This is a genomic window from Microbacterium halotolerans (genome assembly GCF_003569805.1).
In the GTDB taxonomy this organism is placed as follows: domain Bacteria; phylum Actinomycetota; class Actinomycetes; order Actinomycetales; family Microbacteriaceae; genus Microbacterium; species Microbacterium halotolerans.
Genome location: NZ_KZ984052.1, coordinates 302,494 through 416,162 on the forward strand (window position 1 = coordinate 302,494; position 113,669 = coordinate 416,162).

Sequence of the window (113,669 nt, forward strand, 5' to 3'; positions counted from 1 at the left end):
GCGTCATCGGTGTCTGCGCGCGGAGCGGCTTCGGTTCTCGGCGGCGGCCCCGCGACGATGATGCGTCGGCAGCCCGCATCTGTGAGCGCTCGGAGCACGCCGCCGAGGAGCGTCTCCTGCCCCACGCGGAGGCGGGGCTTGTCGATTCCGCCGAGGCGCGACGCCCGTCCGCCGGCGAGAACGATGGCCTCAGCGGCGCCGTCCGGGGCAGACCCATCGCCGGGCGTCACTCGCCTTCGCGCGTCCACGATCCGCTCCGGCCGCCCTCCTTGGCGACGATGCGCATGTCGGTCATCACGGCCGAGCGGTCCACGCCCTTGACCATGTCGACGATCGCCAGCCCTGAGATCGACACGGCGGTGAGCGCCTCCATCTCGACGCCCGTACGGTCAGCCGTGCGCACGGTCGCGGTGATCTCGACGGCCGAGTCGGTGATCTCAAGGTCGACGTTCGCGCCGTGCACTCCGATGACGTGGGCGAGGGGCAGCAGCTCCGCGCACTTCTTGGCGCCCTGAATGCCCGCGATCCGTGCCACCGCGAGCACATCGCCTTTCGGCACCGACCCGTCGCGCAGAGCTGCGATCGTCTCGGCGGCGACGGCGACGCGCCCGCGCGCCGTCGCCGATCGGACCGTGGGCGTCTTGGCGGTGACATCGACCATCCGCGCGTGCCCGGCCGAATCGATGTGAGTGAAGTCTGCGCTCATGCGTCGATTCTCTCGCGGGTCAGGTCAGAAGCATGACATCGACAAGATCACCGGCCGCGACCTGGTCGACCTCGGCTGGGACGACGGCGATCGCCTCGGCGACGGCGAGACCTCCTGCCAGGTGCGATCCGGAGCCGCCAGCGGTGGCGGGGCGCACGGACCAGTCGGCGGCGTCGCTTCGGTCGATCGATGCCGGCAGGTACTGCCGTCGTCCCTGAGGGGTGCGCCACGGTGCGGCTGCACGGAGCCGGATGACCGGTCGGTCGATGTCGCTGCGACCCTGCATGGCGAGCAGCGCCGGCCGCACGAACACTTCGAACGACACGGCTGCGCTGACCGGATTGCCAGGCAGAGCGAACATGAGCGCTCCGGACGGAAGCCTGCCGAAGCCCTGCGGCTTGCCCGGCTGCATGGCGACCTTGGTGAACTCGATCGTGCCGCCGAGCACGTTCTTGACCACCTCGTACGCGCCCGCGCTAACGCCGCCGGAGGTGATCACCACGTCGACGTCGGCGTGCTCGTCGAGCGCTCGGATGAACTCTTCCGGTGCGTCGTCGACGGTGGCGACGGCGGCGAGCTCCGCGCCCGCTTCTCGCGCCAGGTTCGCCAGCAGCACCGAGTTCGACTCGGGGATCTGACCGCGCCGGAGGAGAAGGCCAGGGCTGGTGAGCTCGGACCCGGTCGACATCACCAGCACGCGGGGTCGCGCCGCGACGACGACCTCGTCGACACCAGCGGCGGCCGCGCCAGACAGGGCGAACGCAGCGAGCGCCGATCCGGGCTCCAGAATCGTGTCGCCGGCTGCGCGGTCCTCACCGCGTCGTCTGATGTGCGCGGCCCGCGCTTTCGGCGCCTCCGTCACCACGGCTTCGGTGAGCGAGTCCGCCAGACCACCCGCCGTGTGCTCGAAGGGCACGATCGCGTCGGCGTCGGCCGGCACAGCCGCCCCCGTCATGATGCGCGCAGCCTCACCCGGCCGGATGGCGGGGTCGTCTGCGCTGCCGGCCGGCACGTCGGCGACGACCCGCAGCGTGGCGGGGGTCGCTGCGGACGCGTCGGCGACGTCGTCGAACAGCACGGCGAAGCCGTCCATGGCGGAGTTGTCGAACACCGGGATCGGCACGCGCGCCGTGACGGGCTCGGCAAGGGTCAGCCCCGCCGCGAGAGACAGCGGCACAGCAGAGATCTCGGTAGGCCGCACCTCGGCGAGCACGCGGTCGCGCTGCTCCTCGACTGTGCGCATGCTCATCGCGCCGCGCTCCGATCCGCCGCCGCGTGCCAGGCATCGAGGCCGCCGGCGACGCTCACGCAGTCGACACCCGTGGCCGCCAGCGCCGCCGCGGCCCGCTTCGAGCGCACACCGGAACGACAGAGCACCGCTGCACGCCGGTCGCCCAAACGTGCCGCGGCAGCGGCGGGATCGGCCATCACCTCGTCGAACCGGATGCTCACGGCGTCGGGAAACGGATTATCCGCTGCGACCTCATCGAGTTCGCGCACGTCGAGCAGGACCGGTGACGCCTGCGCCGCATCGGCGGTGAGGAACGTCTCGAGATCGCGTGCCCTGATACTGCGAGCGCGCTGCGGCTGAGCCGTCGTGGAGTCACTGGACCGCGCTGCACGCCCAGGAACCGGCGCGTCGACATCGAACGGCACTGATGGCGACGGCTCAGGGGCGTCGTCGTCCGCACTGTCGCGCGTCGGTGTCGCCGCGCCGACGAGCGGAACCTCCCGCGACCGTGAGCGCAGCGCGTCGAACAGCAGCACCCGCCCGAGCAGCGGCTCGCCGATGCCAGCGATGAGCTGGATCGCCTGCATCGCCATCGCCGCCCCGACCTGCAGGCACATCGCCCCGAGCACGCCCACCTGGGCGCACGTCGGAACCTCTCCCGCGCTGCCGGCGGGGTAGAGATCACTGAGCAGAACGGGTGAGCGTCCATCGGGCGGAGTCGACCAGAACACCGTCAGCTGGGCACTGAACTCCTGGATCACGCCCCACACCAGCGGCACGCCCAGCTCCTCGCACGCGGCGGCCACGTCGACCCTCGTCTCGAACGTGTCGGCGCCGTCGAGCACCACATCGGCGCCGGTGAGCAGCTCGACCGCGTTGGACGCATCGAGGCGTCGGATGACCGTGCGCACGCTGGTCTCCGGCGAGAGATCCGCGGCGGCGCGCACGGCGCTGAGCGCCTTCGGCTCTCCGACATCGTCGTGCCGGTGCATCACCTGGCGCTGCAGGTTCGAGACCTCCACGACGTCGTCGTCGATCACGGTGAGCGTGCCGACGCCCGCTGCGGCCAGCGCGAGAACGGCGGGGGAGCCGAGCCCGCCCGCGCCGACGAGCGCGACGTGCGCGTTCGCGAGGCGCCGCTGCGCGTCGTCGCCGAAGCCCGCCAGTGCGAGATGGCGCGCCGTGCGGCTGCGCTCCGTCTCGGAGAGCGAAGCGACGGGGTCGACGAGCGGTGGGAACGGCATGTCTCCAGGGTAGGCCGCGGCTCGGACATCCGGGCGCTCCCACCTGTCCCGCGTCCGTCGCTCATCCGGTGCCAGTTTCTCGACCGGTGCGCTCCCATTCCGGTGTGCCGTTCTGCTCCACGGCGCCGGGTCGGCTCGCTCGGGGGCATAGTGCGACACAGTTCTGGAGGCAACGCACTATGGCGCGCGGGAAGCCGACCCCCGTACCCGGCGATGGCAGGATGGGCAGGTGAGGATGAGGCATCTGGCAGCGGTGACGGCTATCGCATCCTGCGTGCTGCTTGCGGGGTGCGGCGGCTCGGCAGAGGACGGCAGAACTCCGGTGACGGTGTTCGCGGCCGCATCGCTGCAGGGCGCCTTCGAGGAGATCGCCGCCGACTTCGAGGCGGAGCATCCGGATGTCGACATCCGCCCCATAGTCACGGACGGTTCGAACGTCCTGATCACGCAGATCGAGGAGGGTGCGATCCCCGACGTCGTAGCGACCGCGAACGAGCAGACCTTCGACCGGATCACGGACGACGTCTCCGACGCGCGCATCTTCGCGACGAACACCCTGGTGATCGCAACACCGCCCGATGCGGAATCGGCGGTTGCAGACCTCGCGGATCTCGCTGACCCGGAACTGGATGTCGTGCTCTGCGCGCCCGAGGTGCCGTGCGGCGCGGCCAGTCGGGCGCTGCTCGACTCCGCCGGCGTCGAATTCACTCCCGCCAGCGAGGAGCAGAACGTCACCGCCGTGCTCACGAAAGTCGAGACGCGCGTCGCCGACGCCGGACTCGTCTACCGCACCGATGTGGTCGGGCGCGACGTCGGCGTCGTCGATGTGACGGGCGCCGACGAGGTGGTCAACCGCTACCCGATCGGTGTGCTCGACGCCGCACCGGAACCGGATGCCGCGGCCCAGTTCGTCGACTATGTGACAGGAGATACCGGACGCGCCGTGCTGGAGGCCCACGGTTTCGGTGCAGGATCGACACGATAGGACTATGAGCGACGTCCGCAGCGGCACCGCCCGCACAGAAGCCGGCCCTCGTCGGCGGGCGTCCCCGCCGGCGCAGCTTCCCCGAGTGCTGGCTGTTCCCGCGCTCGTCGGGCTCGCCATGCTCGTCCTTCCGCTGGCGGCACTCGTCGGCCGGGTGGAATGGACGACGGTCTGGGCGGACGTCACCTCGCCCGCATCCCTCGAGGCGCTGTGGCTCTCGGTGCGCACAGCGCTGATCGCCACGGCCATCTGCCTGGTGCTCGGGGTGCCGCTCGCGCTCCTCATCGCCCGCTCCGCCCGCGCCGTGGCGGCCGTGCTGCGGGCGCTCGTGACGATACCGCTGGTGCTGCCGCCGATGGTCGGCGGCGTCGCCCTGCTGTTCCTGCTCGGCCCGACGGGCCCCGGCGGCTCGCTCCTCGCCGACGTCGGCATCCAGATCCCGTTCACCACCACAGCCGTGGTGCTCGCGCAGGTGTTCGTCGCGCTGCCGTTCCTGGTGCTCGCGCTGGAGGGATCGCTGCGCTCGGTCGGCACAGACTTCGAGCTCGCCGCAGCGGGGCTGGGCGCGGGCCGCTGGAGGATCCTCACCCGCATCACGCTCCCGCTCGCCGCTCCCGGCCTGGTCGCAGGCACCGTGCTGTGCTTCGCCCGCGCGGTCGGCGAGTTCGGCGCCACGGCGCTGTTCGCAGGGAATGCGCCGGGCGTGACCCGCACGATGCCGCTGGCGATCTACACCGCTTTCAACGGATCAGGGCTCTCGCAGGGACCGGCTGTCGCGCTGTCGCTGCTGCTGCTTGTGACCGCGGTCCTCGTACTGCTGCTGGTGCGGGCCTGGCGGCCGGGGGCGATGCGATGAGCCGTGGAACTCTGCACAGGATCAGCGGCGCGCCCATCGATGCGCACGTGATCGTGAATCGTCGCGGATTCCGGCTCGACGCACGCGTGCGAGTCGAGCACGGCGAGATCGTCGCGGTGATGGGGCAGTCGGGCGCGGGCAAGTCCACCCTGCTCGGCGCGATCGCCGGGGTGACGCGCCTGTCGGGCGGGACGGTGGCCTTCGGCAACGACACGGTGGCCACCCGGCGACGGCACGTGCGCCCGCAGAAGCGCGACGTGGTGCTGCTCGGCCAGGATCCGCGGCTGTTTCCCCATCTCTCGGCGCGCGACAACGTCGCATTCGGGCTTCGCGTGCGCGGCCTCGACGGCAAGCATGCCCGCAACGAGGCGGACGAGTGGCTCTGGCAGGTCGGCCTCGGCGGCACGGGCGACCACCGCCCCCGCGAGCTGTCGCGGGGGCAGCAGCAGCGCATCGCGATCGCCAGGGCACTGGCGGCCGCGCCCCGCGCCGTGCTCCTCGACGAGCCGCTCACCTCCCTCGACCCCGAAACGGCTGCCGACATCCGTGCCATGCTGCAGGAGCAGCTGATCTCATCGAGGGTCGCAGCGCTCATCGTCACGCACGACGTCACCGATGCCGCCGCCCTCGGCCGGCGCCTGCTCATCCTCGAGAAGGGCACCGTCACGCAGGAGGGGCCGACCGCGGATGTGCTCGCGCGCCCGGAGACGCCGTTCGCTGCGACGGTCGCCGGTCTGAACCGGATCGTCGGCACCGGATCGAGCGGCGGGTGCCTGGTCAAGGCATCCGAGGGCCCCGTCCGCATCGGAGGCAGCGATGTCGCCGACGCAGGCGGCGGACCGGTCACCGCGGCGCACGGCGCGCCGCACCGCCGGGCGCTGCCCGCGGGGTACGAGTCTGCGGACGATGCGGAGCACATCGACGGGGACGCACCGTCATCGACGCGCGATGCCCAGGCCGCGGCGCTGGAACGGACCCCGCGACGGCATGCGCACGAGGGGAGACGAGTCACGGCGCTGTTCAGACCGAGCGATGTGCGCCTGGAGCGCGCCGAAGACGACTCATGGACCGCCGCACTGCGATTGGCCCGCGATGCCGAACCGGAACCCGGCGAGTGGCTGGCACGAGTCGTCCGATTCGAATCGACGCCGTCCGGAGCGCGCGTCGTCACAGAGAACCCGCGTGTGGCAGCCGAGATTCCCGCTGAGCGACTCGCAGGCTTGCACCTGGCCCCCGGAGATCCCGTGCGTCTGTCCGTGCCGGCGGATCGCGTGCGGATCATCGGCCCGGCACGCAAGCCGCGCGCATCCGGTGCGCAGAATCCGCACAAGGACGGCGCGGAATCGGACACCGCCAGCGGCGCCGCTCCCACCGCCGGAGAGTAGCCTGGTCTGATGTACAGGAGGCGCTCATGACGGCCGTTTCGCTCGGCGCGAAGATTCCGGTCGCCCCCGCGGAAGGCGCGGCCGCGCGCTCCGTGGCCTTCGACGGGCCCCTGGGCGGGCCGCTTGTCGACCGTTTCGGCCGAGTGCACCGCGACCTGCGCATCTCGCTCACGGATCGCTGCTCCCTGCGCTGCACGTACTGCATGCCGGAGCAGGGCAACGAGTGGCTGGCACGCGAGAGCATCCTCACGGTCGACGAGATCGTGCGAGTGGCCGGCATCGCCGCCGACAGCGGCATCACGACGTTCCGCCTGACCGGGGGAGAGCCGCTGCTGAGGCGCGACATCGTCGACGTCGTCCGAAGGCTCGCGCGCATCGAGTCCCCTGACGGGCCTGTGAAGATCGCGATGACGACCAACGGCATCCGGCTGGGCGAGTACCTGCCTGAGCTGGTCGATGCGGGCCTGAAGCGCCTGAACATCTCGATCGACACACTCGATCGGGAGAGGTTCCGCGAGCTGACCCGTCGCGATCGCTTCGACGACGTGATGGACGGCATCGCCGCGGCGGCGCGCAGCGGGCTGAAGCCGCTCAAACTCAACACCGTCGCGATGCGCGGCGTGAACGAGGACGAGATCGTCGACCTCGTGGAGTTCGCTACGGGGCACGGCGCGCAGCTGCGCTTCATCGAGCAGATGCCCCTCGACGCCGGACATACATGGAGCAGGGACAGCATGGTCACGCGCGAGGAGATCCTCGATGCGCTGCGCACACGGTGGGAGCTGGAGCCGATCCCGGGCCGCGGCGGCGCGCCGGCAGAGACGTGGCGGCTCGGCGGAGGTCCGCATTCGGTCGGCGTGATCGCGTCCGTCACCGCGCCGTTCTGCGGCGATTGCGATCGGATGCGCCTCACGGCCGATGGCCAGATCCGGAACTGCCTGTTCTCCAACGACGAGTACGATCTCGTGCCGCGGCTGCGCAACGGCGGCAGTGACGACGACATCGAACGGGTGCTGCGTGCGGCGATCGCGGGCAAACTGCCAGGCCACGCCATCAACGACCCGTCGTTCCTGCAGCCGGACCGCGGCATGAACGCCATCGGCGGCTGACCGGAGACGTCCGCGCGGAGCCGGTCTGTCCGCCCGCGCGTAACATGGCGGTATGGGACGGATCACGACGAGGCGGCCTGTCACCAGGGTCTCCCTCACCCACGGTGAGCGGCGCAGGCCCGACACGCTCGCGGTGGAGGAGCCGCTCGAGATCCGCATCGCGGGCGAGCCGCTCGCGATCACGATGCGCACGCCAGGGCACGACGTCGAGCTGGCGGCAGGATTCCTCGTCTCCGAGGGGGTCGTGCGAACGGGTGCCGACTTCCGCTCGGCGATTCACTGCGGAGGCCCCGGCACCAACGGACTCGGCATGCCGGAGGTCGGTGCTCCGGAAGGAGCAGATGCCGCCCCGCGCGGTGTGCTCGACACGCTTCGCGCGCCCGACGGGGGCGCGTCCGCGAGCGAGAACACCTACAACGTGCTCGATGTGGCCCTCGCGCACGGCGTCGCACTGCCCAGCACCGACCTGTCGCGCAACTTCTACACGACGAGTTCGTGCGGCATGTGCGGCAAGGCGTCGATCGACGCTGTCCGCACCGAGTCGGCCCATGACGTCGCCGGCGACGCCTTCACGATCGACGCCCGCCTGCTCGCGGAGTTCCCCGATACGCTGCGCGACAATCAGGACGCGTTCGACAAGACGGGCGGCCTGCACGCCGCTGGGCTGTTCGACGCGGCGACGGGGGAGCTGCTCGTCCTGCGCGAGGACGTCGGCCGACACAACGCGGTCGACAAAGTGGTCGGCTGGGCCGTGCTGAACAACCGGCTGCCGCTGCGCGGGACCGTGCTGATGGTGTCGGGCAGAGCAAGCTTCGAGCTCGTGCAGAAGGCGCTGATGGCGGGCATTCCAATGCTGTCAGCGGTGTCGGCGCCGTCATCGCTGGCGGTCGAGCTCGCCGACGAGGTCGGCCTCACCCTCGTCGGCTTCCTCCGTGGCGACACCATGAACATCTACACCGGCCACGACCGCATCCTGGTGCCGCAGCCCGCCGAGGTGTAGCCGTCGACAGTCGCTCAGGTGCGGCAGATGGCCGCTATCCGGCGCCTGTGGCGACGATTTCCTGCACCGGAGCAGCGATACGCTGGGCCGACCGGGCAGGATCGGTGTCAGGGTAGGCGGCGGCGAGGATCCGTCGGCGCAGCGTATTGCCCCGTTCGGCGAAGCCGCGCTGGCGGCGCACGTACTCGGCTTTGCCCTCCGGCGTCTCGATGGGCACCGGGTCGAAGCCCCACGCGCGCAGATCGTAGGGCGCCGCCTGCATGTCGAGGCTCCGGACGTCTCTGGCCAGCTCGAACGCGTCCAGCAGGAGCTCACCGGGCACGAGCGGCCCGAGTTTGATCGCCCATTTGTACACGTCCATGCCTGCGTGCAGGCATCCGGGCTGATCCAGATCCGGCTGCGTGCCGCGCGTCGGGCGCAGACGGTTGCGCGGCTCCGCCTCCGCGGTGAAGAACCGGAAGGCGTCGAAGTGCGTGCACTTCAGCTCGTGCGCCTCCACGACGCTGTCGGTGCCGTCCTGCCCGAGTCGCAGCGGCTGCGGATGCCTGTGCTCGTCGGAGCGGTACACCATCGCCCACTCGTGCAGACCGAAGCAGTCGAACTGGCCGGGCCTCGACGCGGTGCGCGTCAGCATGATCCGGATGAGCTTAGCCAGATCCGGCTTCTCCGCTGCGAAACCGGCGCCATCCGGAATCAGGGAGTCGGGGGTCGATCCCTGCCGATACCAGCGCCATCCGGCGCGCTCGGTGTCTGCGGCCTCGGCGAGCTCCGCGCCGGCGCCCGGATGCCAACGGCGCAGCACGGCGGGCTTGAACGAGTAGTACTGGAACAGGAAGTCCCACACCGGATGCTTCTCACCGCGTGCGGCGCGCTCACGATGCCCGGCGGTGAGGGCATCGGCCCGGCGGCTGTGGGCGCGCTCTCGCTCGCGCCAGGCCTCGTGCGGAAGCCTGACGCCGACGGGCGCGTCGGGCGTCACGCGGCGAGCACCTCGCCCATGGCCAGTGAGAGGTACCAGGGGTCGATGACGCCGGTGAGCTCGCGTGCGGAGTGCATCGACAGGATCGGCACGCCGACGTCGACCGTCCGGATGCCCAGGCGCGTCGCTGAGAGCGGTCCGATCGTCGAGCCGCAAGGCACCGAGTTGTTCGAGACGAACTCCTGAGACGGCACCGCGGCGCGCTCGCATGCGGCGTTCCAGACGGCGGCACCGTGCGCGTCGGTGGCGTAGCGCTGGTTGGCGTTGATCTTCAGGATCGGTCCCTGCCCGACCATCGGCAGGTTCACGGGATCGTGCCGCTCAGGGTAGTTCGGGTGCACGGCATGGCCGACATCGCTGGAGACGTGCAGTGACGCGGCGAACGCGCGGGCACGATCCTCCGCACTCGCGCCGAGAGCATCGCCGATGCGGCGCAGCACGTCCTCGTGGAAGGGGCCGGCGGCGCCGGAGCGGGACGAGCTGCCGACCTCCTCGTGGTCGAACGCGGCGAACATTGCGATCGACCGCGTCGGTGCGGCCGTCTCTATCGCGATGAGTCCGGCATGCGTCGACAGCAGGTTGTCGAGGCGGCCGGAGGCGAACAGGTCACCGTTGGTGCCGAACACGCGCGGTTCCTGCGTGTCGGCCGTGAGGATGTCGTAGCCGGCTATCTCGTCCGGCTGGACACCGGCGTCGCGCGCCAGCACCGCGAGGACGTCGGCCGACTCCGCGTCACCGAAGCCCCACACCGGGTCGAGATGCTTCTGCTTGTCGAGTGCGAGCGACTCGTTCGCGGTGCGGTCGAGATGCACCGCGAGCTGCGGGAAGCGCAGCAGCGGCCCGGTGCGCACGACGTGCTCGATGCCGTCGCGGGTCACGATCCGCCCGGCGAGCTCGAGCTCGCGGTCGAGCCACGAGTTCAGCAGCGGACCGCCGTAGACCTCGACGCCGAGCTGCCACCAGCCACCGGGACCGGTGGTGCTGGGCTTCGGCTTCAGCTTGAAGGCGGGGGAGTCGGTGTGCGCCCCGACGATGGAGAACGGCGTGAGCGGCCCCGCATCGTCCGGGACGACGAATGCGATCACCGAGCCGTCGCGCCGCACCACGTAGCGCCCGCCGGGACGCACCTGCCAGGCGTCGCTCTCGTCGATGGCCTCGAACCCTGCGCTGGTCAGACGGCGCACGACCTCGGCAGCCGCGTGGTACGACGAGGGTGAGGCGGTCACGAATGCGGCGAGGTCATCGATGTGCGTGCGTGCGTCGGCTGGGATCATCCGACGATTATCCCAGGTCCGGATGGGCGACGCTCTGCCTCTTTCAAGCTTCGATGTCGTCGGTCTCGCATATCGTGGACGAGTGCTGTCACCGTCCTATCCGCAGAGAGCCCCGTGGGGCACCGCGGAGAACCTTCGGGCATGGCAGCGCGAGGCGATGGATGCATACGACCTCGCGAACAAGCGCGACTTCCTGGTCGCTGCGACGCCCGGTGCCGGGAAGACGACGTTCGCGCTGACGATGGCGCGCAAGCTCCGCAGCGACGACGTCATCGACCGCGTCATCGTGGTCGCGCCGACCGAGCACCTCAAGACCCAGTGGGCGGATGCCGCCGCTCGTGCGCACATCCGGCTCGATCCGAACTTCCGCAACAGCGACGTCGCCCCGTCCCGGCAGTACGCCGGTGTGGTCGTCACCTACGCGCAGGTCGCGGCCAAGGCGTACGTGCATCGCCAGCTGACGGAGTCGGGGCGCACACTGGTCATCCTCGACGAGGTGCACCATGGCGGCGACGCGCTCAGCTGGGGAGACGCCGTGCGAGAGGCGTACGCACCTGCCGCACGGCGGCTGATGCTGTCAGGCACGCCGTTCCGCAGCGACGACTCGCCGATCCCGTTCGTCGACTACGCACCGGATCCATCCGGCGGCATGACCTCGATCACCGACTACAACTACGGCTACGGGCGAGCACTCGCCGACGGCGTCGTGCGCCCGGTGCTCTTCCACGTGTACGCGGGCCAGATGGCCTGGCGCACGAAGGCAGGCGAAGAGGTGGAGGCGCAGCTCGGGCAGGACAACATCAAGGACGTCACATCGCAGGCATGGCGCACCGCACTCGACCCGAACGGCGAGTGGATGTCGCAGATCCTGCGCTCGGCGGACGCGCGGCTCACGGAGATCCGGCACCACGTTCCCGATGCGGGCGGGCTCGTGCTGGCGACCGATCAGACAGCGGCTCGTGCGTACGCGAAGCTGCTGATGTCGATCACCGGCAGACGGGCGACCGTGGTGCTCTCCGATGACAAGGAGGCGTCGCAGCGCATCGAGGACTTCGCGTCGAACGACGACCGATGGATGGTCGCCGTGCGCATGGTGTCGGAGGGCGTCGACGTGCCGCGGCTGGCGGTCGGCGTGTATGCGACGTCGTCGTCCACGCCGCTGTTCTTCGCGCAGGCGATCGGGCGCTTCGTGCGGGCCAGGCGCCGTGGCGAGGCGGCCAGCGTGTTCCTGCCGCACGTGCCTTCTCTGTTGGATCTCGCCGGCGAGATGGAGCGGGAGCGCGATCACGTCATCGGCCGGGGCGAGAAGGACGGCGACGGGCTCGACGATTCCCTGCTCGATGCCGCTGAGCGCGAGGAGAAGGCCTCGGATGAGCTCACCGAGGAGGAGGGGAAGTTCGAGGCTCTCAGCTCGGTGGCGCACTTCGACAAGGTCGTCTTCGAGGGCAGGGAGTTCGGCCAGCTAGCCGTACCAGGCACCGAAGAGGAGCAGGAGTTCATCGGGCTTCCCGGCCTGCTCGAGCCGGAGCACGTGCACGAGCTGCTGCAGCAGCGCACGCAGCGGCAGTCGAAGCATCGGGAGGTGCGCGAATCCGCAGAGCGCGAGAGCGGGCAGAGCGTGCTCCCGGAGCCGCTGCACCGCACGCTGAAGGAACAGCGGCAGCTGTTGAACAACCTCGTCGGGCTCTACTCCAGGCAGACGGGCGATCCGCACGGCAAGATCCACGCAGACCTGCGACGCACATGCGGCGGGCCGGCCGTGGCACAGGCGACCGTGGCACAGCTGCAGAAGCGCATACAGAGCCTGCGCCGTCGCGTGCGCTCCTGAGACGACATCCGGATGACCCGGCGGGCATCGCGGAGGGCGCTCCTGGGCATCCGGGAGGTCTGAGCGGGCATCGCAGAGCCCGCGGCAGCCGTGCGCTGACTCCGGTGTGGCAGATGCACGCAACCGCGGTGCTCCGCGCGTCAGGTGCGGCAGATTCACGCTCCTTCGCGCGGGAGGAACAAACTGCCTCACCCGAGTGCGAGCAGTCCGCGACCGCAGCGCTTCGGGGGTCCGAAATGCTGTCAATGCGCGGATCCGCGACGTCTTGCGGGGCCGCCGCGAATATCGTGGAACGAGTGAACGACACGGAGAATCAGACCCCGAGTGTGCCGACTGCGGCGGATCGCCGTCGGTGGGCGCAGTACATCGCCGACGAGCGTGCCGAGGCGGCGGTGTACCGGCGGCTCGCACGCAAGCGGGCAGGTGAGGAGCGCGAGATCCTGCTGCAGCTCGAAGACGCGGAGAAGCGCCACGAGCAGCACTGGATCGACCTGCTGGGGGGCGAGCCGAAGAAGCTGCCGAAGGCGGGCATGCGCGACAGGCTGACCGGATGGATGGCCGGGCGCTTCGACTCGGTGTTCACGCTCGCGATGGCACAGCAGGCTGAGGCGCGTTCTCCCTACGACGCCGACCCATGGGCGACGCCAGCGATGCGCGCCGACGAGAAGATCCACCACGAGGTCGTGCGCGGGCTCGCGGCGAAGAGCAGGCGCAAGCTCTCCGGCACGTTCCGTGCTGCGGTGTTCGGGGCGAACGACGGGCTCGTCAGCAACCTGGCGCTCGTGATGGGCATCGGCGCGACGGGCGTGGCGCCCCAGTTCGTCCTGTTCAGCGGTGTCGCCGGTCTGCTGGCAGGAGCGCTGTCGATGGGGGCGGGGGAGTACGTCTCGGTGCGCAGCCAGCGCGAACTGCTGGAGGCGACGGAACCGAGCGACTTCGCTCACGCGAACCTGCCTGATCTCGACATCGATGCGAACGAGCTGGCACTCGTGTACCGCACCAGGGGCATGGCAGGGGAGGAGGCGATGGAACGCGCACGGCGCGTGATCGCCGAGGCCAACGGCGGACGGATGCCGCAGCGCACCGCGGCCGGCGACGCGCACGAGGTGGTCGGAGGCGCTCTCCGAGCGGCGGTGTCGAGCTTCCTGCTGTTCGCCTCCGGCGCGATCATCCCCGTGCTGCCATGGATCTTCGGCATGTCGGGAATCGTCGCCGTGGTCGTCGCCCTCGTGCTCGTCGGCATCGCGCTGAGCGTGACCGGCGCACTGGTCGGTCTGCTGTCCGGCGCCTCGCCGATTCCGCGTGCGCTGCGGCAGCTGGCGATCGGTTTCGGGGCCGCCGCGGTGACCTACGGTCTGGGGCTGATCTTCGGAGTGGAACTCGGGTAGCCAGGTGGATCACCGCCACGCCCGAGGCGTCTCATGATTGGGCGGCTGTCGCAGGAGATGGTAATGTTATCTCTTGGTTCGCAAGGCTCCGCACAGCGGGTCCGGACGGGCCGACACCCAATGCGCGGGTGGCGGAATAGGTAGACGCGCTAGCTTGAGGTGCTAGTGCCCGTATTAGGGCGTGGGGGTTCAAGTCCCCCCTCGCGCACAGAATGAAAGCGGCCCCTGACCTGGGATTTACTCTCCAGGTCAGGGGTCATTTTCTATCGAAGTGCTAGAAAAAGTGCTAAGCCTTGCCGAGATGGGCGGCGAAGCGGTCTACGGCCGACCTCTGCATGGTCGGGGTGACGTGGGAGTAGATGTTCATCGTCGTGGTGATCACCGATACCGGCGAGTCCTGACACTCCGCTGGCGGTGCCGAATCGGCACCCCCGTGTCCGGCTTCCCGGTGAATGTCGGCGGAGCGACGTAAACTGACCTGAGAACGCCGACCACAAGGAGGCACCCCGAATGGCTCTCAAGACCCCGGTATCCGAGGCCCATGTCCGGCGCGTGCTCGCCGAGGTCGAGGCCGGGCAGGTCACGGCCGGTGCAGTCGTCTCCGAGGCAGATCGGGAGATTGCCCGCCGCCAGGTGCGCGGGGAGCTGTCCGGGGATGATGCGGTGCGCGAGGCGATCGCAGCCGCGCTTACCCGCTTCCCCGAGAAGTAACCCGTCCGGGCAGGAGCACCAGTGCCCGACCGCTACAGCTACCCGAACAGCCTGGTTCTGATCAACAAGCTCGGCATCACCGACTACGACCGCTGGAAAGCGGTCGAGACGGCCGCGATCCATCAGCGCATGGTCGAACTCACCGAGCACCCCATCCCCGGCCAGTTCGACCTCGCCCACCTGCAGACCATCCACCAGCATCTGACGCAAGACCTGTATCTGTGGGGTGGTGACATTCGCGACACTGATACCCACCCCGGCGGCACCGGAATCGCGCACTGCCGACCGCCGTGCATCGTCCCCGAGGTCGAGCGCGTCTTCGGGGAACTCGCCGCCCGTGACCACCTGCGAGGGCTCGACGCGGACGCGTTCGCTGACGGGCTGGCGTGGGTGTGGGGTGAGACGACGGCGATCCATCCGTTCCGCGACGTGAACACGCGCAGCCAGCACATCATGTTCAACCAGCTCGCCCGCGACGCCGGATGGGCCATCGACTGGTCCCAGATTCCCGGCGACGTGTTCGCCCACGCCCGCACTCTCGCCATCGTGGAAGACCACACAGGGATCGACGCGCTGATCCGCCCGACCCTCCACCGGCTCGACGCAGGCAGGCCACCTGGGGAGGCGTTGACGGTGGAGCAGGTGCGTGGCTTCCAAGCACGCGGCATCTCGCGGACACCGGACGTACTGGACCGTGAACTCGACGCGGCCCGCAAACGACGACACACTCGCCCGGCCGCGGAGTCATTAGGCGCAAAGATGCGCCGACCGGAACCGCCAGCGCCTCACGGCGGGCTCTCTCTATAGCTGGTCAGCTCGCTCGGCGCACTACGCGCGAATACGCGAAACGGCTCAGGTGATCAATTCAGGAGCTGCACGGATACGGTGACGACCATGGCGAGTCCGAAGAGGACAAGGAAGGCTCCGGCGGCTTTGGTGAGCCAAGGGACGATGCGTGCGAGGCGGGTGAGAGCCCGGGTGGAGCCGAGTGCGACCGCGACGAACACGTCCCAGACGAGCACGATGGTGAACATCCACGCACCGTAGGCGGCGAGTGTCAACGGTGAGGCTCCGGCGAGTGCGGCGGCGAGGCTGAGGTAGAAGAGCGCGTTCTTCGGGTTCAGCAGCCCCGAGGCGATACCGAGGCCGAAGTTCCGAACCCACGTCGCTCGCACGGCCTGTGCTTCTTGCTCGGGGTCGAAGCGGGCGTTGGAGCGGAAGAACGCGATACCGATGTATAACAGGAACGCGCCTCCTGCGAGCTGGATCACGGCGAGCACGGTCGGGGTCGATATGAGCGAGAGGCCGGAGAACGCGGCGGCGATGAAGATCCCGTTCGCGGTCGCGATCCCCAGGCAGGCGCCGGTCGCAGCCCGCCACCCGTTGGTCATCGCCGTGCGGGCGATGAGGAAGAAGTCGACGCCGGGGATCAGGAGCGCGAGGAAGTGCGCGACGGCGACAGCAACGAACTGCTCCATACCTCTCCCAGGGGAGTACTTGACGGTGGACTCGTCAAGTATCGGAAGCAGGGAGCGGGCGGGTCTTGTACGTTCTTGCGCTCAGGCCCGGTACGCACCGGGCGACGCGGCGACGTGCGCGCGGAACACGCGATGGAAGTGGCTCTGGTCGGTGAACCCCAGCTCGTGCGCGGTGTCGGCGATCGGGTGCCCGTCGCGGAGCAGGTGCCGTGCTTTCTGGATGCGGGCGTTCTGCCGCCATGCCAACGGCGTGAGTCCTGTCGCGCGCTTGACCGCACGAACCAACTCGTGCTTCGTGAGTCCTGCGATCACGGCCAGCTCAGCCAGGCTCGGGGTCGACTCGTTGTCTCGCAGTCGATCCAGCACGGGACGCAGCCGATCGAGCAGTCGGAGGTCGGTGCCTCCCGTCACCGAGTACTCGGGTGCGGCATCGCCGAGTTCCATCATGAGATGCTGAAACCCGCTCTCGATCCGCTCGGTCGACTTGTCCTCGAAGATGAGATCGGCCCATGCCGTGGTGCGGTGGTGGAGGTCGTGGCGGCGCAGCACCGTCACACCGGAGAACAGCGCAGCGGCGCGATCTGTGGCGGCGAGTGGAACTGCCCAGTCTTGGTCCATGTGGATCATCTGGTAGCGCCAGGAACCGTCGTCGGGGTTGCACTGGTGCACTTGACCTGCCGCGATCACGATCACATCGCCGGGTTCGAGCGTGACGCTGCCGCTGAGGGGACCTGCGAACACTGAGGTTCCCGCCTCGATGATCCCGATAGAGAATGCGTCGTGCGTATGCGGCCGGTAGCAGGAGTTCTCCTGACACGACCGCCGCGCCTCGACGTGAGGCAGCGCGGTACACCGCACGAACTCAGCCAAGCACGCACCTCCCTCTCAGATGTGTCCCGCTCGGGACGGGACCCGACTCCCTTACAGGCTACGCTCAACCGCTGCATCGCACACCGACGCCGACTTCGCTACAAGCCAAGGTGGGGGCGCTCAGCACCGCTCTCGCTGATACGCCTGGGAGTCCTGCGCGCAAACGGAGATAGCACGACGACCCTGTTCGCCGCGCTGGAGGTCGCAACCGTCATGTCACCGGCGCGGTCGAGCCCGAGCATCGTCGGCAGGAGTTCTTGAGCTTTCTGCTTCTGGGGAGGGGCGCAGCATCTTGTGAGCGCGATCGATCAGGGTGAATCTGCCCGCGGTCGGCACCGTCGTGCCGAAGAGTCTTCGGTGTGTGCCTCTGGATGCGGTGGAGATGTGCGCGTCGCGGGTATGGCGTTGGGCTGGGGCAGACGGTCAGGCGAGCGTGAGAAAGAGCTTCTCGAGTTCGTCCTGATCGGGATTGCCCTCAGCGTCCGGGTGGTTCAGGCATTCTTTCAGGGCGCTGGAGATCACGAGGAACCCTGCCCGGTCGAGCGCCTTGGAGACAGCGGAGAGCTGCTGCACGATATCGCGGCAGTGCTCATCCTGCTCCACCGCGGCGATGACTGCGGCGAGCTGCCCATGCGCACGGCGCAGCCGGTTCACCACCTTGCGCTTCGCCTCTGCATCGTGCTGAGCCGGAGTGGCTTCCGTTCCCGTCTCGTCCCTCATGGCGTCTGCCTTCCCTCTGTGCTGGGCCAACCTGGCTTGACAAACACGATACCCCCATGGGTATAGTTATGTCATTCATCAAGATACCCCCGGGGGTATCCAGACCGGTTGAGGAGAATGTGATGTGTCGAGCGGTGACCTGTCGTACATGTAGGAAGACGACCTGGGCGGGCTGCGGGCAGCATGTCGCGATGGTGAAGGCGGGCGTGCCCGCATCGGAGTGGTGCAACGGCAAGCACACCCAGGCCCAGATCGATGCTGCGAAGGCGAATCGAGGGGGGTTCTTCTCCCGTCTGTTCGGCCGATAGACACAGTGGAAAGGATGTGGAACAGGAGATGGCTACGGAGAATCTGACCTCGGACACGTTCGAGGCCGTCGTGAGCGGCGGGGGCATCGTGTTCGTCGATTTCTGGGCGGCGTGGTGCGGGCCGTGCCGGGCCTTTGCGCCTACGTTCGAGCGCGCCTCCGAGCACCACCCGGACATCGTGTTCGGCAAGGTCGATACTGAGGCCGAACAGCAACTGGCTGCCGACTTCCGCATCGCCTCGATACCGACGCTGATGATCTTCCGCGACGGGATCATGGTCTACGCGCAGCCTGGAGCCCTTACTTCTGCGCAGCTCGACCAACTCATTCAGAGGGCGTGCGATCTCGACATGGACGACGTGCGTCGGCAGATCGCCGAACGCGACACGCAGTCCGCTTCCTGAGACCATCTCAGACCACCCCTCTCGTCCAGCACATCGTTAGAAAGGACCCTCATCATGTGCGCACGAATCACCTGTTCTGCTTGCGGCAAGCCGACCTGGGCCGGCTGCGGTCAGCACATCGAGGATGCCCTCTCCGGCGTGCCCGAGGCCGACCGCTGCACATGCAACTGACTCCTGAACGACTCCGTCACTCGAGAAAGAACTGATCATGCTGCTGGAACGCATCTACGACGAAGACCTCGCACAGGCGAGCTACTTCATCGGCTGCCAAGCGAAAGGCGAGGCGATCGTCGTCGACCCGCGCCGCGACCTCGATGTCTATCTCGACCTCGCCGAGAAGAACGAGATGCAGATCGTGGCCGTGACCGAGACCCACATCCACGCCGACTATCTCTCGGGCACGCGGGAACTCGCGGCGAGGACCGGTGCGCAGATGTATGTCTCGGATGAGGGCGGCACTGACTGGGCCTACTCCGACATGTTCGACGGAGCTGTGCGGATGAAGCACGGCCACCGCATCCGACTCGGCAATATCACTGTCGAGGCGTCTCATACGCCGGGGCACACGCCGGAGCATCTGTCGTTCTTGATCACGGACGGTGCACAGGCGAGTGAGCCGGGCTTCATGCTCACCGGGGACTTCGTGTTCGTCGGTGACTTGGGTCGTCCCGATCTGCTCGACGAGGCCGCCGGTTTCGTCGACACCCGCTTCGAAGGGGCCAGGGATCTCTTCGCAAGCCTGCGCGACCGCTTCCTCATGCTGCCCGACTACGTCCAGGTGCTGCCGGCGCACGGCTCGGGATCTGCTTGTGGGAAGGCGCTCGGCGCGATCCCCGCGTCGACGGTCGGCTACGAGCGCAACTTCTCGTGGTGGAGCCGGTATCTGAAGAATGACGACGAGCAGGGCTTCGTCGACGAGCTGCTCAGCGGACAGCCGGATGCGCACGCCTACTTCGGCCGCATGAAGATGGAGAACAGAATCGGCCCCGACGTGATCGGCGCTGCTCCCGAACTCATCGAGTACACGGCAGACGAGCTCCGGCCGGAGCTCGAAGCAGACTCCGTGATCTTCGTCGACACGCGTCACAACAGCGAAGTGCACGAGGGCACAGTGGCCCGCTCCCTGAACATCCCGAGCGCCGCGAAGGTCGCCAGCTACGGCGCCTGGGTCTACGATCCGCAGATCGAGGATCGCCCGCTCGTGCTGCTCGCAGGCTCCGCGGAGGAGGCGCAGGAGTTGCGTGACCACCTGGTGCGAGTCGGCATCGACACGGTGCACGGCTACATCACCTCACTGGACGGCCTCGAACTCGTCAGGCCGAAGCTCGTGCAGCCGGAGGATCTCGACGGCTTCGAGCGGGTCGTGCTGCTCGACGTACGCAATCGCACCGAGTACGCCGAGGGCCACCTGCCGGGCGCCGCGCAGCTCTCCGCGGGGCGTGTGCTCTGGAACCTCGATCTGCTGCCCGAGCCTGAGGCCGGCACGATCGTCACCTACTGCCAGAGCGGTGTACGCAATAGCGTCGCCGCCAGCGCATTGCGCCGCGAGGGGTATGACATCGCAGAACTCGACGGCAGCTATGCCGCCTGGGCAGCGCGCCCCGGCAACCAGCCCGTCGCCGCTTGATCGACAGCCCAGGAGTCCGAGTGGAACCCCATCTGATCGTCATCGCCCTCGCTCTGGCGGGGCTCGTCGGCGTATCCCTCGGGCTCCTCGGCGGCGGTGGGTCGATCCTCGCCGTCCCGATCCTCACATATGTGCTGGGAATGGAACCGCGCGAAGCGATCGCGGCCTCCCTGTTCATCGTCGGCGCGACCAGTGCGGTCAGCATGATCGGTCATGCACGGGCCGGGCGGGTGCGCTGGAAGACCGGAGCCCTGTTCGGTATCGCGGGTATGGTCGGCGCCTTCGCGGGCGGCCTGGTCGGCGGGTACATCCCCGGGGTGGCGCTCATGATCCTGTTCGCCATCATGATGATCGTCACCGCCACCGCCATGATCCGCGGCCGCAAGGATCGCGGCAGCGCGGCGCGCGCTGCGAATCACTCGCGGCCGATCCTGCGCATCCTCATCGACGGACTGCTCGTCGGCATCGCCACGGGCCTCGTCGGCGCGGGCGGCGGCTTCCTCATCGTTCCCGCGCTCAACCTGCTCGGCGGCCTGCCGATGGCGATCGCGGTCGGCACCTCGCTGCTCGTGATCACGATGAAGTCGTTCGCCGGGCTCGGCGGCTACTTGTTCTCAGTGCAACTGCACTGGCCGATCGTGCTCGCCTTCACCGCAACCGCCATCGCGGGATCCTTCGCAGGCGTCGCCCTGGCCGGGCGCATCCCCGAACGCGCGCTCCGTAGAGGGTTCGGCGTGTTCGTGCTCGTCATGGGAGCCCTTGTGCTCGTCCAAGAAGCCCCTGCCTTCCTGTCCTTGTTCACCTCAGTCTGAGTGGAAGACGCCGCCGATGACCGCTGACGCCTCCAGCGCCGAAACCCGAGCCCCACGCATCGGTCGAGTCGTCCTCGGGTACACGATTCCCGTCATCGACGAGCGGGCAGTACGTGCGGCCGCGGGGATACTGCTCCTCCTGGGCGGTGTCGCGTTCGCGACGGCGTTCTTCACCGGCTCGACACAGCCGCTGCAACCCTTCGGCATGTTCTTCATGATCGACATGCTTTTGCGTGTGACCGCAGGTGACCGCTGGTCGCCCGCGCTGCTGCTCGGCCGCCTTGCAGTGAGATGGCAGCGCCCGGAATGGGTCGGTGCACCACAGAAGGAGTTCGCATGGTGGCTGGGCTTCGGCCTCGCCTTCGTCGCCTGTGTGAGTATGGGCCTGTTCGCGGCACCGTTCTGGCTCACCCTCGCGCTCTGCGGTGTCTGTCTGATCCTTCTCTTCCTCGAGACCGCGTTCGGCATCTGTGTCGGCTGCGCACTGCAGCGCCGTTTCAGCGGGCAACCGCCCATGTACTGTCCGGGCGACACCTGCGATGCGGGTTCCGGCTCCCGCGTTGCCGCGCACTGATCTGCATCAGTCGGACTCCCGGCCCCTGGACCATCCGCCACCCGACATCAGGCCAACTCGAACCAAGCCGAAAGGGCAACCCACCATGCGCCGTTCAATCACCATCTCCTTCTCCGCTGTCGTGCTCCTGCTCAGCTTGGCAGCCTGCTCATCGGCGCCGAACTCGACTGGCGGTGCGAGCTCGGTCGAAGTCAGCGATGCAACGATCCTGCTCGACGTGCGCACCGCCGCAGAGCACGCAGCAGGGCACCTCGATGGAGCCAAGCTGCTCGACTTGAACGGCGGCGACCTCGCCGCCGCGATCCCGAGCCTCGACCCGGACGCAGAGTACCTCGTCTACTGCCGCTCGGGCAGCCGATCCGGCCAGGCGATCGCGCTCATGGAACAGGCCGGGTTCACGAATCTCACCAACCTCGGTTCACTCGAACAAGCAGCCCAGGCGACCGGGCTGCCGATCGTAGACTGAGGACAGACCCTCGTCCCCTGTGGGGTCGGCGCTGCGATGGGCGGTGACGCGATCGCTGTGCGGGGGCTGGAAGACCGCGTCACCTCGATCGCCAAGACGGTGACGCGCGACAGCGACCGTCAGCACGCCGACGCCGCCACCGCTGCGGGCGAGACCGATCCCGGAGTAGAGCAGGATCCGCGCACATTCGGGGAGATCTGTGCGGATGTCGCAGCGGTTCTGGTCCTGACCGGTGCCCCTGGCCGTGCAGGTCCCTGTCGTCGCGAGTGGAGCGCTTCGTCTTCGCTTTTATCCTCCTCACGGCATTGCGTGAGCCCGGCCGCCGAATCGAGGACGGAGCGAGCCTTTGCTTGACAACACTTGCTAGTTAGACACATAGTCTAGTTATGCAGGCAGAGCAATCAGGCGCAGCGCCGCCACCCGGCGAGTGGCCGAGCGATTGGATGCGCGCGACCCTGGGGATGTTCAGCCTCCGCGCCCTGGAACAGGGTGAATCGTACGGCTACGCGATCATCGCCGATCTCGAAGCCAACGGGCTCGGCACAGTCAAGGGCGGCACGCTGTATCCGATCCTCGCCCGCCACGAATCGGCCGGGCTCGTCACCGTCGAATGGCGCCCGGGCGAGGCTGGTCCCGGACGCAAGTACTTCTCGCTGACCGATCTCGGGCGCAGTGAGCTGGAGCGAATGAGAGTGCAATGGCTGCGTTTCGCAGCGAACAGCGACGCCTATCTGAGCAGTGCACGGCCTGCAGGAACGGGTACCCCATGAAGACGACAACGACCGACGACACGTGGATCGAGCAGTTCACGGTCGAGCTGCGCCTCCGCCGGGTGCGCGGGCAGGCCATCGGCGATGCGATCGCCAGTGTCCGCGAACTGCTGGCCGACTCCGGGCAGGGTGCGGAAGAGGCCTTCGGCTCCGCGCGGGAGTACGCCGCCTCGCTGGACCTTCCCGCCATGAGTGCGCGAGAGCACGCGGTCAGGTCGATGCTCCTTCCCGTGCTGGGGCTCTTCACGTTCCTCATCTTCGTCCTGGCAAGTGTCGCCTGGTTCGATCAGGCCGTTGTCCTGATCTCGATGCCGCAGTTGATGCTGCTCGCCGTTCCCGTGCTCTTGACGGTGATGTTCGCCTTCCCGTTCTATCCGCGCGCCGTCTTCCGCAAGCGCTGGCTGCCTGCGGCACTCTTCATCGTCGTCGGGCTGGCGAGCGCGCTGGCAATGCTCGTGGCTCCGGCATCAGCATCTGCGGCATGGCTGATCTTCTCTGCGCTGCCGCCCCTCGTCGGTGCCGCAGCAGTCCTGGTCGTCCTCTCGGTGATCGGCACGATTGCGACTGTTCGGAGCCGTGACGACGGCGAGATCGTCGACCCCTTGCCTGCGCAGGATCGGGCGAAGCGGCGGCAGGGCGGGCGCCCGTTCCTCATCGTCGTGAACTGGCTCTTCCCCATGCTTGCCGTCGTGGTGTTCGCGATGACATGGGCGTTCAGTCTCCTCCAGCCCGGACTCCGTCGCGGAAAGCTGCGAGATGTCGTCCGGATTCCCGCTGAGGTGTGCGCATCGCATCACGATGAGGAGAGCTTCCGGAAGCGAACTGCACACTCTGCTTCGGCGCCTGCGCCGTCGTGCACGCCGCATCGACGAGGGTGCGCCGTTCACGAAGCGGACATTATCGATGGAGCCCGTCGGGTCGGAGGCGGTCAGCGCGGAGAAGAAGTGCTCATCTCTATGTCAGGATGTAGCATGAGTGCTATGAGCTGTAGTGAATGTTTGGCAGGTGACCAGTGAGCACAACGCATTCGACCCCGCGCGGCGCGCCGATCGTCTCCGTGTCCGACCTGCGCATGACGTATGGCGACAAAACGGTGCTCGATGGCGTTGACCTCGAGATCCGTGAGGACGAGATCGTCGCGATGCTCGGCCCGAACGGGGCGGGAAAGAGCACCACCATCGAGATTCTGGAGGGGTTCCGCACACCCTCATCCGGCACCGTCTCGGTCCTCGGCGCAGACCCGTCCCGCGGCGACGACGGTTGGCGGTCGCAGGTCGGCATCGTATTGCAGTCGTCGAGCGACCACGGGAAGTGGCGACCGCGGCAGCTGCTCCGCCATCTGTCCGACTACTACCGTCCGTATGTCGAGCCCTGGCCAGTCGACGAACTGCTCGACATCGTCGGCCTCACTGAGCAGGCGAATCAGAAGCTGCAGACTCTTTCCGGCGGTCAGCGCCGCCGTCTCGACGTAGCGCTCGCCGTCATCGGCCGGCCGTCCCTGCTGTTCCTGGACGAGCCGACCACGGGCTTCGACCCTCGAGCGAGGCGTGACTTCCACGACCTCGTGCACCGCCTCAGCGATATGGAGGGTGTCACGATCCTGCTGACGACCCACGACCTCGCCGAGGCAGAGGCGCTGGCGAGTCGGATCGTCATCCTGGCGGGCGGTCGCATCATCGCCGACGGGTCGCCGCTGGCGCTCACCAGCGCGGTATCGCGCACCGCCGAGATCAGTTGGGTGACAGGCCAGGAGCGTCACCTGCACGCTGCGGAGGATTCCACACAGTTCGTTCGCGAGCTGCTCACGCACGATGACGACGTCACGGATCTGCAGATCACACGGGCGACGCTCGAGGATGCCTATCTCTCGTTGGTCGAGCAGTTCGAGGCCGGACGCGAGCTGGCGACAACGCCCTTCGAGGAGGTCGAGCGATGAGTACCACCATCCAGCGGCGGACGCCGAGAGCGAACCCGACGGCGAACGCGTATCGCACCGGGCTGCGGCGCGGGCTGATCTCCGCACGCATCCAGCTGACCACCCCGTCCGAGATCATCGGGATGGTCGTCACAACGGCCATCATGATCGTTGCGCTCGTGCTGATGTCGCAGGCGAGCTTCGCCGGTTCGCCCGTCGACCTGGGCGCCATGGGGTTGCCCGGCGTGATCGCGATGGGCGTGGTCTTCGGCAGCACCATGGGCATCATCGGCGTGCTCTCGATGGACCGCACGAACGGCACGCTGCTGCGGTCGAAATCCGTTCCGGGAGGTACGACGGGCTACCTCGTGGGCGAGATCACTGCCAACATGCTTGCGAACGTCGTCTCCGCTGTGGTCATGCTGGTCGTCGGCCTCATCCTGTTCGCGGGTCTGGAGTTCGCGTCCCCGCTGCGGTGGCTCCTGTTCGTCGCCGTGCTTGTGCTGGGCATGATCTCGACGATGTCGATCGGCGCCGTACTCGGCGCACTCATCTCCAACCCGAAGCACATGCCCCTGGTGATGCTGCCGCTCCTTGTTCTGATCGGGATCTCTGGGATCTTCTACCCGCTCGTGGCGCTGCCAGGGTGGGTGCAGGGCATCGCGCAGGCGTTCCCGCTGTACTGGTACGGTCTCGGAATGCGCGCCTCGCTGCTGCCCGAAGCGGCGAGCGCGGTCGAAGTCGCCGGTTCCTGGCGCCTGGAGTGGGTGTTCATCGTGCTCGCGATCTGGGCCGTGCTGGCGCTGGCGGTGGCGCCGAAGCTGCTGAGCCGGATGGCACGACGCGAGTCCGGATCGACGCTGGCTGCACGTCGTCGCGATGTGCAGCAGCAATGGGGAGTGTAGGTCGGCGTGGCGGAGACGGTTCACAACCGCATCGCGATGCTGCGTGCTGAGCGCAACGTGTCGCGTCGCGAGCTCGCGGATGCGCTCGGCGTGCACTATCAGACGATCGGCTATCTGGAACGCGGTGAGTACAGCCCGAGCCTGTACGTGGCGCTGCGCATCGCCGCGTACTTCGAGGTGTCCGTGGAGGTGCTGTTCTCGACGGAGCCGTTCCCGCGCATCGGGTGAGGCTACTCGCCGGCGATGGCGCGGAGTGCGGTGAGGTGGTCTGCGTAGGCGCGTTCGCCGTATGCGGTGATCGATATCCAGGTGCGCGGTCGGGAGCCGACGTAGCCCTTGGTGATGCGGACGTAGTTCGTTCGGGCCAGGTGGGCGATCGCCTTGCTCAGGGATGAATCGTCGGCCTCGAGCAGGTCGCGCAGGATGCCGAACTCGATGTCGGCGTCGCGGCGCAGCGCGGCCATGAGTGAGAACCGGATGGGCGTCTGGAACGCAGGGTCGAGCCGGTGACGGGGGTGGGACATCATTCCTCCGCAGCGCGGGCGGTCGCCGGCAGGAATGCGGCGACACCCAGGAGAGCGGTCGTGAGGGCACCCGCCGAAATGCCCAAGAGCGGGTCGACCAGGGAGGTGTAGGCGTCGAAGAGAACAACCGTGACGCAGACAGCACCGCACACGCCGAGGGCTGTCCACTGCCACCGACCCCACGCATAGCCGAGGCGAGACGGCGAGAATCGCGTTCGTGAATTCACCAACGTCGCTATGGAGGCCGCGAGGAAGCATGCGACCGCGAACGCATACAGCACGGCACTTGCGCGGGAATCGGTCGGGAACCCGATGGGTGTGAGCATGAGGCCGATACTCGCGGCAATGCACAACATGGTGACACGCGAGGCCGAGTCGAGCGGAGCGGCAGGTTGCTCTTTCGCTTCGACAGGGACGGAACGTGCCACCTGCCGAAGGCTCATAGGCAGAATGAGTGCCACCATGGCAATCGTCGTCGCCACAGCGATCCACCAAGGCACGGTGACGTCAGTGAAGATTCCGATCGTTGCCACGACGAACACACTCGCACCGATGATCAGTGCGACCCACGTCGTGGCGAGGATCTTCCTGGTGCGCACGCGGAACCGTTCCCTGGCGCCGTCAAGGAGGTTGCTGCTTGCTATGAGAGGTGCGAGAAGCGCGAAGATGTGCGGGTGCACCATGTGTGTGGTTTCATCGCTGGTCACGCCGTAGCTCGCCAGCAGAAGCAGTACGGTTCCGATGTAGGTGACGTGCGCCAGCTCGGTCCACATCCGGAGCACGGCGAACTCCCGCGGAGGATTGAGCGGCTCCGTCTGTTCGCGCAGCCTGTCGCGCTCCGCCAGTTGGTGCGCGGCGTCATCCGGGCCCTCGATCTGCGCGATCGGCTCACCCATCCACTCACTTGCCATGTGGAAAGTATGGGCGTGTCAGAAACCACTCGCAAGAGTCGCTGCGCGATAGCTGCCGTTGATGCGTACTCCGCCGCACACATATGGCGCGTCATGAGCATTCGGCGGGGGAGCGCCAGTAGCCTTACCGATATGGCGACACGCACGGTGGAGAAGGTTCTCGACGACCTCGATGGCACCGAGCTCTCCTCGGCGGTGGCGGAGCGGGTCGTGCTGTCGCTGGACGGTGAGGCGTACGAACTCGACCTGTCTCCGCGCAACGCCCGTGCGCTGCGCGACGCGCTCGAGCCGTACATCCGGGCCGCGCATCGTGCGCATGCGGAGCGGGAGCGCAGCGAGTATCGGGTGACCAGGCTCGCGCGCGCCGTACCGCTCGCCGAGGTGCGCCGGTGGGCTGCTGCCAACGGCTACGATTTCGCCGCGCGGGGCGCTGTGCCCAAGCACGTGCGGGAAGCATACAACGCGGCGCACTGAGTTCGTTGGTTCGCGAGACGCCCGGATGTGGTCCGAACGGGCGACCAGAGCGGCGCATCTCGGCAATGAGTCTGCACCCAGGTGGCCCGATGCGGAGCTGCACGGAGAGCGCGGGGAGTCTAAGTTAGGTGAGGCTACGGTAAGGAATCCATGGTTGGATGGATGAGATGACTGACAAGCCCACCGGCGGACGCCGCCGTACACCGTACGTGTTCGAGGTTGTTCGCACCGAGGCGGTGAGCCCGCATATGGTGCGCGTGCACTTCGGCGGACCAGGGGCAGACGCGTTCATAGCGGGAATCGACGAGCAGAAGGCGCTGTCGACCGAGAAGTACGTCAAGCTGCTCTTCGCCAGCCCAGAGCTGGGGCTGGAGCACCCGTACGACATGGAGCTGCTGCGCGAGACGCTCGCCCCGCAGGACATGCCCTCCCGACGCACGTACACCATCCGGTCGATCGACGAGTCGGAGCGCACGATGGCGATCGATTTCGTCGTGCACGGCGATGAGGGTCTTGCCGGCCCGTGGGCGGCGAACGCGCAGCCTGGCGATCTCGTCACACTCAATGGTCCAGGTGGCATGTACGCGCCGGCTCCGGATGTCGACGAGCACCTCTTCTTCGGCGATGAATCGGCGATTCCCGCCATTGCGGCCGCAGTCGAATCTCTCGGTCATGACGCGAAGGGGCTGGCGATCATCGAGGTCGCCTCCGCCGAGCACGAGGTCGCGTTCGAAGCGCCGGACGGCGTCACCGTGCGCTGGCTGCACCGCGACGGTGCCCACTACGGCGACGCTCTGGTGACGGCGGTCGCGGCGCTCGACGCACCGACATCGGTCGTCGACGTCTTCGCTCACGGTGAGCGCGAGGCGATGAAGCGGCTGCGCCCGCTGATCAACACGGAATGGGGAGTCCACCGTTCCCGGCTGTCGCTGTCGGCGTACTGGGCGTACGGGCGCGCCGAGGACACGTTCCAAGCCGAGAAGCAGACACCGCTGGGCCAGATCTTCGATCCGGAGCCCGCGCAGAGCTGATCCGGGCTCGCGAGATGCACCCATGTCGTTCGCGAGGGCGCATTTCTCGGGGCATCTCGGCAAAGCCCAGGCAGTTCGCGGGCTGGAGCGGCAGCGGGGTGCGGGGGTTTTTCAGGGGCGGCGCGGGTGTCAACGGGTAGCGTTTGGTCGGGCGCGGACGCGCCGCATGCCGACCCGAAAGAGAGCACGTGAACTTCTTCGAGGCCATCATCCTCGGGCTCGTGCAGGGACTGACCGAGTTCCTGCCGATCTCATCGAGCGCGCACCTGCGCATCGTCGGCGAATTCCTGCCGTCGCACGTCGACCCCGGCGCGACTTTCACCGCCATCACGCAGATCGGCACAGAACTGGCCGTGCTGGTGTTCTTCGCGGGCAAGATCGGCCGCATCATCAAGCAGTGGTTCCTCGCGCTGATCGGCAAGGTCCCTCGGAACGATCCGGACGCCAGGATGGGCTGGTTGGTTATCCTCGGGTCGATCCCGATCGGCATCCTCGGCTTCACCCTGCAGGAGTACATCCGCGACGTGTTCCGCAACCTCTGGCTGGTCGCCGCGGTGCTCATCGTGTTCGGCGTCATCCTCGGCATCGTCGACCGGATGGCCTCCCGCGCTCGCGCGATGGACGACGTCACATATCCGCACGGCCTGACCATCGGCATCGCGCAGGCGCTCGCGCTCGTGCCGGGCGTCTCGCGATCCGGAGCGACGACCACGGCTGCTCGTGCGCTGGGCTACAACCGTGTCGCCGCAGCCGAGTTCGCCTTCCTGCTCGCCGTGCCCGCCGTGATGGGGTCAGGCCTGTACGAGCTCCAGCACGGTCTCGAGCAAGGAGGCGCAGGCCCCTACGGCTGGGGCGGAGTCATCGCCGCGACCCTCGTCGCCGGCATCGTCGGCTGGCTCGTCATCGCCTATCTGATGCGCTACCTCAAGCGCGGCAGCTTTCTGCCGTTCGTGATCTACCGCGTCGTGCTCGGCGGCGTGGTCATGGTGCTGCTCGGCACCGGCGTGCTCTCACCGCTCTGACGCCCAGGATGTTTCTGAGCGGGTTCTGCGCGCGTCGATGACGAGAACGCAGCGGAGGTCGTGCGCAGGGCTCGCTCAGCGGTGGCCCTTGCCACGATCGTCGCGGTTGAGGTACTTCTCGAAGGCGCGGGCGATCGCGTCACCCGAAGCCTCTGGAGCCTCGACGGTGTCGCGATTCTCCTCGAGCAGCCGGATGTACTCGCGCATCTCCTCGTCCTCTGACGCCGCCGCATCGATCGACGCCTCCCATGCCGCCGCCTCGGTGTGCAGCGACCCGTGCGGGACGGACGCTCGGGTGAGCAGCTCCAGTCGCTCGATGAGCGCGAGCGTCGCCTTGGGAGACGGAGCCTGGCTCGCCACATAGTGCGGGACGCTCGCCCACAGGGACGCGGTCGGAAGCCCGGCGGTCTCCGCAGCGTCCTGCAGCACGGAGAGGATCCCCACCGGCCCCTCGTACGTCGCCTCGGTGAGGGCCAGGTCCTCGCTGACGGCGTGATTGTCGCTCGTGGCCGAGATCGCGATCGGTCTCGTGTGCGGCACGTCCGACATCATCGAGCCGAGTGTGACGAGCCCCGTGACGTCCTCGCGCAGGGCCACATCGATGAACTCCGCGACGAACGCCCGCCATGCGCGCGCCGGCTCCACGCCGGTGAGCAGCCACAGCTCCGGGCCTTCGCTTGCCGCCGTCGGTCGGTACAGCGTCGCCTCCGGCCATTCCAAGCCGCGCGACCCGTCCGCCTTCGTCTTCAGGTTCGGGCGCGTGTACTGGTAGTCGAAGTACAGCTCCGGATCCACGGAGGAGACGGGCTCGTAGGCGCCGTTCCGGCGGAGCTGTTCGACCGCACCCGATGCGGCCTCGCCCGCGTCGTTCCATCCGTCGAACGCCGCCACGATGATGCGGCTGCCGAACGTCGACTCCGAGCTTTTCGTCACTGCACTCCTCCCGACCCGATGCCAGGTCTTCCCGACAGCCTATGCGCAGGACGCTCACCGTGTGCCAGATACGCTGGTGGAATGACTTCTCCACGCGCCGTGCTCTGGGATATGGACGGCACACTGATCGACAGCGAGCCCTACTGGATCGCCGCCGAAACCGCCCTGGTCGAGTCCTACGGGGGCACATGGTCGGCAGAGCAGGGCTATGAACTGATCGGGAACGCGCTGCCGGTGTCGGCCAGACTGCTGCAGGCCGCCGGTGTGAAGATGGAGATCCCTGAGATCGTCGACCACCTCACTGCGGCGGTGATGGACCGCATCGTCACCTCGGGCGTGCCGTTCCGCCCCGGCGCACGCGAACTGCTGTTCGACCTGCGCCAGGCGGGTATCCCGACGGCGATGGTCACGATGTCGATGCGCCGCCTGGCGAAGACCGTGATCGAGCGCATCGACTTCCCCGCATTCGACCTGCTCATCGGCGGCGACGACGTCGAACGCCCCAAGCCCGACCCTCATCCCTACCTCACCGCGGCCAAGTCGCTCGGTGTCGACATCGCCGACGCGATCGCCATCGAGGATTCCACGGCCGGTGTCACTTCGGCCGTGGCCTCGGGCGCTGTGACGATCGGTGCGACCAACATCGTCGACATCTCCGGCCTCGGCGCCGACGTCGTGTGGAACGGGCTCGACGGGCGCACCGTCGGCGACCTGACCGAGCTGTTCCGCCAGGTGCGCACCTCGTGATCGACAAGCCTCGCGGGCCGTTCCGCTACGGCGATCGGGTGCAGCTGACGGGCCCGAAAGGCAAGCTGCACACCGTCACGCTGCGCGAGGGCGGTGAACTGCACACGCACGTCGGTGTGCTCACGCACGCACAGCTGATCGGGTTGGCGGACGGTTCGGTCGTCGAGAACACCGCGGGACACGAGTACCTCGCGCTGCGCCCGCTGCTGCGCGACTTCGTGATGTCGATGCCGCGGGGCGCGGCCATCGTGTATCCGAAGGATGCGGCGGCGATCGTTCAGCAGGCCGACATCTTCCCCGGGGCCGTCGTCGTCGAAGCGGGCGTCGGGTCGGGCGCGTTGTCGCTGTCGCTGCTGCGCGCCATCGGCGAGGGCGGCAGCCTGACCTCGTTCGAGCGCCGCCCGGACTTCGCCGAGGTCGCCTCCCTCAATGTCGAGACCTTCTTCGGCGAGCTGCCGCCGCAGTGGCGCGTCGTCGAGGGCGACCTGGCAGAGGAGCTGCCGGCTGAGACCGAGCCGGGAAGCGTGGACCGCATCGTGCTCGACATGCTCGCCCCGTGGGAGGTCATGCCGGCGGTCGCCGATGCGCTCGCACCGGGCGGCGTCGTGATCTGCTACGTCGCGACCGCCACACAGCTCTCTCGCACGGCCGAGTTCATCCGGGGCCTGGGCGGGTTCACGGATCCCGATGCGTCGGAGACGATGGTGCGCGGCTGGCATGTCGAGGGCCTCGCGGTGCGTCCCGATCACCGGATGGTCGCCCACACCGGATTCCTCCTGACCGCGCGGAAGCTGGCGCCGGGCACGATCGCACCAGAGGCGAAGCGCCGGGCGTCGAAGAGCAGCTACGGCGACGAGGACGTGGAGATCTGGACCCCGGGCGCGGTGGGCGACAGGGAGATCACGGACAAGAACCTCCGCAGACGTGTCAGGGAAGCGCAGAAAGCCGTCGACGGCGCGCGGATCGCTGCGGCGTCGCGCCGGGCCGATGAAGGTCATGACGAGGAACCGGAGACGGTTCATCCTGAACATCCAGCCGACGATGAGGGAGAGGCCCCTACCCGTGCTTAGACTGAGGCGCGTGCGCAAGTTCCCCGCTGCAGTATCCATTCTCGCCCTTGCAGGACTGAGCCTCGTCGCGTGCTCGACGTCGAGCCCGATCGCCGCGTGCGAGCGGCCGGAGTCCGGTGCCGCGATCGCCGATCTCGTCGACATCTCGGGCGACGCCGGTACGGTCCCCGAGATCTCCGTCAACCTTCCCGACGATGCCGCGGCCGGCTATTCGACTGAGAAGACCGTGTTCGCCGATGTCGAGGCCGGCGACGGCGATGCGCTGAGCGAGATGGATCAGATCGCCACGATCGACATGGCGTTCTACGACGCCAAGGGCAGCTTCGTCATCTCGACGGCGTTCGACGGCACCAGTCAGCCGCAGACCATGGAGAACTGGCTGCTGCAGTTCCCGGGCCTGGAGGACGCGCTCACCTGCGCTCAGGCCGGAACCCGGATGGTCGTCGGGCTCGGCGCCGACGGCGTCTCCGACGAGGCGCGTCAGCAGTACGCGATGCAGGGGTTCCCGCAGGAGGGCTCGCTGATCGCGGTCGTCGACGTGACCGACGTGTACCCGCGCGCTGCCTGGGGCTCGCCGCAGTACAACGCCTCGACCAACATGCCGTCCGTGGTGCGTGCTCCCGACGGTCGCCCCGGCATCACGGTTCCGGACAAGAGCGCACCGGATGAGCTCGCCGTCGAGACCCTGTTGAAAGGCGACGGCAAGAAGGTCGCCTCCGGCGACGCGGCGGTGCTGCGATACACGGGCGTATTGTGGGACACCGGTGAGGTGTTCGACTCCGCCTGGGATCAGGGCGCGGCGCTGGTGATGAGCGGCCAGATGATCGAAGGGTTCAGCGAAGCCGTCGAGGGGCAGACGGTCGGATCGCAGGTCCTCGCCGTTATCCCGCCGGAGCTCGGCTACGGCGACCAGGCCAATGAGTCCATTCCGGCTGGTTCGACACTGGTGTTCGTGATCGACATCGTCGGAATACAGGAGTAGGACGGCTCCGGGAGTCGTCGGGTGAGGACCGGGCGCCGTCTCGGTGCCTGTGCCCGCGTGTTCGGCGCGCACGCCTCGCTGCGATCGTAGGATTGCGGGGTGGCCAAGAGGATTCCGGTGGAGGAGCGCCAGCTCAACCTGATCGTTGCGCTGATGGCGACGTCGAACGGCGTGACCAAGGACGAGATCCTGGAGAACGTGTCGGGCTATCGCCAGCGCTCGGGCTCGGCGCGCACCGCGTTGGAGAAGCTGTTCGAACGCGACAAAGAGGATCTGCGCCGTCTCGGCGTGCCGATCGAGACGATCGGCAACAGTGCGGACCCGAAGGATCTGCGTGAGGCCCGCTATCGCATTCCGCAGGCGGAGTACGATCTGCCGGACGACCTCGAGTTCACGCCGGCCGAACTGGCCGTGCTCAGTCTCGCCGGCAGCGTGTGGAGCGAAGGATCGCTCTCGGCCGAAGCCAGAGCCGGGCTGCGCAAGATCCGCGCACTCGGCGGAGACGCCGACGAACCGATTCTCGGCTTCGCGCCGCGCATGACGGCGAGGGAAGCGGCGTTCGGCCCGTTGCAGCACGCGATCGATCAGGCCGTCGAAGTCGAGTTCGACTATCTCAAGCCGGGGGAGGAACGGGCGCGTCGACGGCGCATGCGCCCGCTCGCACTCGTCGACTACGAGGCGCGATGGCACGTGTACGGGCACGACACCGTCGCGGATGGAGACCGCACATTCCTGCTCAGCCGCATGATCGGCGACGTGATCCTCACCGACTCCGGTTTCGACCCGGCTCTGCGCGTCGGCGCGGGGGAGCGTGCGCAGCGAGGCCTGGCCGCGGTCGCGGAGCGGCAGAGCGCCCTGATCGAGGTCAATCCGGGCACGGAAGCCGAGCTGCGGCTGCGGCGCAGAGCGCGGCCCGCACGCCAGGGGATGCGGGTCCCGTACGTCGACCTGCACATCCTCGCTGACGAGCTCGCCTCCTACGGGCCGGAGGCTCGTGTCGTGGAGCCGTCGGAGCTGCGCGATGCGGTCGTCTCGCGGCTGCGCGCCGTTCGCGACCTGCACGAAGGGGCGACGCGATGAATGTTCTGCTGTCGACGGATCGGGTGCAGATCCTGCTCACCCTCGTCCCCTATCTGCTCGAACGCGGCGAGGTGTCCGTGGAGGAGGCCGCTGAGGAGTTCGGCGTGAGCGCCGAACAGATGCGCGGCATGGTCGAGAAACTGACCGTGATCGGGCTGCCCGGCGACGGGGGCTACTGGCAGCAGCCGCACGAGCTGTTCGACATCAACTGGGATCTGCTCGACGGCTCGGGGATCATCGAGATCACCCAGGCGGTCGGGCTGCGTCGCGCTCCACGGCTGACCTCCCGGGAGGCCGCGGCGCTGCTGGCAGGTCTGCGGCTGGCGTCCTCGCTTCCCGGCGTCGCCGACAGCGATGTCGTGCGCTCGCTGATCGCGAAGCTCGCCGCCGGCGCGTCCGCGGCGCCGGCAGACGTCGTCGTCGTGCCCGCGCGAGTCGACGAGGTGCGAGAGCTGGTCGGCCGGGCGCTGCGCGAGCGCGTCGCCGTCGAGTTCCGATATCGCGCGAAGGACGGCCCGGAGACGACGCGCACGGTCGACCCGGTGAAGCTCGTCATCTCGAACGGCGACTGGTACGTGCAGGGCTGGTGCCACACCCGCCGCGCGATGCGCACGTTCAACCTCGAGCGCGTCAGCGACGCGCACATCACCGGGAAACCGGCGCAGCACTCCGGTGAGGAAGCACCTGCGCTTTTCGCTCGCGGCGCGGACGACGACATCGCGGCCATCCGGTTCCGCTCCGAGTACGCGCCGCTCGTCGGCGACTATCTCGAGGGCGCGGAGCTGCATGACGACGGCGATGTGATTCGGGCGAGAGTGCGGGTGGGCGATGCGCGCTCGCTGAAACGCCTTGCCGCGCTGCGGGCAGGGCACGTCGAGATCGTGGAACCGGATGCCGCGCGGCGCGCCGCCGCGGAGTGGGCGCAGGCCGGGCTGGACCAGTACCTGGGCTGAATCGCCGCGGGGCCACTGCCATTGCCAGGGGAACACGCTTAGACTGACTGCATCGGGCGTCATCCGGCCGGCGCCCGACAACGACCGTTCGGAGGCATCATGCCCAATATGGGAATCTGGCAGATCCTGCTGATCCTGCTCGTCATCCTGCTCATCTTCGGTGCGGCACGGCTGCCAGCACTTGCGAAGAGCATGGGCCAGTCCGCCCGCGCGTTCAAGGGCGAGATGAAGCAGATGAAGGACGAGAACGCGGCCGAAGAGGAGAGCACGACCCCCGCGACCACGGCGCAGCCGACCGTGCCGGACAAAGACAGCGGATACACGCTGAACGGCGAACCGGTCGCGAAGCCGAACGACTCCTCGCAGCAGTAGCCGGCGGTGGTCAGCACCGACAGCGGCGTGACGACGGAGGACGGTCGGCCGAAGCGCGAACGCCGGATGAGCCTCGGCGGGCATCTCAAGGAGCTCCGTCGGCGACTGATGATCGCCGTCATCGCGCTGCTGGTCGGGATGATCGTGTCGTTCATCCTGACCGACTACGTCATCGAATTCCTGATCAGACCGATCGAGATCGTGCGCGACGAGCTCGGCGACGACTTCACCCGCCTGACGTACCAGGACATCACGGGCCCCTTCGACATGCGCCTGCGGATCTCCTTCTCGATCGGCATCGTGCTCTCGGCGCCGGTGTGGCTCTGGCAGATCTGGGCATTCATCATGCCGGGGCTGAAGATGCGCGAGATCTGGTACACGGTCGGCTTCATGGCTGCGGCGATCCCGCTGTTCTTCGGTGGGTGCGTCGTCGCCCTGATGCTGATGCCGAACATCATCCGGATCATGTCCGGATTCGTGCCGACGGAGGCTTTCGCGTCGCAGATCTACGAGGCGCGGCCCTATCTGGACTTCGTGCTCAAGCTGGTCGTGATCGTCGGAATCGCGTTCGTGCTGCCGGTGTTCCTCGTCGCACTGAACCTCGCCGGGGTGGTGCGGGGCAAGACGATCGTGCGCGGGTGGCGCATCGCGATCATCGTGTGCCTCGTCTTCGGCATGCTCGCCTCGCCCCCGGCCGACATGATCACGATGCTGATCCTCTCGGCGATCCTGTTCACGCTGTACATGGCCGCCGGCCTGGTGTCGCTGCTGTTCGACCGGCGCAAGCGCAAGAAGAATCCGGAGCTCTTCGTCGATTTCTGAGCGGGCGGCTGGCGCCGCTGGGCATAGGCTTGCCGGGATGAGTCATCCCCTTACCGCCGAGTTCGCGGGTGCGCAGCGATTCCGGCTCGATCCGTTCCAGACCGCGGCGTGCGAGGCGCTCGAAGACGGGCGCAGCGTGCTCGTGGCCGCACCGACGGGCGCGGGCAAGACGATCGTCGGTGAGTTCGCGGTGCACCTGGCCGCGGAGACGCCGGGCGAGAAGGCGTTCTACACCACGCCGATCAAGGCGCTGTCGAACCAGAAGTTCCGCGAGCTGCAGGAGCGGTACGGGGAGGATGAGGTGGGCCTCCTCACCGGAGACGTCAACATCAACGGCGGCGCGCGCATCGTGGTGATGACCACCGAGGTGCTGCGGAACATGATCTACGCGGGTTCGTCGGCGCTCGACGGCCTGCGCTACGTGGTGATGGACGAGGTGCACTACCTCGCCGACCGCTTCCGCGGCGCCGTGTGGGAAGAGGTCATCATCCACCTCCCGGAGAGCGTGCGCCTGGTGTCGCTGTCTGCCACCGTGTCGAATGCGGAGGAGTTCGGCGACTGGCTCGACACGGTGCGCGGCGACACGGAGGTCATCGTCTCCGAGACCCGACCGGTACCGCTGGAGCAGCATGTGCTGGTCAGGAACGAGCTGCTGCCGCTGTTCGACGAGCACTCGGCGGGAGACAGGGTGAACCGCGAGCTGCTCAGTCTGCGCAGTTCGGGCGGCGCCGCATACGACCGCACCTTCGACGGCCGACGTCGCGGCGGGCCGCGCGGCAGGCATCGGGGCGGACCGCGCGGCGGCGGCGGACAGGCGCGCCGGATGCCACGGATGGATCGGCCGCAGGTGGTCGACCTGCTCGATCGGGCGAATCTGCTGCCTGCGATCTTCTTCATCTTCAGCAGAGTCGGCTGCGATGCCGCCGTGCAGCAGGTCAGGCGCTCAGGGCTGCGGCTGACGACGAAGGACGAGCGGACCGAGATCCGGCGCGTCGCCAGAGAGCGCACGGCGGCGATCGCCGATGAGGATCTCGGTGTGCTCGAGGTCGACACCTGGATCGACAACCTCGAACGCGGCGTCGCCGCGCACCACGCCGGACTGCTCCCGGCCTTCAAAGAGGTCGTAGAGGAGCTGTTCCAGCGCAAGCTGGTGAAGGCCGTGTTCGCCACCGAGACTCTCGCGCTCGGCATCAACATGCCCGCGCGCTCCGTCGTGCTCGAGAAGCTCGAGAAGTTCAACGGCGAGAGCAGGGTTCCGATCACGCCGGGGGAGTACACGCAGCTCACCGGCCGCGCGGGGCGCCGCGGAATCGATGTCGAAGGGCACGCCGTGGTGCAGTGGGTCGACGCGCTCGACCCCGAATCGGTTGCGTCGCTCGCGTCGCGCCGCACCTATCCGCTGAATTCGTCGTTCCGGCCGACGTACAACATGGCTGTGAACCTGATCGACCAGTACGGTCGGCGGCGCGCCAGGCAGATCCTCGAGACCTCCTTCGCACAGTTCCAGGCCGATCGGTCCGTGGTGGGCCTGGCCCAACAGGTGCGCGACGCGGAGGAATCGCTGTCGGGCTACCAGGAGGCGATGACGTGCGACCACGGTGACTTCGTGGAGTTCGCCGGTATGCGTCGCGAACTCAAGGATCTCGAGAAGGCGCAGCGCCGCGACGCCTCCGCCTCCCGCGCGAAGCGCGATGAGCGGTCGGCGAAGATCCAGCAGCTGAAGCGCCGGATGTCGCGCCACGGCTGTCAGCGCTGCCCGGAGCGCGAGCAGCACGCGCGGTGGGGCGAGCGCTACTTCTCGCTCAAACGGAGCACCGACAAGCTGCGCCGCCAGATCGCCTCCCGCACCGGCACGGTGGCTCGGCGCTTCGATCGGATCATCGACGTGCTCACCGCGCTCGAGTACGTCGAGCACGCGGACGACGACGTGACGCTCACCGATGCGGGCCGCCGCATGAAGCGGATCTACGGCGACCGAGACCTGCTCGTCGCCGAGTCGCTGCGGGCGGGGTTCTGGCAGAGGCTGGACGCCGCATCGCTCGCGGCTCTCGCGTGCACCCTGGTGTACGAACCCCGTCGAGACGACGCCGGCGATGCGCCGCTTCCTCGCGGACCCTTCCGCGAAGCGCTCGGACGCACGGAGGAGCTGTGGGCTCGGATCGATGATCTCGAGCAGGAGCACCACCTGCCTGGCACCCAACCGCTGGCGACCGGGCTGAGCCTGGCGATGCACATGTGGGCGCGCGGCCAGCTGCTCGACCGCGTGCTCGGCGAGGCCGACATGGCCGCAGGCGACTTCGTCCGGTGGGCGAAGCAGACCATCGACCTGCTCGATCAGCTGGGGATCGCAGCCGACGGCGAGCTCGCTCGCACCGCCAGGCAGGCGATTGACGCCGTCAGGCGGGGCATCGTCGCCTATTCCGGCGTGTGAGCGGTGCACCACTTCCGCAGTCGATTCACCGATGAATGTAACTTTCCCGTTTCGGACGGGTCGAACGTGTCGGTCCGCGCAGTGAACGCGGGGTAGCGTGTGCACATTGCCCCGGAGGACGCCGACCGATCGGAGTTCGTGCGCGACGGGGCCCGTTCTCTCAGGAGGAGACAGCGTGACCAAAACGATGAAGCGTTCACTGCTCGGCGGCGTCGCGGCGGCGAGCGCCGCGATCCTTCTCGCGGGCTGCGGGGCGGCACCGGAGGAGACCGAAGAATCCGGTGAGGGGACGGCGAGCGACTTCCTGCCGTGCATCGTGTCCGACTTCGGCGGCTTCGAAGACAAGTCGTTCAACCAGCTCTCCAAAGAGGGGGTCGACATGGCGGCCGAGGAGCTGGGCGTGACTCCGATCGAAGTCGAGTCGAATGCCGCGACCGACTACGCCCCGAACCTCGAGAACCTCGTGGCGCAGGGATGCGACGTGATCGCCGCCGTGGGCTTCGCGCTTTCTGCGGCGACGGTCGAGGTGGCAGGCGCCAACCCCGATCTCGACTTCGTCCTGATCGACGACGCCGCGGACAACGACTTCGACGGCGAGAAGGACGCGGAGGCGATCAAGCCGCTGCTGTATGACACGGCGCAGGCGGCGTTCCTGGCCGGATACCTCGCTGCGGGGTACTCGGAGGTGGACAAGGTCGGCACCTTCGGCGGCGAGGAGTTCCCGACCGTCACGATCTTCATGGACGGCTTCAAGCAGGGCGTCGACTACTACAACGAGGAGAAGGACGCTGACGTCGAGGTGATCGGCTGGGACGGCGAGACCGGCTCGTTCACGGGCGGCTTCGATGCGAACCCCGCGGCGAAGACCGTCGCGCAGAACATCATCGACCAGGGCGTCGATGTGCTGCTGCCGGTGGGCGGCCCGATCTACCAGTCGGCACTGCAGGCGATCAAGGAATCGGGCGACGACATCGCGCTGATCGGCACGGATTCCGACCTGTTCGAGAAGGACCCTGACACGCAGGACTACGTGCTCACGTCCATCCTGAAGGCTATGGACCTGTCCACGTACCAGGCGGTCATGGCGAGCGCCGACGGGGAGTTCGACACCGAGGCCTACGTCGGCACGCTCGAGAACGAGGGCGTGGGCCTTGCCGACCTGCACAGCTTCGAGGACGAGGTCGACGCGGAACTGGTGGCAGAGGTGGATGAACTCGAGCAGCGCATCATCTCCGGCGACCTGACCGTGGAGTCGTACCTGGACTGAGCGATCCCAGCGCGAGGGGAGGCCGCATCGGCCTCCCCTCGCGCTGTGCGATCCGGCAGGAATAGGATCAACATTCATGAAGCTTGAGCTGCGCGGTATCACGAAGCGATTCGGAGCGCTGACCGCCAACGACGCCATCGATCTCACCGTCGAACCCGGTGAGATCCACTCCTTGCTCGGCGAGAACGGCGCGGGCAAATCCACGCTGATGAACGTGCTCTACGGCCTCTACCAGGCCGACGAGGGCGACATCCTGATCGACGACGCCGAACAGCATTTCGCCGGCCCCGGCGACGCCATGGCTGCAGGCATCGGCATGGTGCATCAGCACTTCATGCTGATCCCGGTGTTCACGGTTGCGGAGAACGTGATGCTCGGTCATGAGGAGACCGGGTTCGGCGGCAGGCTCGACCTTCAGGCCGCTAGGGCGAAGGTCCGGGAGATATCGGATCGCTTCGGCTTCGACGTCGATCCCGATGCGCTCGTCGAGAATCTGCCCGTCGGCGTGCAGCAGCGCGTCGAGATCATCAAGGCTCTGTCTCGAGACGCCCATGTGCTCGTCTTCGATGAGCCCACGGCCGTGCTCACGCCGCAGGAGACCGACGAGCTGATGGCGACGATGCGTCAGCTGCGCGACGGCGGAACGTCGATCGTGTTCATCACGCACAAGCTGCGCGAGGTTCGTGAGGTCGCCGACCGGATCACCGTCATCCGGTTAGGGAAGGTCGTCGGTGAGGCCGAGCCGACGGCATCGGACGCCGAGCTCGCCTCGCTCATGGTCGGGCGCGCCGTCTCGCTCACGGTGCGCAAGGAGGCCCCCACGCTCGGCGACGAGGAGGTCGTCGTCTCGGGGCTCACGGTCACCGATCCGGCAGGCACCGTCGTCGTCGACGACGTGTCGTTCTCCGTGCGCGGCGGTGAGGTGCTGGCGATCGTCGGCGTGCAGGGCAACGGGCAGACCGAGCTCACCGAGGCGATCATCGGGCTGCAGGAACGGGCGAACGGCAGCATCCGGCTGGGCGGATCGGAGCTGGTCGGCCTCTCCGTGCGCGAAGCGCTCGACCACGGCATCGGCTTCGTCCCGGAGGATCGCAGCGTCGACGGCCTGGTGAAGGAGTTCTCCATCGCCGAGAACCTGATGCTCGATCGCAGCCATGGCGCGCCGTTCGTGCGGCGCGGCACCGTGCGCCGAGACGCGCTCGACACGTTCGCCAGGGAGAAGATCGATGAGTTCGACATCCGAACGCAGGGCCCGACGCAGCCGGCGGGGCGCCTGTCGGGCGGGAACCAGCAGAAGGTGGTGCTGGCCAGGGAGCTCAGCCGCGACCTCTCGCTCTTCGTCGCCTCTCAGCCGACGCGAGGCGTCGACGTGGGCTCGATCGAGTTCATCCACACTCGTATCGTGGCCGCACGCGATGCGGGCATCCCCGTCATCGTCGTGTCGACGGAACTCGACGAGGCGGCGGCGCTCGCGGACCGCATCATGGTGATGTACCGAGGAAGGGTGGTCGGCATCGTGCCGGGTGACACACCGCGTGAGCAGCTGGGCCTGATGATGGCCGGCACACCTGCGGACGAGGCGATGGAGGGCGACGCATGAGTTCCGATGACCGCGCCGTCGAGGCGCCGTCTCGCTGGCACGAGGCGCTTCGGCGCATCACCACGGGCAACGGCGTCATCGCCGTGCTCGCCGTAGTGCTCTCGCTCGTGGCGGGGTCCGTTCTCATCGCCATCACGGACCAGGGCGTGCAGGCGGCGGCCAGCTACTTCTTCGCCCGTCCGATCGACACATTCGTCGCGCTGTGGGAAGCCGTGTCCGGCGCGTACGTCGCGCTGTTCAACGGTGCCATCTACAACCTCAACGCCGACGGCTTCACCCAGGGCATCCGACCCGTCACCGAGACGTTGAAGTTCGCCACGCCGCTGATCGCCGCGGGGCTCGGCGTCGGTCTCGCCTTCCGCGCCGGCCTGTTCAACATCGGCGGGCAGGGGCAGATGCTGATGGCCGCCGCCGCCGCGGGCTATGTCGGCGCCTACATGCAGCTGCCCGTCGTGGTGCATCTGCTCTTCGCGCTCATCGCGGGCGTCGTCGCAGGTGCTGTCTGGGCCGGGATCGCCGGTGTGCTGAAGGCGCGAACAGGAGCGCACGAGGTGATTCTCACGATCATGCTGAACCACATCGCGTTCTACCTGCTCGCATGGATGCTCGCTACACAAGGCGTGCTGCAGGCGCCCGGTTCGAACAACCCCAAGACCGCTCCCATGCAGGAGACGGCCGTTCTGCCCGATCTGTTCGGTGTGCGGTTCAACCTGCACGCCGGCCTCCTGCTCGCGCTGGTCGCCGTGGCGGTGAGCTGGTGGCTGCTGGAGCGATCGGCGCTCGGGTTCCGCTTCCGCGCGGTCGGCGAGAACCCGCACGCCGCACGCGTGGCGGGCATCAGCGTCGGCCGCACCTACGTGTATGTGATGCTCATCGCCGGCGCGCTGGTCGGCCTCGCCGGCGTCAGTCAGGTGCTCGGGACGGTGCCGTCGGGCTTCGGCGGCGATATCGACGCAGGCATGGGCTTCGACGCCATCACCGTGGCACTGCTCGGTCGCTCCATGCCGCTGGGCATCCTCGCGGCAGGCATCCTGTTCGGCGCCTTCAAGGCAGGCGGGTTCTCGATGCAGGCGGCCGAGGGCATCCCGAACGAAGTCGTGCTGGTCGTGCAGTCGCTGATCGTGCTGTTCATCGCCGCGCCGCCGCTGGTGCGGGCGATCTTCCGGTTGCCGCAGCCTGGCCGCCGCAGGACGCGAAAGCAGAAGAAGGCGAAGAAGGAGGTGACGGCATGACCGCCGCAACCGTTGCGCTCGTCGACGACCAGCAGCGTCGCGTCGCCGTCACCTCGTGGAAGGCGCCCGTGATCTTCGCGGTGTTCACCGTGCTGCTGGCGCTGCTGCCGCTGCTCGGCCCGCGGGACGGTGCGAGCACGTTCCGCCTGGTGCCAGGTGCAGACGCAGCGATCCCGGTGCCCGACATCGTGCTGCCGGCGAATGCGACCGCGTGGGTGTGCGTTGCGCTGATGGCCGCGCTGACTGTCGTCGCGATGGTGCGCGTGCGCGCCCGCCTCTCCCAGCCGCTGTGGCTGATCGCCGCCTATGTCGCTCTGCTGCTGATCGGCTTCCTGGCGTGGGCGGCGGCGGGCGGCACCGTGCCGATGATCGGTCTGCTCGCCGGGTCGCTCGCGCTGGCGACGCCCCTCGTCTTCGGTGCGCTCGGCGGTGTGATCGGTGAGCGCGTCGGCGTGGTGAACATCGCCATCGAGGCGCAGCTGCTCGCAGGAGCATTCAGCGCGGCCCTCGTCGGGTCGCTGACGGGGACGCCGTGGCTCGGCCTCGTCGCGGCGATGGCTTCGGGCCTGCTCGTCAGCCTCGTGCTCGCGGTGTTCGCCATCACGTACTTCGTCAACCAGATCATCGTCGGCGTGGTGCTGAACGTGCTCGTGGTCGGGCTGACCACGTTCTTCTACGGCACACTGCTGAATCCGAACGCCGAGACGCTCAACTCGCCCGAGCTGTTTCCGCGCATCGCGATCCCCGTGCTCAGCGAGATCCCGGTCCTCGGCCCCGTGCTGTTCCGGCAGACCGTGATCGTGTACCTGATGTACGTGGTCGTGATCGTGGTGTGGTACGGCCTGTATCGCACCAGGTGGGGGCTGCGGCTGCGCGCGGTGGGGGAGCATCCGCAGGCGGCCGACACCGTCGGCATCAACGTGATCGCCACGCGGTACGCCAACATGATGCTGGCCGGTGCCATCGCCGGCATGGGCGGCGCGTTCTACACACTGGTGTCGAACCCGCAGTTCGGTCGGGAGATGACGGCGGGGGCCGGCTTCATCGCGCTGGCGGCGCTGATCTTCGGAAAGTGGGATCCGATCAGGGCGACGCTCGCCGCGCTGCTGTTCGGCTTCGCGACGAACCTGCAGGGCGTGCTGTCGGTGATCGGGTCGCCCGTGCCGAGCCAGTTCATGCTGATGCTGCCCTACGTCGTGACCCTGTTCGCCGTCGCGGGGCTGGTGGGACGATCCCGCCCGCCCGCTGCATCCGGACGGCCGTACATCAAGAGCTGAACGGTATCGGGTCCGACCGAGGAGAAGAGACAAAGCTTCGGGCAGTCTCGCTGGGAATGTGCAGGGCTTCGAACAGAAGTTTGGTTTTTCCGCGTGGCTTCCAGCCTCGGTGTCGGAGGCCGCTACTAGTGTGGAAGCGTGCCGATTCAGCCTGTAGTCAACGCCGGGAAGATCAGTGTGCGCGGTGCCCGCGTGCACAACCTGAAGAACGTCGACCTCGAGATCCCGCGCGACGCGATGATCGTCTTCACCGGGCTTTCGGGCTCCGGCAAGTCGAGCCTGGCGTTCGACACGATCTTCGCGGAGGGGCAGCGCCGCTACGTCGAGTCACTCAGTGCCTATGCGCGTCAGTTCCTCGGCCAGGTCGACCGACCGGACGTCGACGTCATCGAAGGGCTCAGTCCCGCCGTGTCGATCGACCAGAAGTCGACGAATCGCAACCCGCGCTCCACCGTCGGCACGATCACCGAGATCTACGACTACATGCGCCTGCTGTGGGCGAGGATCGGCGTGCCGCACTGCCCCGTGTGTGACGCGAAGATCCAGCGCCAGACGGTGCAGCAGATCGCCGACCAGCTGATGGAGCTGTCGGAGGGCACCCGCTATCAGATCGTGGCTCCGGTCGTCACCCAGAAGAAGGGAGAGTTCGTCGATCTGTTCGGCGAACTGTCGGCGAAGGGCTACGCCCGCGCGGTGGTCGATGGTGAACTGGTGCAGCTCAGCGATCCGCCGAAGCTCAAGAAGAGCTACAAGCACGACATCGCCGTGGTCGTCGATCGCCTCGTCGCACGCGACGACATTCTGCAGCGCGTCACGGATTCGGTCGAGACAGCGATCGGGCTCGCCGGCGGCGTGCTGCAGGTGAACTTCGTCGACTCGGAAGGCGACGAGGCATGGCAGTCGTTCTCCGAGAAGCTCTCGTGCCCGAACGGGCACGCGCTCCAGCTCACGGAGATCGAGCCCCGCACCTTCTCTTTCAACGCGCCGTTCGGCGCCTGCCCATCCTGTTCCGGCCTCGGCACCCGGATGTCGGTCGACGTCGAGCTGATGCTCGGCGACGAGGAGCTGTCGATCCGTGAAGGCGTGATCGTGCCGTGGACGACGCAGGGCAAGGGTCTGTTCCAGTACTACGAGCGACTCCTCGAGGGTCTCTCCCAAGATCTCAGCTTCTCGCTCGACACCCCGTGGAACGCCCTTCCTGAGGTGGTCCGCGAGGCCGTGCTGCGCGGCCAGGACTACAAGGTCAACGTCCGGTTCAAGAACCGTTGGGGCCGCGAGGTGCGCTACGCCAGCGGCTTCGAGGGCGTGGTGCCGTACATCGAGCGCCAGTATGCGCAGGCCGAGAGCGACACTCAGCGGGCGAGGTGGAGCCAGTACCTGCGCGAGGTGCCGTGCTCCGTATGCGACGGCGCCAGGCTCAAGCCGGAGGTGCTCGCTGTCAAGGTCGATGGACGTTCGATCGCCGAGACGGCCGATCTCAGCCTCGAGGACGCCCTCGACGTGGTCAATCGCATCAAGCTCACGGATCGTGAGGCGATGATCGCCGCGCAGGTGCTCAGGGAGATCCGCGTGCGCCTCGACTTCCTGCTCCGCGTCGGGCTCAACTACCTGACCATGAGCCGATCGGCGGGCTCGCTCTCGGGAGGCGAGGCGCAGCGGATCCGGCTGGCGACGCAGATCGGCACCGGTCTGACGGGTGTGCTGTACGTGCTGGACGAGCCGTCGATCGGCCTGCACCAGCGCGACAACCGTCGACTCATCGAGACGCTCGAGACGCTGCGGGACCTCGGCAACACCCTGGTGGTCGTCGAGCATGACGAGGAGACGATCGACTCCGCCGACTGGATCGTCGACATCGGTCCGCGCGCCGGTGAGGGCGGGGGAGAGGTGATCCACTCGGGCTCCGTGGCGGAGCTGGCGGACGAACCGCGCTCCATCACCGCCGACTACCTCACCGGCAGGCGGGCGATCGCCACGCCGAAGAAGCGCCGCAAGATCGACAGGAAGCGCATGCTCCAGATCGTGGGAGCCCGCGCGAACAACCTCAGGAACGTCAGTGCGGACATCCCGCTCGGCGTTCTGACGGCGATCACGGGAGTCAGCGGCTCGGGTAAGTCGACGCTCATCAACGACATCCTCTACAAGGTGCTCGCCTCTCGTCTCAACGGCGCACGCACCGTGGCAGGGCACCACACCAGAGTCACGGGGCTGGAGCACCTCGACAAGGTCGTGCATGTCGATCAGGCACCGATCGGCCGCACACCGCGGTCGAATCCGGCAACCTACACCGGGGTGTTCGACAAGATCAGGAACCTGTTCTCCGAGACTCCCGAGGCGAAGGTGCGCGGTTATCAGGCAGGCCGGTTCAGCTTCAACGTCAAGGGCGGGCGCTGCGAGGCGTGCTCGGGCGACGGCACGCTCAAGATCGAGATGAACTTCCTGCCCGACGTCTATGTCGACTGCGAGACCTGTCACGGCAAGCGCTACAACCGCGACACCCTGCAGGTGCACTACAAGGGCAAGAACATCGCCGAGGTGCTCGAGATGCCGATCTCCGAGGCCGCGGAGTTCTTCGAGCCGATCACCTCGATCCACCGCTACATGAGGACCCTCGTCGATGTAGGGCTCGGCTACGTGCGCCTCGGTCAGGCAGCGACGACCCTCTCGGGCGGCGAAGCGCAGCGTGTGAAGCTCGCGACGGAGCTGCAGAAGCGTTCCAACGGGCGCAGCATCTATGTGCTCGATGAGCCGACGACGGGGCTGCACTTCGAAGACGTGCGCAAGCTGCTCGAGGTGCTGGGCGGTCTCGTAGAGAAGGGCAACTCCGTCGTGGTCATCGAGCACAACCTCGATGTCATCAAGTCGGCCGATTGGATCGTCGATCTCGGACCGGAGGGCGGTTCCGGCGGTGGCACGATCGTCGCCACCGGCACTCCGGAGCAGGTCGCGAAGGTCGACGGCAGCCATACGGGTCTGTTCCTGCGGGAGACCCTGGGCCTGGCGCAGCGACCGGGCGCCGCAGAGAAGAAGGCAGGCACGAGGAAGGCCGCATGAGCCCGACCGATCCGCGCACCTACAAGCCGAGACCGGGGGAGATCCCCACTCAGCCGGGGGTGTACCGGTTCCGAGACGGTGAAGGGCGCGTGCTGTACGTGGGCAAGGCGAAGAACCTGCGTCAGCGCCTGTCCAACTACTTCGCCCCGTTGCACACCCTGCACGAGCGCACCAGGCGCATGGTCACCACGGCCACGAACGTCGAATGGACGGTCGTGCCGACCGATGTCGACTCGCTGCAGCTCGAATACCAGTGGATCAAGGAGTTCGATCCGCCGTTCAACGTGCGCTACAAGGACGACAAATCCTACCCGTTCATGGCCATCACCCTCGCCGATGAGGCGCCGCGGGTGATGGTCACGCGGAACGGGAAGATCCGGGGTGCGAAGTACTTCGGGCCGTACCCGAAGGTGTGGGCGGTGCGCGACACCATCGACCTGATGATCAAGGTGTTCCCGATCCGCACCTGCAGCGACTCATCGTACGCACGCGCGATGCGCACCGGGCGGCCGTGCTTCCCCGGTCAGATCGGAAAGTGCGGCGGCCCGTGCTCGCACCGAGTCACGATCGAAGAGCACAGAGCCGTGGTCGACGACTTCATCGCGTTCATGCAGGGCGGCGACGAGAGGTTCACCGTCGAGCTCACCAGACGCATGCGCGGCGCAGCCGAGGCGCTGGACTACGAGGCCGCTGCCGGGTATCGCGACAAGCTCGAGTCCCTCGACGCCGTGCTGAGTAAGAGCGCCCTCGTGCTTCCGGAGAAGGCCGACGCCGATCTGTTCGGCATCGCGGAGGACGAACTGCAGGCGGCGGTGCACCAGTTCGTGATCCGCGGCGGCCGCGTGCGCGGCGTGCACTCGACCACGATCGACAAGGAGCTCGACATCGCGGGAGGAGAGCTGGTCGAGCGGATCGTGCAGCGCACCTACGGCGACGCGGAGGGGTCGGATGTGCCGCGGCGGGTCATCGTGCCGAGCCTCCCGGATGACGCGGAGGAGCTTGCCGAGTGGCTCGCCGAACGCGCGGGCAGGCGCGTCGAATTGTCGGTGGCGCAGCGCGGCCAGCGTGCGGAGCTGATGCGCACCGCCACGCTCAATGCGCAGCAGGCGCTGCTGCGCCACAAGACGCGACGGGGCAGCGACTACGCGACCCGCACCCAGGCGCTGGCCGACCTGCAGGATGCGCTCGGCCTCGATGAAGCGCCGCTGCGCATCGAGTGCTACGACATCTCCCACCTGCAGGGCACCAACGTCGTCGGTTCCATGGTGGTGTTCGAAGACGGCATTCCGCGCAAGGATCAGTACCGCTCGTTCTCGATCGCCGAGACGACGGACGACACCGACTCCATCCATCAGGTGCTGACCCGTCGGCTTGCGCGACTCGATGAACCGGATGATCCGGTGCCTGACCCCGCGGAAGACGGCGTGGTCGAAGCCGAGCCGCCGAGAAGGAAGCGGTTCTCGTACCCGCCGCAGCTGCTGATCGTCGACGGCGGCCAGCCGCAGGTCGCCGCCGCCGCACGCGCACTGCGGGAATCGGGCAGGCAGGGCATCGCGCTGTGCGGCATCGCGAAGCGGCTCGAGGAGATCTGGCTCCCCGGTGACGACTTCCCCGTGATCCTGCCCCGCACCTCTGAGGCGCTCTACCTCGTGCAGCGGCTCAGAGACGAAGCGCACCGGTTCGCGATCACGCATCAGCGCAAGCGGCGCAAGCGCGACATCCGCACCACTCTCTCGGAGGTACCTGGTCTCGGCGAAGCGCGCATCAAGGCGCTGCTCGGCCGCTTCGGCTCCGTGAAGGCTCTGCGCGCGGCGAGCACGGAGGAGATCCAGCAGCTTCCAGGGATCGGCCCAGGGCTCGCCGAGACGATCGAACGACGGCTGCGCGAACCTTGATGCGGCACCGCTGCCCGTGTGCGGGCTGTCACATCGAGTGACGGTGTCGATAGGCTGGCATGGTGAGTGAACGCAGAGTCCCGAACGAGGTTCTGATCGTCACCGGCATGTCCGGTGCCGGCCGCTCGACAGTGGCGAACGCGCTGGAGGACCTCGACTGGTATGTGGTCGATAATCTGCCGCCGCAGATGCTCGGCACTCTGCTCGATCTCACCGGCCGGCTCGGACAGCAGCTGCCCCACGTCGCGGCGGTCGTCGATGTGCGAGGTCGCAACCTCTTCGGCGATCTGCCGGAGCGCATGGCCGAGCTGCGGGCGCGCAGCCGTCTTCGGGTGGTGTTCCTCGATGCATCGGACGATGCGCTGGTTCGACGGTTCGAGCAGGTTCGCCGTCCGCACCCGCTCCAGGGCGACGGCACGATCCTCGACGGGATCGCCCGAGAGCGTGAGATCGTGGCGCCCATCAGAGAGAACGCCGACGTCATCATCGACACGACGCAGACGAACGTGCACCAGCTGGCCACGCGCGTCGACGATCTGTTCGCCGAAGAGGGGGCAGCCCGTCATACGGTCACGCTGATGAGCTTCGGATACAAGTACGGGCTGCCCACAGACGTCGACCTCGTCGCCGACATGCGCTTCCTGCCCAACCCGTTCTGGGAGGAATCGCTGCGCCACCTGTCGGGGGAGGACGAACCGGTGCGGGAGTTCGTGTTGGCGCAGGAGGGCGCCGAGGAGTTCCTTGACGCATACTCGGCCACGCTGCGCGCTGTGATCGCCGGCTACGAGCGCGAGAACAAGCGACACTCGACGGTGGGTGTCGGCTGCACGGGGGGACGGCACCGATCGGTGGCTATGGTGCGCGAACTCGCGACGCGGCTGGCGGCGGTTCAGGGGCTCTCGGTGAAGGTGCAGCACCGCGATATCGGCCGCGACTGAGTCGCAGCGCGGAACGCGAAGGACGGCAGAATGCTGGCCAACGGCGGCGCTCGCGAGTACTCTCCGTACCAGACGAAAGCGCGATCTCGCCGGGAGTCGTCCAGTGTCGGAACCGGTAAGGTGGATCACTGCCATTCGGCCGCGACGCCGAGGCGATGTGATTGCGCGGGCCGCGCACGCGTCCCGACGGGTCGCGCTATCGGCTTGCGGGTCACGAACGTGGGCGGCATGTGCCGCAACGATCGATGAGTGAGGGAGTTCCGTGACATTGACCGCCGACGTGAAGGCTGAGCTGATATCCATCCGCGATCCGCGCCCGTCAGTACGGGTATCGGAGACGACGGCCGTGCTCAGGTTTGCCGGTGGGTTGCACTCGATTGCGGGGCGCGTCGCCGTAGAGGCCGAGCTCGATTCGCCGTTCCTCGCGAAGCGCACCGCTCGCGACATCGCCGAGATCTACGGCGTGCGGCCCGAGATCGCCCGGCTGCAGGGCAGCGGTGACGGTGAACGGTTCGCCGTGCGCGTGATCGACGGCGGTGAGACGCTGGCGAGGCAGACCGGTCTGCTCGATGCGCGCCGTCGGCCGGTGCGCGGGCTGCCGAACAAGCTCACCACGGGCAACCGACACGACCTCGCTGCGATCTGGCGCGGGGCGTTCCTCGCCGCAGGGAATCTGTCGGAGCCGGGCCGTTCCGCCTCCCTCGAGGTGGGCTGCCCGTCGGGTGAGGCGGCGATGGCACTCGTCGGCGCCGCCGGCCGTCTGGACATCTCGGCCAAGGCCCGTGAGGTGCGCGGCGTTCCGCGCGTCGTCGTGCGGGAGCCCGAGTCGATCAAGGGCATGCTCGTCGCCATGGGCGCAGTCGACACCGCCGCGGAGTGGGATCAGCTCCGTCAGCGCCGCGAGGTGCGCGCCGGTGTGAACCGCCTCGTCAACTTCGACGACGCCAACCTGCGCCGTTCCGCGCAGGCGGCCGTTGCGGCCTGCGCCCGCGTCGAGCGCGCGCTCGAGATCCTCGGTGATGAGGTTCCCGATCACCTCCGTCAGGCAGGCGACCTGCGACTGGGCCATCGCGATGCGAGCCTCGACGAGCTCGGTCAGCACGCGGACCCGCCGCTGACGAAGGATGCGGTCGCCGGGCGGATCAGGCGTCTGCTCGCCATGGCGGACAAAAGGGCGGAGCAGAAGGGGCTTCCCGGTACGGAGTCCGCCGTCGAGGCGGCGGAAGCCGCCGAGGAGGCCAGGAGCACCGTCTGAGCCGTCGTCCTCGGACATCTGGGCGCGCTGATCCGGTGCCCACCGCCGCTTCCGCTCATTAGGATGGGAGTGACGGCTTCGCTTGCGCATCACTGCGGAGCGGAGGACTTCGGATGCGCCTCCCGGGCGCGGATGGGAAGAGATCGAACGATGGCTACTTACACGCTCCCAGAGCTTCCTTACGACTACGCGGCGCTCGAGCCGCACATCAGCGCGCAGATCATGCAGCTGCACCACGACAAGCACCACGCGACCTACGTCGCCGGCGCGAACACCGCGCTGGAGCAGCTCGCCGAGGCGCGCGAGACCGGCAGCTTCGGCACGATCAACAAGCTCGAGAAGGATCTCGCGTTCCACCTCGGCGGTCACACCAACCACTCGATCTTCTGGACGAACCTGTCGCCGGAAGGGCACGAACGCCCCGAAGGAGAGATGGCGGCGGCAGTCGATGAGTACTTCGGCTCGTTCGAAGGCTTCCAGGGCCAGTTCGGGGCGGCAGCTCTCGGCATCCAGGGCTCCGGCTGGGCCGGCCTGTTCTGGGACTCGATCGGTCAGCGCCTGATCATTCAGCAGTTCTTCGACCAGCAGTCGCAGTTCGCGGCCGGCACCGTGCCGATCCTGCTGCTCGACATGTGGGAGCACGCGTTCTACCTCGACTACCAGAACGTCAAGGGCGACTACGTCAAGGCGTTCTGGAACATCGTTAACTGGGAGAACGTCAAGCAGCGCTTCGACACCGCGCGCGAGAAGACTCAGGGCCTCCTGGTAGCCTCCTGAGTACGGGGGTGGCCCTTCCGGGTGCGTGCCGGAGGGCCACCACATCTCCCGACCCGATAGGCGCCGCGGGCGCACAACACACATTCACAGGAGACATACGTGTCCGTAAGGATCGGAATCAACGGCTTCGGCCGCATCGGCCGCAACTACCTGCGCGCGGCCTTCGCTCAGGGGAGCGACATCGAAATCGTTGCGGTGAACGACCTCACCGACAACAAGACCCTCGCTCACCTTCTGAAGTACGACTCGATCCTCGGTCGTCTCGACCGTGAGGTCACGTTCGACGACGAGTCGATCACCATCGGCGATCAGAAGATCAAGGTCCTGGCGGAGCGCGACCCGGCTGCACTGCCGTGGGGCGAGCTGGGCGTCGACATCGTGATCGAGTCGACCGGTCGCTTCACGAACGCCGAGGACGCGCGCAAGCACATCGCGGGCGGCGCGAAGAAGGTCCTCATCTCGGCTCCGGCCAAGGGCGAGGACGCCACGTTCGTCATGGGCGTCAACGACCAGGACTACGACCCGGCGAATCACCACATCATCTCGAACGCGTCGTGCACGACGAACTGCCTCGCCCCGCTGGCGAAGGTGTTCAACGAGGCGTTCGGCATCAAGCGCGGTCTGATGACCACGGTTCACGCCTACACGGCCGACCAGAACCTGCAGGACGGTCCGCACAGCGATCTCCGTCGCGCCCGTGGCGCTGCGCAGAGCATCATCCCGACCTCGACCGGTGCGGCGAAGGCCATCGGCCTGGTCATGCCCGAGCTGAAGGGCAAGCTCGACGGATTCGCGCTGCGCGTGCCTGTCCCGACCGGCTCGATCACCGATCTGACCGTCGAGGCCGACCGCGAGGTCACAGTCGACGAGGTCAAGGCCGCCTACAAGGCAGCGGCGGAGGGTCCGCTCAAGGGCATCCTCAAGTACACGGAGGACGAGATCGTCTCGGCCGACATCGTGCACGACCCGCACTCGTCGATCTTCGACTCCGGTCTGGTCCGCGTGCTCGGTTCGCAGGTCAAGCTCTCCAGCTGGTACGACAACGAGTGGGGCTACTCCAACCGCCTCGTCGACCTCACCACCCTGGTGGGCAAGCAGCTCTGACGAGCTCTTCTCTGAGCCCGCTGGGGCACGCACAACGCGTGCCCCAGCGGGCTCAGCACTGCGCTGGGCGTGGACACGCATCTCGCTGCGTTCGGCTCGTCGCCGTGCAGAACAGGCGATCGAGTGAAGCGAAAGGGCGTCTGCGAACTCCCCGTTGGCGATTGAGCGTCGTAGGTGCGAAGCGCTGAGCACGCCTTTGTCGCCGCCCTTGCGATCTGCACACCCACGCTCATACTCGTGCGCGACGTCCAGTCGGGATATGCCTCCGCCGCACGGTAGACTCGAAGACGATGTCACTTCGCACACTCGAATCCCTCGGTTCCCTCGCCGGCAAGCGTGTCATCGTCCGCTGCGACCTCAACGTCCCGCTCAAGGACGCGCAGATCACGGATGACGGGCGCGTGCGCGCGTCCGTGCCCACGCTGAAGGCTCTCATCGACGCCGACGCCCGCGTCATCGTCTGCTCCCATCTGGGCCGCCCGAAAGGCGAGCCCGACCCGCAGTTCAGCCTCGCGCCGGTCGCCGAGCGACTCGGCGAGCTGCTCGGAAGCGACGTGGCCTTCGCCGCAGACACCGTCGGCTCCGCGGCTCGCAGCGCGGTCGACGCGCTTGGCGACGGCGACGTGGTGGTGCTCGAGAACCTGCGCTTCAACCAGGGCGAGACGTCGAAGGACGACGCGGAGCGCGGCGAGTTCGCGCAGCAGCTGGCGGCTCTCGCCGATGCGGTCGTCTCCGACGGCTTCGGCGCCGTGCACCGCCGTCACGCATCGACGGTCGAGATCGAGCAGCTGCTCCCGAGCGCGGCCGGTCTGCTGATCGAGACGGAGCTGGAGGTCCTTGACCGCCTCACAGAGAGCCCCGAGCGTCCGTACTCCGTCGTGCTCGGAGGTTCGAAGGTCTCCGACAAGCTCGGCGTCATCGACCACCTGCTCCCGCGCGTCGATCGGCTTCTCATCGGCGGCGGCATGCTGTTCACCTTCCTCGCGGCGCAGGGCCACAAGATCGGTTCGTCGCTGCTCGAAGAGGACCAGATCCCGACGGTGAAGCGCTACCTCGCAGAGGCGAGCGAACGCGGCGTCGAGATCGTGCTGCCGACCGACGTAGTCGTCGCCAGCAGGTTCGGCGCCGACGCGGAGCACGAGGTCGCCTCGATCGACGCGATCGAAGCCACGCCGTTCGGCGCATCCGGTCTCGGTCTGGACATCGGCCCGGCCTCCGCCTCAGCATTCGCCGATGCGGTTCGCGCGTCGAAGACCGTGTTCTGGAACGGACCTATGGGCGTATTCGAGTTGGAGCCGTTCGCCGCCGGAACGCAGGCGGTCGCGCAGGCGCTCACCGAGATCGACGGGCTCGGCGTCGTCGGAGGGGGCGACTCGGCTGCTGCCGTGCGCCAGCTCGGCTTCGCCGACGACCAGTTCGGTCACATTTCCACAGGCGGCGGAGCCAGCCTGGAATTTCTCGAGGGCAAGAAACTGCCCGGTCTGGAGGCACTCGGATGGGCATGACGCGCACCCCGCTGATCGCGGGCAACTGGAAGATGAATCTCGACCACCTGCAGACGGTGGCGCTGATTCAGAAGCTGCACTGGGCGCTGAAGGACGCCAAGCACGAGTTCGACACCGTCGACGTCGCCGTGTTCCCGCCGTTCACCGACCTGCGCAGCGCGCAGACGCTGATCGATGCCGACAAGATCCCGTTCGCGCTCGGCGCGCAGGATGTGTCGACGCACGACTCCGGCGCATACACGGGCGAGATCTCGGGCGAGTTCCTGGCCAAGCTCGACGTGCAGCAGGTCATCATCGGCCACTCGGAGCGCCGCGAGTACCACGCGGAGGGCGACGACGTCGTGCAGGCGAAGGTCCAGGCCGCGCTGAAGCACGGCCTCGTGCCGGTGATCTGCGTCGGTGAGACGCAGGAGGAGCTCGACGAGCACGGCGCCAGCGCCGTCCCCGTCGCGCAGCTGCGCAAGGCGCTCGAAGGTGTGAAGCCCGGTGCGGACATCGTCGTGGCCTACGAGCCGGTGTGGGCGATCGGCACCGGTCAGGTGGCGACACCGGAGCAGGCCCAGGAGGTCTGCCAGAAGCTGCGCGAGGTCGTCAGCGAGACGCTCGGCGCCGAGGCAGCGGCAGCCACCCGCATTCTCTACGGCGGGTCCGTCAAAGCCGCGAACATCGCAAGCTTCATGCGCGAACCGGATGTCGACGGCGCGCTCGTCGGTGGTGCGAGCCTGAAGGTCGACGAGTTCGCATCGATCGTCCGCTTCCGCAAGCACGTCGGAGTGTAAGGTAGGTTCTCGTGGCGATCATCGAATTCATCCTGCAGGTGCTGCTGGGTCTGACCAGCCTCATCCTGACATTCTTCATCCTGCTCCACCGCGGCCGAGGCGGCGGACTGTCCGACATGTTCGGCGGCGGGATGTCGCAGACGGTCGGATCATCCGGTGTTGCGGAGCGCAACCTCAACGTGATCACGATCCTCGTGGCTCTGGTCTGGTTCCTGTCGATCGTGGGGCTCGGGCTGATCACCAAGTTCCAGGTCATCTGATGGCCTCCGGCGGCAGTGCGATCCGCGGCACCCGCGTCGGCTCAGGACCGATGGGGGAGCAGGACCACGGTCACCAGAGCCGGCGCCGTGCCGTCTCGTACTGGGACGCCGAGGGAAACGAGGCGGTCCGTTACTTTGCAGCTGATGTGCCCGATGAGGACCTGCCCGAGCTCATCGACCACCCCAAATCGGGGCTCCCCGCCGGACGCGACAAGCAGAACCCTCCGGCATCCGGATCGAACCAGCCGTTCAAGACGCACCTGGCATACGTGAAGGAGCGCCGTACGGAGGACGAGGCGGAAGAACTCCTCGACGAGGCGCTCCAAAAGCTGCGCGACCGCCGCGGCCAACCCTGACCACGCCCCGAAGATCCGCCCTGCGCACACTCTGCCCGGGGCGATTCTTCATTTCTGGCACATCTCCTGTTGGGAATCCCACCGGAGATGTGCCAGAAATGAAGAGTTACGGGGTCACTCCTCGAGGAGGTCGTCGGGGAGATCGGCTGCTGCGGCGCGGTCGACCCACGCCACCGTCTCCGACGTGCCTGAGGCGCCCGCGGCCGGCACGCTGAGCGGACTGGCGCCTGCCAGCACGAGACCGAGGGCCGGTGCCTTGTCCGCCCCGGCTGCGACGAGCCACACACGGCGCGAGGAGTTGATCACCGGGCGTGTGAACGTGATCCGCTCCGGCGGAGGCTTGGGGGAGTCCCTCACCGCCAGCACGCTGGCATCCGTGACCGAGACCTCGGCGCGATCGGGGAACAGCGACGCGATGTGCCCGTCGGGGCCGACCCCGAGGAAGCAGATGTCGAACTCAGGATAGGGGCGTTCGTCCGTCCCGTACCTGGCCAGCTCCTCCGCGTATGCGGATGCAGCCTCGTCGAGCGGAACGCCGTCATCCGCTGCCGCAGGCTCGTGCACGTTCGCGGTCGGAAGGTCGAGCGAGTCCAGCAGCGCTTCTCTGGCCTGGAACGCGTTGCGCTCCCCGTCGGCGCGGGGGAGGAAGCGCTCGTCGCTCCACCAGAAGTGCACCCGCGGGAAGTCCACCATCGCCGCGCCCGGATGGCCGGCCACTCGTTCGAGAACCGCCGCGCCCATCGAACCGCCTGTGAGCGAAACGTGCACGGTCTCGCGCTCCTGCGTGAGCTGCGCGAGCTTGCCCACGAACTGTGCCGCAACGGCGTCGGCGAGTGCCGACTTGTCGGCCTCGACGACGACGCGCCTGACACTGGAGGCCATCAGCTGCCGCCCGGCTTCGGCAGGTTGGCCCAGCCGTCGGTCAGCACACGGCCGTACAGCAGATCCGGATCGAGGCGCCGCAGCTCCTCCGCAAGGCACTCGCGCAGCGAGCGGCGCGGCAGATGCAGCTCGTGATCCGGCTGACCCGGCTGTGTCAGAACTGCGACCGTGTCGTTCTGCCGTTCGAGCACGATGTCGCCGCTGGGGCGCGTGAGCCGCACGGAGTGGATGCCGTGGTCCCACTCGTCGGCGGTCTCCGGATGCCAGCTCACTGGCAGATCGAGCGCCATGCCGAGCCATGCGGCCAGCAGCGCGGTCGACGGCGACTGCCCCGAGCCTCGCACCTCGGCGGCCGAGATCGGCTCGAACGGCGGCTGATCGAGAACAGAGGCAAGCTGTTCGCGCCAGCGCGTCAGCCTCGTCCATGCGATGTCTGTGTCGCCCGGCGTGTACGCCTCGAGAAGCTGGGTGAGACGCTCACGCTTCGACGACGCGGTCGATGTGTCGGTGATGCGGCGTTGGGCGATGTGGCCGAGGTCGCTCTGACTGGCGTTCGTCGGCGGCTGGTCGGGCCACCATACGACCACAGGGGCGTCCGGCAGCAGCAGGCCGGTGACCAGGCTCTCCTTGTTGACGGCGGTCTCGCCGCCTGCGGTGAGCACGATGACCTCGCTGGCGCCGGCATCGCCGCCGACGCGGATCTGCGCGTCGAGTCGGGTCTCACCCTGCGCGTCGGTGCGGATCACGATCACGCGCATCGGATGCTCGGCCGAGGCGGCATTCGCCGCATCGATGGCTGCCTCATGGTGGACGCCGGGCGAGGCGATCACCAGCGTGAGCACGCGACCGAGAGCGACGGCGCCGCCCTCCTCGCGCATGCTGACGAGCGCCTTGGCGACCTTGGAGACGGTGGTGTTGGGAAGATCGTTGATCACGGGCGCCTCCAGACGCGGCCATCGCGAGCGAGCAGTGCATCGGCGGAGGGCGGCCCCCACGAGCCGGGACCGTACTGTTCGAGAGCGCCGCCGTTCGGCTGCGCGTCCAGTTCGGCCCAGTACTTCTCCACCGGATCGAGGATGCGCCACGACAGCTCGACCTCCTCATGGCGCGGGAACAGCGGCGGGTCGCCGAGCAGAACGTCCAGGATGAGCCGCTCGTAGGCTTCGGGGCTGTCCTCAGTGAAAGCGTGGCCGTAGCCGAAGTCCATGGTGACATCGCGCACGTGCGTGCCGTTGCCCGGCACCTTCGAACCGAATCGCAGCGTGACGCCCTCATCCGGCTGCACCCGGATCACGAGCGCGTTCTGACCGAGCTCGGAGCCTTGGCCGCGCGAGAGGAGCTGTCCTGGTGCCTGTTTGAACACCACGGCGATCTCGGTCACGCGGCGACCGAGACGCTTTCCGGTGCGCAGGTAGAACGGTACGTCGGCCCAGCGACGGGTGTTGATGCCGAGCTTGATCGCTGCATAGGTCTCCGAGGTGGAGCTGGGGTTCATCCCGTCCTCTTCGAGGAAGCTGCTGACGTGCTCACCGCCCTGCCAACCGCCCGCGTACTGGCCGCGTGCGGTCGCCGTCGAGAGGTCGTCCGGCAGCTCGACGGCAGCGAGGACCTTCTCTTTCTCATTGCGGAGATGCTCGGCGGAGAGGCTGATGGGCTCTTCCATCGCGGTGAGCGCGAGCAGCTGCAGCAGGTGGTTCTGGATCACATCGCGCGCGGCGCCGACGCCGTCGTAATAGCCGGCGCGCCCGCCGACGCCGATGTCCTCGGCCATCGTGATCTGCACGTGGTCGACGAAGTTGCGGTTCCAGATCGGCTCGTACAGCTCGTTGGCGAAGCGCAGAGCCAGGATGTTCTGGACCGTCTCCTTGCCGAGGTAGTGGTCGATGCGGAATATCGCGTCGGCGGGGAACGCCGCCTCGAGCGAGTCGTTCAGCTCCCTGGCCGATTCGAGGTCGTGTCCGAACGGCTTCTCGATGACGACGCGCCGCCAGCGATCGGCGTCGGTCTTGTCATCGACGAGTCCGGACTTCAGCAGCTGCTGGGCGACCGTGTCGAACGCCTTGGGCGGGATCGACAGGTAGAAGGCGTGGTTCCCCATCGTGCCGCGCTCTTTGTCGAGGAGATCGACCGTTTCGCGCAGACGACGGTAGGCGTCGTCGTCATCGAACGTTCCCTGGACGAACCGGATGCCGCGCTGCAGCTGCTGCCAGGTCTCTTCGCGGAACTCGGTGCGAGCGTGCTGGCGCACGGCGTCGCGCACGACCTCCGCGAAGTCCTGGTCCTCCCACTCGCGCCGTGCGAACCCGACGAGGGCGAAGCCCGGGGGCAGCAAGCCGCGATTGGCGAGGTCGTACACTGCGGGCATCAGCTTCTTGCGGGAGAGGTCGCCGGTGACACCGAAGATGACCAGCGCGCTCGGGCCCGCGATGCGGTTGAGCCGAAGGTCGTCTGCGTCGCGCAGCGGGTTCTCGCCGCGCGAGATGGGGACGGTCATGAAACTCCAGTTGGGATAGTGCTCTGCCGTTTCGTCGGGCCGCCGTTCGCGGGGAGACCCTCAGGTGCGTCAGCGGCGGCGAGGCATGCTGAGGTGGTTCTCGAGCCTCGCCGCCGCTGCGGTGGGTGGTGGGCGTGTCTCACGATCTGAGCCGTAGCGACCTGCGCAGCGGGTGACCAGCTGTGAGACACGCCCTACGTCACTCGGCGCTCGAGAGCGCGTCCTGGACGGTCTGCTTCAGTTCCTGCCACGATGCGATGAACTTCTCCACGCCCTCGGTCTCGAGCACCTTGGTGACGTCGGCGAAGTCCACACCGACCGAGGCGAGGCCGTCGATGACGGCGTGTGCTTCGGCGTAGGCGCCGGTCACGGCGTCGCCGGTCACGACGGCGTGGTCGAAGGTCGCCTCAAGCGTCTTCTCCGGCATGGTGTTCACCGTGCCGGAAGCGGCGAGCTCCGTGACGTACAGCGTGTCAGGAAGCGCCGGGTCCTTGACACCGGTCGACGCCCACAGCGGACGCTGCACGTTCGCACCCGCCTCGACGAGCTCGGTCGCCCGCTGCTCGGCGAACTTCTGCTCGAACAGCTCGAACGCGAGGCGTGCGTTGGCGACACCCGCCTTGGACAGCAGAGCGGCGGCCTCGTCGGTGCCGACGGCCTTGAGCCGCTTGTCGACCTCGCTGTCCACACGGGATACGAAGAAGGACGCGACGGAGTGGATCTGCGACAGATCGTGGCCGGCGGCCTTGGCCTGCTCGAGACCGGCGAGGTACGCGTCGATGACAGCGGCGTAGCGCTCGAGCGAGAAGATCAGCGTCACGTTCACGCTGATGCCGGAACCGATCGCCTCGGTGATCGCCGGAAGCCCGGCGAGGGTCGCCGGGATCTTGATGTGCGCGTTCGGACGGTCGACCGTCGACCACAACTGCTTGGCCTGAGCGATCGTGCCCTCCGTGTCGTTCGCGAGGTCGGGGGAGACCTCGATCGAAACGCGGCCATCGACACCGTTCGTGGCGTCGTAGACCGGACGGAAGACATCGCACGCGTCGCGGACGTCGTCTGTGGTGATGGTGATGATGGCGTCATCGACGTTGGAGTCGGCCTTCGCCAGCTCGGCGACCTGATCGGCGTACGACGCGCCGTTGCTGAGCGCTCCGGCGAAGATCGTCGGGTTCGTCGTCACACCGACGACGTCACGCGTGTCGATGAGCTCCTGCAGGTTGCCCGACGTGATGCGCTCGCGCGACAGGTCGTCGAGCCAGATGCTGACGCCGGTGGCGGACAGCTGAGCGGTGGGGGAGGTCACGAGTTCTCCTTGATGGTCTCGCGGGCGGCGTCGACGACGGCCTGCGCCGTGACACCGAACTTCTCGAACAGGGTCTTGTAGTCGGCCGATGCACCGAAGTGCTCGATCGACACGGAACGGCCGGCGTCGCCGACGATGCCGCGCCACGGCATCGCGAGGCCGGCTTCCACGGACACGCGCGCCTTCACTGCGGCAGGAAGCACGCTCTCGCGGTACTCCTCAGACTGCTCGGCGAACCACTCCAGCGAGGGAGCCGACACGACGCGCGCGTTCACGCCATCGGCCTTGAGGGACTCGCGGGCCTCGACGGCCAGCTGCACCTCGCTGCCGGTGGCGATCAGGATGACGTCGGGCGCACCGCCCGGTGCCTCGGCGAGCACGTACGCTCCACGGCCGGTGAGCGAGGCTGAGGCGAAGGTGTCGCCGGATGCCTCTGCGTCGCCGCGCTCGTACGTCGCGACGCCCTGACGGGTCAGGGCGAGCCCCGACGGGCCGCCGCGGCGCTTCAGGATCTCGAGCCACGCGTACGCCGTCTCGTTGGCGTCGGCCGGGCGGACCACGGCGAGGTTCGGGATGGCCCGCAGTGCGGTGAGGTGCTCGATCGGCTGGTGCGTCGGGCCGTCCTCGCCGAGCGCCACCGAGTCGTGGGTCCACACGAACACGCTGGGGATGTTCATCAGCGCGGCCAGTCGGACCGCGGGACGCATGTAGTCGGCGAACTGCAGGAAGGTGCCGCCGTAGGCGCGCGTCTTCCCATGCAGCACGATGCCGTTCAGGATCGCGCCCATCGCATGCTCGCGAATGCCGAAGTGCAGAACGCGGCCGTAAGGCGAACCGGTGAACTTGGCGGTCGACGCCGAAGCGGGGTTGAACGAGTCGACACCGTCGATCGTGGTGTTGTTCGAACCCGCGAGGTCGGCGGAACCGCCCCACAGCTCGGGCATGACCGGTCCGAGAGCGTTGAGGACCTTGCCGGACGCAGCGCGCGTGGCGACCGCCTTGCCTGCCTCGAACTCCGGCAGCACGTCCTCGATGCCCTGCGGCAGCTCGCCGGCTTCGAGACGATCGAGCAGCGCCTTGCGCTCCGGATTGGCCGCAGCCCAGGCGTCGAACTTCTGCTGCCACGCGACGCGCACGTCGGCCGCACGATCGGCGAGACCGCGAGTGCGGGCGATGACCTCGTCAGAGACCTCGAAGGTCTTCTCCGGGTCGAAGCCGAGCGCCTGCTTGGTCGCCGCGAGCTCTTCGGCGCCGAGCGCCGAACCGTGGATGCCGCCCGTGTTCTGCTTCTCGGGCGCAGGCCATCCGATGACCGTCTTGAGCACGATCAGCGACGGCTTGTCGGTCTCGGCCTTGGCCGCCTCGACTGCCGCGAACAGTTCGTGGACGTCCTCGACGTAGTCGCCGGTCTTCTTCCAGTCGACGGTCAGCACCTGCCAGCCGTACGCCTCGTAGCGTGCGGCCACATCCTCGGTGAACGCCACGTCGGTGTCGTCCTCGATGGAGATCTGGTTCGCATCGTAGAGCGCGATCAGATTGCCGAGCTTCTGGTGCCCGGCGAGGGAGGAGGCCTCGCTCGTCACGCCCTCCTGCAGATCGCCGTCACTGGCGATGACATAGACGAAGTGGTCGAACGGGCTCTCGCCCGCCGGAGCCTCCGGATCGAACAGACCGCGCTCGTAGCGGGCTGCATAGGCGAAGCCCACGGAGGACGCGAGGCCCTGACCGAGCGGACCGGTCGTGATCTCGACGCCGTCGGTCTCGCCGTACTCAGGGTGTCCTGGTGTCTTCGAGCCCCAGGTGCGCAGTGCCTTGAGGTCGTCGAGCTCGAGCCCGAAACCGCCGAGGTACAGCTGCACGTACTGGGTGAGCGAGGAGTGACCGGCCGACAGGATGAAGCGGTCGCGACCGATCCAGTGCGTGTCAGTCGGGTCATGGTCCATGACCCGCTGGTACAGCAGGTAGGCCGCAGGCGCGAGGCTCATCGCGGTGCCGGGGTGGCCGTTGCCGACCTTCTCCACAGCATCCGCCGCGAGCACGCGCGCCGTGTCAACGGCTCGCTCGTCAATCTCGTCCCAACGCAGTTCCGTCACCGGACCGCCTTTCATCCTGGGTTTAGCGCTCGGGCCGTCCGCAGGAACGGGTGGCATTCGAGCGCGCGTTCAACTCCATCCTAGTCATCGCGCTCCGCCGCAGGGAGCCCGCGCGTCACGCGGCGTATCCCCACAATCATGAACGGCGTTCAGTGAGCTCCGAGCCGACTCCCAGCATCCGGATGAACTAGACTGATGCGGGTTCTGCCGCAGCGAGTGAAGAAGGGACGTGCGATGTCGACTGCCGTCTCCGACCGCCGCACAGGCAAGGACATCCGGCGCACAGTTCGCGCGTACGTGATGCTGACGAAGCCGCGGGTGCTCGAGCTGCTGCTCGTATCGACGGTTCCGGTCATGTTCCTCGCCGCGCAGGGACTGCCGAACCTCTGGCTCGTCGTGGCGACCGTGATCGGCGGTTCGGCCAGTGCGGGTTCCGCCGCGGCGTTCAACATGTACATCGACCGCGACATGGACGCGCACATGCAGCGCACCAAGAACCGGCCGCTCGTCACCGGCGAGGTCTCACCGCGTGGCGCGCTCGTGTTCGCATGGTCGCTGGCGATCGCGTCCACTGTCTGGTTCCTGCTCACGGCCAATCTGCTCACCGCCGCACTGTCGGCGGGGGCGATCTTCTTCTACGTGGTCATCTACACGCTGCTGCTCAAACGCCACACCGAGCAGAACATCGTGTGGGGCGGCATCGCAGGCTGCTTCCCCGTGCTGATCGGATGGGCGGCGGTGACGAATTCACTGGACTGGCCGGCCTTCGTTCTGTTCGCCCTGGTGTTCCTGTGGACGCCGCCGCACTACTGGCCGCTGTCGATCAAGTACGCCGCCGATTACTCCGAGGCGAATGTTCCGATGCTCGGCGCCACCCGCAACGGTGTGCAGGTCGGCCTGCAGATCATCCTCTACGCGTGGGCGACGATCGCCTGCTCGCTGCTGCTGATCCCCGTCGCGGGCATGGGGATCGTGTACTCCGCATCCGCCGTGGTGTTCGGCGGTTGGTTCCTGTTCGAGTCGCACAGGCTCTATAACCGTACGGTCAAGGGCGAGGGGGCGGGCCCGATGCGTGTGTTCCACGCGTCCATCACCTACCTGACCCTCGTATTCGTGGCGGTCGCGGTCGATCCGCTGCTGCCGTTCTGACCGATCGGACCCCGTGAGCTCAGCAGGAGATCCTCCGGCCACACGCTCCATCGTGCTCGACCACGGGCAGCGCTGGCGCGCGTTCTGGGTCTGCGTGGCTGTTGCCGCGTTCACCATCCTGGACATCTCGAAGGTGAATGTCGGACTGCCCTCGATCGAGGAGGCTCTCGGTGGCGGCTCGACGGAGCTGCAGCTCGTCGTCTCCGGGTACATCCTGGCCTTCGGCCTCGGGCTCGTGCCGTTCGGGCGCATCGGCGACCAGCGCTCGAGGCGGACGCTGATGATCGTCGGACTGTGCGCCTTCGCGGTCGCGAGCGTGCTGTGCGCCGTCGCTCCCAACATCTGGTGGCTCGTCATCGCGCGCTTCCTGCAGGGTGTGGCGGCCGGCGTGCAGATGCCGCAGGTGATGGGCACGATCCAGCAGCTGTTCACCGGGCGTGAGCGCGGTGTCGCCTTCGGTCTGTTCGGTGCGGCGGTCGGTCTCGCCACGGCATTCGGCCCGACCCTCGGCGGCCTGCTGATCGCACTCGGCGGACCGACCGACGGATGGCGCTGGATCTTCTGGCTCAACCTGCCGCTGTGCCTGGTCGTGGTGCTCGCCGCCGTCTTCGTGCTGCCAGAGGTGCGCAGGCCGTCTCCCGCGCGCCTCGAGCTCGATCCCATCGGGCTTGCGCTGTTCGGCATCGCCGTGATCTCGCTCATGACGCCGTTCCTGCTCACCACGGGTTCGCCGGACGACGCCCCGGCCCGATGGTGGCTGCTGGTGCCGTTCCTGCTGTTCTGCGCCGGTTTCGTCGCCTGGGAGCGCCGTTATGCTCAGCGTGGCAAGTCGCCGCTCGTGCCGCTGCGGCTGTTCCGCGTGGTGTCGTGGCGCAACGGGAACCTGCTGCAGCTGCTGTACTTCGCCGGCCTGCCGACGGTGTTCCTGCTCACGGCGGTGTTCCTGCAGACCGGTCTCGGCATCGAGCCCGTGTATGCCGGCATGGTCACAATGGGCTTCGCGCTGCTGAGCGCATATACATCGTGGCTCGGCGGCAGGCTCGTCGACCGACTCGGTCGCAGCCTCGTGATCGCCGGGCTGATCACAGTGCTGTCCGCGATCGTCGGCCTCGTCATCGTGGGCTACGTCGCGAGCGACGCCGTCACGCCGTGGCTCATGGCGGGCGTGCTGGCGGTCGGCGGCATCGGCGGAGGCTTCGTCATCTCGCCGAACCAGACCCTGACCCTGGCCGAGATCCCGCCCCGTGAGGGCGGGCTGGCCGGGTCGGTAGGGCAGCTCGGTCAACGAATCGGCACAGCGGTCGGCACGGCCGTCGGCCTGTCCCTGTTCTACTCGACCGTGTACCGCGAGTCCGATGGATCCGGCGATACGACGGTCTACCACGACGCGTTCGGAACGGGCCTTCTCGCGACCGCTGTGTGCGTCGCCGGTGCACTGGCCGTGGCGTTCATCGACCTGGGCAGTCGTCGCAGAGCGGCCCGTGGCGGCTCCAGCGAGGCCTGACCCACGGCTCTTCAGCTCTCCTGCATCTCATCAGCGGCGCAGCCCGGCCATCCTCGGCTTCAGGGGCCTCCACTCGCTCGCGCGCGGGATACTGATCGGCATGGGGAGCAGCGACGGCTGAGAGCCGACGGCTCGCCGGATCAGCCGGCGTGGGGAAAGTGCTCGCCTCGAGGGAGCCGCGAGGCGACCGGCGCCTTCAGGCGGAGTACGACGGCCACATAGGCGGCCGCTGAGAGTGCGGCGAGCACCATGTGGATGCCGACCAGCAGCGGGGGCAGAGCGGCATTGGCCTGCCACACGCCGACACCGATCTGCACGATCAGCACGGCGAGGAAGACCGTCGCCCATGCACGTGTCGGAAGCCTCCTGATCCATGCGAGTGCGGTGATCACGAGAGCCAGCGCGAGCAGCGCGTACCCGGGCCACGAGTGCACGTGTGCGAGCAGCGTGGCGTCGAAGCCGTCTCGCTGCACGTACCGGTCACCCGAGTGCGGTCCGTTCCCCGTCGTGAGCACGCCGAACGCGATCGTCACCGCGAGGACCAGCGACGTGACGTGCACGAGCACGGCGTAGCCGCGCGGCACGGCGAGTGCGCGGTCGCCCGGCTCGGCGTTCATCCTGACCAGGAACGCCGCTGTGACGCAGACAAGGGCGAGCGACGACGCGTAGTGGAAGCCGACGATGAACGGGTTCAGCTCGGTGAGAACGGCGCTTCCGCCGACGACTGCCTGCGCCATGACGCCGACCAGCACGACCCACGCCAGCACATGCAGGTCGCGGCGCACGCGGGTCTTCGCAAGCGAATAGGCCATGCCAGCGAGCACCGCGACGAGAAGGACCACCGACATCACCACAGAGCCGACATCGCTCCGACCCAGCGCGTTGAGGGCTGCATAGGCGCCGATGGCGACGACGACACCGCCGATCGCGAAGATCAGCGCGGGCGCGACCGCGCGCATCCGGCCGGCGGCGAACAGCACCAGGAACAGCACTGCCAGCGCGAAGATGCCGACGACGCCCGTCATCATGCGGTTGCCGTACTCGATGATGCCGTGGATGCCCTGCGCGGCCGTCGGCACGAGGGAATCGGGGGTGCACAGCGGCCACTGGTCGCAGCCGAGACCGGAGCCGGTCAGACGCACGGCACCTCCCGTGCCGATGATGATCACCTCGGCGAGGAAGGAGAGCCAGGCGAAGAACCTCAGGGCGGGGGAGATGCGCACTCCAGCAGTCTAGGAAGGCAACCTGCGTCGATGATGAGCGCGGGGCGCGTCACGACCTGCCGGAACCGCACGGAGCGGATGCCGCTGAACCGGGCGCGTCGCCGCTGTGAGCCTGTAGACTTGAATGGTTGAGAACAAGCGCGGAATGCGCTGAAACCGGGTCCCCAACAGCGCCCCTTTCTCCGTAAGGGCGGGCCGGATGATACCGATTCGGGATCCACGAGGAGAGTAGAGACGTCATGTCTGATGTGCTGATCGACCGCCCAGAGCTGGAAGGCCTGGGGGTGTACGAGTTCGGCTGGCACGATGAGGATGCGGCTGGCGCGAGCGCGAAGCGCGGCCTCACCGAGTCGGTCGTGCGCGACATCTCACAGCTGAAGAGCGAACCGGAATGGATGCTCAAGACCCGCCTGAAGGGTCTGAAGCTGTTCGAGAAGAAGCCGATGCCCACCTGGGGCGCCGACCTCAGCGAGATCGACTTCGACAACATCAAGTACTTCGTGCGCTCGACCGAGAAGCAGGCCCAGAACTGGGAGGACCTGCCGGACGAGATCAAGAACACCTATGAGAAGCTGGGCATCCCCGAGGCCGAGCGCCAGCGACTCGTCGCGGGTGTCGCCGCCCAGTACGAGTCGGAGGTCGTGTACCACCAGATCCGCGAGGACCTGGAGAGCCAGGGCGTGATCTTCATGGACACGGACACCGCCCTGCGCGAGCACCCGGAGTTCTTCGAGGAGTACTTCGGCACCGTCATCCCGCCCGGCGACAACAAGTTCGCCGCGCTGAACACCTCCGTCTGGTCGGGCGGGTCGTTCGTGTACGTGCCGAAGGGCGTGCACGTCGAGATCCCTCTGCAGGCGTACTTCCGCATCAACACCGAGAACATGGGGCAGTTCGAGCGCACCCTGATCATCGCGGACGAGGGCAGCTACATCCACTACATCGAGGGCTGCACGGCCCCGATCTACAAGAGCGATTCGCTGCACTCGGCCGTCGTCGAGATCATCGTGAAGAAGAACGCGCGGGTGCGGTACACGACCATCCAGAACTGGTCGAACAACGTGTACAACCTCGTCACCAAGCGCGCCGTCGCGCACGAGGGCGCGACGATGGAGTGGGTCGACGGCAACATCGGCTCGAAGGTGACGATGAAGTACCCGTCGATCTTCCTGATGGGCGAGCACGCCAAGGGCGAGACGCTTTCGGTCGCCTTCGCGGGCCCCGGTCAGCACCAGGACGCCGGCGCGAAGATGATCCACATGGCGCCCTACACGCAGTCGTCGATCGTGTCGAAGTCGATCGCCCGCGGCGGTGGACGTGCGGGCTATCGCGGTGAGGTGCGCGTCGATGAGAACGCGCACCACTCGGCGAACACCGTGAGGTGCGACGCGCTGCTGGTCGACACGATCTCGCGCAGCGACACCTACCCCGCCATCGACATCCGGGTCGACGACGTCGAGCTCGGGCACGAGGCGACCGTCTCCAAGGTCAGCGCCGAGCAGCTGTTCTATCTGCAGAGCCGCGGCATGCCGGAGGACGAGGCGATGGCGATGATCGTGCGCGGGTTCATCGAGCCGATCGCGCGCGAGCTCCCCATGGAGTACGCGCTCGAGTTGAACAAGCTCATCGAGATGGGCATGGAAGGATCCGTCGGCTGATATGGCAGACACGACTCAGGCGCCGGTCGCGGCGCAGGAAGAGCACGCCCATCGCGACCCCGCGACGGTGATCATCCCGCCACAGGACGACGTCATGATTCCGGTCCAGACGCGTTCGGAGCGCCCTCGCTCGTTCGATCCGGCCGACTTCGGGACGCCGACCGGGCGCGAGGTGAACTGGCTGCACACACCGCTGAAGACCGTCTCGCCGCTGTTCGAGCAGGCGGACGCCGACGGCGGCGTCGTCCACGAGGTCATCTCGGGCGAGCAGTTCCTCGACCAGTCGCTGCCCGTGGGCGTCGCCCCGCGCGGTGAGTTCTTCGTGCCGGAGGACCTGCCGTCGGCGGTCGCATGGCAGTCGGCGACCGAGGCCCGCTTCGTCAGGATCCCGCGCGAGGAGATCGTCGAAGAGCCGATCACCATCCGCATCACGGGTCAGGGCGCCGAGCAGCGCGCCGATGACCATATCGTCATCGAAGCGGCAGAGCACTCCAAGGCCGTCGTCGTGCTGCGGCACTCCGGCTCGGCTCAGTACGCGCAGAACGTCGAGATCATCGTGCGCGACGGCGCAGACCTTACGGTCATCTCCGTGCAGCACTGGGACGATGACGCCGTGCACACCGCCAGCCACCAGGCGCGTGTCGACAACGATGCGCGCCTGCGGCACTTCGTGGTCACCTTCGGCGGATCGCTCGTGCGGGTCAACCCGAACATCGAGCTCGCCGGCGCCGGCGCGGTCGGCGAGGGCTACGGCCTCAGCTTCGCCGACGCCGGCCAGCACTTCGAGAGCCAGGTGTTCCTGTTCCACAAGGGTCCGCACACCACGGGTGACGTGCTCTACAAGGGTGCGCTGCAGGGCGCGAGCGCGCACAGCGTGTGGATCGGCGATGTGCTGATCGGCCCGGATGCCACCGGCACGAACTCCTACGAGGCCAACCGCAACCTGGTGCTCACGAACGGCGCGCGCGCCGACTCGATCCCCAACCTCGAGATCGAGACGGGCGACATCCTCGGTGCCGGGCACGCCTCGGCGACGGGCCGCTTCGACGACGAGCAGCTGTTCTATCTGCAGGCGCGCGGCATCTCCGAGGAGGAGGCACGCCGTCTGGTGGTCGTCGGCTTCCTGGCCGAGATCGTGCAGAAGCTGAACCTGCCGGATCTGGAGGCGGAGCTGTCGGAGGCGATCGAGCGCGAACTCGCGGAGGGCGAGCAGTGAGCGCCGTCCGCGTCTGTGCGCTGAGCGAGCTCGTCCAGGACGAGGCGCTCCGCGTCGAGGCCGACGGCGTGCCGGTCGCGGTCGTCCTCGATTCCAACGGCGATGTGCACGCCATCGGCGACACCTGCACCCACGGCGAAGTCTCCCTCTCAGAGGGCTTCGTCGAGGACGACACCCTGGAGTGCTGGGCGCACGGATCCGCGTTCTCGCTGACGACCGGCAAGCCCTTGAACCTCCCCGCATACGAGCCCGTCCCGGTCTTCGCCGTCGAGATCGACGGCGACGACGTGCTCATCGATCCCAACGTGAAGAAGGAAGTCTGACATGGCTGTTCTCGAGATCCGCGACCTGCACGTCACGGTCGAGACCGACGAGGGGACCACGCCCATTCTCAACGGCGTGAACCTCACAGTGCGCTCCGGCGAGACGCACGCGATCATGGGCCCCAACGGGTCAGGCAAGTCGACGCTCGCGTCGACGATCGCCGGCCACCCGAAGTACACCGTCACGAGCGGTTCGATCGCGCTCGACGGGGAGGACGTCCTCGAGATGAGCGTCGACGAGCGCGCTCGTGCCGGACTGTTCCTCGCGATGCAGTACCCGGTCGAGATCCCGGGCGTGACCGTGACGAACTTCCTGCGCACGGCCAAGACCGCGCTGGACGGCGAGGCGCCGGCCATCCGGACCTGGACGAAGGACATCAAGGAGGGCATGACGAACCTCCGGATGGACCCGAAGTTCGCCCAGCGCAACGTGAACGAGGGCTTCTCCGGAGGCGAGAAGAAGCGAAACGAGATCCTCCAGCTGGAGCTGCTTAAGCCGCAGCTGGCGATCCTCGATGAGACCGACTCCGGTCTCGACGTCGATGCGCTCAAGGTCGTCTCGGAGGGCGTCAACCGTGCGCGCGAGGCGACGGGGCTCGGTGTGCTGCTGATCACGCACTACACGCGCATCCTGCGCTACATCGCGCCGGACTACGTGCACGTGATGATCGGCGGCAGGATCGTCGAAGAGGGCGGCGCCGAGCTGGCCGACAAGCTCGAGGAGTCCGGCTACGCGGGCTACCTCCCCGACGACGCGACGATCGAAGCGTAGGCTGAGTCGTATGGACGCCACGCTTGCCGACGGGAAGTTCGACGAGGTCACAGAAGCGCTCAAGGACGTCATGGACCCCGAGCTCGGGGTCAACATCGTCGACCTCGGACTGATCTACGACCTCAGCTGGGACGACGAGAACGACGCGCTGGTCATCCACATGACACTGACGAGCGCCGGATGTCCGCTCACCGACGTGCTCGAAGAGCAGACCGGTCAGGCGCTCGACGGCGTGGTCGAACGGTTCCGGATCAACTGGGTCTGGATGCCGCCGTGGGGGCCGGAGAAGATCTCCGAGGACGGGCGCGACATGATGCGCGCACTCGGCTTCTCTATCTGACTCCGCTGCGCTGACCACGCGCAATGCCCCGCCTTCGGACGGGGCATTGCGCGTTCCGGCGCAGGCTCGGGCAGGATGGGACCGTGGCAGACGAGGACAGGACAGCGGCGACTCGTGTCGGGTGGCGCGATGTCGTCGGCTCTGTCGGCACGGCGGGTCGGCTCATCGGACGTCACTGGCCGCGGATGCTCACGGCCGCACTGCTGGGGATCGCGTTCCGCAACGCGGTCATCTGGGGCGCTGTGGCGCTGAGCGCATCCGTGCCATGGCTGGCTCAGGTCGTGCTGGTGTTCGCGCCGCTCGGGTATCTCGTGCCGATCGTGTACATGCTGCGGCTCTGCGCCGAGGACCTCCCGCGGCTGCGCGCGGCGATCGCCGCTGAGGCACCCGACAGCCCAACGGAGGGGCGCCAGCAGCGGCTGATCGACGTATCGGTGTCGGTGCTGGTGCCGTTCCTCGCGGTGTACACGGCGTACAACCTGCTCGAGGAGGACCGCAATCGTTTCGTGAACGCGGCGGCGGCCGACGAGCTGTTCAACGGCTTCGCCGCACCTGAGGGCATCGACCTGCTGGGGCGGCTGCAGCTGAACAACCCGCTCTGGATGATCCTCTCCCTTGTCGCCGTGGCCCTCATCGTGCGCTGGCTGCTCGGTCGCGTCGAGCGGGTGTGGCGCTTCGTCGGCATCGCGTTCCTGGGTGCGTTCATCGAGCTGTTCTGGACGATCTACGTCTCCGAACAGCTGCAGGACGGGCTGCGCGGCGCGATGAACTGGCTGCTCGGCCGCACCTTCGTCGTGGCGATGATCGACTGGTGGGACGGCGTCGTCGACGCCCTCGGATGGCTCGGCATTCCGCTCGACGTCTCCGTGAGCTGGCTGGTCGGGCTGTTCGGCTCGATCGGGCCCGTGATCGTCGTCCCGATCGCCTGGCTGGTCGTCGCCTCGGTCGTGCTCGGCCACCGCCTGACGCCCCCGGAGCGAGTCGATCATCCGGCGCTGAATCGCGTCACACGCTCTGTGCCCGATCGTGTGAAGAAGGTGGGTGCCAGCCTCATCGCCGACATCGGCGGCCGTTGGGCGGCGTTCTTCGGCGGCGTCGGACTGGTGCTGCGCACGGGACTCGTGCCGATCCTGGCGTTCTGCATCGTCTTCCTGATTCCCAACCTCGTTCCCACGATCGTGAGCTGGTGCGCCAGATGGCTGATCGGACCGACCGATGCATGGACCTTCCTCGCATTCTCTCCGTGGGAGACGGCCATCGGCCTCGCCCTGCAGCTGGTGGCGACCGCGCCGATCGTCGCGGCGGCACTCGACCGGTTCCTCGTGCCCGTCGGCGCGCCGACCATCCCCGCTGAGGCGATCCGATGAGCACCGCGACGCCGATTCCCGCGGCCATGCGCCGTCGCGCCGCCGTGGTGATCGTCATCGGCTTCGGCGTCATCGTCGCTGTGTCGGTCGCCCTTGCCGTGGTGGGCTGGCTCCAGGACGCTCGCCCCGACGATCCGGAGCCCGTCACCGTGGGCGAGCCGTTCCGCATCGGTGACTTCGAGTTCGTGGTGACCGGTGCGCACATCGTCGATGATGCGGACGGCGTCTATCTGCCGCGCGACGATGACGGCGAAACAGATCCGGATGTGCGTGCGCTGATCGCCTCAGTCGAGGTCACCAATGTCGGCGATGCTCCGTGGCTCGGCGTCACCGCGACATCCGCGGTGCACGCACCTGATGACGCGGGCATCGTCGGCGACGCGAACGACGACACCGACGGTGCGGCGCTGTTCAGCGCCGATGGCCACCTCGTCGACGTTCTCAATCCCGGCGTCACCATCCGCGGCACGTACGGCTGGGCGCAGGATCGCGGATGGAGAGGCGATGAGATCACGCTTCGGTTCACGGAGCTGCGTTGGGTCGAGCACGATCCGCTCACCCTCGACGACCGCCGCTGGGCGGCCACGGATCGCCTCTCGCACACTGTGACTGTTCCCGTGGAGATGCTCGGGGGGCAGGCACCATGAGCGGAGCTTCGCATCGCAGCACGGCACGACGCCGCGTGCTCTCGACGCTGGCGGCTGCGGCACTGTTCGTGCTGGCGCTGTCGCTGGGCAGGGTTGTGAGCGATCAGCTCTCAGACAGCAGTGCATCAGCGGCGCCGTTCTCCGTTGCTGCAGCCGCGTCCGAAGGCACCGTCTCGCTCGACTACGTCGACGTCACGGTGAAGGGCGTGCGGGCGACCGACACGCTCGTCGATCGCGAGGAGGTCGAGACCACGACGGCGACATTCCTCGTCGTCGATCTCGAGGTGCTCGCGCCCGCGCGCTCTCTGCACTTGGGCGGCCTGCGCCTGCGAGGAGCGGATGGCACGATCTACCGGCCTGCGGGTTCGAGTCGCACCGGGTGCTCCGATGCCACGTCGATCGCCACGGGACTGCCCACGTACTGGATGGCATGCTTCGAGATACCCGACGACGCCGTGCGGGGGGCGACCATGCTCCTGGGGCGGGGAGACCCGGAGTCGGGCCTCGACCGCCGCGAGCAGCGCGCCGAGATCGACCTCGAGCTCGACGAGGAGCGCGCCGAAGCGCTCACCGCGGCGAGCGACCCGCTGCCGACGAGCCTCGCGGACATGGAGCCGTACGACATCCAGCCTGTGGAGGTCGAGCAATGACGTCGCCCGAGCCGCTCGCGCCGCCGTTGGACGATGGGCCCGCACCGCCGGCTGAACCCCCTCGCTCCCGCAGAAGCACGCGTGGGCACCAGTGGTGGCGACGAAATCGGTTCGGCGTGATCGCACTGCCGGTCGCGCTGGTGATCGCTCTGGGCGCCTCCTCTGATCGGCTCGCCGAGTACTGGTGGCAGGAAGATCTGCGCATCCAGGTCGACCGTGCTGCCGAGGGAGGGACAGCGCAGCTCACCGGTGTCCCTGAGCACCGTGACGGCGATCCGGAGCCCGGCGATCCTGCGACGACAGCACTGACAGTCGGGCTCACCGAGATCGAGCGCCTCGCCGCCATCGACGACGGCTACTCCACCGAACCGATTCCCGATGGCGCCGACGCCTACGGCGTGCATCTGGCCTTCGACAGCGGCGTGCCGGTCGCGGCGGAATGCACCGTGATACTGGTCGGTGATGACGGTGCGCGATACGGCGACGGGTCGGATCCGCTGCACCAGTACCCGGCTTGCTCTTCTCGCGACGCCGAGGGCGACACCGACTATGGTCCGTCGGGCCAGTGGGAGAACACCTTCACGATCCTCGCGGCTGAGGGGGCCGACATCGACCACGTAAGGGTCACATACGACGGTGTGCACTACGTTCGGCTCGATCTCCCGGCCGTGTAGACCGAAGCTGGTCGTGCCGGAGAGCTCACCGTGCCGCGGCTGACGCGACGTTCAGGCCACGGGTGAGCGCGGCGATGCCCGCATCGAACTCCGCGGCGAAATCGCGCGCCACGGCATCGGGATCGGCATCGAACGCGCCGAGCTGGGCAGCCTGAATGCGCTGCTGAACGAGCGATGCATGCCCGAGCACGAACTGGGCGAGGACGTTCGCCCCCGTGTCGGCATCATCGGCTCCCGCCTCCGTGAGCGCCGCTCGCAGCCGCTCGACCACGGCGGAGCCGCCGAGCCCGAGAGCGGCCGAGCTGAGCACGACCTCCGCGCCGTCGCGCTGTGCGAGCAGCGCCTCCCGCAGCGACCGTGTTGTCGCGGCCACGCCATCAGCGGGCTTCGCGAGCGCTACGATCCGGTCGGCCACCGCTGCCAGCAGCGTCTGCTTGTTCTCCACGTGCCAGTACAGGGCGCTGGGCCGGATGCCCAGATCGTCGGCGAGCGAACGCATCGTCACCGAGGCGAGGCCATAGAGATCGAGCAGGTGCAGCGCACGGCCGACGATGTGGTCGAGATCGAGGGCGGGGCGCATGCGACCAGCCTACTGAACGCCGTTCATGCGGAAGGTTCGAGTCCTTCCACAGGGTGAAAACCTCCGACGCGCAGCTGCCCTCGACGGACGACCATCAGGACAGGACCTCCGCTGCGGCGCACAGTCCGCGCGGACAGTGCGCCGACAGCGCATCACTCCGAGGCGCATCAGAGGTGCTGCGCCGGAACGGGCGGACTCATGAGCGCAGGCATGACAACCATCGAGCAGTTCGCAACGGACGCGCGCGACAAGCGGACTGCGGCGGGGCGCGTACTGTCGCTGCTCGAGGCGTTCGCGCACGGCAACGGGGCACTGACGCTGACGGAGATCAGCAGGGACGCGGATCTGCCGCTTTCGACCACGCACCGTCTCGTGCACGAGGTGATGGCGTGGGGCGGACTCGAACTCGATGACCAGGGCAGGTACCGGTTGAGCCGAAAGTTCGTCGATCTTGCTGCCGGGTCGACTCGCGCCCTGCGCCTGCGCGACTCCGCCATGCCCCACCTCATCGAGCTGCACAATGCCACGGGGCTCACTGTGCACCTCGCCGCCCGCGACGGCGACGAGGTGCTGTATCTGGAGGCGCTGCGCGGCCATCCCAACTACACCGGACAGAACCGGATGGGCGGCAGGCTGTCGCTGCATCTGACGGCGACGGGGCTGGTGCTGCTCGCTTTCGCGGAGCCGCAGGTCGTCGACGACTACCTGACCAGGCCGCTGCGTCCGTTCGCATCGGGCACACCGACATCCGCAGCTGAAGTGCAGACCCGCCTCGCCGACATAAGGCGACGGCGCTATGCGCTCGCTGAGCGCTTCCTCGCCGAGGGCGCGGGGTCTCTGGCCGCCCCGATCGACGGGCTCGACGGCACGGTGCCCGCCGCCGTCGGCGTGACCTTCGATCTCGACTCCGGCAACCGACGTGAGCTCGCTGATCTCGTGCGCGTGACGGCGCGCCGCATCTCGGCTTCGCTGATGCCGAGTGAAGCGCGCCCGGATCGCCGCACCATCGAATACAACCGGCGGCGCGCAGGTCTCGGAAACGTCTGAGTTCGGGGGCCTTCGCGCCGTTCTGCGCGCCGGCAGGGACGTGGCGCGACGCGGAGTTCCGTCGCGTGGAAGAGAAAGATTCGCCGCCTCTGCGGCGAGGACAGCATGGTTCTCATCGCAGTCAGGGTGGACCGCGACACGGGCGCACGCATCGCGTGCACCGCTCAGACGCATCGAAGGAGATCGCGCCCATGCGCACATCCCCATCGGGACAGGAACGGCCGCTATGACGGCGGTCGTCCTCCACATCGCCAGGCTGCTGGTGAACTCCCTGCTCATCTTTCTCGCCGTGATCACGGTGCTGTTCTTCCTGCTCGAGATCGCCCCGGGAGATCCGGTGCAGACCCTCGTCGGCGACGTGCCGCTCTCCGACGAGTTCCGTGAGCGCATCACGGCCGCGTACGGCCTCGACGCACCTGTCGCGGAGCGGTACCTGCTGTACATCGGCAATGTGCTCACCGGCGACCTCGGGTACTCGTTCGGGACCAACAATGAGCCCGTCCTGAGCCTCATTCTGTCGCGGGCGGGGAACACGCTCGCCATCGCGCTGCCGTCGTTCGTGCTGTCGACCATCGGAGGCATCGTGCTGGGCGCGATCGCCGCCCGCACTCGGAAGCGCTGGTTGGACGCCACGATCTCGGGGACGGCAGTCGGTCTGTTCTCCATCCCGAACTTCTGGTTCGGAATGGTGCTGATCCTGGTGTTCTCGATCGCGCTGGACTGGCTGCCGACGCAGGGCAAGAGCCCCTACGGGGAGTCGGGCATCGCGTTCGAGTATCTGATCCTGCCGGTCGTCGCGATGGCGACCACGGAACTCGCCTACAAGACCAGGATCATGCGGTCTTCGATGATCGAAGCGCTCGGTCAGGACTTCATCGACACCGCGCGTTCCAAGGGCCTGTCCAGCCGGGCGATCCTCTGGCGCCACGCACTCCCCAACGCGCTTCTCCCCATGGTCACCGTCGCCGGATACAGCCTCGGGTTCGTGCTGGCTGGGTCGGTGCTGGTGGAACGGGTGTTCGGATGGCCCGGCATGGGGCTGCTGTTCGTCGACGCGATCGAACGCCAGAACAACATGGTGATCCTCGGCGTCGTGATCGTGCTGACCGTTGTGATCATCATCGTCAACCTGCTCACCGATGTCCTCTACGGGGTCATCGATCCGCGTCTGCGCGCCCGATTCTCGCCGCGACGGAAGGAATCCGCATGAGCAGCACGACACAGCTGCGATCCGCAGCCGGGCCCTCGATGGAGACCGTGCCTGTCCCGCTGCCAGGCGTGCGGCAGCGTTCACCGCTGCGCGCGATGCTCCGGCGTCCCTCGGTCATCGTGTTCGGAGGGGTGCTCGCCGCGTTCGCACTGGTCGCGGTGTTCGGTCCCCTCGTCGTCGCGGACCCGGTTGCCACGACCTCCCCGAAGCTGCTGCCACCGAGTGCGGAGCACCTGTTGGGCACCGACATGCTCGGCCGCGACTACCTGGCACGAGTCGTGCACGGCGGGCGCATCTCACTGCTGGTCGGCTTCACCGTGGCCGCACTGTGTCTCACTGTCGGGCTCGTCGTCGGCGGGATCGCCGGCTACTTCGGCGGTGCGGCCGACACCGCGATGGTGAAGCTCGCCGAGTTCTTCCAGGTGCTGCCTGGCATCGTGCTGGCATTGGTGGCTGCCGCCCTGCTCGGCGCGAACATCTGGATCATCGTCGGCATCCTGGCGGTGACGATGTGGCCGGGCGTCGCCCGAATCGTCAGGGGCGAGGCCATGCGCATCGCGCAGCTCGGCTACGTCGAGTCCCAGCGCGCCGCGGGCTTCACCGGCATGCGCATCCTGTGGAGCGACGTGATCCCGAACGCGATGCCGCCGGTGATGGTCGCCACCAGCATGACGGTCGGGCGCGCGATCCTGATCGAGTCCGGTCTGGCCTACCTCGGCATCGGAGACCCCAGCAGCCCCAGCTGGGGCGCGCTGCTCAACTCCGCGCAGTCCTACATCCAGGACGGCTGGTGGCTGGCGCTGTTCCCCGGAGCCTGCATCTTCCTCGTCGTCCTCGCCGTGAACATTCTCGGCGATGCGATGAACGACGCGTACAACCCCACCATCGGGAGGGTGAAATGACTGTCCGCTACGAGCCGGACCACGCGACCGAACCGCTCATCGACATCAAGGATCTGAGAGTGAGCCTGCCGACGGGCGAACGGGACGAGATCGATGCCGTGCGCGGCCTGTCGTTGGTCGTCGCCGATGGCGAACGGGTCGGGCTGGTCGGCGAGTCGGGCTCGGGCAAGTCGGTGACGGGCCGGGCACTTGCCGGGCTGCTGCCGGAGTCGCCCCGCGTGCGTGTGCGCGGTTCCATTCGTGTGCGCGGGCACGAGATGGTCGGCGCCGGCGCCGAGGAATGGGCCACCATCCGGCGCCAGCGCGTCGGCATGGTGTTCCAGGATCCGCTCACGTTCCTCAACCCGACGATGAGGATCGGCACGCAGGTGGCCGAATCGCTGCCGAAAGCGGTGCGGCGCGACCGCGCAGCCAGGGACGGGGCCGTGCACGAGTTCCTGGAGCTGGCAGGCCTCGAGAACGCGGCTGCCGTGGCACGCGCGCACCCTCATGAGCTCTCCGGCGGCATGCGGCAGCGCGTCCTGATCGCGATCGCGATTGCGAAGCGGCCCGACCTGGTGCTCGCGGACGAACCGACGACCGCCCTGGATGCGACGGTGCAGTCGAGGGTGCTGCGCACTCTCGACGACACGGTCTCCCGGATGGGGACGTCGCTGCTGCTGATCTCGCACGACCTGGCCGTGGTGGCGGGGATGACCGACAGGGTGTACGTGATGTACGCGGGCCGGATCGTCGAGCAGGGGCCGACGCGTCGCGTACTCGATGCGCCGGAGCACCCGTACACCGAGGCCCTGCTCCGCAGCGTGCGGAGCCTGAGCGACGACGGAAGCGAGCTCTACTCGATTCCGCCCGACCTCCGGGCCCGCCTGCGGGAGGAGGCAGACCATGCTGCTTGAGGCGGAGGCGGTGACGAAGGTGTTCGGAGGGCGCCGCGGCACTGCGAAGGTACGCGCCGTCGACGGCGTGACGCTGAAGGCGGAACCCGGCAAGTTCGTGGCCATCGTCGGAGAGAGCGGCAGCGGCAAGAGCACGCTCGCGAGGATGATGCTCGACCTGATGCGGCCGACATCCGGCCGAGTGCTGCTCGACGGTGAGCCGCTGGACTCCCTGCGCGGCGACGCTCACCGCTCGTTCCGACGCAGCGTGCAGGCGGTGCTGCAGGACCCGTCCGGCTCTCTCAATCCCCGCAAAACGGTGGAGCGCGCCATCGGCGAAGTCATCCGACTGCACGCGATGGCGCGCTCCGCCGCTGACGTGCGGCGGCGGGTGTGCGACGCGCTGGAGCAGGTCGGCATGAGCCCTGCCGAGCATTTCCTCGACCGGTACCCGCACGAGCTCAGCGGAGGACAGCGTCAACGGGTGCTGATCGCTCGAGCCCTGGCGCTCGAGCCGCGGATCATCATCGCCGACGAGGCCGTCTCCGCGCTCGACGCTTCGGTCAAAGCAGGAGTGCTGCGTGTGATGGTCGACATCTCCCGGCGGCTCGGCATCGGGTACGTCTTCATCACGCACGACCTTCCCGTCGTGCGCAAAGTCGCCGACGAAGTCTGCGTTATGAAGGACGGCGCCGTCGTCGAGCACGGACCGAAGGATGCGATCGTGCATGACCCTCAGCACCCCTACACCCGAACACTGCTCGCGGCTGCGCCCGAGCTGGACGACGGAGGAGACTCCGATTCCACGGAAAGAGAGGCGAAGACGCCATGAGAGCACACAAGCGGCGCCTGAGCGGTGCGGTCGCGATCGCGGCCGCGTTCGGGCTGGCACTCACCGGATGCGCGGGCGGCGGGGGAGGAGAGGACGCGGAGCGCGTGTACGTGCGCGCCATCGGCGATGACCCGATGGGCCTGAACGGACAGCTGGTCAGCGGCGCGACGCCGACGATGTTCAGCGGGCAGATCATGGACACCCTCGTGCGGATGTCGGACCAGTACGAGCTGAACGCCGGGCTCGCGACCGAGTGGGAGCTCAGCGAGGACGGGCTCGAGCTGGATCTGACGCTGCGGGAAGGCGTGAGCTGGCACGACGGCGAGCCCTTCACCGCGGAGGATGTGAAGTTCAACCTCGAGGAGATCATCGCCCTGCAATCGTTCGGCGCTCCCCTCGCCGAACGGATCGACAGCACAGAGGTCACCGGCGAGCACAGCGTCACACTGCACCTCTCCGAACCGTACGGGCCGCTGTTGGAGACGCTGGCCGTGCAGTTCATGATTCCGAAGCACATCTACGAGGGCACGGAATATGTGACGAACGAGGCCAATATGGCGCCGATCGGCACCGGTCCCCTGATGTTCGACTCGTACGACTCCGGCGAGCAGATCGTGCTCGTGAAGAACCCCGACTACTGGGAAGGCGAGGTGCAGGTCGACAGAGTGGTCTATCCGATCATGGCGGATCCGAACAGCAGGGCGACCGCCCTGTTCGAAGGCGAGGTCGATCAGGCGGAGATCGCCGTGTCGCAGCAGGAACGCGTCTCGGGCGATGACGATCTCGCCCTGATGGAGACCGGCGCGTTCACTCAGCTCGTGAGCATGATGTTCAACGCGAAGAGCGAATACCTGAGTGACCCCGAGGTGCGCAGAGCCGTGTTCGCCGCGATGGACCGCGACGAGATCGTCGGCACGGCGCTATCCGGCATCGGTGAGCCCGCGAACGGCTTCTTCCCCGATGCGCTCGAGTGGGCGCAGGATGCGGACATCGACTTCGACAGGGACTATCCGCGCGACGTCGACGCCATCAACCGCACGCTCGACGAAGCCGGCTTCCCGCGCGACGCAGACGGCACCCGCTTCAGGCTCACCGTGCAGTACATCGCAGAGCTGACGGACGCGGCGGCTACAGCTGAGATGGCGCAGTCTATGCTGGGCGAGGTCGGTATCGAGCTCGAACTGGTCGCTTCCGCCGGCGCGGTGTTCACCGAGAACGTCTACACAGAGGCTGATTTCGATCTCGCGTTCCTGCGCTCCACGGTGGGAGCCGATCCCAGCATCGGCATCACCCGCTGGTACGCCTGCAACGAGGAGAAGGCGGCAGCCGCGAATCCCTCCGGCATCTGCGACGACGTGATCGATGAGGCCGCGGCGGGAGCCGTCACGGCGCCTGACCGGGAGACCCGGGCAAAGCACTTCCGCGACCTGCAGCAGCGTGCGAACGAGCTGATGATCTACGCACCGCTGGCCTGGTTCAACGGCGCGTTTCCGACCGTGAACCAGTCCGAATGGCAGGGGCAGCTCGAGCCGCAGCAGACGACGAACCGGATGCCGTGGCTCACGATGTCGCACGCGGATTAGGGGAGATCGCCTCTTCGCCTATACTGAACACCGTTCATTGAACACCGTTCAAGAGAAGAGGACGCAGTGAAGGATGTCTGGGAGGCGCGTGACATCGCGCGCGTGGCCGTGTTCACGGCGATCATCGTGGTGCTCGGACTGATGGGCCCGATTCCGGTTCCCGGGCTCGTGCCCATCACAGCGCAGACTCTGGGCGTGATGCTGGCAGGCGCGGTCCTGGGATGGAAGCGTGCAGCGGCATCCGTTCTTGTGCTCTACGGTCTCATCGCGATCGGTCTGCCCGTGCTCGCAGGCGGACACGGCGGTCTCGGCGTGTTCGTGGGCCCGAGCGTCGGGTACCTCATCGGCTGGCTTCCCGGTGTGATCGTGGTCGGACTGATCGCGCAGTCGGGTCGCCTGACGTGGTGGCGCGTCGCGGTCGGCACGATCATCGGCGGCATCGTCGTGATCTACGCCATCGGCGTCCCTGTGCAGGCGTTCATCACACAGCTCCCGCTTGCCGGCGCCGCACTCGCATCGGTCGCCTTCCTGCCCGGCGACCTGATCAAGGTCGTGCTCGCCACGATCCTTGCGCTGGCTCTCTTCCGCGCGTATCCCGCCGCGTTCCCGGCGCGCGTCAGGGCCACGCGCGCCGCCAGCGCCGCGGTCGGCGCCGTCTCGGCGCACGGAGAGGGCACGGCGCGGGGCGAGGCGTGAGCGGCGGCATCTCCGTCGCCGGGCTCGGTGTCGAGCTCGACGGCGCGCGAATCCTCACGGGCGTGACGACTGATCTTCCGCAGCAGCGCGTCGCGGTGATCGGCGCGAACGGGTCGGGGAAGTCGACCTTCGCCCGGGCGCTGAACGGGCTCGTCAGGCCGAGTGAGGGCAGCGTTCGTGTCGCGGGCATCGATGTCGGCCGCGAACCGCGCAGGGCACGTGAACGGGTCGGCTTCCTGTTCAGCAGTCCCGACGCGCAGATTCTGATGCCGACGCCCGCGGAGGACATCGTCCTCTCGCTGAAGGCAGCCGGCGTCGCCAGGGCGGACAGGGAGGAGCATGCACTCGCCGAGCTGGCGCGCTTCGGGCTCGCCGACCGCGCCGACCAGCCGGCCCACAGTCTGTCCGGCGGTCAGAAGCAGCTGCTCGCTCTGGCGGCGGTGCTCGCGAGCGGCCCGCGCGTGCTCGTCGCCGACGAGCCGACGACGCTGCTCGACCTCGGCAACGCCCGCCACATGGGCGATCTGCTGATCGAGGGCGACGCACGCGGGCCGGTCGCCGATCAGATCGTCATCGTGACGCACGACCTCGATCTGGCGGCCAGGTGCGACATCGTGCTGCGCTTCGCCGACGGCAGACTCGCCGAGCAGGGCGAACCAGGCACCGTCATCGACAGGTACAGGGCGGCGCACGCGTGATCGCGCTGTACCGGCCGGGCTCCAGCCCGCTGCACCGGATGCCCGCGGGCTGGAAGCTCACGACGCTCGCCGTGCTGGCGCTCATCGCCTCACTCTGGCCGCACACGATATGGACGGCGATCGGCGCACTGGGCGGCGCGTTCCTGCTGTTCCTGGTTGGAGGGCAGGGGCCGATGGTCTTCGTCCGTCAGCTCTGGGCAGCGAAGTGGATCGTGCTCATCCTGGTCGTCACGCAGATCCTCTTCGTGTCGTGGGATGCTGCCGTCACGGTGTCGGCGCGCGTGGTCGCCGTCGTCCTGATGGCCGGCCTGGTGACGCTGACGACTCGGATGAGCGAACTGCTCGACGCGCTCGAGCGCGCAATGGGCCCCCTGCGCGTATTCCGGGTCGACCCTGCTCGCGTGGCATTCGTGCTCTCCCTCACGATCGCGGCGATCCCGGTCATCGCCTCTCTGGCTCATCAGGTGGACGAGGCGCATCGTGCCAGGGGAGTGCGTCCCGGCCCGCGCGCGATCGTGACGCTGCTCGTGCTCGCGCTGCGCCATGCCGACGACCTCGGCGACGCGATCACGGCTCGTGCGGCGGCCGCCGAGATGCGCACCTATTGAACAAACCGGCGACCAAAACGGCGCATCTCGGCGAGAAAGGCGCATCTCGGCAGCTGGTGGTCAGTGCTCTGAACGCTGTGCGGTCAGCACGCACACTGGGCGGTCTATCGTGGCCGCATGAGCAGCGTCGCGATCGAACAGGAAGCCGTCTTCGCGGGTGGGGAGTGGCTGACGCCGCACGCCGCCGCGCGCATAGAGCTGGAGAGCCCCGTCGACTTCAGCCGCACGGGCGGCGCGGTCGACGGAGACGAGCACGATGTCGATGCCGCGGTCCGCGCGGCGCGTGAAGCGTTCGACCACGGTCCGTGGCCGCGGATGAGTCCGGAGGAACGAGCGGGCTGGATCGAGAGGCTGGCCGACGAGATCGAGCGGCGAGCCGACGCCACAGTTTCGCTCGTGACGACCGAGATCGGCCAGCCGGTGAGCGTCGCCCGACCATGGGCCGGCATCCGGCCCATCGCGCACCTGCGGTTCTACGCGCAGCTGCTCCGTCGCCCCGACGCGGTCGAAGAGGTGCGGGAGAACGCGATGAGGCCCGGCACCACGATCGTGCAGCACGAGCCGCTGGGCGTCGCCGCGCTGATCGTGCCGTGGAACCATCCGCAGGCCTCGACCACGCTGAAGCTGGCACCCGCGCTGGCGGCCGGGTCGACCGTCGTCATCAAACCCGCGCCGGAATCGCCGCTCGACATCTTCAACATGGCGGAGGCGAGCGTCGCGATCGGGATGCCACCTGGCGTGATCAACATCGTCACGGGCGGGCGCGAGACCGGCAGGGCACTGGTGCAGCACCCCGGTATAGACAAGGTCGGTTTCACCGGCTCATCGGCCGCGGGCCGCGACATCGCCGCGCAGGCGGGAGCGCAGCTCAAGCCGGCCACCCTGGAGCTGGGCGGGAAGTCCGCAGCGATCCTGCTCGACGACGCCGATCTCGACTCCGTGATGGGAGCCCTGCGGGTGTCGTCGTTCGAGAACACCGGCCAGACCTGCGCGCTGATGGCGCGCGTGCTGGTGCCGCGTGCGATGCACGACGAGGTCGTCGACCGCCTCTTGGCGCTGGCCAGCGACCTGCGGGTCGGAGATCCGTCCGACCCTGCTACGGAGCTCGGCCCGCTCGTCTCGCGCCGTATCCACGACCGAGTTTCCGGGATGGCCTCCCGCGCCGAAGCAGACGGGGCGACGCTGCTGACGGGAGACAGCGTTCTGCCTGACACCGGATACTACTTCGCCCCGACGATCGTCACCGGTGCGGCTCCGAGCAGCGAGATCGCGCAGGAGGAGGTGTTCGGCCCCGTCGTGTCGGTGTTCGCCTACGACGATCTCGACGACGCGGTCGCACTGGCGAACGACTCGCGCTACGGCCTGGCCGGATCGGTGTTCGGCGATCCGGACGAAGCGCTCGACGTCGCGCGCCGGGTGCGCACGGGGTCGATCGGCATCAACGGCTACAAGCCCGATCTGAATACGCCGTACGGCGGATACGGCGACTCGGGTCTCGGCCGGGAGTTCGCGATCGAGGGACTGCGGAACTTCCAGGAGGTCAAATCGATCTGGCGCTGACTGCGATGCGCTGCGCCTACGGACTCACCGTGCGCACCGCATCCGTGTCGCCCGTATATGTCTTCGCGCGCTGTATCTGCTCGTAGACGTGGCGGCGCAGATCGACGAACTCCGGCAGCGAGCGCGTCTCCAGCTGGTCGCGTTCGGCCGGCAGGTCGACGGCCACATCGTCGAGCACGATCGTGGGCGAGCTGGAGAGAACGATCACCCGCTCGCCCAGGTACACCGACTCGTCGATGTCGTGCGTGACGAACAGCACCGTGAGCCCCAGCTCCTTCGCAGCACGACGCACCAGGTCCTCGAGGTCCGCGCGCGTCTGGGCGTCGACCGCGGCGAACGGCTCGTCCATCAGCAGGACCTCGGGCTGGTAGGCGATCGCACGGGCGATCGCGACCCGCTGCTGCATGCCTCCCGAGAGCTGCCAGGGGTACGACCTCGGCACGTGCGCGAGGCCGACGGCCTCGAGCGCCTCGGCGACGCGTCGGCGGCGCTCCGCCTTCGCCACGCCCGCGCCGATGAGCGGCAGCTCGACGTTCTCATCGACCCTGTGCCACGGATACAGCGACCTGCCGTACTCCTGGAACACCAGCGCCATGCTGCGCGGGGGGCCGCTCACGACCTCGCCGTCGAGCGCGACGGTGCCGCTTGTCGCCGGCATCAGCCCTGAGACCACCTTCAGCAGCGTCGTCTTTCCCGATCCGGACGGACCGACCAGGCAGGCGAATTCGCCGCGGCGCAGGTCGAACGTGAGATCTCGCACCGCCTCGACGTCTCCGTCCGGCGAGGAGTAGATCTTCTGCACGCCGCGCACGGACAGCAGGATGTCGTCTTCGTTCGCAGTCATCATTGCCTCTCCATCTCGCGCTGGCCCCGGTACCACCCGAGGACGCGCCCTTCCACAGCCGAGTACACGAAGGCCATCACGATGCCGATCAGGCCGATGATGAGGATGCCGGCCCACATCGCACCGGTCTCGAAGGTCTGTTTGAACAGCATCACCTGGTACCCGAGGCCGTCGAGTGCGGCGTACATCTCCGACACGACCATCAGGATGAGCGAGATGGGCAGAGCGAGCCTGACGCCCGTCATGATGCGCGGCAGTGCGGAGGGCAGCGTGAAGTGTCTGAACCTCACCCAGCCGCGCAGGCCGTACGAGACTGTCGTCGCGGCGAGGACGGAATCGGCCGATCTCGCCCCGTCGATGGTGTTCAGCAGGATGGGCCAGAAGCAGCCGAGGAAGATCAGGAATATCTTCGAACGGTCGTCGATGCCCATCACCAGCAGCAGCACGGGCAGCAGCACGGGCGGCGGCACGGCTCTGATGAACTCGAAGATCGGGCCGGTGAGCTTGCGGGCGACGACGCTGGTGCCGATCATGAGGCCCAGGGCGACGCCGACGACGATCGCCGCCGCGAGCGCGATGCCGAGCCGGTACAGCGACGGCAGCACCTGCTGCGCCAACAGCGGGCCGAACCAGGTCTGGACCAGATCGACGATCATCAAGTCGGGCTTCGGCACGAAGGGGTTGATGCTGCCGCGCGTCGCCGCCCACCAGACGACGACGATGACGACCGGCAGTGCAAGCGCGGTCGCGACCGGGCGGAGGAATCTCATCCGTCATCGCCCTTCCGCATCGAGGGATGCCAACTGAGGAGACCGCGCTCGACGGCCTGCGCGGTGAGATTGATGACGAGGCCGAGTGCGCCGGCGAGAACGGCGAGCGCGTAGACGACGTCGACGTTGCCCGCCGACTGGTGCTGCGCGATCATCTTGCCGATGCCCGGCGCTCCGACGACGATCTCGATCGTGAGGGCCACCACGAGCGCGACGGTGGCGGACAGGCGCACGCCGGTCATCAGATAGGGGAGTACCGTCGGCCACACGAGGTGCCTTGCGCGCATCAGGAATCGCAGGCCATAGCTGCGGGCGGTCGCTTCGCCCACAGGGTCGATGTCGGCGACGCCTGAGACGACGTGCACCAGGACTATCCAGAAGCACGCCCACGCCACGATGAACACCGTGGCGGAGGGGCGCACGCCGAAGAGGATCACGGCGACCGGGATCAGGCCGACCGAGGGGATGGGCCGCAGGAACTCGATCGTCGACTCCGAGTACTCGCGCACGAGCCGCGAAGATCCGACCAGCACGCCGAGCAGGATGCCGAGCACGAGCGCGACGGCGAGTCCGACCGCCCAACCGGTGAGAGTCATCCCGAGTGCCTCCCAGAACTCGCCGGCCAGCGGCTGCGACGCCACGACCCGTCCTATCTGCGTCACGACGATCGAGAAGGGCGGCAGGTACTGCGACGGCACGACCTCGAGCCGCGATGCCCCCTCCCACAGCACGACGAACGCGGCGATGCCTGCGAGTCCGAGCATGACGGTCGCTGCGGTCGTGTGCGCGAACCGGCTCTCGCGAACAGTGGTCGGGCTCATCGGATCACGGCTCCCAGATCAGGGAGTCCATGTCGACCTCGTTCTCGATGTAGCTGAGCTCGTACGACCAGTCGGCCAGCGCCTGAAGATTCTCGGCAGTGAGCGGGAGCTTGCCGTAGGAGCCGAGCCGGATGCGTGCGGCGAGCTCGGGGTCGATCCTGGTGAACTCGGCGATGTTCTCGCGCAGCTCGTCGTCGTTGTCGAGTGCGTACTCATTCGCGCTCTCGATCGTGTCGGCGACGTTCGCGTAGTAGTCGGGGTTCGCCTCGACCTCGCTGCGCAGGGCGTACCAGACCCCGGCGACGACGGCCTCGTCCGACAGGTGCTCGAACGGGTTCGCGAGCGTGCGGAAGCCGTTCTCCTCACGCCCCAGGGTGCCGAACGGCTCGCCGGCGACGAAGGCGTCGACCGCGCCGCTCTCCAGGGCCGCAGGCTGATCCGGGATGCCGATCTGAACATACTCGACCTTCGATGGGTCGCCGCCGTCGCCCTTCACCGCGAGGTCGCTGAGCAGCTGCGTGTAGCCGCCGGGTCCGTTGATCGCGACCTTCTTGCCCTCGAGGTCCTTCGCCGACTCCAGCGGACTGTCCGCGGTCACCAGCAGGTCGTTGATGCCCTCTGCTGGGTCGTCTGGAGTGGCGCTGGCGGCGGCGATCACGACCAGATCGATGCCGTTCTGCACAGCCTGGAAGACGCTCGTCGTACCGCCATAGCCGACCTGCACCTGACCGGACTGCATCGCCTGGATGATCTCGGGCGATGAACCGGTCTGCTGCAGCGTCAGATTCAGCCCGGCGTCGTCGAAGACGCCGTTCTGCTGCGCCATGTAGACGGGGCCGATGTCGGTGACCGGGATGACCCCCAGAACGAGGTCCCCGCCCGGCTCGCCTGCGGTTCCGGTGCCGTCCTCGATGCCGGAACCGCAGGCGGTCAGGGTGAGGGCGAACGTCGCCGCTGCGGCGACGCCGATGCCGCGAAGAAATGCACGATCCATTACTGCCTCCATTGCCAGCGGGATTGTTCCGTCGAATCGCGACTAAAGCACATCCTGCGGTCGGTTCGTACGCTCTGCGTGCGTCTTGCCATCAGGCATCCCTAGCGTGTGGGACACGTGACAACGGCGTTAACGAAGGAGATCTGATGCCAACACCGACGCGTGCTGCGATCATCCGCGAACAACCGGGCGAGTTCGAGATCGCCGACATCCTGCTCGACGACCCGCGCCAGGGCGAGATCCTCGTGAAGATGGCCGTCAGCGGCCTGTGCCACTCCGATCATCATCTCGCCACGGGTGACAGCGTGCCCCAGATCATGCCGTTCATCGGCGGGCATGAAGGCACGGGCATCGTGCAGGCCGTCGGCCCGAGCACCTCCGGTTGGGAGATCGGCGACAAGGTGGTCTTCTCGTTCATCGCGAGCTGCGGCAGGTGCCGATGGTGCAACGAGGGGCAGAGCAACCTGTGCGACCTCGGTCGCTTCATGATGGCGGGCAGCCGATTCACGGATCCGGACAGCTACCGCGCATCACTTCCCGACGGCACGCCCGTGGGCCAGATGTGCGGACTCGGCACCTTCTCGGAGCACACCGTCGTCGACGTGAACTCCGCGGTGAAGCTCCCGGCAGACGCGGATCTCGACCGGCTGTGGCTGCTCGGATGCGGCGTGGGGACCGGGTGGGGATCCGCCGTGTACGCCGCCGAGGTCAAGCCTGGCCAGACCGTGATCGTGATCGGCACCGGCGGTGTCGGCGTCCACGCCGTGCAGGGCGCCTCACACGCGGGTGCGACAGCGGTGATCGCGGTGGACCCCGTGAAGCTCAAGCGCGAGAAGGCGCTGGAGGTCGGTGCGACGCATGCCTTCGCGACGATCGAGGAGGCGACGGTGTTCGCGCAGTCGATCACCAACGGCCAGGGCGCAGACGCCGCGATCCTCACCGTAGGCCTGCTCTCAGGCCAGGACATCGCCGATGCGTTCTACGCGATCCGCAAGGCGGGCACCGTGGTGGTCACGGCGATCGCGCCGAGTTCGGAACGTGCCATCCCTATCCCGCCGCTCGATCTCACCCGCTTTCAGAAGCGACTGCAGGGCGCCGTCTACGGCGCGAGCAACCCGCACGCCGACATCCCTCGCCAGTACGAGATGTACCTCGCCGGCCAGTTGAAGCTCGACGAGGTGATCTCGCAGCTGTATGCGCTGGAGGACATCTCCCAGGGCTACCGCGACCTGCTCGACGGCAAGAACGTCCGCGGAGGCATCCTGCATCGGCACTGATCCCCCCTTCGAGTGAGCGGGCGTCGTCACCGAGTGAAGGCGCTCAGCCCCGTGACGGCACGGCCGACGATGAGGGAGTTCATCTCGTGGGTGCCCTCGAAGGTGTACACGGCCTCCGCGTCCGCGAAGAACCGCGCCAGGTTCCGATGCACGCGGATGCCCTCGGCGCCCGCGATCTCGCGCCCGAGTGCGACTGTCTCGCGCAGACGATCAGCCGACCAGGTCTTTGCGAGCGCGGCGGTCGCATCGTCGAGGGCGCCGCGGTCCTTCAGAGTCGTCAGCCGCACGGCGAGCGCCAGCGTCGCCTCGGCGTTCCCGAGCATCCGGGTGAGCTTCTCCTGAACGAGCTGGAATCCCGCGATGGGTCTGCCGAACTGCTCGCGTGCCAGCGCGTATCGCAGAGCTGACTCATATGCCCCGATCTGCAAGCCTGCGGCATTCCAGCCGATCACATACCGCAGCTGTGCCAGGATCGCCGAGAGATCCGAGAAGGAGCCGATGCCGGGAAGGCGCGCGTCGGCGGCGAGCGGGACATCGTCGAACCGGATGTCGCTGTTGCGCACCATGCGAAGGGCGATCTTCCCGTCCACGTCGCTCATCGTCACGCCTGGCGCATCGAGCGGCACGAGAAACGCATTCACGCGGCCGGTATCGGCGTTCCGCGCAGGCACGATCGCCAGCTGCGAGATCGGCGCGTTGCCGATCCAGCGCTTGTGTCCGCTCAGCCGCCACCCGTCTCCGTCAGGGGTTGCGAGCGTCGCCATGCCGCCCGCGACATCCGAACCGTGCTCCGGCTCCGTGAGGGCGAAGCATCCGGTGGTCTCGAAGCTCGGGATGCCGGGGTCGAGTGCGGCGATCTGCTCCGGCGATCCGCCGCCTCGCAGCACCGTGCGGAACATGCCGGTCTGTCCGCCGTAGATCGTGCCGATCGACGCGTCGACCCGTTGGAGCTCCAGGTGTTTGAAGCCGACGTAGTACGGGCTGAGGCTTCCGTCCTGGCGCAGCAGGACCTCGTCGTCCTCCAACCGGAGGGCGGCCAGCTCTGCGCGCAGGTGCACGGGGCATTCCGCCTGCTCCCACCAATCGGCGAGGTGAGGCGTCGCCTGCTCGTCGAGCAGGCGACGCAGCTGCGCCAGCTTCGCGCGCTCGCCGACGGTGAGGAGGTCGTCCGCATAGCCGAGCCTGTCCGTCGGCTCGGCGAGCGGATCGGGTGGAGACGCGATCACGCGTGGGCTCCTTCGGCGCGCGCGGCGAGCTCCTCCGCCGCATCGGCCCTGATCCGCGCGAGCGGGACCTTGCCCGTCTGGGTGCGGTCGAGGCTCTGCCGCACGAACAGGTGCCGCGGCTTCTTGTAGCCGGCGACGCGCTCGCCGACGGAGGAGATCACTTCGTCGACGTCGACGGGCCCCGTCGCGGCGATCGTCGCACACACGACCTCGCCGAATCGCGGGTCGGGGAGGCCGAAGACGATCGCGTCATCGACCGACGGATGCTCGATCAGCGCCTCCTCGACTTCAGCCGGATACACCTTCTCACCGCCGGTGTTCACGACAGCGCTGAGCCTGCCCAGCAGATCGATCGTGCCGTCGCCGCGGGCGCGCGCCCAGTCGCCTGGCACCACATAGCGGTGGCCGTTCATCTCACGGAACGTCTCGGCGGTCTTCACCGGATCGCCGTAGTAACCGCGAGGGAGGATGCCGCGGAACGCGACCAGCCCGAGTGTGCCGGCGCTCAGCGGGAGCTCCCGCCCCTTCTCGTCGAGCAGCGCCGCATCCGGCGTCAGCGTGAGCGGCGCGGGCAGATCGTCTGCCGAGCGCGACGTGCCGAGCGCGTACGGCCCTCCCTCGCTGGAGGCGAACATGTCGACGATCGTCATGTCGCCGAGTCGGTGCAGCCGCGCCTTCGCCTCGTCGCTGAAGCGCATACCGCTGCTGATCACGCTGGTCACGGTCGGAAGGCCGTTCGCCTTCTCCGCCGCCTCTGCCAGTGGCAGCGCCAGAACGTCCCCCGCGACGATCAGCCGGGTCACCCCGTAGCGGCCGATCAGCTCATACGCTGTGCCCACGTCCATCCGGGCAGCCGCGTGCATCACGATCGTTCCGCCGAGCGCCAGGGCGGCCATCGTCGCGGACTGGGCGGTGCCGTGCAGAAGGGGGCTCATGGGCAGGGTCACGACCCGGGGCCGCTCGGCATCCGCCGCGATGCGGACGGCTGCGGCGACGTCGGCAGGCGGTTCGGCGCCGATCAGCCCCCAGGTCGAGTGGCGTCGGGCGATCAGGAGCGTATCGAGATCCCACACCACCGCGCGGGGACGTCCCGTGGTGCCCCCGGTGTACAGCCGCATCTCCGCGCCGCGCGGTGCGGGAGGCAGAGCGGGGCCGTCGTCCGCGAGCAGCGCGCGGTAGTCCGTCGCCCCGTCCACGGCATCGCCGCCGTCGTCGACGGTGATCAGCTCGACATCGAGCCCGGCCGCCGCCTCAACGGCCAGGGCGGACATCGACGTCGGAATCAGGAGCACGCGCGAAGATGAGTCCACCAGCAGGTCGCGCACCTCGCCCGCGCGGTACCGGTAGTTGATCGCGACGGGGGCGACGCCGATCGCGAGGCACGCCCACAGGAACACGAGGAACTCCGTGCGGTTGTACAGGAGCGTCGCCGCCGCGTCTCCCGTGCTCAGGCCGCGGGAGCGCAGGTGGGCGGCGAGGGACGCCGCCTCGTCGCGGAAGCGGCCCCAGGTCATCTCGTCGTCCGCCGTCGCGGCTGCGAGGCGCTCGGGAACGGCCCGGGCGATGCCGTCCCACAGGTCGCTGTAGTGGATCGGGACGGTGGACGACGTCGAGGTCTCGGCCATTGCCTGCCTCATTCGTAGTGCCTCAGCACGAGTTCGGCGACGACGGCGGGCTTCGGCGCGCCCTCCGTCTCGAAGACCAGCGCGAGGGCGACCTGCCAACCGCCGTCGACTCGAGCGACGTCCGCGACCGAGCCGCGGACCCGGATCTGAGCGCCGGAGCGCACGGGGTGGGGGAACCGGATCCTGTTGAAGCCGTACACGATGCCCGTGCTGGTGCCCTCGACGCGGTAGATCTCCCGCAGATGGGGCACCACCATCGACAGCGTCAGCATGCCGTGTGCGATCCGCCCGCCGTAGGGCGAGGCGGCAGCGGCCTCCGCGTCGACGTGGATCGGGTTGTCATCGCCGGAGAGTGCGGCGTAGGCGTCGATGTCGCCCTGTGGGATCTCCCGCCAGGAGGATGGTCCGAATTCGCGGCCCCCGATCGCACCGACGTCCGCGATGTCGGTGATCAGGGCATTCGCCTCGGCACGCTCGGTTGTGGTCTCGCTCATCGTGGCCTTCCTTCATCCGGCGCCTCGTCGCGCCGTGCCGCCATTCTGACCGGGCGACGGCGCCCGTGCGGCACCGTTTCCACGCGGCGAAAGCACGGTGTCCTCGGCGACCGCACTGGTATGACCGCCCGATTCCATCTGCTGAAAAGCACATGGAGCGCACCGGCCGTGATGGGCAGACTCGGGCCAGCCGTCGGCGTCGAAGCCGACGGGCCACGTTCCGACAAGGGAGTCGACATGATCAGTGCACGAAGCCCCAAGAGCGGGCGTTCACGCCTGCCCCGCGCCACCGCAGGTACGGCGCTCTTCGCCGCGGGTGCGCTCGCTCTCGCCGGATGCGGCGGTTCCGGACCGGCAGGAGGAGGCGAAGGAGAGCTGCAGGAGATGACGGCGGTGACGTTCCTGCCGATGGAATCGTTCACCTTCGCACCCGAGATGTACGCCTACGCAGGAGGCTACTTCGCGGACCACGGCCTCGACGTGACGCTCGAACCGGTGAAGGGCACGGCCGCTGCCGTGCAGGCGGTGCTCGGCGGAGCCGCAGACATCACACGGGTCAGCTCGATCGACTCGATGCCGCCGCTGGAGGACGGCCAGTCCATCGTGCCGATCGGCACGATGGCGTACAAGTCGAACCTGCGGGTCGTATCGAGCGAGGGCAACCCGATCGAGTCGCCCGCTGACATGGCTGACCAGACGATGGGCATGGGATCCATCGGCGGCACGAGCGAGAAGATGCTGAACCTCGCACTCGATGCAGGAGGAGTCGATCGCGATTCCGTGACGCGCCAGGCCGTGCCGGTGACCGGAGCGACCTATCAGCTCGTCAAGCAGGAGCAGCTGGCGGGCTACATCGTCAGCCTCGACACGTCCATTCAGCTGGGGCTGCAGAATCCGGATGCGGTCGTCACGGACGCCGGTCTCGCTGAGGCTCCTGACATCCAGACCTGGCTCGCCACACAGGACTCCCTCGACGATGAGCAGTCGTCTCAGAACATCACGGCTTTCCTCGCGGCGATCGAGGACGCGGTGCAGGACATCATCGATGACGCGGACAACGACTTCGAGAATGTGATCGCCACTCTGCGTGACAGCGGCGACTTCGACTTCGCAGCCCTCGACGATGACGACGTCGCCGCTCAGGCGCTGGACTTCTATGTGAACAACACCTGGGTCGACCCCGACGGTGACACACCACTGCTGGCGCACAACTCGGAAGCATGGACGCACGCGTATGACACCTACGTCGAGGCGGGCCTGCTCGATGGCGGGCAGGACCCTGCCGCCTGGCTCGATTCCGACCATCTGCCAGCGGAGGACGCGGAATGATGGCGAGAGAAGGAGCCGGAACCACGACGGGGGTTCTGAGCGCGAGCACCGCCGACGCGGGCATGCCTCGGCTGGCGATCCGCGGCCTGTCGCGCGACTTCCATACTCGCAACGGCGTCGTCCACGCGGTGCAGGGCATCGATCTGTCCATCGCGCACGGGGAGTTCGTCGCACTGATCGGCAGATCCGGGTGCGGCAAGACGACGCTGCTGCGGATGATCGGCGGTCTGCTCCCGCCGACCGACGGCAGCATCGAGGTCGACGGGCGCGCACTGTGGCGGGACGGCCAGATCGACCAGTCGGCCGTCGGCATGCTCGGCTTCGTGTTCCAGGAGAGCAACCTGTTCCCGTGGTTCTCGGTGCTCGACAACATAGCGCTGCCGATGAAGCTGCGCGGCGTGTCCAAACGCGTCCGCAGATCCAGGGCCGCGGAGTTCGCCGACCTCGTAGGCCTCGGCGATTTCACCGGGTCCTATCCGCGTGAGCTCTCCGGCGGCATGCGCCAGCGCGCCGCGATCGCGAGAGCCCTGTCCACCGAGCCGGAGCTGCTGCTGATGGACGAGCCGTTCGGCGCCCTCGACGCGCTCACCAGGGAGCGGATGAACCTGGAGCTGCAGCGCATCGTGCTGGAGACCAGTTCCACGGTCGTGTTCGTCACCCACGACATCCCAGAGGCGGTGTTCCTCGCAGATCGCGTCGTGCACATGACGCCGCGGCCCGGCCGAGTCCGCCAGATCCTGCCGGCGGAGTTCGCCAAGCCGCGATCGGTCGATCTGCAGACCGAGACCGCGTTCAATGAGATCGTGCGTCGGCTCCGGCACGACATCGACGAGGAGGAGTGAGATGTCGCGTTCTCGATTCCTGAGGGTCCTGCCGTGGATCGTCACGCCATCGCTCGTCGTGCTGATCGTGGTCTGCTGGCAGCTGGTGGTGACCCTGTTCGGGGTCAACCCGTTCATCTTCCCGCCTCCCGGCCAGGTGGGGAGGGCATTCGTCGGGCTGTTCACCGACTCGGCGACTTGGGAGGCGACGGGCATCACCGTGCTCGAGATCGTCGTCGGCTTCCTGCTCGCCGTCGTGTTCGGACTGATCGTCGGCGTGCTGCTCGGCAAGATCCGGTGGCTCGAAGTCAGCCTGCGCCCGCTCATCGTGATCGCACAGGTCGCCCCGAAGGTCGCGTTCGTGCCGCTGTTCGTGATCTGGTTCGGCTTCGGCCTCACCTCGAAGGTCGTGCTCGCGACGCTTCTCGGCTTCTTCCCGATCATGCTCAACGTGCTCCTCGGCGTGCGCTCCGTCGAGCAGGGGCAGCGAGAGGTGATGCAGAGCCTGAACGCCTCTCGCTGGCAGACCTTCCTGCAGCTGGAGGCGCGCAGCCTGCTGCCGTATCTGTTCGCCGGCATGGAGGTTGCGATCGTGCTCTCCACCATCGGCGCGATCGTCGGGGAGTACCTCGGCGGCAACGACGGGCTCGGCAACCTCGTGATCTCCGCGATGAACTCGCTCGACGCCGCCGGCACCTTCGCCCTCATCCTGTGGCTCTCGCTCATGGGACTGCTGCTGTACCTCGTGGTGAACGAGCTGAAGCGGTTCTTCATCCCGTGGCATGAGTCCGTGTACGGTCTGCGGGACATGGGGGCATAGGCAGCGGCATGCCGACGCAGTCGCGCGACCACATCCAGAGCCTGCAGCGGGGAGTCGAGGTTCTGCGGGCCTTCGACGGCTACGAGGCCGCGCTGTCCGTCGCGGAGGTCTCCGCTCGCGTCGAGTTCTCGAGGCCCGTCGTGCGGCGCATCCTGCTCACCTTCCAGGAGCTCGGCTATGCCGACTGCGTCGGCAGTCTCTGGAGCCTCACACCGCGCATCCTGGAGCTCGGGGCGGGGTACTTCGCCGCGTCCTCGCTGCCCGAGATCTCGTACCGCTATCTCCCGGTCGCGGTCGAGCGCACGGGGGAGACCTGCAGCGTCGGCGTGCTCAACGGCGACGACGTGATCCACGTCGCCCGTATCGAGGACCACAGGCCGCTGCCGGATGCCGTGCGCATCGGGCATCAGCTTCCCGTCCATGCGACGGCGCTGGGCAAGGTGCTGATGGCCGATCTCGAGGATGCCGCGTTCGACGGCCTGTTGGAGCGCCTCGAGCTGGAGCGGCACACGCCGCACACGGTCACCGACGTGCGCGCCCTGCGCGAGCGCGTCGCACGCGTGCGGGAGTCGGGCTTCGACGTGTCGATCGAGGAGCTCCATCCTGGCATGATCTCGGCGGCGGTGCCGATCCGAGTCGACGGCGCCGCCGTAGGCGCGCTCTCGGCGTCATCGACGACCGTCCGTGAGACGGGCGACTCCCTCGCGCGTCGGATCGTGCCGGTGCTGCGGCAGACCGCATCGAGCATCGCCTGTGCCTATCGGAATGCGAACCCGCAGCTGTTCCGGAAGATGTCCAGGACTGTGAGGCACTGACCGAGAAGCGCCTGTGAGAGCCGCCGTCGTTCTGGGTGAAGCCGGTCACGACTGCGGCGAGGACCCCATCAGACGGGCAGCTCTCGGCCGAGGAAGGCGCCGTCGGCTTCGAGGCGGCGCTGCAGTTCGCCGACGTCGATGTCGGCGCCGCCCAGGCCGGTGCCGAGCGCGATGGCCGCCGCGGTACCCGCCGCCTGGCCCATGGCGAAGCAGGGGCCGGTCACGCGGCCGGACGACTGACCTCCCTGGGTCATCGATGCGCAGCGCCCGGCGACCAGGAGGTTCTCCACGCGCTGGGGCACGAGCATCCGGTAGGGGAGCTGGTTGTAGCCGCGCGAATCGACTGGGGCGAAGCGGAAGGCCACGTCGCCGGTCACATGAGCCTCGACGGGCCAGCCGTTCACGCCGATCGTGTCGTCGAAGTCGGCGCAGCCGAGCACGTCCTCCTCGGTGAGCTGGTATCCGCCCAGCACGCGGCGCGTCTCGCGGATTCCGACGGAGGGTGCGATGTCGACGATGTACGAGTCCTGGAAACCAGGGGTGTGATCTCTGATGAACTCGAACGCGTCCCAAGCCTGCCTGCGGCCCTGCAGCTCCCCCCTGGTGAGCTGGTGCACGTCGGTGCCGTCGACCGGCGAGCCGTCGGCATTGGACAGCTGTGTGAGATTGGAACGCCACTCCAGGGGGTTCCGCTGCGGACGCACGATCGGCTTCTTGCGCGGGAACGCGTGAGTGCCCGCCGCCTCGGCCTGTTCCATCTGCTCCCTGACCACGCGCCAGGCGTCGCCGGCTTCATCGGGGTCGACGCCGTTGATCCGGAACATCAGCGACGGGTACATCAGCTTCTCCGACCGCTCGAACGGCGCCCCAGCCCACGCAGAGATGTCGGCGTCACCGGAGCCGTCGATGAAGAAGCGACCCCGCACGGCGGCGCGGCCGGACTTCGATTCGACGAGTACCGTGTCGATGCGGTCGTCCGCCGAGCGTGTGACGCCGACGGCCCTGGCATGGAACAGGATCTCGCCGCCGCCGGAGGTGACCAGCTCGTCCGCCGCCAGCTTCAGCGCGGAGATATCGTACGACAGCGCCTGGATGCGATCCGCGACCGACAGATGCGGCTCGTTGAGACCGTCGAGCGCGCGCATCCGGTCGAGCAGCTCATCCGCGTATCCGTGGATCGACTGCACGTCGGTGCCGAACACCCGTGCGTGCATGCCGCAGAAGGTCGCGAGTCCGCCCATCGTGCCTGCGCCGCCGAGGAACCCGTACATCTCGATCAGGAGGGTCGACATGCCATGGCGGCTCGCCGCGGTCGCCGCCATGAGGCCGGCCGGGCCGCCGCCGATCACGACGACGTCGTACTCGCCGATGACGGGGGTGCTGCGCGCGGACTCCTGGACGGTCGACGTCGACATGATGCCGGTCATGCGGGGACTCCTGCGGCTGTGGGGGAGGACGGAGCCCTGTCGCAGGGTGCACCGCACAGCACGGCGCCGCAGCTGAGGGGCTGCACCAGCTGCTCGTACTGCTCGAGATAGCCCCCACCGGAATCGCGGTCGGCGATCGGGACGAAATCGGGCCTGTCGGCGAGAACGGCCTCGTCGACCAGCAGATCGACCGTGCCGGCCTTCAGGTCCATTCGGATGGGGTCACCGTCCTGCACTCGGCCGAGGGGCGATCCGGGAAGCGCCGCCTCAGGCGAGACCTCGCCGATCGTCATACCCTGGTTCACCAGGCCGGAGAACTGCCCGTCGGTGACGAGCGCGACGCTGTGTGCGAGCCCGCGGGCGTGCAGCGCGAAGATGAAGGCGCTGGTCAGACCGAGGCCGGGCGCGCCCGTCACGCCGATGCCGCGGATCACCGCGACGTCGCCCTCGCGGAGGCGGCCGCTGGAGATCCCCGCGATGGCGTCCTCCCGGTTGCGGAAGATGCGTGCTGGCCCTTCGAAGGTGTGGGGCCCTGGGTCGGGAACCGGCCTCTTCGCGACCGCGCCGCCCGGCGCGAGCGAGCCTTTGAGCACGCTGATCGCCGGGTCGGTGCCGAAGGCTTTCGCGAGGGACCTGATGACATCATCGTCGCCCGGCCGCGCCAGTGCGGCATTGTCAGCGACCGTCGCGCCGGAGACCGTCAGCACATCGCCGTCGAGGAGCGGCAGCAGTTCGCGAAGCGTCGTGGCGGCGCCTCCAGCGTCCTCGTACTCTTCCGTCAGGCGGGGCCCGTTGGGGCGCACCGAGCACAGCAGCGGCGTCTCTCGTCCGAGCGTGCGGAACAGCTCCCACACATCGATGTCGAGCCCGGCTTCGATCGCAATCGCCTGCAGATGCTTGATCGTGTTGATCGAGCCGCCGACGGCGAGCATGGCGCGCACGCCGTTGCGCACGGCGCCCGCCGTGATGATGTCTCGGGGCCGGATGTCGCGGGCGACCAGATCGGCGAGAGCGGCGGCGCTGCGGGCGACGTTGTGCCACATCCGCTCGCCCAGCGCGCGAACAGGGGCGGCACCCGGCAGCGCCATGCCGATCGCCTCGGCCAGGATGTGCATGGAGTTCGCGGTCGCGAGACCTGCGCAGACTCCCGGGCCGAGGATCGCATCCTGCGCCTGCTCTTCCAGCCCGTCCGTCGGCTCGCCCGTCACGGCCGCCTTCGACGCCTGCAGGAAGATCTCCTCGATGTCGGCCTCGCGGCCCTCTGCAAGCCCGGAATGTTGGTAGCCGCACGGAATGACGATGGTCGGGATGTTCAGGCGCCCCGCGGCCATCAGGTGTCCCGGCGTCGTCTTGTCGCACGAGCTCAGACAGATCATCGCGTCGAGCTTGGCACCTTCGACGGCCGCCTCGATGTCGTCGACGATCAGGTCACGGCTCGGCAGGATGTACCGGCCGGCACGGCCGGCGCTCGTGACGAAGTCGCTCGGTGCGGTCGTGCGGATCTCGAAGGGCAGGAGCCCGGCGTCGCGCAGATGTGTCTTCAGGCGGGCCGCGACCTCGTCGAGGTGCGAGAAGCAGGCGGCGAGCTCAGACGATGTGTTCACGATCGCGACCTTGGGGCGGTCCCAATGCTCGCGCGGGATGCCGAGCGCCGTGTAGTGCGCCTGCCTGGCGATCGCAAGCGCCGAGGTGCGGGGAAGGTTGCTGCGGAGCGGGGAGGACATCGTCGTCCTTTCTCATCGGCGTGCCGGACTGTCGTGATTCCTTGATATCCCACGGGCGGATTCGTGTGCACGCTGTGCGTACGCAGCGACCACCGAGCGTACGAGCAGGGGGCGCGCCGGAGCGCAGGGCTCTGGATGCTCTGCTGCACACCAGGGCCCCACAGGCGTGCGACCGTCAGCGCTTCGCTGACAGCGACCGTGAGATGCCTCCGGCCGCCACGCGCACCAGGTGGGCGGCGTTGCGCTCGTCGGCGTCCTCGTACCGCATGATCAGCGACAGGGCGGCCACCACCTGGCCGCCCGGCACCGTTACCGGGGCGGCGACCGCCATGTACTCGGTGTTCAGGTCCCGCCCGCTGATGGCGTAGCCGCGGATGCGCACCTCGGCGAGCTCCCGTTTGAACGCATGGGCGTCGACTGTCGGCGGCAGCTGCTCGTCGAGCATCCGGTCACGCTCGTCCAACGGCGCGTAGGCGAGCAGAACCCGTCCGACGGCCGTCGTGTGCATGTCGTGTCTGCCGCCCACCCGCGGGCGCGTGAGCACCTGTGACGGGCTCTGGAACCGCTCGACGAACACCGTCTCGTTTCCCTCGCGGATGGCGAGATGGATCGAATAGTGGGTGATCTCGTAGAGGTCGTGCATGAACGGTCGAGCGATGCGCTGCATCGCCATGGAGCGCGGTGCGAGGGAGCCGACCTCCCACAGCCGGAGGCCCACGTGGTACCTGCCGTGGTCGTCGCGTTCGAGCGCGCCCCACTCGGCGAGCGAGTTCACCATCCGGTACGTCGTCGCAAGCGGCAGGTCGGCGTTGCGGCTGATCTCGCTGAGCGTCTGGCGCGCCCTGCCCTGCCGGAAGGTGCCGATGATCGACAGCGCTCGATCGACCGACCTCGGCAGCGCGGCTCTGGGCGGTGCTGGGCGCTCGGCGATGACCATATCTGCTCCTTGACGTCGATGTCAGGCGTCGACGGCCTGCGTCGACAGCGGGATCTCCCGGGGCGGGTTCAGCGTGAAGACCTCCACGATCGCGGAGACGCCGGCATTGTTCGCCCCTGCGACCATGATCTGCACGGATGTCGGATAACTCAAGAGTGGCACGTCATCCGGTGCTGCGGACGAACTCGCCGTGTCCGGCATCGCATCCGGATGATCGGCAGGCAGGCGCCAGTGCGATTTGTGCGAGAGTGCATCCTTGCCCACGGCGGCGAGCTCGGAGCGATCGCGACGGGAATGCTCGAAGATGAAGCGCCTGAGGTCGTCCTTCGACCAGCCGGCATCGGCGAGCATCTGCGCGTGCTCGGGTGCGAGCACGACGAGCGCGCTGGTGTACTCATGGATCAGAGCGCCGGTGCGCCGAATGCTGTCAGCCAGGTCGAGGGCGAGCTGCTCTGGGGCGGAGGTGTGCCTCGCCTCGATATGCATCACAGACCGGACGACGAAGGCTGTCACGACGGACTCGTCGGCCGCGTGGCCCTGTTCGACCGCCAGGCTCGGCCACGGACTGAGCTCCTCGTTCTCTCCGATCACCGCCGTGTACTTCGACGGATTGCCCTGTGTCGCCTGGTCGAGCTCGTGGGGGCGCAGGCCGAACACGTTGATCAGGCCGAGCCTGATCGCCCGCCCGATCGTCGCATTGGCACGGTGGCCCGACCCGAAGACGTTGCCGGCGCTGTTCAGAGAGATCTCGTTCCTGATGGGGCCGTTCACGACCGTGAACGGGGCGGTTCCCGTCGTGCTCTGCCAGATGCCGCGGCGAGGGTGAGGTTCCTTCGCGATCGCCAGCCACGCAGCGATGACCACGGGGAGGTACGCAGGCATGCACCCTGCGAGTGCAGCGTTGATCGCGGCGAGGCGCACCGTGATCCGACGGTTCAGATGCGGGATCTCGAACAGCACATCATCTGGCTCGCGCCTCGTCATCGCGAGAAAGTCCGCCAGCAGCGATTCGGTGACGGGAGTGACGGGAAGTCCATCGGTCCAGCCGCGCCCGTCGTAGTACTCCTGGGCGAGGCGCACCGTCTCCGCATCGACGGCGGGGGGCGTGAGCGTATCGGCTGCGATGCTCATTCCGCGTCACCGCCGGTCAGGATGCGCACGGCGACGGGAAGCGTGCTCGCGGCGTGCTCGCCGAGCTGGGCGTCGTCGAGGCTCGCGAACGGGTGAGGCACGGCGTGGAACTCGAAGCCGGGGAAGCCCTGCACTGCGGCCATGGCGCGTCCGGAAGGGTAGAACGCGTCGGAGACGATGCTCACGGTCGGCACGCCCGCACGCTCGAACAGAATGCCGTCGACGACGGTCGCTGCGCTGCACGAGCCGCAGTCTCCGACGCCGGTGATCACCACGTCGACTTCATCGACGATCCGCGCCAGCAGGTCGTCACCGGCCGGGGTGCCGAAGTAGTCCTTCGTGTAGAGCTTCGTCTCCGCCACGCCCTCGGAGTCAGCCAGCAGCCCGCCGAGCTTCTCGAGGAACATCGTCGTGTTGGGCTTGGTGTTGTCGAGAAGGCCCACGGTGAGCCCCGTCAGCGTTGCGGGCCGCGGCGCAAGGGTCGCGTCGTCGGTCTGTTCGTCCATGCCGGTGGGGTCCAGCAGCAGTTCGGTCGTCGTCATCGTCGGCACCTCTCGATCATCTCGTTGCTTCAGACAATCCGATTCGGCGCCGCGCGACCGGCCGGTTTCCACGCCGCGAAAACTCCCGCCGTGACGGCTTATGCGCGCGCGAGAGTGAGAGCATGACACTCAGCCCCGAGATCGTGGCCATCGACGTCCACACCCACGTACAGCGCTCTGTGCGGGCGGACACCGCGCTCGACTCCGAGAAGAGCGAGGCGATGGCCGCCTACTTCCGCACCGACGTGCACCCCCCGACGGTCGTCGACCTCGCGGAGCTGTACCGCGCGAAGAAGATGATGTGCGTCGCCTTCTCTGTGGACGACAGCTGGCTCACCGGGGAGGACAACCCGGTGAGCAACGAGGAGGTCGTCGATCTCGCCGCAGAGCATGCCGACGCGGTCATCCCGTTCGTCACGGTCGACCCGCATGCGGGCGCGCGCGGCGCGCGGCAGCTCCGGCGGCTTGCGGAGCGGGGTGCACGCGGGGTGAAGCTCCATCCCAGCGCGCAGGCGTTCTTCCCCAACGATCGGGAGACCTATCCGCTGTACGAGGCGATGGAGGAGACCGGGCTGATCGGGCTGTTCCACAGCGGACACACCGGTGCGGGCGCCGGTCGGCGCGGAGGAGGCGGCATCCGACTGAAGTACGCGAGGCCGATGCTCGTCGACGATGTCGCCGTCGACTTCCCCGACCTGCCGATCATCCTGGCCCATCCGTCCTTCCCATGGCAGGACGAGGCGCTGTCGATGGCACTGCACAAGCCGAACGTGCACATCGACCTCTCCGGCTGGTCGCCGAAGTACTTCCCGCCGAACCTGGTTCAGTACGCACGCACGCTGCTCAAGCACAAGATGCTGTTCGGAACCGACTACCCCGTGATCACCCCCGAGCGCTGGATGAAGGACTTCACGGCTCTCGGATTCGACGATGCGGTCACTCGCCTGATTCTCCGAGACAACGCCGCCTACCTCCTCTCCCTGTAGCGACCGCGCCGTGGATGCTCCGAGCGACCAGGACGGAGTCCGCTCAGCCGGTGCGCGGTAGGGTGGGAGGCTGGCGCAATCGCGCCGTCCTCACCCCAGACGAACGGATGCTGCTGTGCTTGCCGTGCACGATCTCGAGATCCGCGTAGGTGCGCGCATGCTCATGTCCGACGTGAGCTTCCGCGTCGGCCCCGGCGACAAGATCGGCCTCGTCGGACGAAACGGCGCGGGGAAGACCACGCTGACCAAGGTGCTCGCCGGCGACAAGCCGCCGAGCAACGGCGGCGTCGACCTGCGCGGCGAACTCGGCTACCTGCCGCAGGACCCCCGGTCCGGCGACCCGGAGGAACTGGCGCGCACGCGCGTGCTCAATGCCAGAGGGCTGGGCGACCTCGCCGCCGGGATCGCGGAGGCATCCGCGCAGATGGCCAGCGACGATGCTGAGGTATCGGAGAAGGCGATCCGTCGCTACGGCAACCTGATGGAGCGCTTCGAAGCGCTCGGCGGCTACACGGCAGAGAGCGAGGCCGCGGTCATCGCGAACAACCTCTCACTGCCGGATCGCATCCTGGACCAGCCGCTCAAGACGCTGTCCGGCGGTCAGCGACGCCGCATCGAGCTGGCGCGCATCCTGTTCAGCGATGCCGACACCATGATCCTCGACGAGCCGACCAACCACCTCGATGCCGACAGCGTGGTGTGGCTGCGCGAGTTTCTCAGGTCGTACCGCGGAGGGCTGATCGTGATCAGCCATGACGTGGAGCTGGTGGGCGAGACGGTGAACCGCGTGTTCTACCTCGATGGCAACCGCCAGGCCATCGACATCTACAACATGGGCTGGAAGCACTATCAGCGCCAGCGCGTCGCCGACGAGGAGCGCCGCAAGAAGGAACGCGCCAACGCGGAGAAGAAGGCGTCGTCACTGCAGCAGCAGGCGGCGAGATTCGGCGCCAAGGCCTCCAAGGCCGCCGCGGCGCACCAGATGCAGGCGCGCGCCGAGAAGCTGCTGTCCGGGCTGGACGAGGTGCGCCAGCAGGACCGCGTCGCGAGCATCCGGTTCCCGAAGCCCGCCGCGTGCGGAAAGACGCCGCTGATGGCTTCGAGCCTGTCGAAGTCGTACGGCGCGCTGGAGATCTTCGCGGGCGTCGACCTCGCCATCGACCGAGGGTCGAAGGTCGTCGTACTCGGGCTGAACGGCGCGGGCAAGACGACTCTGCTGCGCATCCTCGCCGGTGTCGACGCCAGCGACACCGGGCAGATCGAACCGGGCCACGGCCTCAAGATCGGGTACTACGCGCAGGAGCACGAGAACCTCGACATCGACCGCTCCGTGCTGCAGAACATGATGTCATCCGCGCCCGACATCAACGAGACCGAAGCACGCAAGGTGCTCGGATCATTCCTGTTCACCGGCGACGACGTGCTCAAGCCTGCGGGTGTCCTCTCCGGCGGAGAGAAGACCCGGCTGTCGCTGGCGACGCTCGTGGTGTCGTCGGCGAACGTCCTGCTCCTCGACGAGCCGACCAACAACCTCGATCCGGCCTCGCGCGACGAGATCCTCGGCGCGCTCAGCCACTACGAGGGTGCGGTGGTCCTGGTCTCACACGACGAGGGGGCCGTCGAGGCGCTCAACCCCGAGCGTGTGCTGCTGCTTCCGGACGGCGTCGAGGACATCTGGAACAAGGACTACGCCGACCTCATCTCCCTCGCCTGAGACCGAGTCACCTCTTCAAGTCTCCCGCCGATCTTCAGCTGCCTGCAGAGGCGTTGCCGGAGACTCGAAGAACTGTCACTGCGCGTCGAGGAGGGCGTCCTCCTCCTCGGCGTCGCGGTCGCGGCGGCGGCGGGGGCGCTTCGGACGAGGCAGGTGGGCACTGCCCTCGGAGCTGCCCATGGCGTCGACATCGTCGATGTCATCCGGATCGTCGTCATCCTCCGCGGACGCGCGGATCTCGGTGCGGATCATGTAGCCGATGAAGACGAAGCCCATCACCGCGAACAGAATCCACTGCACGGCGTACGACAGGAACGGACCGGGATCTTCGGCCGGATCCTCCAGAGCGTGCGGGGTGTCGGCGGCGGCCGGATCCTCCGAGACCAACGATCCGTACACGGTCGAAAGCGTGTCGTCGCCCGCGATCTCCGCAACCGACGGCACGTGCAGCGTCGGCAGCTGACCATCAGGGGCCGAGCGACCGGACGACGGCAGCTGCTCGGTCGGTCGCAGCCTGGCGACCACAGTGACCTCGCCGCTGGGAACGGCCGGCACGATGTCCGGAGCCTCGGCGCTCTCACCAGGCGGGATCCAGCCGCGGTCGACCACGAACACGCGACCGTCGTCGGTCCGGATGGGAACGAGCACCTCGTACGCATTCGTGCCGCCGTGGGGGCGGTTGCGCACGAACGTCTGTGCGGACGCCACGTACTCGCCCGTCACCTCGACGGGGCGCCACTCGTCGCCGGCGTCGAAGCGCCCGTCATCGCCGATGAGATCGGCGAGGGGCACCGGATCGGCGTCGTAGTTGTTCTCGATCAGGGCGAGATCGGTCGCACGCTCGGCGTTGCGGGAGAACTGCCAGTGCGAGAGGAACCCGCACGCCACCGCGAACAGGCAGGCGACGAGGGCGTACACCGTCCAGCGGACGGCGCGGGGACTGTTCTTCACGAGGCCCCCTGTGCGCCGTCCGTCACGCCCTCGACGACCTCGAGCGGAAAGCTGCGCGAGGCGAGGAACTCCCGCAGGTAGGAGACGTGCTCATCGCACGCCAGCCACACCTTGCGACGGTCGGCGAAGTGGATCTTCGGGTTGCGCCACACCACGCTCCACGTAGCGGACGCCCTGCACCCGGCTCGCGCACAGGTCGGCGCGATGGGGTCCATGCCGATCACGTCGCCGCACCGCCGTTCCCGTACGGGCGTTCGTCGTCCGTCTCGGCGCCGCTCTCATCGATGCGCAGCACGCCGGGCTCGGCGTCGGGCGGCGACGGCGCGGACGGCGCCGCGAGCGAGTCCGACTCCGGCGGGACGGCGTGGTCGACGCGTCTGGACGAGCGCGCGTTGGCGCTGACAACGGCGATGTAGGGCAGGAAGATCGCGCCGATCGCGAAGACGAACGTGTACCAGCCGTAGGGCTGGATCGCGACCGCCAGGATCAGACACGCGATGCGGATGCCCATGGTGATCAGATACCGACGCTCGCGCGAGCGCGAGTCGTCCCGCGGCGAGACGTCGAGCGACGTCGCGGACTGGGCGGAGCGGCTGCGTTTGTTCACGGTCCCTTCAGGGTATGCCCCCATCCGGTGAGCCGGCCCTGAGACCGCGCCGACTGCCGGATAGGATGATGACTCACTTTCCGTCGACAATGGAGCAGCACCGTGAGCTCAGCTGACACTTCCGACCGCGTCGTCCTCGTCACCGGCGGCAACCGCGGCATCGGCCGCGCCATCGCCGAACGCTTCGTACGCGACGGCTACCGGGTGGCCGTGACCGTGCGCAGCGGTGGGGGCCCCGACGGCACTCTCGCCGTGACGGCCGATGTCAACGACGGTGCATCGCTCGACGCGGCGGTCAAGGAGATCGAAGCCCGGCTCGGCCCCGTGACGACGGTGGTCGCCAACGCGGGCATCACCCGCGATACGCTGCTGATGCGCATGAGCGACGACGACTTCGACGCGGTCGTCGGCACGAATCTCGGCGGCGCCTTCCGCACCGTCAAGCGGGCTATCAGGAGCATGATCAAGGCGCGCCGCGGCCGGATCATCCTGATCTCCTCGGTCTCGGGCCTCCTGGGCGTCGCCGGCCAGGCGAACTACTCCTCGTCGAAGGCGGGCCTTGTCGGTTTCGCCCGCTCCGTCACGCGCGAGCTCGGCGGCCGCGGCATCACGGCGAACGTCGTCGCCCCCGGCTTCATCGACAGCGACATGACGGCAGAACTCGATGACAAGACGCAGGCGGATTACAAGAAGCAGATTCCCGCAGCGCGGTTCGGTACGACGGACGAGATCGCCGGCGTCGTGTCATGGTTGGCCTCGGATGACGCCGCGTACATCTCCGGGGCAGTCATCCCCGTAGACGGAGGCCTCGGCATGGGCCACTGACGAGGCCCGGCGGCGCGCCTGGCGGCGTTGTCGGCGGTCAGGGCACTGTCGGTGCCCTTCCTTCCTCCGCCGTGCCATGAGCACCTCCGTGGCACCTCGTACTCGAGACCCTGCCGACTTGCGGCTTGCGGTCTCCGCGTTCGCAGGAGCGCACCAGGAGCCCCCACTCGCGCGGGGGGCTTTGCCAGTAGGATCGGGGTATGACCGAAGCGAGTATCTTCACGCGCATCCACAACGGGGAGATTCCCGGCGAGATCGTCGCCGAGACGGATCGAGTGTTCGCGCTTCGCGACATCAACCCGCAGGCGCCGGTGCACCTGCTGGTGATCCCGAAGACCGAGCAGTACCGTGACGTCACGGAACTCGCCGCGGGTGACCCTGCGCTGCTCGCCGAGATGGTCGCTCTCGCCAAGAGCCTCGCTTCCGAGCACGCGAACGGCGAGTACCGCCTGATCTTCAACAACGGCGCGTCGGCGTCGCAGTCAGTCTTCCACGTGCACGCGCACGTGCTCGCGAACTTCGAGGAGAACGCACTCGTTGGATTCTGAATCCTCCCACCAGATCACCGACCGCATCCTGGCCGACGGCGTTGCGATGGTCCAGCTCCTCGGGCCGCAGGATCGGCTGCTCCGAATGGTCGAATCCGCCCATCCGGATGTCGACGTGCTCGTGCGGGGCAACGAGATCGCCCTCACGGGCGCGGAAGCGGATGTGCGCGCTGCGCGTCGCCTCGTGGACGAACTCATCGCTCTCACGGCGAAAGGACACGATGTGGTCGAATCTGACGTGAACCGTTCGGCGCGCATGCTCGCGGACGAATCGGGCCCGCGTCCGAGCGAAGTGCTCGGTGAAGCGATCCTGTCCTCGCGCGGCAGAACCATCCGGCCCAAGACTCCTGGCCAGAAGGAGTACGTCGACGCGATCGACGAGAACACGATCGTGTTCGGCATCGGCCCTGCGGGCACGGGCAAGACGTACCTCGCGATGGCGAAGGCGATCCAGGCGCTGCAGCGGCGCGAGGTCGAGCGCATCATCCTGACGCGACCGGCCGTCGAGGCGGGGGAGCGGCTCGGGTTCCTGCCCGGCAGCCTCACCGACAAGATCGACCCGTACCTGCGCCCCCTGTACGACGCCGTCAACGAGATGATGGATCCGGAGATCGTGCCCAAGCTCATCGCGAGCGGCACCATCGAGGTCGCACCGCTCGCGTACATGCGCGGCCGCACGCTGAACAACTCGTTCATCGTCCTCGACGAGGCGCAGAACACCACGCCCGAGCAGATGAAGATGTTCCTCACGCGGCTGGGTTTCGGCACACAGATGGTCGTCACCGGCGACATCACGCAGATCGATATCCCGGGCGGAACGAGCGGACTGCGCACGGTGACGCGCATCCTCGACGGCGTGGATGACATCCACTTCGCGCACCTGACCAGCGACGACGTCGTTCGGCACTCGCTGGTCGGCCGGATCGTCGACGCCTACACGGAATACGACGAGCAGCGCACGGCGCAGCGCTTCGAGCGCGCGGAGGCGCACGAGTTCGCGAACCGCGCCGAGCGGCGCTCGTCGGCGCGGCGCGGCGGCCCGCGCGACCACAAGGGGAGGCCCAGAGCATGATCGAGATCAACAACGAGTCGACGATCGAGATCGACGAGTCGGTGCTGCTCAGGCTCGTCGAGCGGAACCTCGCAGAGCTCCGAGTGAGCCCCGACGCCGAACTCGCGATCGTGCTGATCGACGAGGGCGCGATGGAGCAGCTGCACCTGCAGTGGATGGACGAACCGGGGCCGACCGACGTGCTGAGCTTCCCTATGGATGAGCTGCGGCCGGGCACCGAGGACGTGCCGACGCCGCCCGGCCTGCTCGGCGACATCGTGCTCTGCCCGCAGGTCGCCGAGACACAGGCACAGGCGGCAGGGCACTCGACGACGGACGAACTCATCCTGCTCACCACCCACGGTCTGCTGCATCTGCTCGGCTTCGATCACGCAGAGCCGGAAGAGCATCGTGAGATGTTCGGCCTGCAGAAGACGCTGATCGACGGCTTCGCCGCGGAGGAGCGCCGACGATCGTGAGACGCCGGCGACCTCCTCGATCTGAGAACCGCTCATGACCCCCGCGCTGCTGTTCGTCGCCGCGGCACTTCTCGTCGCGCTCGGCGGCACGATGTCCGCCATCGATTCCGCGCTGTCGGTGACCTCGCGCGCGGAGATCGTCGACCTCGCCGCAAGCCAACGGGCGCGGCGCGCCAGAGCCCTCGCACACCTCGCAGACGACATCGACTCGCACGCCAACGTGGTCGCACTCGTCCGCGTGGTGTCGGAATCGACGGCCGCCGTCCTCGCGACGGTCGCGTTCACGCTCGTCTTCGACAACCTCTGGTGGGCGATGCTCGCGGCGGCCGTGCTGATGGCCGGCCTGTCGTTCGTCGCCGTGTTCTCCAGCCCGAGGGCGGTGGGCCGACGCCATTCCGACGCCTTCGTGCGCGCATCGGCGCCGCTCGTGCGCGCTCTGCGCATCGTGCTGGGGCCCATCGCCGGTCTGCTCGTGCGCATCGGCGCCCGCGTCGCCCCCACCAGGGGCAGACAGAGCTTCGACTCGGAGGACCAGCTGCTCAGCATGGTCGACGAGGCCGCGTCCAACGATCTCATCGACGATGACGACCGCGACCTCGTGCACAGCGTGTTCGACTTCACCGATCAGGTCGTGCGGGCCGTGATGGTGCCGCGCACCGACATGATCTCCATCGACGCGACGGCGACCACGCGCGAGGCGATGCGCATCTTCCTCGACACCGGCATCTCCCGCATGCCGGTGATCGACGGCGAGGTCGACGACGTCGTCGGCGTGCTCTACCTCAAGGACCTCGTGCAGTTCGGCTTCCGGGAGACGCCCGGATGGCACGACGCGACCGTGCGGGCGCTGGCTCGGCCTGCGTCGTTCGTGCCGGAGCAGATGCGTGCAGAGACGCTGCTGCAGCAGATGAAGCGCGATGCCGTGCACGTCTGTCTCGTCGTCGACGAGTACGGCGGCGTCGCAGGCATCGTCACGCTCGAGGACCTCATCGAGGAGCTCGTCGGTGAGATCGCCGACGAATACGACGCACCGTCCCACGAGATCGTGGAGCTGAGCGAGGGCAGCTACCGCGTCGCGGCCCGCCTCGCGCTCGACGAAGTCGGCGACCTGTTCGACTACGAGCTGGAGGACGAGGACGTCGACTCGATCGGCGGCCTGCTCGGCAAGGCTCTGGGGCATGTCCCGCGACCGGGCGAGACTGTCGAGTCGCACGGCCTGATCATCACCGGAGGCACCTCCCGCGGGCGCGGCAGGGGCCTCGCCACGGTGTTCGTCGAGCGCGGCGAGGGTCTGCGCGCTCTGCAGGAGGTCCGCTCGCGCCACCCGCAGACCGGCGAGATGCCGGTCCAGGACGACGCACACGGCACGACCCCGTCGAGTCGCGGCGAGCGAGAAGGAAGAGAGCGATGATGAGTGATACGCCGGAGACTCGGAGCGGTTTCGTGACCTTCGTCGGTCGCCCGAACGTGGGCAAATCGACCCTGATGAACGCCCTCGTCGGGGAGAAGGTCGCGATCACGAGCGACAAGCCGCAGACGACCAGGCGCGCCATCCGGGGCATCATCAACCGACCTGCCGGCCAGCTCGTCGTCGTCGACACCCCTGGCGTGCACCGACCGAGAACGCTCCTCGGTCAGCGTCTGAACGACCTGGTCGAACAGGTGCTCGGCGATGTCGACGTGATCGCGCTCTGCGTGCCGGCGAATGAGAAGGTCGGCCCGGGCGACCGCCGGATCGCGGCCTCCCTCGACGACTACCCGAACGCGAAGAAGGTCGTGCTGGTGACCAAGACCGACGCCGCAGGCCGTGACGACATCGTGCAGCGGCTGATGGAGGCCGATTCGCTGCGCGAGGACTGGGCAGCCGTCATCCCGCTGTCGTCCGTATCGGGCGACCAGCTCGAGGTGCTCGCCGACGAGGTGCTCGCCCTGATGCCGGAGGGGCCTGCGCTGTATCCGGATGACGTGGTCACCGACGAGTCGACGGAGGATCGCGTCGCGGAGATCATCAGGGAGGCGGCTCTGGACGGCGTCCGCGACGAGCTGCCGCACTCGATCGCCGTGACGATCGACGACATCGCCGCCAGGGAGGGACGTGACGATCTCACCGACGTCTACGCCAACGTGGTGGTGGAGCGCGACAGCCAGAAGGCGATCATCATCGGCCACAGGGGCTCCCGGCTGAGCGATGTCGGTGCCCGAGCGCGTGCCCAGCTGGAGCCGCTGCTCGGCACGAAGATCTATCTCGCTCTGCACGTGCGGGTGGCGAAGGAATGGCAGCGCGATGCCAAGCAGCTCGGACGTCTCGGCTTCTGATGAGCACTCTGCGCAATCCAGCGGCACGGGCGCCCCGTGCCGCTGAGCAGGATGAGTGTTATCGTGGAGACATGCTCCACGGCGGTCTCCTTCTTAGTCGCCGCGACGAGTCCTCGATCTAGGGCCTTCTCGTCGCGGAGATTTCTGCGGGCCCATATCGACACACCCGCCGCGAAAGAAGAAGACCATGAAGAACAATCAGAAGCCGTCGGCGATGCCGGTGCACAAGTACGTTCCCTTCCACGAACAGATCACGGTCGATCTGCCCGACCGCACCTGGCCGTCCAAGCGCATCGAGAAGGCGCCTCGTTGGTGCGCCGTCGACCTGCGCGACGGCAACCAGGCACTGATCGATCCGATGGATCCGCAGCGCAAGCGCGTGATGTTCGATCTGCTCGTCGGAATGGGCTACAAGGAGATCGAAGTCGGGTTCCCCTCGGCCAGCCAGACGGACTTCGATTTCGTGCGCAGCCTGATCGACGAGGGCGCCATTCCGGATGACGTGACCATTCAGGTGCTGACGCAGGCCCGCGAGCATCTGATCGCCCGCACATACGAGTCGATCGCCGGCGCGAAGCAGGCCATCGTGCACCTGTACAACTCGACCAGCGTGCTGCAGCGCGAGGTGGTGTTCCGCACCGATAAGCAGGGCATCATCGACATCGCGCTGGAGGGCGCGCGTATCTGCAAGAAGTACGAGGCGACGATCCCCGAGACGATCGTCTGCTACGAGTACTCACCCGAGTCGTACACCGGGACCGAGCTCGAGTTCGCCGTCGAGATCTGCAACCAGGTGATGACGGTGCTGCAGCCGACGCCGGAGCGCAACATCATCCTCAACCTGCCGGCCACGGTGGAGATGGCGACGCCCAACGTGTACGCCGACTCGATCGAGTGGATGAGTCGACACCTCGACAATCGCGAGAACGTCATCCTCTCGCTGCATCCGCACAACGACCGCGGCACGGCGATCGCCGCATCGGAGCTGGGCTACATGGCCGGTGCCGACCGCATCGAGGGATGCCTGTTCGGCAACGGCGAGCGCACGGGCAACGTCGACCTGGTCGCGCTGGGCGTGAACCTGTTCACCCAGGGCATCGACCCGCAGATCGACTTCAGCGACATCGACCAGATCAAGCGCACCGCCGAGTACTGCAACCAGCTGCCCGTGCACGAACGCAGCCCGTGGGCCGGCGACCTGGTCTTCACCGCGTTCAGCGGATCGCATCAGGACGCGATCAAGAAGGGCTTCGAGTCGATGGACGCCAGGGCCGAGGCCGCAGGCGTCTCGGTGGACGACATCAGCTGGGGCGTGCCGTACCTGCCGGTCGACCCGAAGGACCTGGGTCGCTCGTACGAGGCGGTCATCCGGGTCAACTCGCAGTCGGGCAAGGGCGGCGTCGCGTACCTGCTGAAGACCGATCGCCACCTCGACCTGCCCCGCAAGCTGCAGATCGAGTTCTCCGGCGTGGTGCAGTCGCGCACGGACAGCGACGGCGGTGAAGTCTCCA

General features: G+C 67.8%; 114 protein-coding genes and 1 tRNA gene (1 of these 115 running past the window's edge). 81 read left to right on the plus strand and 34 right to left on the minus strand.

What is annotated here, in order from left to right:
• The 4 genes from DZG09_RS10635 to DZG09_RS10650 all read right to left on the minus strand — a co-directional run.
• Nucleotides 1-230 (minus strand): nucleotidyltransferase family protein (locus tag DZG09_RS10635; protein WP_205529147.1); only part of this gene is annotated, 230 nt, incomplete at its 3' end.
• Nucleotides 227-706, minus strand: a complete 480-nt coding sequence (gene moaC / locus DZG09_RS10640; RefSeq protein ID WP_119697710.1) for a cyclic pyranopterin monophosphate synthase MoaC — start codon at nt 704-706, stop codon at nt 227-229. The genes moaC and DZG09_RS10635, both read right to left, overlap by 4 nt.
• 19 nt (nt 707-725) lie before the next feature.
• Complete coding sequence (locus tag DZG09_RS10645) at nt 726-1,949, minus strand: molybdopterin molybdotransferase MoeA (protein ID WP_119697988.1); 1,224 nt, start codon at nt 1,947-1,949, stop codon at nt 726-728.
• Nucleotides 1,950-1,951: 2 nt separating this feature from the next.
• Entirely contained in the window at nt 1,952-3,181 is a 1,230-nt protein-coding gene (locus DZG09_RS10650; RefSeq protein ID WP_119697711.1) for a ThiF family adenylyltransferase, read from the minus strand.
• A 235-nt stretch (nt 3,182-3,416) separates the two neighbouring features.
• Here DZG09_RS10650 and modA point away from each other — a divergent pair, with 235 nt between their 5' ends.
• The 5 genes from modA to fdhD are packed head-to-tail and all read left to right on the plus strand — an operon-like array spanning nt 3,417 to nt 8,516.
• Nucleotides 3,417-4,166 (plus strand): molybdate ABC transporter substrate-binding protein, encoded by a 750-nt coding sequence (gene modA / locus DZG09_RS10655; protein ID WP_119697712.1) that lies wholly within the window; start codon nt 3,417-3,419, stop codon nt 4,164-4,166.
• 4 nt (nt 4,167-4,170) lie between these two features.
• Nucleotides 4,171-5,022, plus strand: a complete 852-nt coding sequence (locus tag DZG09_RS10660) for an ABC transporter permease (protein WP_119697713.1) — start codon at nt 4,171-4,173, stop codon at nt 5,020-5,022.
• A complete protein-coding gene (locus tag DZG09_RS10665; protein ID WP_119697714.1) occupies nt 5,019-6,407 on the plus strand; it encodes an ATP-binding cassette domain-containing protein in 1,389 nt (462 codons plus the stop codon). The genes DZG09_RS10660 and DZG09_RS10665 overlap by 4 nt, the downstream gene beginning before the upstream one ends.
• Before the next feature lie 26 nt (nt 6,408-6,433).
• The gene (gene moaA / locus DZG09_RS10670; RefSeq protein ID WP_119697715.1) at nt 6,434-7,516 is read left to right on the plus strand and encodes a GTP 3',8-cyclase MoaA; all 1,083 of its coding nucleotides are present in this window, start codon (nt 6,434-6,436) and stop codon (nt 7,514-7,516) included.
• Nucleotides 7,517-7,568: 52 nt separating this feature from the next.
• The gene (fdhD, locus tag DZG09_RS10675) at nt 7,569-8,516 is read left to right on the plus strand and encodes a formate dehydrogenase accessory sulfurtransferase FdhD (protein WP_119697716.1); all 948 of its coding nucleotides are present in this window, start codon (nt 7,569-7,571) and stop codon (nt 8,514-8,516) included.
• Nucleotides 8,517-8,550: 34 nt separating this feature from the next.
• Here fdhD and DZG09_RS10680 read toward each other — a convergent pair whose 3' ends face one another.
• The gene (locus tag DZG09_RS10680) at nt 8,551-9,495 is read right to left on the minus strand and encodes a 3-methyladenine DNA glycosylase (RefSeq protein WP_119697717.1); all 945 of its coding nucleotides are present in this window, start codon (nt 9,493-9,495) and stop codon (nt 8,551-8,553) included.
• On the minus strand, nt 9,492-10,769 hold the full coding sequence (locus tag DZG09_RS10685; protein WP_119697718.1) for a M18 family aminopeptidase: 1,278 nt from the start codon (nt 10,767-10,769) through the stop codon (nt 9,492-9,494). Before DZG09_RS10685 ends, DZG09_RS10680 begins: the two co-directional genes overlap by 4 nt.
• Before the next feature lie 82 nt (nt 10,770-10,851).
• Here DZG09_RS10685 and DZG09_RS10690 point away from each other — a divergent pair, with 82 nt between their 5' ends.
• The 5 genes from DZG09_RS10690 (at nt 10,852) to DZG09_RS10710 (ending at nt 15,503) form a co-directional block, all read left to right on the plus strand.
• Nucleotides 10,852-12,597: a DEAD/DEAH box helicase gene (locus DZG09_RS10690; RefSeq protein WP_240423939.1), complete on the plus strand. Its 1,746-nt coding sequence runs from the start codon at nt 10,852-10,854 to the stop codon at nt 12,595-12,597.
• A 245-nt stretch (nt 12,598-12,842) separates the two neighbouring features.
• A complete protein-coding gene (locus DZG09_RS10695; protein WP_119697720.1) occupies nt 12,843-13,985 on the plus strand; it encodes a VIT1/CCC1 transporter family protein in 1,143 nt (380 codons plus the stop codon).
• A 122-nt stretch (nt 13,986-14,107) separates the two neighbouring features.
• A tRNA-Leu gene (locus tag DZG09_RS10700) sits at nt 14,108-14,193 on the plus strand.
• A 302-nt stretch (nt 14,194-14,495) separates the two neighbouring features.
• Nucleotides 14,496-14,696 (plus strand): hypothetical protein, encoded by a 201-nt coding sequence (locus tag DZG09_RS10705; RefSeq protein WP_119697721.1) that lies wholly within the window; start codon nt 14,496-14,498, stop codon nt 14,694-14,696.
• A gap of 21 nt (nt 14,697-14,717) precedes the next feature.
• Complete coding sequence (locus DZG09_RS10710) at nt 14,718-15,503, plus strand: Fic/DOC family protein (RefSeq protein WP_119697722.1); 786 nt, start codon at nt 14,718-14,720, stop codon at nt 15,501-15,503.
• A gap of 53 nt (nt 15,504-15,556) precedes the next feature.
• On the opposite strand, the gene DZG09_RS10715 is transcribed toward DZG09_RS10710, so the two are convergent.
• From DZG09_RS10715 to DZG09_RS10725, 3 genes are all read right to left on the minus strand, one after another.
• Complete coding sequence (locus DZG09_RS10715) at nt 15,557-16,174, minus strand: LysE family translocator (RefSeq protein ID WP_119697723.1); 618 nt, start codon at nt 16,172-16,174, stop codon at nt 15,557-15,559.
• An 81-nt stretch (nt 16,175-16,255) separates the two neighbouring features.
• Nucleotides 16,256-17,032, minus strand: a complete 777-nt coding sequence (locus tag DZG09_RS10720) for a helix-turn-helix transcriptional regulator (RefSeq protein WP_240423993.1) — start codon at nt 17,030-17,032, stop codon at nt 16,256-16,258.
• A gap of 435 nt (nt 17,033-17,467) precedes the next feature.
• The gene (locus DZG09_RS10725) at nt 17,468-17,764 is read right to left on the minus strand and encodes a metal-sensitive transcriptional regulator (protein ID WP_119697725.1); all 297 of its coding nucleotides are present in this window, start codon (nt 17,762-17,764) and stop codon (nt 17,468-17,470) included.
• Nucleotides 17,765-17,886: 122 nt separating this feature from the next.
• Between DZG09_RS10725 and DZG09_RS16895 the strand changes: the two genes are divergently transcribed.
• From DZG09_RS16895 to DZG09_RS10780, 11 genes are all read left to right on the plus strand, one after another.
• Nucleotides 17,887-18,072, plus strand: a complete 186-nt coding sequence (locus tag DZG09_RS16895; protein WP_119697989.1) for a hypothetical protein — start codon at nt 17,887-17,889, stop codon at nt 18,070-18,072.
• A gap of 28 nt (nt 18,073-18,100) precedes the next feature.
• Nucleotides 18,101-18,475 carry a thioredoxin gene (gene trxA, locus DZG09_RS10735; protein ID WP_119697990.1) on the plus strand — a complete coding sequence of 125 codons (375 nt, stop codon included), beginning with the start codon at nt 18,101-18,103 and terminating at the stop codon, nt 18,473-18,475.
• A gap of 208 nt (nt 18,476-18,683) precedes the next feature.
• Nucleotides 18,684-20,102, plus strand: coding sequence for an MBL fold metallo-hydrolase (locus tag DZG09_RS10740; RefSeq protein WP_119697726.1), 1,419 nt, complete (start codon nt 18,684-18,686; stop codon nt 20,100-20,102).
• Nucleotides 20,103-20,122: 20 nt separating this feature from the next.
• Nucleotides 20,123-20,914, plus strand: a complete 792-nt coding sequence (locus tag DZG09_RS10745; RefSeq protein WP_119697727.1) for a sulfite exporter TauE/SafE family protein — start codon at nt 20,123-20,125, stop codon at nt 20,912-20,914.
• 16 nt (nt 20,915-20,930) lie between these two features.
• Nucleotides 20,931-21,488 carry a DUF4395 domain-containing protein gene (locus tag DZG09_RS10750; RefSeq protein WP_119697728.1) on the plus strand — a complete coding sequence of 186 codons (558 nt, stop codon included), beginning with the start codon at nt 20,931-20,933 and terminating at the stop codon, nt 21,486-21,488.
• 85 nt (nt 21,489-21,573) lie between these two features.
• Complete coding sequence (locus DZG09_RS10755) at nt 21,574-21,954, plus strand: rhodanese-like domain-containing protein (RefSeq protein WP_119697729.1); 381 nt, start codon at nt 21,574-21,576, stop codon at nt 21,952-21,954.
• Between the two features lie 443 nt (nt 21,955-22,397).
• Nucleotides 22,398-22,724, plus strand: a complete 327-nt coding sequence (locus tag DZG09_RS10760; RefSeq protein WP_240423943.1) for a PadR family transcriptional regulator — start codon at nt 22,398-22,400, stop codon at nt 22,722-22,724.
• Complete coding sequence (locus tag DZG09_RS10765; protein ID WP_119697731.1) at nt 22,721-23,740, plus strand: DUF1129 domain-containing protein; 1,020 nt, start codon at nt 22,721-22,723, stop codon at nt 23,738-23,740. The genes DZG09_RS10760 and DZG09_RS10765 overlap by 4 nt, the downstream gene beginning before the upstream one ends.
• The gene (locus DZG09_RS10770; RefSeq protein WP_240423945.1) at nt 23,737-24,660 is read left to right on the plus strand and encodes an ABC transporter ATP-binding protein; all 924 of its coding nucleotides are present in this window, start codon (nt 23,737-23,739) and stop codon (nt 24,658-24,660) included. Before DZG09_RS10765 ends, DZG09_RS10770 begins: the two co-directional genes overlap by 4 nt.
• On the plus strand, nt 24,657-25,544 hold the full coding sequence (locus DZG09_RS10775) for an ABC transporter permease (RefSeq protein ID WP_119697732.1): 888 nt from the start codon (nt 24,657-24,659) through the stop codon (nt 25,542-25,544). Before DZG09_RS10770 ends, DZG09_RS10775 begins: the two co-directional genes overlap by 4 nt.
• A 6-nt stretch (nt 25,545-25,550) precedes the next feature.
• Nucleotides 25,551-25,772 (plus strand): helix-turn-helix transcriptional regulator, encoded by a 222-nt coding sequence (locus DZG09_RS10780; RefSeq protein ID WP_087055276.1) that lies wholly within the window; start codon nt 25,551-25,553, stop codon nt 25,770-25,772.
• 2 nt (nt 25,773-25,774) lie between these two features.
• On the opposite strand, the gene DZG09_RS10785 is transcribed toward DZG09_RS10780, so the two are convergent.
• Together DZG09_RS10785 and DZG09_RS10790 are read right to left on the minus strand one after the other, a co-directional pair.
• Nucleotides 25,775-26,071, minus strand: coding sequence for a transcriptional regulator (locus DZG09_RS10785; RefSeq protein ID WP_338039994.1), 297 nt, complete (start codon nt 26,069-26,071; stop codon nt 25,775-25,777).
• Nucleotides 26,068-26,979, minus strand: a complete 912-nt coding sequence (locus DZG09_RS10790; protein ID WP_162893281.1) for a hypothetical protein — start codon at nt 26,977-26,979, stop codon at nt 26,068-26,070. Before DZG09_RS10790 ends, DZG09_RS10785 begins: the two co-directional genes overlap by 4 nt.
• Before the next feature lie 132 nt (nt 26,980-27,111).
• On the opposite strand from DZG09_RS10790, the gene DZG09_RS10795 reads away from it, so the two are divergent.
• The 3 genes from DZG09_RS10795 (at nt 27,112) to DZG09_RS10805 (ending at nt 29,506) form a co-directional block, all read left to right on the plus strand.
• Complete coding sequence (locus DZG09_RS10795) at nt 27,112-27,453, plus strand: histone-like nucleoid-structuring protein Lsr2 (RefSeq protein WP_119697735.1); 342 nt, start codon at nt 27,112-27,114, stop codon at nt 27,451-27,453.
• A gap of 167 nt (nt 27,454-27,620) precedes the next feature.
• Nucleotides 27,621-28,484 (plus strand): siderophore-interacting protein, encoded by an 864-nt coding sequence (locus DZG09_RS10800; protein WP_119697992.1) that lies wholly within the window; start codon nt 27,621-27,623, stop codon nt 28,482-28,484.
• Between the two features lie 188 nt (nt 28,485-28,672).
• Nucleotides 28,673-29,506, plus strand: coding sequence for an undecaprenyl-diphosphate phosphatase (locus tag DZG09_RS10805; protein WP_119697736.1), 834 nt, complete (start codon nt 28,673-28,675; stop codon nt 29,504-29,506).
• Between the two features lie 75 nt (nt 29,507-29,581).
• On the opposite strand, the gene DZG09_RS10810 is transcribed toward DZG09_RS10805, so the two are convergent.
• A complete protein-coding gene (locus DZG09_RS10810) occupies nt 29,582-30,439 on the minus strand; it encodes a PAC2 family protein (protein WP_240423947.1) in 858 nt (285 codons plus the stop codon).
• A gap of 81 nt (nt 30,440-30,520) precedes the next feature.
• On the opposite strand from DZG09_RS10810, the gene DZG09_RS10815 reads away from it, so the two are divergent.
• The 22 genes from DZG09_RS10815 (at nt 30,521) to DZG09_RS10920 (ending at nt 56,195) form a co-directional block, all read left to right on the plus strand.
• Nucleotides 30,521-31,186 (plus strand): HAD family hydrolase, encoded by a 666-nt coding sequence (locus tag DZG09_RS10815; protein WP_119697737.1) that lies wholly within the window; start codon nt 30,521-30,523, stop codon nt 31,184-31,186.
• Entirely contained in the window at nt 31,183-32,256 is a 1,074-nt protein-coding gene (locus DZG09_RS10820; RefSeq protein WP_119697738.1) for a tRNA (adenine-N1)-methyltransferase, read from the plus strand. Before DZG09_RS10815 ends, DZG09_RS10820 begins: the two co-directional genes overlap by 4 nt.
• A gap of 10 nt (nt 32,257-32,266) precedes the next feature.
• The gene (locus tag DZG09_RS10825; RefSeq protein WP_162893282.1) at nt 32,267-33,238 is read left to right on the plus strand and encodes an FKBP-type peptidyl-prolyl cis-trans isomerase; all 972 of its coding nucleotides are present in this window, start codon (nt 32,267-32,269) and stop codon (nt 33,236-33,238) included.
• Between the two features lie 99 nt (nt 33,239-33,337).
• The gene (locus DZG09_RS10830; RefSeq protein WP_240423949.1) at nt 33,338-34,318 is read left to right on the plus strand and encodes a helix-turn-helix transcriptional regulator; all 981 of its coding nucleotides are present in this window, start codon (nt 33,338-33,340) and stop codon (nt 34,316-34,318) included.
• Nucleotides 34,315-35,271, plus strand: a complete 957-nt coding sequence (locus DZG09_RS10835) for a helix-turn-helix transcriptional regulator (protein ID WP_119697740.1) — start codon at nt 34,315-34,317, stop codon at nt 35,269-35,271. The genes DZG09_RS10830 and DZG09_RS10835 overlap by 4 nt, the downstream gene beginning before the upstream one ends.
• Before the next feature lie 99 nt (nt 35,272-35,370).
• Nucleotides 35,371-35,643 (plus strand): twin-arginine translocase TatA/TatE family subunit, encoded by a 273-nt coding sequence (gene tatA / locus DZG09_RS10840; RefSeq protein ID WP_420845903.1) that lies wholly within the window; start codon nt 35,371-35,373, stop codon nt 35,641-35,643.
• A gap of 6 nt (nt 35,644-35,649) precedes the next feature.
• Entirely contained in the window at nt 35,650-36,465 is an 816-nt protein-coding gene (gene tatC / locus DZG09_RS10845) for a twin-arginine translocase subunit TatC (protein ID WP_338039995.1), read from the plus strand.
• 37 nt (nt 36,466-36,502) lie between these two features.
• A complete protein-coding gene (locus tag DZG09_RS10850) occupies nt 36,503-38,896 on the plus strand; it encodes a DEAD/DEAH box helicase (RefSeq protein WP_119697742.1) in 2,394 nt (797 codons plus the stop codon).
• A 187-nt stretch (nt 38,897-39,083) separates the two neighbouring features.
• Complete coding sequence (locus tag DZG09_RS10855) at nt 39,084-40,163, plus strand: BMP family lipoprotein (protein WP_119697743.1); 1,080 nt, start codon at nt 39,084-39,086, stop codon at nt 40,161-40,163.
• Between the two features lie 76 nt (nt 40,164-40,239).
• On the plus strand, nt 40,240-41,763 hold the full coding sequence (locus DZG09_RS10860; protein WP_119697744.1) for an ABC transporter ATP-binding protein: 1,524 nt from the start codon (nt 40,240-40,242) through the stop codon (nt 41,761-41,763).
• Nucleotides 41,760-42,995, plus strand: a complete 1,236-nt coding sequence (locus DZG09_RS10865; RefSeq protein ID WP_119697745.1) for an ABC transporter permease — start codon at nt 41,760-41,762, stop codon at nt 42,993-42,995. Before DZG09_RS10860 ends, DZG09_RS10865 begins: the two co-directional genes overlap by 4 nt.
• Nucleotides 42,992-44,272: an ABC transporter permease gene (locus tag DZG09_RS10870; RefSeq protein WP_119697746.1), complete on the plus strand. Its 1,281-nt coding sequence runs from the start codon at nt 42,992-42,994 to the stop codon at nt 44,270-44,272. Before DZG09_RS10865 ends, DZG09_RS10870 begins: the two co-directional genes overlap by 4 nt.
• A 138-nt stretch (nt 44,273-44,410) precedes the next feature.
• Nucleotides 44,411-47,326, plus strand: a complete 2,916-nt coding sequence (uvrA, locus tag DZG09_RS10875; RefSeq protein ID WP_119697747.1) for an excinuclease ABC subunit UvrA — start codon at nt 44,411-44,413, stop codon at nt 47,324-47,326.
• Nucleotides 47,323-49,221 carry an excinuclease ABC subunit UvrC gene (gene uvrC / locus DZG09_RS10880; RefSeq protein ID WP_119697748.1) on the plus strand — a complete coding sequence of 633 codons (1,899 nt, stop codon included), beginning with the start codon at nt 47,323-47,325 and terminating at the stop codon, nt 49,219-49,221. Before uvrA ends, uvrC begins: the two co-directional genes overlap by 4 nt.
• 59 nt (nt 49,222-49,280) lie before the next feature.
• Complete coding sequence (rapZ, locus tag DZG09_RS10885) at nt 49,281-50,159, plus strand: RNase adapter RapZ (protein WP_119697749.1); 879 nt, start codon at nt 49,281-49,283, stop codon at nt 50,157-50,159.
• Nucleotides 50,160-50,421: 262 nt separating this feature from the next.
• A complete protein-coding gene (gene whiA, locus DZG09_RS10890; RefSeq protein ID WP_119697750.1) occupies nt 50,422-51,414 on the plus strand; it encodes a DNA-binding protein WhiA in 993 nt (330 codons plus the stop codon).
• 150 nt (nt 51,415-51,564) lie between these two features.
• Nucleotides 51,565-52,191, plus strand: coding sequence for a superoxide dismutase (locus tag DZG09_RS10895; protein ID WP_119697751.1), 627 nt, complete (start codon nt 51,565-51,567; stop codon nt 52,189-52,191).
• Between the two features lie 99 nt (nt 52,192-52,290).
• On the plus strand, nt 52,291-53,295 hold the full coding sequence (gene gap, locus DZG09_RS10900) for a type I glyceraldehyde-3-phosphate dehydrogenase (RefSeq protein WP_119697752.1): 1,005 nt from the start codon (nt 52,291-52,293) through the stop codon (nt 53,293-53,295).
• 290 nt (nt 53,296-53,585) lie between these two features.
• On the plus strand, nt 53,586-54,800 hold the full coding sequence (locus DZG09_RS10905; RefSeq protein WP_119697753.1) for a phosphoglycerate kinase: 1,215 nt from the start codon (nt 53,586-53,588) through the stop codon (nt 54,798-54,800).
• Nucleotides 54,791-55,579 (plus strand): triose-phosphate isomerase, encoded by a 789-nt coding sequence (gene tpiA, locus DZG09_RS10910; protein ID WP_119697754.1) that lies wholly within the window; start codon nt 54,791-54,793, stop codon nt 55,577-55,579. Before DZG09_RS10905 ends, tpiA begins: the two co-directional genes overlap by 10 nt.
• Nucleotides 55,580-55,590: 11 nt before the next feature.
• Nucleotides 55,591-55,839 (plus strand): preprotein translocase subunit SecG, encoded by a 249-nt coding sequence (gene secG / locus DZG09_RS10915; protein WP_087055301.1) that lies wholly within the window; start codon nt 55,591-55,593, stop codon nt 55,837-55,839.
• A complete protein-coding gene (locus DZG09_RS10920; protein ID WP_119697755.1) occupies nt 55,839-56,195 on the plus strand; it encodes an RNA polymerase-binding protein RbpA in 357 nt (118 codons plus the stop codon). The genes secG and DZG09_RS10920 overlap by 1 nt, the downstream gene beginning before the upstream one ends.
• Nucleotides 56,196-56,309: 114 nt before the next feature.
• Here the strand turns inward: DZG09_RS10920 and pgl are convergent, their stop codons facing one another.
• The 5 genes from pgl to tkt all read right to left on the minus strand — a co-directional run bounded on the left by pgl (nt 56,310) and on the right by tkt (nt 62,970).
• Nucleotides 56,310-57,077, minus strand: a complete 768-nt coding sequence (gene pgl / locus DZG09_RS10925) for a 6-phosphogluconolactonase (RefSeq protein WP_119697756.1) — start codon at nt 57,075-57,077, stop codon at nt 56,310-56,312.
• On the minus strand, nt 57,077-58,012 hold the full coding sequence (locus DZG09_RS10930; protein WP_119697757.1) for a glucose-6-phosphate dehydrogenase assembly protein OpcA: 936 nt from the start codon (nt 58,010-58,012) through the stop codon (nt 57,077-57,079). The genes pgl and DZG09_RS10930 overlap by 1 nt, the downstream gene beginning before the upstream one ends.
• Nucleotides 58,009-59,571 (minus strand): glucose-6-phosphate dehydrogenase, encoded by a 1,563-nt coding sequence (zwf, locus tag DZG09_RS10935; RefSeq protein ID WP_119697758.1) that lies wholly within the window; start codon nt 59,569-59,571, stop codon nt 58,009-58,011. The genes DZG09_RS10930 and zwf overlap by 4 nt, the downstream gene beginning before the upstream one ends.
• A 199-nt stretch (nt 59,572-59,770) precedes the next feature.
• Nucleotides 59,771-60,877: a transaldolase gene (gene tal / locus DZG09_RS10940; RefSeq protein WP_119697759.1), complete on the minus strand. Its 1,107-nt coding sequence runs from the start codon at nt 60,875-60,877 to the stop codon at nt 59,771-59,773.
• The gene (tkt, locus tag DZG09_RS10945; RefSeq protein WP_119697996.1) at nt 60,874-62,970 is read right to left on the minus strand and encodes a transketolase; all 2,097 of its coding nucleotides are present in this window, start codon (nt 62,968-62,970) and stop codon (nt 60,874-60,876) included. Before tkt ends, tal begins: the two co-directional genes overlap by 4 nt.
• A gap of 234 nt (nt 62,971-63,204) precedes the next feature.
• Between tkt and DZG09_RS10950 the strand changes: the two genes are divergently transcribed.
• The gene (locus tag DZG09_RS10950) at nt 63,205-64,119 is read left to right on the plus strand and encodes a heme o synthase (protein ID WP_119697997.1); all 915 of its coding nucleotides are present in this window, start codon (nt 63,205-63,207) and stop codon (nt 64,117-64,119) included.
• 13 nt (nt 64,120-64,132) lie between these two features.
• Nucleotides 64,133-65,623 carry an MFS transporter gene (locus tag DZG09_RS10955; protein ID WP_240423951.1) on the plus strand — a complete coding sequence of 497 codons (1,491 nt, stop codon included), beginning with the start codon at nt 64,133-64,135 and terminating at the stop codon, nt 65,621-65,623.
• Nucleotides 65,624-65,763: 140 nt separating this feature from the next.
• On the opposite strand, the gene DZG09_RS10960 is transcribed toward DZG09_RS10955, so the two are convergent.
• The gene (locus tag DZG09_RS10960; protein ID WP_240423953.1) at nt 65,764-66,846 is read right to left on the minus strand and encodes a COX15/CtaA family protein; all 1,083 of its coding nucleotides are present in this window, start codon (nt 66,844-66,846) and stop codon (nt 65,764-65,766) included.
• A 239-nt stretch (nt 66,847-67,085) separates the two neighbouring features.
• Between DZG09_RS10960 and sufB the strand changes: the two genes are divergently transcribed.
• From sufB to DZG09_RS11005, 9 genes are all read left to right on the plus strand, one after another.
• Nucleotides 67,086-68,504 carry a Fe-S cluster assembly protein SufB gene (gene sufB, locus DZG09_RS10965; RefSeq protein WP_119697760.1) on the plus strand — a complete coding sequence of 473 codons (1,419 nt, stop codon included), beginning with the start codon at nt 67,086-67,088 and terminating at the stop codon, nt 68,502-68,504.
• Nucleotide 68,505: 1 nt separating this feature from the next.
• Complete coding sequence (sufD, locus tag DZG09_RS10970) at nt 68,506-69,720, plus strand: Fe-S cluster assembly protein SufD (protein WP_119697761.1); 1,215 nt, start codon at nt 68,506-68,508, stop codon at nt 69,718-69,720.
• Nucleotides 69,717-70,043 carry a non-heme iron oxygenase ferredoxin subunit gene (locus DZG09_RS10975; protein ID WP_119697762.1) on the plus strand — a complete coding sequence of 109 codons (327 nt, stop codon included), beginning with the start codon at nt 69,717-69,719 and terminating at the stop codon, nt 70,041-70,043. The genes sufD and DZG09_RS10975 overlap by 4 nt, the downstream gene beginning before the upstream one ends.
• A 1-nt stretch (nt 70,044) precedes the next feature.
• On the plus strand, nt 70,045-70,815 hold the full coding sequence (gene sufC / locus DZG09_RS10980) for a Fe-S cluster assembly ATPase SufC (protein WP_119697763.1): 771 nt from the start codon (nt 70,045-70,047) through the stop codon (nt 70,813-70,815).
• 10 nt (nt 70,816-70,825) lie between these two features.
• On the plus strand, nt 70,826-71,155 hold the full coding sequence (locus DZG09_RS10985; protein ID WP_119697764.1) for a metal-sulfur cluster assembly factor: 330 nt from the start codon (nt 70,826-70,828) through the stop codon (nt 71,153-71,155).
• Nucleotides 71,156-71,238: 83 nt separating this feature from the next.
• On the plus strand, nt 71,239-72,522 hold the full coding sequence (locus DZG09_RS10990) for a hypothetical protein (protein WP_119697765.1): 1,284 nt from the start codon (nt 71,239-71,241) through the stop codon (nt 72,520-72,522).
• A complete protein-coding gene (locus tag DZG09_RS10995; RefSeq protein ID WP_119697766.1) occupies nt 72,519-73,169 on the plus strand; it encodes a DUF4352 domain-containing protein in 651 nt (216 codons plus the stop codon). Before DZG09_RS10990 ends, DZG09_RS10995 begins: the two co-directional genes overlap by 4 nt.
• Nucleotides 73,166-73,819 carry a hypothetical protein gene (locus tag DZG09_RS11000; protein ID WP_119697767.1) on the plus strand — a complete coding sequence of 218 codons (654 nt, stop codon included), beginning with the start codon at nt 73,166-73,168 and terminating at the stop codon, nt 73,817-73,819. The genes DZG09_RS10995 and DZG09_RS11000 overlap by 4 nt, the downstream gene beginning before the upstream one ends.
• Nucleotides 73,820-73,935: 116 nt before the next feature.
• Nucleotides 73,936-74,493 carry a hypothetical protein gene (locus DZG09_RS11005; protein ID WP_119697768.1) on the plus strand — a complete coding sequence of 186 codons (558 nt, stop codon included), beginning with the start codon at nt 73,936-73,938 and terminating at the stop codon, nt 74,491-74,493.
• 25 nt (nt 74,494-74,518) lie between these two features.
• On the opposite strand, the gene DZG09_RS11010 is transcribed toward DZG09_RS11005, so the two are convergent.
• Entirely contained in the window at nt 74,519-75,073 is a 555-nt protein-coding gene (locus tag DZG09_RS11010) for a TetR family transcriptional regulator (RefSeq protein WP_119697769.1), read from the minus strand.
• A gap of 210 nt (nt 75,074-75,283) precedes the next feature.
• On the opposite strand from DZG09_RS11010, the gene DZG09_RS11015 reads away from it, so the two are divergent.
• From DZG09_RS11015 to DZG09_RS11060, 10 genes are all read left to right on the plus strand, one after another.
• Complete coding sequence (locus tag DZG09_RS11015) at nt 75,284-76,120, plus strand: IclR family transcriptional regulator (RefSeq protein WP_162893283.1); 837 nt, start codon at nt 75,284-75,286, stop codon at nt 76,118-76,120.
• Nucleotides 76,121-76,346: 226 nt separating this feature from the next.
• The gene (locus tag DZG09_RS11020) at nt 76,347-77,330 is read left to right on the plus strand and encodes an ABC transporter permease (RefSeq protein WP_119697771.1); all 984 of its coding nucleotides are present in this window, start codon (nt 76,347-76,349) and stop codon (nt 77,328-77,330) included.
• Complete coding sequence (locus DZG09_RS11025) at nt 77,327-78,232, plus strand: ABC transporter permease (RefSeq protein WP_119697772.1); 906 nt, start codon at nt 77,327-77,329, stop codon at nt 78,230-78,232. The genes DZG09_RS11020 and DZG09_RS11025 overlap by 4 nt, the downstream gene beginning before the upstream one ends.
• Nucleotides 78,229-79,128 (plus strand): ABC transporter ATP-binding protein, encoded by a 900-nt coding sequence (locus DZG09_RS11030; RefSeq protein ID WP_119697773.1) that lies wholly within the window; start codon nt 78,229-78,231, stop codon nt 79,126-79,128. Before DZG09_RS11025 ends, DZG09_RS11030 begins: the two co-directional genes overlap by 4 nt.
• A complete protein-coding gene (locus DZG09_RS11035) occupies nt 79,118-79,939 on the plus strand; it encodes an ATP-binding cassette domain-containing protein (protein WP_119697774.1) in 822 nt (273 codons plus the stop codon). Before DZG09_RS11030 ends, DZG09_RS11035 begins: the two co-directional genes overlap by 11 nt.
• Nucleotides 79,936-81,522 carry an ABC transporter substrate-binding protein gene (locus DZG09_RS11040; protein ID WP_119697775.1) on the plus strand — a complete coding sequence of 529 codons (1,587 nt, stop codon included), beginning with the start codon at nt 79,936-79,938 and terminating at the stop codon, nt 81,520-81,522. Before DZG09_RS11035 ends, DZG09_RS11040 begins: the two co-directional genes overlap by 4 nt.
• Nucleotides 81,523-81,588: 66 nt before the next feature.
• On the plus strand, nt 81,589-82,218 hold the full coding sequence (locus DZG09_RS11045) for a biotin transporter BioY (protein ID WP_240423955.1): 630 nt from the start codon (nt 81,589-81,591) through the stop codon (nt 82,216-82,218).
• On the plus strand, nt 82,215-82,916 hold the full coding sequence (locus DZG09_RS11050) for an energy-coupling factor ABC transporter ATP-binding protein (RefSeq protein WP_205529149.1): 702 nt from the start codon (nt 82,215-82,217) through the stop codon (nt 82,914-82,916). The genes DZG09_RS11045 and DZG09_RS11050 overlap by 4 nt, the downstream gene beginning before the upstream one ends.
• Nucleotides 82,913-83,524 carry an energy-coupling factor transporter transmembrane component T family protein gene (locus DZG09_RS11055; RefSeq protein ID WP_119697776.1) on the plus strand — a complete coding sequence of 204 codons (612 nt, stop codon included), beginning with the start codon at nt 82,913-82,915 and terminating at the stop codon, nt 83,522-83,524. The genes DZG09_RS11050 and DZG09_RS11055 overlap by 4 nt, the downstream gene beginning before the upstream one ends.
• Before the next feature lie 117 nt (nt 83,525-83,641).
• Entirely contained in the window at nt 83,642-85,084 is a 1,443-nt protein-coding gene (locus DZG09_RS11060; protein WP_119697777.1) for an aldehyde dehydrogenase, read from the plus strand.
• A gap of 16 nt (nt 85,085-85,100) precedes the next feature.
• Here the strand turns inward: DZG09_RS11060 and DZG09_RS11065 are convergent, their stop codons facing one another.
• Genes DZG09_RS11065 through DZG09_RS11080 form a run of 4 tightly spaced genes read right to left on the minus strand, consistent with a single transcriptional unit; the run spans nt 85,101 to nt 88,513 of the window.
• Complete coding sequence (locus tag DZG09_RS11065; protein ID WP_119697778.1) at nt 85,101-85,931, minus strand: ABC transporter ATP-binding protein; 831 nt, start codon at nt 85,929-85,931, stop codon at nt 85,101-85,103.
• The gene (locus tag DZG09_RS11070; protein WP_119697779.1) at nt 85,928-86,698 is read right to left on the minus strand and encodes an ABC transporter permease; all 771 of its coding nucleotides are present in this window, start codon (nt 86,696-86,698) and stop codon (nt 85,928-85,930) included. The genes DZG09_RS11065 and DZG09_RS11070 overlap by 4 nt, the downstream gene beginning before the upstream one ends.
• A complete protein-coding gene (locus tag DZG09_RS11075; protein ID WP_119697780.1) occupies nt 86,695-87,519 on the minus strand; it encodes an ABC transporter permease in 825 nt (274 codons plus the stop codon). Before DZG09_RS11075 ends, DZG09_RS11070 begins: the two co-directional genes overlap by 4 nt.
• A gap of 4 nt (nt 87,520-87,523) precedes the next feature.
• Nucleotides 87,524-88,513: an ABC transporter substrate-binding protein gene (locus tag DZG09_RS11080; RefSeq protein ID WP_162893284.1), complete on the minus strand. Its 990-nt coding sequence runs from the start codon at nt 88,511-88,513 to the stop codon at nt 87,524-87,526.
• 146 nt (nt 88,514-88,659) lie between these two features.
• On the opposite strand from DZG09_RS11080, the gene DZG09_RS11085 reads away from it, so the two are divergent.
• Nucleotides 88,660-89,790: an NDMA-dependent alcohol dehydrogenase gene (locus tag DZG09_RS11085; RefSeq protein WP_119697782.1), complete on the plus strand. Its 1,131-nt coding sequence runs from the start codon at nt 88,660-88,662 to the stop codon at nt 89,788-89,790.
• A 26-nt stretch (nt 89,791-89,816) separates the two neighbouring features.
• Here the strand turns inward: DZG09_RS11085 and DZG09_RS11090 are convergent, their stop codons facing one another.
• The 3 genes from DZG09_RS11090 to DZG09_RS11100 are packed head-to-tail and all read right to left on the minus strand — an operon-like array spanning nt 89,817 to nt 93,135.
• Nucleotides 89,817-91,016: an acyl-CoA dehydrogenase family protein gene (locus DZG09_RS11090; protein WP_240423957.1), complete on the minus strand. Its 1,200-nt coding sequence runs from the start codon at nt 91,014-91,016 to the stop codon at nt 89,817-89,819.
• Nucleotides 91,013-92,641 (minus strand): AMP-binding protein, encoded by a 1,629-nt coding sequence (locus DZG09_RS11095; RefSeq protein ID WP_162893285.1) that lies wholly within the window; start codon nt 92,639-92,641, stop codon nt 91,013-91,015. Before DZG09_RS11095 ends, DZG09_RS11090 begins: the two co-directional genes overlap by 4 nt.
• A gap of 8 nt (nt 92,642-92,649) precedes the next feature.
• Nucleotides 92,650-93,135, minus strand: coding sequence for a MaoC family dehydratase (locus tag DZG09_RS11100; protein ID WP_119697784.1), 486 nt, complete (start codon nt 93,133-93,135; stop codon nt 92,650-92,652).
• 237 nt (nt 93,136-93,372) lie between these two features.
• On the opposite strand from DZG09_RS11100, the gene DZG09_RS11105 reads away from it, so the two are divergent.
• From DZG09_RS11105 to DZG09_RS11120, 4 genes are read left to right on the plus strand one after another with little or no spacing between them, the layout of a single operon-like run.
• Nucleotides 93,373-94,464, plus strand: a complete 1,092-nt coding sequence (locus DZG09_RS11105) for an ABC transporter substrate-binding protein (protein ID WP_162893286.1) — start codon at nt 93,373-93,375, stop codon at nt 94,462-94,464.
• Nucleotides 94,464-95,306: an ABC transporter ATP-binding protein gene (locus DZG09_RS11110; RefSeq protein WP_119697786.1), complete on the plus strand. Its 843-nt coding sequence runs from the start codon at nt 94,464-94,466 to the stop codon at nt 95,304-95,306. The genes DZG09_RS11105 and DZG09_RS11110 overlap by 1 nt, the downstream gene beginning before the upstream one ends.
• A gap of 1 nt (nt 95,307) precedes the next feature.
• The gene (locus DZG09_RS11115; RefSeq protein WP_119697787.1) at nt 95,308-96,105 is read left to right on the plus strand and encodes an ABC transporter permease; all 798 of its coding nucleotides are present in this window, start codon (nt 95,308-95,310) and stop codon (nt 96,103-96,105) included.
• 8 nt (nt 96,106-96,113) lie between these two features.
• Nucleotides 96,114-96,920, plus strand: coding sequence for an IclR family transcriptional regulator domain-containing protein (locus DZG09_RS11120; RefSeq protein ID WP_119697788.1), 807 nt, complete (start codon nt 96,114-96,116; stop codon nt 96,918-96,920).
• A 68-nt stretch (nt 96,921-96,988) separates the two neighbouring features.
• Here the strand turns inward: DZG09_RS11120 and DZG09_RS11125 are convergent, their stop codons facing one another.
• From DZG09_RS11125 to DZG09_RS11145, 5 genes are all read right to left on the minus strand, one after another.
• Entirely contained in the window at nt 96,989-98,347 is a 1,359-nt protein-coding gene (locus DZG09_RS11125; protein WP_205529150.1) for an FAD-dependent oxidoreductase, read from the minus strand.
• Entirely contained in the window at nt 98,344-100,071 is a 1,728-nt protein-coding gene (locus DZG09_RS11130; protein ID WP_119697789.1) for a dihydroxy-acid dehydratase, read from the minus strand. The genes DZG09_RS11125 and DZG09_RS11130 overlap by 4 nt, the downstream gene beginning before the upstream one ends.
• Nucleotides 100,072-100,246: 175 nt before the next feature.
• Nucleotides 100,247-101,008, minus strand: a complete 762-nt coding sequence (locus DZG09_RS11135) for an IclR family transcriptional regulator (protein WP_119697790.1) — start codon at nt 101,006-101,008, stop codon at nt 100,247-100,249.
• Nucleotides 101,009-101,029: 21 nt separating this feature from the next.
• Complete coding sequence (locus DZG09_RS11140; protein ID WP_119697791.1) at nt 101,030-102,139, minus strand: hypothetical protein; 1,110 nt, start codon at nt 102,137-102,139, stop codon at nt 101,030-101,032.
• Entirely contained in the window at nt 102,136-102,681 is a 546-nt protein-coding gene (locus DZG09_RS11145) for a UGSC family (seleno)protein (protein WP_162893287.1), read from the minus strand. The genes DZG09_RS11140 and DZG09_RS11145 overlap by 4 nt, the downstream gene beginning before the upstream one ends.
• Before the next feature lie 122 nt (nt 102,682-102,803).
• On the opposite strand from DZG09_RS11145, the gene DZG09_RS11150 reads away from it, so the two are divergent.
• Together DZG09_RS11150 and DZG09_RS11155 are read left to right on the plus strand one after the other, a co-directional pair.
• The gene (locus DZG09_RS11150; protein WP_119697793.1) at nt 102,804-103,667 is read left to right on the plus strand and encodes an amidohydrolase family protein; all 864 of its coding nucleotides are present in this window, start codon (nt 102,804-102,806) and stop codon (nt 103,665-103,667) included.
• A 115-nt stretch (nt 103,668-103,782) separates the two neighbouring features.
• Entirely contained in the window at nt 103,783-105,381 is a 1,599-nt protein-coding gene (locus tag DZG09_RS11155; RefSeq protein ID WP_119697794.1) for an ABC-F family ATP-binding cassette domain-containing protein, read from the plus strand.
• 75 nt (nt 105,382-105,456) lie between these two features.
• Here DZG09_RS11155 and DZG09_RS11160 read toward each other — a convergent pair whose 3' ends face one another.
• The 3 genes from DZG09_RS11160 to DZG09_RS11170 are packed head-to-tail and all read right to left on the minus strand — an operon-like array spanning nt 105,457 to nt 106,939.
• Entirely contained in the window at nt 105,457-106,332 is an 876-nt protein-coding gene (locus tag DZG09_RS11160) for an SURF1 family cytochrome oxidase biogenesis protein (protein WP_119697795.1), read from the minus strand.
• Nucleotides 106,329-106,547, minus strand: a complete 219-nt coding sequence (locus tag DZG09_RS11165; protein ID WP_162893288.1) for a hypothetical protein — start codon at nt 106,545-106,547, stop codon at nt 106,329-106,331. Before DZG09_RS11165 ends, DZG09_RS11160 begins: the two co-directional genes overlap by 4 nt.
• 5 nt (nt 106,548-106,552) lie before the next feature.
• Nucleotides 106,553-106,939 (minus strand): DUF3099 domain-containing protein, encoded by a 387-nt coding sequence (locus tag DZG09_RS11170; protein WP_240423960.1) that lies wholly within the window; start codon nt 106,937-106,939, stop codon nt 106,553-106,555.
• Between the two features lie 102 nt (nt 106,940-107,041).
• On the opposite strand from DZG09_RS11170, the gene fabG reads away from it, so the two are divergent.
• From fabG to leuA, 7 genes are all read left to right on the plus strand, one after another.
• A complete protein-coding gene (gene fabG / locus DZG09_RS11175) occupies nt 107,042-107,764 on the plus strand; it encodes a 3-oxoacyl-ACP reductase FabG (protein WP_119697798.1) in 723 nt (240 codons plus the stop codon).
• 200 nt (nt 107,765-107,964) lie between these two features.
• On the plus strand, nt 107,965-108,312 hold the full coding sequence (locus tag DZG09_RS11180; protein ID WP_119697799.1) for an HIT domain-containing protein: 348 nt from the start codon (nt 107,965-107,967) through the stop codon (nt 108,310-108,312).
• A 46-nt stretch (nt 108,313-108,358) separates the two neighbouring features.
• Entirely contained in the window at nt 108,359-109,384 is a 1,026-nt protein-coding gene (locus DZG09_RS11185; RefSeq protein WP_119698004.1) for a PhoH family protein, read from the plus strand.
• Nucleotides 109,381-109,842: an rRNA maturation RNase YbeY gene (ybeY, locus tag DZG09_RS11190; protein ID WP_119697800.1), complete on the plus strand. Its 462-nt coding sequence runs from the start codon at nt 109,381-109,383 to the stop codon at nt 109,840-109,842. The genes DZG09_RS11185 and ybeY overlap by 4 nt, the downstream gene beginning before the upstream one ends.
• A 34-nt stretch (nt 109,843-109,876) precedes the next feature.
• Nucleotides 109,877-111,253 carry a hemolysin family protein gene (locus DZG09_RS11195; protein ID WP_119697801.1) on the plus strand — a complete coding sequence of 459 codons (1,377 nt, stop codon included), beginning with the start codon at nt 109,877-109,879 and terminating at the stop codon, nt 111,251-111,253.
• Nucleotides 111,253-112,158, plus strand: a complete 906-nt coding sequence (gene era / locus DZG09_RS11200; protein WP_119698005.1) for a GTPase Era — start codon at nt 111,253-111,255, stop codon at nt 112,156-112,158. The genes DZG09_RS11195 and era overlap by 1 nt, the downstream gene beginning before the upstream one ends.
• A 187-nt stretch (nt 112,159-112,345) precedes the next feature.
• Nucleotides 112,346-113,669, plus strand: partial view of a 2-isopropylmalate synthase gene (gene leuA, locus DZG09_RS11205; RefSeq protein WP_119697802.1) — the 5' portion only. 428 nt of this gene lie beyond the right edge of the window; the window shows 1,324 of its 1,752 coding nt (coding positions 1-1,324); it begins with the start codon at nt 112,346-112,348; the stop codon falls past the right edge of the window.

Excerpts from the sequence above, each read along its gene's own strand:
- DZG09_RS11110 (WP_119697786.1), top strand. The coding sequence starts at position 94,464 with ATGGCGAGAGAAGGAGCCGGAACCACGACGGGGGTTCTGAGCGCGAGC.
- DZG09_RS11015 (WP_162893283.1), top strand. The coding sequence starts at position 75,284 with ATGACAACCATCGAGCAGTTCGCAACGGACGCGCGCGACAAGCGGACT.
- modA (WP_119697712.1), top strand. The coding sequence starts at position 3,417 with ATGAGGCATCTGGCAGCGGTGACGGCTATCGCATCCTGCGTGCTGCTT.
- DZG09_RS10950 (WP_119697997.1), top strand. The coding sequence starts at position 63,205 with ATGTCGACTGCCGTCTCCGACCGCCGCACAGGCAAGGACATCCGGCGC.
- DZG09_RS11070 (WP_119697779.1), bottom strand. The coding sequence starts at position 86,698 with ATGAGATTCCTCCGCCCGGTCGCGACCGCGCTTGCACTGCCGGTCGTC.
- sufC (WP_119697763.1), top strand. The coding sequence starts at position 70,045 with ATGGCTGTTCTCGAGATCCGCGACCTGCACGTCACGGTCGAGACCGAC.
- DZG09_RS10685 (WP_119697718.1), bottom strand. The coding sequence starts at position 10,769 with ATGATCCCAGCCGACGCACGCACGCACATCGATGACCTCGCCGCATTC.
- DZG09_RS10860 (WP_119697744.1), top strand. The coding sequence starts at position 40,240 with ATGAAGCTTGAGCTGCGCGGTATCACGAAGCGATTCGGAGCGCTGACC.
- DZG09_RS10695 (WP_119697720.1), top strand. The coding sequence starts at position 12,843 with ATGCGCGGATCCGCGACGTCTTGCGGGGCCGCCGCGAATATCGTGGAA.
- DZG09_RS10835 (WP_119697740.1), top strand. The coding sequence starts at position 34,315 with ATGAATGTTCTGCTGTCGACGGATCGGGTGCAGATCCTGCTCACCCTC.
- DZG09_RS11145 (WP_162893287.1), bottom strand. The coding sequence starts at position 102,681 with ATGACGACGACCGAACTGCTGCTGGACCCCACCGGCATGGACGAACAG.
- DZG09_RS10760 (WP_240423943.1), top strand. The coding sequence starts at position 22,398 with ATGCGCGCGACCCTGGGGATGTTCAGCCTCCGCGCCCTGGAACAGGGT.
- DZG09_RS10995 (WP_119697766.1), top strand. The coding sequence starts at position 72,519 with ATGAGCACCGCGACGCCGATTCCCGCGGCCATGCGCCGTCGCGCCGCC.
- DZG09_RS10650 (WP_119697711.1), bottom strand. The coding sequence starts at position 3,181 with ATGCCGTTCCCACCGCTCGTCGACCCCGTCGCTTCGCTCTCCGAGACG.
- DZG09_RS11180 (WP_119697799.1), top strand. The coding sequence starts at position 107,965 with ATGACCGAAGCGAGTATCTTCACGCGCATCCACAACGGGGAGATTCCC.
- DZG09_RS11095 (WP_162893285.1), bottom strand. The coding sequence starts at position 92,641 with ATGGCCGAGACCTCGACGTCGTCCACCGTCCCGATCCACTACAGCGAC.
- DZG09_RS11000 (WP_119697767.1), top strand. The coding sequence starts at position 73,166 with ATGAGCGGAGCTTCGCATCGCAGCACGGCACGACGCCGCGTGCTCTCG.
- DZG09_RS10665 (WP_119697714.1), top strand. The coding sequence starts at position 5,019 with ATGAGCCGTGGAACTCTGCACAGGATCAGCGGCGCGCCCATCGATGCG.
- DZG09_RS10850 (WP_119697742.1), top strand. The coding sequence starts at position 36,503 with ATGAGTCATCCCCTTACCGCCGAGTTCGCGGGTGCGCAGCGATTCCGG.
- DZG09_RS11105 (WP_162893286.1), top strand. The coding sequence starts at position 93,373 with ATGATCAGTGCACGAAGCCCCAAGAGCGGGCGTTCACGCCTGCCCCGC.
- DZG09_RS11185 (WP_119698004.1), top strand. The coding sequence starts at position 108,359 with ATGGTCCAGCTCCTCGGGCCGCAGGATCGGCTGCTCCGAATGGTCGAA.
- era (WP_119698005.1), top strand. The coding sequence starts at position 111,253 with ATGAGTGATACGCCGGAGACTCGGAGCGGTTTCGTGACCTTCGTCGGT.
- DZG09_RS10750 (WP_119697728.1), top strand. The coding sequence starts at position 20,931 with ATGACCGCTGACGCCTCCAGCGCCGAAACCCGAGCCCCACGCATCGGT.
- DZG09_RS11025 (WP_119697772.1), top strand. The coding sequence starts at position 77,327 with ATGAGCAGCACGACACAGCTGCGATCCGCAGCCGGGCCCTCGATGGAG.
- moaA (WP_119697715.1), top strand. The coding sequence starts at position 6,434 with ATGACGGCCGTTTCGCTCGGCGCGAAGATTCCGGTCGCCCCCGCGGAA.
- DZG09_RS16895 (WP_119697989.1), top strand. The coding sequence starts at position 17,887 with ATGTGTCGAGCGGTGACCTGTCGTACATGTAGGAAGACGACCTGGGCG.
- moaC (WP_119697710.1), bottom strand. The coding sequence starts at position 706 with ATGAGCGCAGACTTCACTCACATCGATTCGGCCGGGCACGCGCGGATG.
- DZG09_RS10815 (WP_119697737.1), top strand. The coding sequence starts at position 30,521 with ATGACTTCTCCACGCGCCGTGCTCTGGGATATGGACGGCACACTGATC.
- DZG09_RS10755 (WP_119697729.1), top strand. The coding sequence starts at position 21,574 with ATGCGCCGTTCAATCACCATCTCCTTCTCCGCTGTCGTGCTCCTGCTC.
- DZG09_RS11125 (WP_205529150.1), bottom strand. The coding sequence starts at position 98,347 with ATGACCGGCATCATGTCGACGTCGACCGTCCAGGAGTCCGCGCGCAGC.
- DZG09_RS11150 (WP_119697793.1), top strand. The coding sequence starts at position 102,804 with ATGACACTCAGCCCCGAGATCGTGGCCATCGACGTCCACACCCACGTA.
- DZG09_RS11030 (WP_119697773.1), top strand. The coding sequence starts at position 78,229 with ATGACTGTCCGCTACGAGCCGGACCACGCGACCGAACCGCTCATCGAC.
- DZG09_RS11075 (WP_119697780.1), bottom strand. The coding sequence starts at position 87,519 with ATGAGCCCGACCACTGTTCGCGAGAGCCGGTTCGCGCACACGACCGCA.
- DZG09_RS11010 (WP_119697769.1), bottom strand. The coding sequence starts at position 75,073 with ATGCGCCCCGCCCTCGATCTCGACCACATCGTCGGCCGTGCGCTGCAC.
- DZG09_RS10740 (WP_119697726.1), top strand. The coding sequence starts at position 18,684 with ATGCTGCTGGAACGCATCTACGACGAAGACCTCGCACAGGCGAGCTAC.
- DZG09_RS11060 (WP_119697777.1), top strand. The coding sequence starts at position 83,642 with ATGAGCAGCGTCGCGATCGAACAGGAAGCCGTCTTCGCGGGTGGGGAG.
- DZG09_RS11100 (WP_119697784.1), bottom strand. The coding sequence starts at position 93,135 with ATGAGCGAGACCACAACCGAGCGTGCCGAGGCGAATGCCCTGATCACC.
- DZG09_RS11080 (WP_162893284.1), bottom strand. The coding sequence starts at position 88,513 with ATGGATCGTGCATTTCTTCGCGGCATCGGCGTCGCCGCAGCGGCGACG.
- DZG09_RS11130 (WP_119697789.1), bottom strand. The coding sequence starts at position 100,071 with ATGTCCTCCCCGCTCCGCAGCAACCTTCCCCGCACCTCGGCGCTTGCG.
- DZG09_RS10785 (WP_338039994.1), bottom strand. The coding sequence starts at position 26,071 with ATGATGTCCCACCCCCGTCACCGGCTCGACCCTGCGTTCCAGACGCCC.
- DZG09_RS11040 (WP_119697775.1), top strand. The coding sequence starts at position 79,936 with ATGAGAGCACACAAGCGGCGCCTGAGCGGTGCGGTCGCGATCGCGGCC.
- DZG09_RS10790 (WP_162893281.1), bottom strand. The coding sequence starts at position 26,979 with ATGGCAAGTGAGTGGATGGGTGAGCCGATCGCGCAGATCGAGGGCCCG.
- DZG09_RS10920 (WP_119697755.1), top strand. The coding sequence starts at position 55,839 with ATGGCCTCCGGCGGCAGTGCGATCCGCGGCACCCGCGTCGGCTCAGGA.
- DZG09_RS10645 (WP_119697988.1), bottom strand. The coding sequence starts at position 1,949 with ATGCGCACAGTCGAGGAGCAGCGCGACCGCGTGCTCGCCGAGGTGCGG.
- DZG09_RS11035 (WP_119697774.1), top strand. The coding sequence starts at position 79,118 with ATGCTGCTTGAGGCGGAGGCGGTGACGAAGGTGTTCGGAGGGCGCCGC.
- DZG09_RS10865 (WP_119697745.1), top strand. The coding sequence starts at position 41,760 with ATGAGTTCCGATGACCGCGCCGTCGAGGCGCCGTCTCGCTGGCACGAG.
- DZG09_RS10795 (WP_119697735.1), top strand. The coding sequence starts at position 27,112 with ATGGCGACACGCACGGTGGAGAAGGTTCTCGACGACCTCGATGGCACC.
- tatA (WP_420845903.1), top strand. The coding sequence starts at position 35,371 with ATGCCCAATATGGGAATCTGGCAGATCCTGCTGATCCTGCTCGTCATC.
- DZG09_RS11115 (WP_119697787.1), top strand. The coding sequence starts at position 95,308 with ATGTCGCGTTCTCGATTCCTGAGGGTCCTGCCGTGGATCGTCACGCCA.
- DZG09_RS10870 (WP_119697746.1), top strand. The coding sequence starts at position 42,992 with ATGACCGCCGCAACCGTTGCGCTCGTCGACGACCAGCAGCGTCGCGTC.
- DZG09_RS11120 (WP_119697788.1), top strand. The coding sequence starts at position 96,114 with ATGCCGACGCAGTCGCGCGACCACATCCAGAGCCTGCAGCGGGGAGTC.
- DZG09_RS11065 (WP_119697778.1), bottom strand. The coding sequence starts at position 85,931 with ATGATGACTGCGAACGAAGACGACATCCTGCTGTCCGTGCGCGGCGTG.
- rapZ (WP_119697749.1), top strand. The coding sequence starts at position 49,281 with ATGGTGAGTGAACGCAGAGTCCCGAACGAGGTTCTGATCGTCACCGGC.
- DZG09_RS10660 (WP_119697713.1), top strand. The coding sequence starts at position 4,171 with ATGAGCGACGTCCGCAGCGGCACCGCCCGCACAGAAGCCGGCCCTCGT.
- DZG09_RS10725 (WP_119697725.1), bottom strand. The coding sequence starts at position 17,764 with ATGAGGGACGAGACGGGAACGGAAGCCACTCCGGCTCAGCACGATGCA.
- DZG09_RS10800 (WP_119697992.1), top strand. The coding sequence starts at position 27,621 with ATGACTGACAAGCCCACCGGCGGACGCCGCCGTACACCGTACGTGTTC.
- sufB (WP_119697760.1), top strand. The coding sequence starts at position 67,086 with ATGTCTGATGTGCTGATCGACCGCCCAGAGCTGGAAGGCCTGGGGGTG.
- DZG09_RS10985 (WP_119697764.1), top strand. The coding sequence starts at position 70,826 with ATGGACGCCACGCTTGCCGACGGGAAGTTCGACGAGGTCACAGAAGCG.
- DZG09_RS10775 (WP_119697732.1), top strand. The coding sequence starts at position 24,657 with ATGAGTACCACCATCCAGCGGCGGACGCCGAGAGCGAACCCGACGGCG.
- DZG09_RS11135 (WP_119697790.1), bottom strand. The coding sequence starts at position 101,008 with ATGGTCATCGCCGAGCGCCCAGCACCGCCCAGAGCCGCGCTGCCGAGG.
- DZG09_RS10715 (WP_119697723.1), bottom strand. The coding sequence starts at position 16,174 with ATGGAGCAGTTCGTTGCTGTCGCCGTCGCGCACTTCCTCGCGCTCCTG.
- tpiA (WP_119697754.1), top strand. The coding sequence starts at position 54,791 with ATGGGCATGACGCGCACCCCGCTGATCGCGGGCAACTGGAAGATGAAT.
- DZG09_RS11140 (WP_119697791.1), bottom strand. The coding sequence starts at position 102,139 with ATGAGCATCGCAGCCGATACGCTCACGCCCCCCGCCGTCGATGCGGAG.
- DZG09_RS10895 (WP_119697751.1), top strand. The coding sequence starts at position 51,565 with ATGGCTACTTACACGCTCCCAGAGCTTCCTTACGACTACGCGGCGCTC.
- ybeY (WP_119697800.1), top strand. The coding sequence starts at position 109,381 with ATGATCGAGATCAACAACGAGTCGACGATCGAGATCGACGAGTCGGTG.
- DZG09_RS10765 (WP_119697731.1), top strand. The coding sequence starts at position 22,721 with ATGAAGACGACAACGACCGACGACACGTGGATCGAGCAGTTCACGGTC.
- DZG09_RS10905 (WP_119697753.1), top strand. The coding sequence starts at position 53,586 with ATGTCACTTCGCACACTCGAATCCCTCGGTTCCCTCGCCGGCAAGCGT.
- zwf (WP_119697758.1), bottom strand. The coding sequence starts at position 59,571 with ATGACCGTCCCCATCTCGCGCGGCGAGAACCCGCTGCGCGACGCAGAC.
- DZG09_RS11165 (WP_162893288.1), bottom strand. The coding sequence starts at position 106,547 with ATGGACCCCATCGCGCCGACCTGTGCGCGAGCCGGGTGCAGGGCGTCC.
- pgl (WP_119697756.1), bottom strand. The coding sequence starts at position 57,077 with ATGGCCTCCAGTGTCAGGCGCGTCGTCGTCGAGGCCGACAAGTCGGCA.
- DZG09_RS11020 (WP_119697771.1), top strand. The coding sequence starts at position 76,347 with ATGACGGCGGTCGTCCTCCACATCGCCAGGCTGCTGGTGAACTCCCTG.
- fdhD (WP_119697716.1), top strand. The coding sequence starts at position 7,569 with ATGGGACGGATCACGACGAGGCGGCCTGTCACCAGGGTCTCCCTCACC.
- DZG09_RS11085 (WP_119697782.1), top strand. The coding sequence starts at position 88,660 with ATGCCAACACCGACGCGTGCTGCGATCATCCGCGAACAACCGGGCGAG.
- uvrC (WP_119697748.1), top strand. The coding sequence starts at position 47,323 with ATGAGCCCGACCGATCCGCGCACCTACAAGCCGAGACCGGGGGAGATC.
- DZG09_RS11195 (WP_119697801.1), top strand. The coding sequence starts at position 109,877 with ATGACCCCCGCGCTGCTGTTCGTCGCCGCGGCACTTCTCGTCGCGCTC.
- trxA (WP_119697990.1), top strand. The coding sequence starts at position 18,101 with ATGGCTACGGAGAATCTGACCTCGGACACGTTCGAGGCCGTCGTGAGC.
- sufD (WP_119697761.1), top strand. The coding sequence starts at position 68,506 with ATGGCAGACACGACTCAGGCGCCGGTCGCGGCGCAGGAAGAGCACGCC.
- DZG09_RS10855 (WP_119697743.1), top strand. The coding sequence starts at position 39,084 with ATGAAGCGTTCACTGCTCGGCGGCGTCGCGGCGGCGAGCGCCGCGATC.
- DZG09_RS10705 (WP_119697721.1), top strand. The coding sequence starts at position 14,496 with ATGGCTCTCAAGACCCCGGTATCCGAGGCCCATGTCCGGCGCGTGCTC.